The organism is Pseudoalteromonas shioyasakiensis (assembly GCF_001550135.1).
Lineage (GTDB): Bacteria > Pseudomonadota > Gammaproteobacteria > Enterobacterales > Alteromonadaceae > Pseudoalteromonas > Pseudoalteromonas shioyasakiensis.
On record NZ_LRUE01000002.1, the window covers coordinates 57,672 to 173,014 of the forward strand.

Below are 115,343 nucleotides of genomic sequence, written 5' to 3' on the forward strand. Positions count from 1 at the left end.
ATAGATTGTTTAACCTGCTCACTAATCGGCTCATGTAGCTTTAAGGTTAGCAATTGATTTAATAAGCTATTGTTACTCGCTTGAGTCGTTTTAAATATATGATAATGGAAAAGTAATTCAGCAACTTGCGCTGCGAATTTATTGACGTTTTTTTCAAACGCTTGCTGATTGAAGTATTTGTTGGGGATAACAGATAGTGCCCAAAAGCCGCGGACGTCACCGGCATAAACCAAGGGTGCCATAAATTCGATTTCACCTTCTTTAATATGTGTAAAGAAGGGGCGGGTAATTTGTACAACCCCTAATGATTTTAATGCTTTGCTGTAAGGAGTGCGCTTGTAATCACGTCGCATCTCTTGAATATCATCTAAATTACAATTAATCGCACGAATCTCAACAACACGATGATCATCCTCTTTTCGGGCAAGGAAAATTGATTTTTCTAAGTCTAGCTGCTGGCTAATTAATTGAATGATTGGATCCCACGGCGAGGCTTGCTCAATAAAGCTTTGTGGGATAAAACGGCCCATCATTTTTTGCTGAATATTGTTCACAACAGTGTTCAGCTCGTTATCTTCAGACATCTTTCGAACAACAATCACCCAAAATAAGGTGATAAATGTCAATACTATGTATTGTCCGATTGGGATGAAAAGTTGATTAAGTTCAATGAAAAAATAGCCCAATAAGCACCATAGCAACACGCTATTTAAGGCAATAATAAAAGAATATATGAGCGACAGTTTTTGAAAGCTAAAAAGCAGTACAAAAACAAGCGCAAGCTCAATAAAAATAGTCAGTAAGCTATTTAGTTGTTTTACAGTCGTTTGTTTATCAATACTGTCAGCGAGATAGGCTATCAGTAATAAAGGATCATTTAAGCCGTCGACTTTTGGGGCGTGAATAAAGACATTAAAAGCGGCAGCTTTTTGACCAATGATAATAATCTTATTTTCAAGTTGCTCACTCATTACGTCAACATTTAGCACCCGTTCAGCACTAAATTTTGGCAGCGCAGTGACAGCTAAATCAAAGTCAATAAGTTGAACGTGTTCTGAATCATAATTAAATATCTGCTGCCAAATACTTTTGCATTCAAGCTCATTTGATTGAGGAATGCGCATTTGGTAAGTGGCCCAATTATCAATTTGTGGTACGCAATATTCTCCCTCAGCGTATGGGTAATAGACATTTTCTAGTTTTGGTGCGACTAATGTTTCATTAGCCAGCACTACAATCGCGCGAGGTTGATATTCAACCAATTTTTCAACAAGTTGCTGGTGGTTGTCTGTTAAGCGGTCGCTGGTAATAAGTACAACATTAGTTTGTTGAGTGTGGCTTAGTGACTCTAAATTTTGATATAAAAAAGCATTGCTCGCCTGAAAGAGGTTGAACACATTACTTAACAAGACCACACAAAATAAGCTTAAAGTAAGCCAAAATGCGCGCAAGTTTTTTAAACGCAACAATTGTTGAACAGCAGACACATCTCCTCCTTAATCAAGTAATGTGAACGTAATTTTTACACTCGTATCATCACTTGCTGAGATTTTTAAAAAGTCAAAACCGTGCATTTTCTCGGTTTGCCATAGTCCATTATCTGAGCTGATAGCATCTTGCCAGCTAATTAGTGCAACATTATCTAAGCGAGAGATTGCTTCACCTGTACTTGGTGCATAATGTCTAAATTGCAGTTTCACACCTCTTGGTGGAAGTTCTTTTGGTCCTAAAGTGAACTCATCTGACGGTAAACTAAAGTCATGACTAAATGCATGCCATGCTTGGTCACCGCCTTCACTTACATCTATTTTATGTTGTGAAAAAGTAAGATCGTCTATTTCGGTTGTATAACTTAATAGAGCATCAATTTTTCCACCATTTTCTGATTGTAAATAACCATAAAATGAGAAGTCTTTACTCAGAAGTGGATCGCCATTTTCATCTGTTAGTTCCATCACTCGCATTGTATGTCTAAACGGTATTATCGATGGCGTATTATCGAACTCGTCACGACTTGAGCACAGTGCTTGAATGCCAGCATAAGGTTGGTCTGTACATGGAAAAACGCTGTCACTGGTGTGATCCCAGCGGCTTACTTCAAACGCCTCGCTGTCGTTATCCCAATCTTCAAAATCACCAAACACCATTATGTCGCGGCCGAAGACCATACTACTGAGTTCGCCACTGGTTACTTCGATCTCTGATACGAATGCGGCTGATGAAGGGGCGTATTGTCGCAAGTCAATAATGTCACTATTGCTATTTACCTCAATAGTGACGTCTGTCGTGCTCTTTGTTGCCTGATTTTGACTAAAATAGACTTCACCATAATTATCACGAGGAATTAAAGTGATATTGTCATCAGAAAACTCAGCAAGGCGTCTTAATAAGTAGTGAGTTAAAAAACCGGTTGTAAAGCGCGGTTTATAATCTTCAACAAAAATAGGATAAGCAAAAGCCCGGTTGACGGTTTGCGTTTCCGTGTTTAAATCAATCATCACAGCAACACCGAGTAAGGTATCAAGGCGAGGTTGGTCAAATACGAAGTTACCAAGACCGAGTACAGCAGGAATATCGTTATAGACAGCAAAGCCTTGCGCTACATGGGGGTGGTGAGCAATAAGGAGATCTGTATTTTGCTTTGATAATGCTTCAAACCGGCTGCCAATATAGCTTGAAGGAGAATAGGTGTATTCATCACCACCATGCATTTGGGCAATGATAAATTGTGAAGAATCCTGCTCTTCTAGTGAAGATTTAACTGTATCCGAGTTGGTTAAATTTGCAGCCCCGCCTTTTTCAGTATCAGCAATGTAGCTGTATTCGTGTTCTGTCCCTGTGATTGAAGTGGCGGCAAAAAGCACGAGCGTTACATCTTCAAGTGTTTTACTCACTGTGGTCATTGCTTGGGTTTCATCAAGTCCTGCACCGCTATGTAGTAAGCCAGCATTGCTTACTTCAATGAGGGTATCTTCTAAGCCGGATTGCAAGTAATCGTAGATATGGTTATTACCAAGACCAACATAATCTATGCCTATCTCAGTTAGCCCTTGTAGTGAGTCAGGTAGACTAAAAAAGCTAAACTCTTTGGTTGGATGGACGGTTGCTGGATTAGTCGTCACTGGCGACTCTAAATTAACAGACGCAAAGTCAGCATTTTCAAATAGGGCTGCTACATCAGCAGTAATTGCAATGCTGTCTGGCCCTGCTGTATCTGGATGGATCAAGGCATCAGTTACATCGGGAATAGACGTGCCCATGGTTTTTAAATTGGGATCTAAGTAACGACGGCCAAACATGGTATCGCCAGCAAATAAGAGGCTTTTACTGCTCGATGCTTTAGTTTGGAGTTGAACTGTCGTTGTCGATGAGTCTGGTTGATTAACGACAATACTTGCACGCGGAAAATATCCGGTTTGCTCAATCATAATCGCATGATTGCCATAAGCAAGGTTACTAACACTTATAGTTCCATCGCTATCAGACTGATAGCTTTGCCCAGCTAAGGTAACACTGATATTGCTTAGAGGTGTTTGATTTTCATCGGTGATCGTAAAAGAAATATTTGCACTACCAGCAAGCAGCTTTTCGCGATCGCTGATTGCGACCTGCGTTTGCTCATCTGGTTTATCTTCGTTCGGGTCTTTTACTTTACATGCAGTGAAGTTAAGACACGTAAGCAGAACTAAAGAATTAAAAAATATTTTCAACTAACGCCCCTCGTTATCACGCAATTTACATTCTATACGTCAAAATTATTATGGTTATTTTATAATTGCTGGCTAATAGGGACAACAATTGACCAGCTCTGAAAATTCAGATATTGCATGCTCTTGGGCATATTATCGATGATATTTTGTACTGGTGACTTAATAACCAATGATAAAGGTGTAGCTTAAGTTTTAAGTGTAGTTCAAATTTATTGGTTGGCAGAATTTGTCTTAAAATTTAGACAAATAGCAATTTGGTATTAGGAAATGAATGGAAATAAAAAAGGCCAATAAATGGCCTTTTTGTGCGTATGGGCTTTCACAAAATGAAAGTTAGAATTTGTATTTAACACCGAACATAGCAACAACTGGGTCGATTTCTACAGTTGAAGTTAACGCTTTTGCGCCGTCAGCATAAACAGTTGCATCTGTATCGATGTCGATTAGTGAAACCATGCCATGTAGGCCCCAGTTTTCACTCATCATGTAGTTAAAACCAGCTTGAGCTGCAAAGCCAAATGAATCATCTAGTTTAACTTCTACATCGTCAGTGCCTAGTGTTGCTTTTAGTGCAGCTGAAGGCTCTTCATCAAAGAAAACAGTATAGTTTACGCCTACACCCACAAATGGACGGAACTTATAAGTTGAGTCTAAAAAGTGGTACTGCGCTAAAAGTGTTGGTGGTAAATGTTTGATTTTCGCAATTTTGTTACCTGCTAAACCACCTGCACCTTGAACATCATGACTAAAAGGTGTTGCTGCTACTAATTCAATTACCCAATTGTCATCAAGCGCATAATCTACAGTAATACCTAGCTGAGTATCATCATCTGCACGTAGACCTAACGTTGGTGCTTCATTGATTTTTGAGCTGTCGTTATCAGGGTTTACATTAATTGCACCTACGTTCACGCTTAAGTTTGCGTTTGCAACAGGAGAGAGTGCTAATAGTGAAGTAAGTAATGCAATGCTTAATTTAGTTTTCATGTTGTTCTCCGCGAACTACTTGTCTTATTTGGTTGAGGCTATTATTACTAACTTGAAGCGGACAAAACCTGTTCTAGATCAAAGTTTCAAAAATGTTTGAACTAAGTGAAGCCATTTATTGATTTAGATTAAGTTTTTAAACAGGTACAGCAAAAAAAAGATTGACTCTTATTGACTCTATATTCAGTTACGGCTGGTAAACTAACGGTGTTATTTGCTTTTTAGGTGTTTTTCATGGCTGATCCTCAGCACTTATTTCTTCATGGCTCGATTTCAAAAGCGTTACTTAAATTAGGTATCCCGATCATCTTAATCAATATTTTGCAGTCTGCTTATCAGTTGACCGATGCATTTTGGGTAGGGCGCTTAGGGGCAGAACAAGTGGCTGCCGTTTCTGTCAGTATGCCAGTTACCTTTTTAGTGATTGCTATTGGCTCTGGTTTGGCAATGGCGGGCGCTATTTTATCCGCTCAATATATGGGAGCTGGTCAGCAAGATAAGGTAAACCATGTTGCTGCCCAAACTATGTTAATGGTGACAATTACCGCAACCATACTTGGTTTAATAGGCTATGTGCTTTCTCCTTACTTTTTGACTTTATTAGGTGTTGAAGATCAAGTGTTTGGTGATGCGCTTAAATTTATGCATGTATCTTTTATTGGCGTTGTGTTTGTATTTATTTATGCCATGTTTCAAGCCTTAATGCGTGGCATAGGACAAACCAAGGTACCGCTTTATATTGTAAGCGCTACTGTATTACTCAATTTTGTGCTCGACCCTTTACTGATTTTTGGTTTTGGTGACTTTGCTGGATTTGGCGTAATGGGGGCTGCACTAGCCACACTAATCACGCAAAGCTTAGCGGCTGCAATCGGGGTATGGGTGTTTTTACGAGGCCGTCACGGCATCCAACTGAAACTCTCTAGCTTTAAACCAGACTGGCAATATATGAAACAAGCCTTCTTTTTAGGGGCTCCTGGCTCGGTTGAACTCTCTGCACGAGCTTTTGGTTTAATCATTATGTCGTTTTTGGTGGCAAGCTTTGGTACACATACCATTGCCTCTTATGGTGTTGGTTCTAATATTTTACAAATGGTGATGATCCCTGCAATGGGTCTTTCAATGGCTGTTTCAACCTTGGTTGGTCAAAACATGGGGGCGGGAAATCCACAGCGTGCAGCACAAATAACACGGTTAGCCTCGCTTTGGGGGTTACTAGGCCTAACATTAGTGGGCGTTGTAGCTTATCTGTTTGCTGAATACTTTGTGGCTTTTTTCATTCCTGATGATGAGTCTGTGATTGTCGGTGGTGCAGAGTTCATTCGCGTTATGTGTTTAACTTGGGGCGGAATAGGTGTACAGCTTTGTGTGGTTGCTGCATTTAGGTCTTCAGGAAACATGCTTAATGCAATGGTTGTGTCACTACTTTCGCAATGTGTTATTCAATTTCCTGCAGCGTATATTTTATCTAAGCATACCTCACTTGGACCACAGGGCATATGGTATTCCTTTGCTATTACAAATGTGCTTGTGGCGATCATTACTTATCTTTGGTTCGCAGCTGGTCGTTGGCAACGAACACAATTAACCAAAGAAGACAAAGACATTGCCAAGGTAACCCAAGAAACCCTCATCGAAGAAGGAAATCATTAATTTAAGTTTCACACTGTGGTCATAAACTCTCGTTGTAATAACCTAAGCTTTCTAACTGACTAGGGTTATTATGAGTTTGGTATCAAATGCAGAGTTAGCAACGCACCTTTCGGTGCAATCTGAGGTGGTTGAAACATTACAAACCTTGCTCCGATTTAAATCGGTAACGCCCGCTCAAGCTGGTGCAATTGATTGGCTTGAAGGTAACTTAAGCCAGCTCGGCTTTGACTGTGAAGTATTTAGCTTTAATCATGTTACTAATTTAATTGCTAAAATCACCTTTGGTGAAGGCCCTATCGTTGCTTTTTCTGGTCATATTGATGTGGTCCCTGCTGCAAAAGGTGATTGGCGAGTTGATCCTTTTAGTGGCGAGATAGTCGATGGCAGTGTCTATGGCCGCGGCGCAGCAGATATGAAAGGCGGTGTTGCAGCTATGCTTTGCGCAACAAAACGCTTTTTAGCGCAAAAGAGCAATAAACGCGGCACATTTTACTGGTTAATAACCTCAGATGAAGAGGGCGAGGCTGAATACGGTTCATTATTGATTGCTGAGCGTCTAGCCAAACAAGGTGTTGTGCTTGATGGTTGCCTAGTTGGCGAGCCGACGAGTCATTTGCATGTGGGTGATACTATTAAAAATGGCAGAAGAGGCGCTTTGTCTGCACGATTATCTATTCAAGGTAAAGCAGGGCATGTTGCCTATCCTGAAAACACCTTAAACGCAGCGCATTTAAGTGCAGAGGTTGTGAAGCGCCTAACGGCAATTAGCTGGCACAAAGATGAAGCCAGTTCGGCTACAACACTGCAAGTGACCGGAATAAATATAGCTAATGTGGTCGATAATCTTGTTCCTGCTCAATGTGAGATCACGTTTAACGTGCGTTATAGTCATGGCTATAAAAGTAAAGACGTTAAAGAAGAAATTCAGTTTGCATTGGCAGATTTAGCATCGCAGCTAACGCTTGTTTGGGAACGCCCATGCGAATCATTTTATACCCTGCATCAAGCCAGCAATTGCTTATTGCAGCAGCTTGAACAAGCTGTGCATGAAATCACGGGCAGCTTTCCTATGCTTAGTACCAGTGGTGGCACATCAGATGGTCGCTTTTTTGCTAATGAGCACACGCAAGTGATTGAATGTGGCGTGCGAAACCATACCATTCATCAAGTTAATGAGCATGTTCCTATCGCAGATTTAAAAACTATTGAGCAAATATATTTAGCTGCACTTAGAAATATCTTTAATTAAAAAGAAAAAGCCGGCGAGCGTGCCGGCTTTTTTAGCTATTTTATAACGACTATTCGCGTGTCTGTCCTAAGTATCGTTTGGCTTTACTCGCTTTCACTTTATCTAAGTCGACAAGCACTAAACCATCAATGCAGTTATTAAACTCAGGATCGATGCTAAAACTTAAAAACTGTACGCCACCAGGTTCGCAAAGCTCCGTGTATTGTTTGAATAAGGTAGGGACTTGAGCGCCAATATTGGCAAGTACATGCTTAAGTTCAACAAAGTCTTCTTTAATGTCATCCCCAGCAAATAGCTGAGCACATTGTTCTTTTTGTGATTCGGTATGGCGATATTCATTATTGGGGATAGCTAACACTTGTTTAGCACCATAATAATGCTGGTAATAATGAACGAGTAGTGATTTAGCTTGCTCGGGGAGTGCGTTAGATACGCTAACTGCGCCAAACAAATAGCGGTATTGCGGGTAGCGGTTCACAAATGCGCCAATGCCAAACCACAAATAGTCTAGGCTCTTTCTACCCCAGTATTTGGGCTGCACAAAGCTGCGACCGAGCTCAATGCCCTTTTCAAAATACGGCGCCATATCATCGCTGTAGCTAAATAGGCTATCGGTATATAAACCTTTGCGGCCATGTTTTTCTATAATGTCTTGTGCGCAGGCAAGTCGGTATGCGCCAACTAGTTCAAGTTGCTTAGCATCCCACAGTACAAGGTGTTGATAGTCCATGTCGTATTTATCTATATCTCGGCGTTTGCCACTGCCTTCACCGACTGCCCGAAACGCAATTTCACGTAGTCGCCCCAGTTCACGGAAAATCGGTGAGCTACCACAGTATTGATATAAGTAAATTTTCATACCATCAGAGGTTTCTCCCAATAACTCACACTCTTCAATGGCTTTTTTAAGGTCTTTCGTTGCTTCTGGGCTGGCAATGGGGGTTTGCGTTTTTAACGGCAGCGGTTTTTTAGTGATAAGTCGATACAACTGCTTTCTTATCAGCTGAGCTATTTCTTTGTCTTTTAAATTCTCGATTAAATATGACTCAGGTGGGATGGACGCGCCAATTTCAAACTCTAATGATTTTTGTCGCTGTTTGAACATCTCTTTGACTAACAACAAACTGGCTAAGGGTTTGTAGATCATTGAGGTGCCGTAGAATAATGGGCTGTTTTTCGCTTTAATGTAAATTGGCAAAATAGGTGCGTTGGCTTTCTTTGCCATACGTAAAAAGCCAGTATTCCATTTACAGTCTTTAATACCCGTTGGACTTAAGCGTGACACCTCTCCAGCAGGAAAGATTAATAACGCACCGTCTGATTTTAAATGCTGTTGGATATTAGCCAGCTCTTTCTTTTTGCTTGTACCAGAGAGGTTATCAACGGGTAAGAGTAATGAGTGCATCGGAGTGATTGACATCAGCATGCGGTTTGCAACGACTTTTAAGTCAGGGCGCACACTTGATAAGACTTTTATTAGCGCTAATGCATCAAGAGAACCGATAGGGTGGTTAGCGACAATGACGACATTACCTTCACTAGGAATATGTTCCATTTGCTTTGGCTTGTAGCGCGTGTCAAAGTCTAGCTCATCAAGTACTTGCTCTACAAACTCAAGTCCTTGTAAGTGTGGGTATGCATCACCAAAGGCAACAAACTCTTGCTCATGTAATAAATAACCCAGACCTTTCTTTACTAAGCCTTTTACTTTTGGTGAATTTTCTAACTGTGGTAAATTTGCTTCTATTACTTTATCAACACTGATCATACAAACCTCAAACATAAACGCATTCAGCGATGAGGTTAGGGTAAGAGTTCGCTGTGACAGTTAGGTTGCAGTTGTGTGACTTTTTAAAGAGCGCTTCGAGTACGAGGCAAAATGGAGAAGACAATGATTTTACTTGTAGCTGTAACAGGCCGAGATTGCAGCCAATTAATTGCTCGATTACAAGCGTTATTACCAGAGGTTGACGTGCAGCTCTGGTCTGAATGCACCGACTACGAAGCTGTAGAGTTTGTACTGGCTTGGAATGCCCCTGCTGATTTATGGCCTAAGCTAGTAAATTTAAAAGCAGTTTCTTCATTTGGTGCAGGCGTTGATAGCATCGACTTAACGAAGATAGCTGCACATGTCCCCGTTGTTAGAATTGTTGATGATAATCTTGCAAATGATATGGCAGAGTACGTGTTGACCCATGTGTTGGCACACAAGCTGAGACTCAAAGAATATTATTTAAAACAATCAGCCAGTACTTGGAAGCCAAAGCGAGCGTATTCACATCAACATGTGGGTATTTTGGGTTATGGTGAACTAGGTAAAGCCTGTGCTAAGCGTTTACTCGCAAATGGCTTTAGAGTGAGTGCTTGGTCTAATAGTGAAAAACACGATGCTGAAGTAAGTACCTATTACACACAGCAGGGATTAGATGACATGCTTGGTCAAATTGATTATCTCGTGTGCTTGCTGCCACTTAACCAACACACTCAGGGTATCATTAACAAATCACTGCTAAGTAAATTGCAAAATCATGCGGTGCTTATTAATGTTGCCAGAGGCAAGCATGTTGTCGATGAAGACTTGCTTGAAGCACTTGATAGTGAGCAATTACGTGGCGCTACCCTTGATGTGTTCAGCGAAGAGCCTTTACCTAAGGTGCATCCTTATTGGTCTCATGAAAAGGTGACCTTAACACCTCACTGTGCTGCATTGTCAGATTTAGAGACTGTGACGCTGCAAATCGCGGGTAATGTCAAAAGATTAATTGAAGGTGAAAGTCTAATAAATCAGGTTGATAGAACAAAAGGTTATTGACACATTACAAATTAGTTTAATATACACCTTGTTAACATCTGTAACTTTGCTATGCTGTTGTTGCTCAATAAAAAAACAATAATAAAAAAGAGGCGTTATGAAATCTAATCAAGGTGGAGCTAAATTTAGTCTAGTCGTAGTGTCAGTAATTGTTCTTGGTGTTTCAGCATGGTTTAATCAAGCGAATGCGTCGGAGCAGCCAGCTCAGGCTATTGAAGTTAGCCAATCATAACCAACCAATCACAGTTAATATGTGCAGCATGTTTTTATGCTGCACTTCAATCACTTATTCTATTAACTTCTTTTTGAATGGATTTCTCTGTTCTCGTGTTTCTTCTCGTCTGACTTTTTAATCATCACATACGTCGCACCGCTACCACCATGATGCTTAAGGGCGCTATGAAAGGCTAAAACCGCTGGAATTTCTTGCAGCCACTTATTGGTATAGCTCTTTAAAATACCCGGCTGTGATTTATTTTTGATACCAATACCATGGCGAATTAGTACGACACGAATATTTCGTTTATGGCAGTCATCAATAAAATTAAAAAGCGTACTGCGCGCTCGCTGAAGAGGCTGACCATGCAAATCAAGCGTGGCATCGAGTTGATATTTAGCTAAACGCAGATTTTTATATACTTGGCCTTGTACGCCATCTTTTTTAAATGCCAATATGGCATGAGGATCTAACAGCTCAACGAATTCAGTACGTAAATAGTTTTCATCAATTGCTAAATCACACTCAGCTGCTTTACGTTTTTCTTGTTGCGCTAAAGAAGGGCCCTGTTTCGTAGAATCAAATTGAACAGTGTCATGCTTAAGAGGTTTTACGTCTTCCATTGATGAGAGAAATAAGTCGAAGTCGTTAAATGACATAAGGTACCTCCAAATTATCTATATACGCCGTTTATGGTATCTCAGTTCAATCATTTTGTAAGTAAAAAAAAGCCCAAGCAGAGGGCTGCTTGGGCATAAAAGCTGATAGATGCGATAGCCTATTCTATCAATTTATCTTAGGAGAAGATTAACCTTGATTGATATTCAATTGGCCAAATGTGTAGACCTTGAATAAATAAAATGTGTTGATCAACACCAAGCTCATATTTGAGATAACGCTTGATGACATCAGATCTAAACTAAACGATAAAAATAATAAACTACACGCGCTAATCGCTGCAAAACGAAGTAATGTAAGCTGGTTAATAAAAAATGCACCTAGTCCTAGTGCAAGTAACGTTAAGTTTAAAAGCCAATCTAGCTCGTTTAGCATGGTCGTATCTGATCGTGTCTGTGTTGAAAAAGGAGCGCCATTATGGTGATCTTTTACACAGCTTTCAACCAAGTAATTTTAAATTTTCGGATTAGATTTTTTAATCCATTATTAGCTTTTTCATGGCAGCAAAAAAACCACTTTGCTCTGTCACGCGATACTTCTGGCAGGTATCTGGTTTGCGCTTATCCTGGCACAGATAAATAATGTTGCGGCTTAGGTCTGCACGGGGGCTGAGGGTTGAATCAAATAAGTTTGCACCATAACCAAAAACCCCTGGCCAAAATACACTTTGCGAGACCATACCTAGCTTTTCATAAGTGATTAACACAGGTTTGGGCGTAATTAGCAGAATTAATACAACTGCTGCGAGCGCATACCAGCGTGTTTTACTTTTTTTAAGTTCGACTTCAGGAACGCTTTGCTGCGCAGCTTGTGCACGCGCTTGTTGCTGGGGGGCGGGTCTTTGGCGCTTTGCTTGTGTTGGTTTTTTTCGTGCAGGTGTTTTACCAAGCAAAGATTGTTTTTTTATTTTATTAGACATAAAGCTTATCTGGCCTTTTAAACATAGGTCTCTATAATGAGATTATAACGAAGTTTTTGATATAATAGTCAAATTCAAATCACTTATAGCTTAAATGCGTTACACTCTACAGTGCAATGAGTGTTTATCTTCATAGTTTAAGAGGAATAGTATGGATACGCAGCTTTCAATTCTTATTGTGGACGACGTAGGCACAGTTCGCAGTTTTTTAAATCAAACATTAATGCACCTAGGTATCGATAATGTGCGTGAGGCTTCTACGGCCGCGCAGTGTTTAAGCGCATGTAAAGAAAAAGAGTTCAATATTATCTTTTTAGATATAGAATTACCCGATGGTGACGGCAAAGAGATTATCTCGCAAATCAACGAAATTTCGCCTGAAGCAAACGTAGTAATGGTTTCAGCCCATTCAACAGTAGAAAACGTTAAAGAAGCGATTGAGAAGGGTGCTAAAGGGTTTGTAGTAAAACCTTTCACACCTAAGAAGATTGCCGCTATGCTGAAAAAGTTTTACCCAGAGCTCGAAATTGTCTAGCTAGCTACTTTAATGAGGCATATATAACACGTGTCTTGTTAAATTACAGATAAAAAAAAACCGGCAAAAGCCGGTTTTTTCATATTCATCAAAAACAAATTATAGCGCTTTGATTTTAGCTGCTAAACGGCTCTTATGACGAGCTGCTTTGTTCTTGTGGATTAGACCTTTAGTTGCGTAACGGTCTAGGATAGGTGTTGCAACAGCGAATGCTGCTTGTGCAGCTTCTTTGTCGCCCGCTTCAATAGCAGTAACTACTTTTTTGAAGTAAGTACGCATCATTGAACGACGGCTTGCGTTATGTTGACGATTTTTTTCGCTCGTAATAGCGCGTTTTTTTGCAGACTTGATGTTAGCCAAGGTTTGCTCCTAACAATCTTAAAATAAGCTTAATTTAAAGGCCGTGGAATATGCCTGTTTTTATCATGAATGTCAACGAAATTTTGACATCTCAAGAAAAACTGCTCCTTATAACGAACATCAATTTGCCGCTTTAGCAGTTAATATCGCCATTGTAACAAAGGGTCGGGTTCGAGCCTAGTGCTTTAAAGATATTTTAGGCATAATCGCCCATCTTAGAAGTTTTTTGATAATGGGTTTAAGGTGGCAAAAGGATTATTTCGTTCTGGGATGATTGTTAGTGCAATGACGATGATCTCGCGTATTTTAGGGTTAGTACGAGATGCTGTTGTGGCAAATCTGCTAGGTGCCAGTGCTGCTGCGGATGTGTTTTTATTTGCCAATCGAATTCCTAACTTTTTAAGACGTTTGTTTGCCGAAGGAGCCTTTGCCCAAGCTTTTGTGCCGGTTTTATCTGAGATAAAAGAGCAACAAGGCGATGATAAAGTCAGGCTGTTTGTGGCTCAAGCTGCCGGTACGTTGGGAACTATTTTATTAATTGTCACCTTGTTTGGGGTGGTTGCCTCTCCAGTCATAGCTGCTTTATTTGGTACTGGCTGGTTTATCGACTGGTGGCAAGGAGGCGAAAATGCCGAAAAGTTCGTACTGGCTAGTGCACTGTTAAAGCTGACTTTCCCTTATTTATTTTTTGTGAGTCTGGTTGCCCTGAGCGGTGCGGTTATGAACGTATATAATCGCTTTGCGGTGGCTGCATTTACCCCTGTGCTGTTGAATGTATCAATTATCACGTGTGCTGTTTTTCTACACGATAAATTTTCGGTGGGGGCATACGCGCTTGCCATCGGCGTGTTTGTAGGGGGCTTAGTACAGTTATTGTTCCAGTTGCCATTTTTGTATCGTGCCCGCATGTTGAGCCGCCCTAAATGGGGCTGGCAAGATGAAAACGTTAAGAAAGTCCGAAAACTCATGCTACCAGCCTTGTTTGGCGTGTCTATCAGTCAAATAAACCTGTTACTCGACACCATGATCGCCTCGATGTTGATGACCGGCTCTATCGCGTGGCTTTACTACTCAGACCGTTTAATTGAGTTTCCTCTTGGCTTATTTGGTATCGGTATAGCAACGGTCATACTGCCCGCATTGTCTAAGCTACATAGCACCAAAAGCACAAAAGATTTTCAACTAACCCTCGACTGGGGGGTGAGATTTGTTATTTTCTTAGGCTTGCCGGCCATGTTTGGTTTAATGGTGATAAGCCCGCTCATTATTACGGTTTTATTTGATCATGGTGCGTTTCAAAACGGTGAAATTGATCATGTAAAGGCGGTAAGTTACGGTGTGATGGCCTACTCAGTGGGACTGGTTAGCTTTATGTTAATCAAGGTGTTAGCTCCAGGTTTTTATTCACGTCAAGATACTAAAACGCCGGTAAAAATAGGCATTAAAACATTGGTGTTAAATATGGTGTTTAACATTATGTTGGCTCCATTTATTGGCTATTTGGGTTTAGCATTAGCAACTGCGATGTCGGCCAGTTGTAATGCCTATTTGTTGTATCATCAATTACGTAAAGAAGGCGTTTATCAGTTTTCTGCGATGAGTCTGGGCTTCACCTTTAAGTGTTTGTTTTCAAGTTTATTAATGGCTGCTGCAGTGTGGTATGTTGGCCAGCAATTTACGTGGAAAACATGGCACTTTACTGAGCAAGTGTTGCTGTTGAGTGGGTTATTAGTGCTGGCGGTTTTTGTTTACTTTGCGGCCTTATTTATTTTAGGTGTGCGACTAAATACGATAAAAAGTGTTGCAACTACTGAATCAAACTAAAAAAAAGATTATAATCGGCCCTTCAGGCCCGATATCAATGTTTTGGGCTCGCTGATAAAGGCAAAAAGGTGGCATGGAGTTAATTAGAGGTATTCACAATATTCGCGCGCAGCATTATGGCTGTGTGTTGACCATTGGTAATTTTGATGGCGTGCACTTAGGTCATGCAGAAGTGATTAAAGGCTTGCTGCAAGACGCAGAAAAGCATCAATTGCCAAGTACCGTTATGTTATTTGAGCCTCAGCCACAAGAGTTTTTTGCTAAAGATAATGCACCCGCGCGTTTAACGCGACTACGTGATAAGCTCAGTTTGCTTGCTAAATTAGGCGTAGAGCGAGTGATATGCATTAGCTTCAATCAGCAATTTGCCAACATGGAAGCAGAACAGTTTGTCAGCCAAGTACTGGTTGAAAAGCTAGGCGTTAAAGCATTAACTGTTGGTGATGACTTTTGTTTTGGCAAACGTCGTCGTGGCGATTTTGCGTTACTGAAAACCATGGGCGCTGAGCTGAACATGGATGTGAAAAGTACTGCAAGTTTTCGCAGACTCAATGATAGAGTCAGTAGTACCCTTATTCGCCATGCGCTTGCTGCAGGGCAATTAGAAGATGCAAAAACCATGTTAGGTCATGGTTATGCGATTTCTGGACGTGTTATTCATGGCTGGGCGAAAGGTCGTGAATTAGGGTTCAGAACTGCCAACATAGCACTAAAACGCCAAGTATGCCCTGTAAATGGGGTATTTGCGGTACGAGCTAAAGTGGGTGATAAAGAATTATATGGGGTTGCAAATATTGGCAACAAACCCACATTTAATGGAACACGCGCATTGTTAGAAGTCCATCTTTTCGACTTTGCGCAAGACATTTACGGACAATTTATGCACGTGGAGCTAATTAAAAAGCTTCGCGATGAGAAAAAATTCGAGACATTAACACAACTGACGGCGCAGATTGCAGATGATGTAACCGCCGCTAAGCAGTGTTTTGGTTTAAATTAGGTAGCCGATACGGAAAGTAGGATTAATGAGCGACTACAAACATACTTTGAATTTACCGGAAACAGCGTTTCCAATGCGCGGCAATTTGGCACAACGTGAACCAAAGATGCTTAAGACATGGTATGAAGACGATCTTTACGGTCAAATTCGCAGCGCTAAAAAAGGTAAAAAAACCTTCATTTTGCATGACGGTCCTCCGTATGCAAACGGTGATATCCATTTAGGCCACTCGGTAAACAAAATTCTTAAAGATATTATTGTTAAGTCAAAAACTTTGTCTGACTTCGACGCACCTTACGTGCCGGGTTGGGACTGTCACGGTTTACCAATTGAATTAATGGTTGAAAAGAAAGTAGGCAAGCCAGGCGTTAAGGTGTCTGCTGCTGAGTTCCGTGAAAAATGTCGCGCATACGCAAAAAAACAAGTCGAAGGTCAAAAAACAGACTTTAAACGTCTTGGTGTATTTGGTGACTGGGACAAGCCTTACTTAACAATGAACTTTGACTTTGAAGCGAATGCAATTCGCGTACTTGGTCGCATCATTAAAAATGGTCACTTACACAAAGGTGCTAAGCCTGTTCACTGGTGTACAGATTGTGGTTCAGCACTTGCTGAAGCGGAAGTTGAATACCAAGATAAACAGTCTCCAGCAATCGATGTGCGTTTTCAGTTTGCTGATCAAGATGCTGTAATCAATGCGTTTGAACTTGCTGAAGGCCATGAAGGTACAGGTGCTGTTAGCACAGCAATCTGGACGACAACACCTTGGACATTACCAGCTAACCGTGCAGTAGCGGTTCACGAAAAGCTTGAATATGCCCTTGTTCAAATTGATGATGAAGGTGCACAGCAACGTCTAATTTTAGGTTCTGAGCTAGTTAAAGATGCTATGGACCGTTATGGCTTCAAACATTACCACGTACTCGGTTATGTAAAAGGTGCTGCACTTGAGAACTTGCAGGTTGCTCACCCATTCTATGACTTCACAGTGCCTGTGATTGTTGCCGATCACGTAACGACTGATTCTGGTACTGGTGTTGTTCATACTGCACCTGGTCATGGTCAAGAGGATTTCGCGGCAGGTCTTGCTTATGGTTTAGAAGTAGCGAATCCGGTTGGTGCTAACGGTGTTTACTTACCTGACACACCAATGTTTGCAGGTCAGCACGTATTTAAAGCGAATGCGAGCGTTATTGACGTATTAACTGAAAACAATGCGTTATTGCATCATCATGCACTTACGCACAGCTACCCACATTGCTGGCGTCATAAAACTCCTATTATCTTCCGTGCTACGCCACAGTGGTTCGTAAGTATGGACCAAGCTAACCTTCGTCAAGATTCATTAAGCGAAATCAAAAAGACTGAGTGGTTACCTGAGTGGGGCGAGAGCCGCATTGCAAACATGGTTGAAGGCCGTCCTGATTGGTGTATTTCACGTCAACGTACATGGGGTGTGCCAATTGCATTATTCGTTGATAAAGACACTGGTGCGCTTCATCCGAATACCGAAGAGCTAATTGAAGAAGCTGCGAAGCTGGTTGAAAAATCAGGTATTCAAGCTTGGTATGACTTAGATCCAGCAACCTTACTTGGCGATGACGCTGAGCAATACATGAAAGTACAAGATACGCTAGATGTATGGTTTGACTCAGGTGTGACTCACGCGTGTGTGGTTGATGCACGTGAAGATTTAACCGGTCCTGCTGATCTTTACTTAGAAGGTTCTGATCAACACCGTGGTTGGTTTATGTCGTCAATGATGACATCGGTTGCTATTAATGGTCATGCGCCATATAAGCAAGTGCTAACACATGGTTTCACGGTTGATGAAAATGGCCGCAAGATGTCTAAATCATTAGGCAACGTAATTTCGCCACAAAACGTGATGAACAAACTAGGTGCTGACATCTTACGTTTATGGGTTGCATCAACTGATTTTACAGCTGAAATGACTGTATCTGATGAAATCTTTAAGCGTTCAGCAGACCGTTATCGTCGTATTCGTAACACGAGCCGTTACTTACTTGCGAACTTAAATGGTTTTGATCCAAAAACTGATCAAGTTGCTATTGAAGACATGGTTGAGCTTGACCGTTGGATTGTGGGTCGTGCAGCTGAACTTCAAGATGAAATCTTAGCGGCTTACGACAAGTATCAAATGCTACTTGTAACGCAAAAGCTAATGAACTTCTGTACTGGTGAGCTTGGTTCGTTCTACCTAGACGTAATCAAAGATCGTCAATACACAGCGAAAAGCGATAGCCATGCGCGTCGTTCATGTCAAACTGCGCTTTACCACATTGCTGAAGCAATGACGCGTTGGATGGCACCGATCTTAAGCTTCACCGCGCAAGAAATCTGGGAAGCATTACCAGGTGAGCGTGACAAGTTTGTATTCACTTCAGTATGGTACGATGGCTTGCAAGCCTCTTCACAAGGTAAATTCAGCAACGATGATTGGTTAACAATCCTTAACGTGCGTGATGAAGTAAACCGTGTACTAGAAGCAGCTCGTAAAGAAGAAGTTATTGGTGCTACTCTACAAGCAAACGTAAACATTTATGCAGGTGAAGAGCTAAGCGCGAAATTAGCTGCATTAGGTGATGAACTGCGCTTTGTACTATTAACGTCAGGCGTGACAGTTGAAACTGTGACAGCACAGCCAGAAGATACGCAAGCTACAGAAATTGATGGCTTATACATTAAAGTTGCTGCAACAACCGCTGAAAAATGTGAGCGTTGTTGGCACTACTGTGATGATGTAGGTGCTGATCCTGCTCACCCTGAGATCTGTGGCCGTTGTGTAAGCAATGTTGATGGCGATGGTGAACAGCGTCAGTTCGCATAGGAGTTGTTTGTGAGCAAACTAGCCGGAAAAAGTGGCTTGGTTTGGTTATGGCTTAGTCTACTACTTTTGGTAGTAGACTATGCGACAAAATCACTTGTCGTTAGTACCATGGCCTACGAAGAGTCGATTGATATTCTGCCGTTTTTTAATTTCACTTATGTACATAATTATGGTGCAGCCTTCAGCTTTTTAAGTGATTCAGGTGGCTGGCAGCGTTGGTTCTTTAGTTTGATTGCAGTGTCGATCAGTGTGCTTTTAGTGTGGTGGCTGAAACGCTTACCAGCGTCTAATAAAGTATTATGTTCTGCTTATGCGTTAGTATTAGCCGGTGCGATTGGCAACTTATACGACCGCATCGCTTATGGCTATGTCATTGACTTCCTGCATGTATATTACGAAAACTGGCACTTTCCTGTTTTTAATATTGCCGATTGTGCAATTTGTATCGGTGCCGCATTACTTTTATTTGATGCCTTCACAGGCGAAAGTCCTAAGGAGCAACAAGCATGAGCCAAGCTGTAATTGGTGAAAACTCTGAAGTGATCTTTCATTTCTCAATTAAGTTAGAAGATGGCTCAGCAGCCGATTCAACCAAGGTACATAATAAACCTGCAAAATTGCGAATGGGTGATGGCAGCCTGACAGCAAATTTTGAAAAGTGTTTACTTGGTTTAGCTGCTGGTGACAGTAAGTCATTTGCATTAGAGCCAGAAGATGCATTTGGTCAGCCAAATCCAGATAACATTTATTATGTTGATCGCAGTAAGTTTGGTGCAGATACTCCAGCTGAAGTAGGTAATATTATTGCCTTTACTCAACCTGATGGCACTGAGCTTCCGGGTCTTGTTCGTGAAGTTCAAGGTGACTCAGTCACGATTGACTTCAACCACCCTCTTGCAGGGCAGCGCTTAACCTTTGAAGTTGATATTTTAGAGGTAACAGGTTAATGGACATTTTATTAGCGAATCCACGTGGCTTTTGCGCAGGTGTAGACCGTGCAATTAGCATTGTGGAGCGTGCACTGGATATCTTTGAAAAGCCAATTTATGTGCGCCATGAAGTCGTTCACAACCGATATGTTGTTGATGGCTTAAAAAATCGCGGTGCTGTGTTTGTTGAAGAGCTAGATCAGGTTCCTGACGATAGCATTGTTATCTTCAGTGCGCATGGTGTATCGCAAGCTGTTCGTAGTGAAGCAAAACGTCGCGACCTTAAAGTGTTCGATGCCACTTGCCCACTGGTAACAAAGGTGCATATGGAAGTAACACGCGCAAGTCGTAAAGGTACTGAGTGCGTGTTAATTGGTCACCATGGTCATCCTGAAGTAGAAGGCACAATGGGGCAGTACGACAACGAAGCGGGTGGTATTTACTTAGTAGAAACCCCTGAAGATGTTGCTGGCCTAACGGTTAAAAACCCTGAAAACCTGTTTTACTGTAGCCAAACGACGTTATCTGTAGATGATACGGCAGATGTAATTGATGCACTTCGTACTAAGTTTCCGGCAATTGATGGCCCGCGTAAAGATGACATTTGTTATGCTACGCAGAACCGTCAAGATGCAGTCCGTGACTTAGCAGATAAAGTGGATGTGCTGCTTGTAGTAGGGGCTAAAAATAGCTCTAACTCAAATCGTTTACGAGAACTTGCTGACAAAATGGGCACCACTGCTTATTTAATTGATGATGCGAGTAATGTTGAAGCGGATTGGTTCAACAGTGTCAATGCAGTGGGTGTGACTGCAGGTGCATCTGCACCAGAAGTTTTAGTTCAACAAGTAATTGCTCGTCTAAAAGAATTGGGTGGCAATCAAGTTGTTGAAAATCCTGGTGAAGAAGAGAACATAGTATTTGCCGTTCCTGTTGAGCTACGCTAATCTAAGCAAATAGTAGTCAACAGTTAAAAGAGGAGCCCATGAGCAAACAGCCAAATTCAAACGGCTTGCTGATTGCGGCTCTTTTTCAATCTCGTGGTGTCCTTGCCACACTGATCGTCAGCCAAGTCATTGCTATTTTACTCGCCTTCTCACCCATGAGTTTAGGTGATGTTTGGTTACGCCTTGCTATATTTAGCTGCTTTTTACATCTAATCTTCCTTTCTAGCTTGTCGTTACTGTATGTGTGCCGAGCCTTACTTACAGAGCTGTCACATTCAAAGCAGTTATTCATTCTGATATCCACTTTACTGGCATTAACGTCTGTTTTTAGTTGGCTGTTTTTGTCAGTGTTTTCAGATGTGTTCGCTATGGAGTCGAGGGCTAACTTTATTATCAGCAATTTACTGATCATATTTTTGGTAACGGCGCTATTCAGCCAATTTTTGCTTATTCATAATCAAAAAGAGCAGCAAACTAAAGCGTTAGCGCAGGCTGAGCTTGATGCCTTACAAGCAAGAATTCGTCCTCACTTTTTGTTTAATAGTTTGAACACTGCTGCTGAGCTGACACATTATGATGCTGACGCGGCTGAACAAGCAATTTTAGCGCTGGCGGCGCTGTCACAGGCTGCTATGCGCAGTGGTAAAGCCATAAAGCTTACTGATGAAATCACTTTATGCCAACAGTATGTAGCCCTTGAGCGTTGGCGCTATGGCGAACGCCTAGCATTAAGCTGGCAATTACCTGACGAGTTGCCAGACATTGATATTCCGTGTTTAACAATACAGCCAATTATTGAAAATGCGGTATTTTATGGCGTCGAGCCCGCAGAGCTGGGCAATATTTCTGTTGAAATGCATCAATCGGATAAAGCTTATACCTTTATCATAACGAATCCTGTAGCTGCAGAAGTGAATAACTCACGAACAGGAAATGGGATGGCACTGGATAATATCCGCCAACGTTTGGCGCTTTTCTATCAACAAAAAGCACAGCTGACGACCACAATTCGTGATGATGTATTTAGAGTGAAGCTGGTAATACCAAAGCAGAGGGATGCATGATAAAAGTTTTGATTGCTGATGATGAACCACTAGCAAGGGCACGTATAAAACGTTTATTAGCTGCAAATGAGGGTTGCACTATTGTTGGTGAAGCAAGTAATGGTGAGCAAGCAATTGAACTTTGTAAGCAGCTCCAGCCCGATTTAGTAATGCTTGATATTAATATGCCTAAGCAGTCTGGCCTTGAAGTGGCCGCAGAGCTAAAACAGTTTTCGATCCCGCCTGCAGTTATGTTTTTAACGGCCCATTCAGAGCACGCATTAACTGCATTTGAGCTCGCTGTTGATGGCTATTTAGTTAAACCTGTTTCTGAGCAGGCATTAACCAAAGCAATGACGCAACTGAGTAAATTAAACCGTACTCAAGTAACTGCCCCCGAAAATAACTACATTAGTTATCAACTTGCAGGTGTAATACGACGAGTTAATGTAGATGATGTGGTTTGCTGTATCGCAGAGCAAAAATATACTCGAGTAGTGTTTTTTGGAGGTGAGGCACTTGTTGAGCAAAGTTTAAAGCAACTAGAGCAAACCTATCCGCTGCAGCTACTTAGAGTTCACCGTAATACACTTGTGAATAAGCAACATATTGTTAGCCTTAATAGCCCATCTTCAGGTGGGCATACAGTTACGATGAAGCAGTATGAAGAGCCTTTGGCAGTTAGTCGTCGAGAGCTTAAAAATGTTAAATCTGTAATGGGTAAATAATAACAATCTTCATTGCAGCATCTTATCTTCAATAATTACTTTCTTTAGTAGTCATTATCTAACTTTGAGCAAAGTTTAAGTACCGTTTATCGCGCATTTTGACCGCTCGTCCATATACAGATTGTTATTTATTTGTGCCGTAATATTCTTACGGTATGTAAAAGTATCTATGAACTTCATCATGATTAAACATTCTGAGCAGCAAGGCTTTACGCTTATTGAAGTGCTTATTGCCTTTGTTATTTTAAGCTTTGGTTTATTAGGCGCTGTGGCCCTGCAAGCAAAAGCGAAGCAGGCAAGCTTTGATTCTATGCAGCGTGCAGCTGCTGTAGCACTTGGTAATGACATTATCCAGCGTATGCGAGCGAACGACTCACCTGGCTTTGCAGCGTTATATAATGGCACTTTCGATAGTGATACAGCTCTAAATACGAGTTTGAGTTGCTATAACTCAGCATGTAGTGCTCAGCAATTGGCAGAATTAGATAAACAACAGTGGGTGCGTGCAATTCAGGCTCGTGAAAACACCGGCGCTTTAGACGATGCAACTGTGTGCATTAGTAGTACTCCCGTTGCTGCAGGCAATGCCAGCGAATTCAATATTGAGGTTGTGATCAGTTGGCAAGGACGTCAAGAACTTAGTGCTAATAAAGATACAGCTGCAATTGATTGTGGTTCTAAAGGCGATAAGCGACGTTTGATTGTTCTACAAAGCTATATTTATTTAAGGTCTTGATATGAAAAAGCATAATGGATTTACTCTCGTCGAGATGATGGTTGCTTTATTCATCGGAGGTGTGGTGCTCGGCGGGGTGATGTTTACCTATATAAGCATGAAATCAACAACTCGTGACACGATGACAATTGGTGAGCTACAAGAAACTGGTAGACTGGCTATGAATATCATGCAACGTGATATTGAACAGATTGGTTTTTGGGGCACGTTTTATGAAGACTCTTTCTCAGATGCAAATACAAACAGTTTAGGAAATCCCGGTAATGATTGTTCAGAAGGCCTTAATAATGGCAGCTTTCCAGATACAGCTGCAACCAGTAACTTTCGCTCCGTTTATGCAGTGCAAACAACCGGTAACTCAGCCCTTGGATGTATAAACAATGTTGAGAAAAATACAGATGTACTGCAAATTAAGTTTTTAGAAGGCTTACAAATTCAACCTGTCGATACTAGCGATAACTATTACTATTTTATTGCCGAGCAAGAGCTTGCTGAGTTTCAGCGCGGCCCAATCGCGGCAGCAGCTGTAAATGGTAATGCTACGATTTGGCGTTATCGACATCATGTTTATTACATAGCAAAGCAAACCTACACCATTAATGACCAAAGAGTGTCTGTTCCTTTACTTAGACGTAAACGCTTAACTCCTTCTGGGGGCATGACAACTGAAACGGTTATGGAAGGGGTAGAAAATATGCACTTTGTGTTTGGTCTTGATACTACAAATAACAGTCGTGTTGATACATATAAAAGTATCAGCCAGATGACCAACACTGATTGGGAAAATCGCCGTGGTATTTTGACAGTGCAAGTATTCTTACTTGTGAGATCGCTTTTACCAGATTCAAACCTTAAGTTGAAAAATCAAACTTATACATTGGGTGAAGACGCAAATAGCCGCGTTCTTACATTTGACGATAACTACCGACGCGCACTATTTACGACCACTATCCGCTTGAACAATGTTGGGGCAAACTTATGGCGCATTTAACTATGATGCATAAGCAACAAGGTGTTGTATTAATCGTTGCTTTGATCATGGTTATTGCGATAACCGGTATTGCTGTAACTTTGATGAGCAGCAGTAGTGTAGATATTAAAATCACAAATGCCGCTCAAGAGAGAGAAGCGGCAGAGAATGAATTAATTGGTGATGTACAAAACGTCATTGCTAATGAAGCAAAAAAATTAGGTAACAGCCGGTTTTTCTTTAGTAGAGGGCAAGTTCCTGAAACAGGCCTCGATCTAGGTAATACAAATGACACATCTAATACCATGTTTAACAAAAATGAAGGCCCTATGGCTTTAAGGTGCCCAAGACGTTTTGATGATACTGCAGGCTTAAGATGCAATATGGTTGAGATTAATTCAGTGATTGAATATGGCTCTAAAAGTAAGCATAACCTCACTATTACAACAGGGATTGCTCAAGAAATGCTGAGCTTAAATAGTGGAAATTAATGGAGTAAGGCGAGTATGAAAATGAAGTTAAACAGCCTATTTTTTATTTTTGCATGTGTATTTTGCCAAAACCTTTATGCTGAAGATATAGATCTATATGTAAATTATGACGTAGCGGAAGATGAAAAATTACGGGTCTTACTTGTTTTTGATACATCAAATAGCATGGCATTCTCTATAGAAACGGGCAAAGCCTGTAGAGATAAAGGAAAACTAATACTATGCCCTGAAGGAAGTCGTTTAGAAGTCGCACAGGAGGCGATGATTAAATTAATCAATGACAATACTGATATTGAGTTTGGTTTAATGCGGCTTATTAAAGGTACTGGTGGTTATATTGTCCATGGGATTGGAACAAATCATAATTCGATTAAAAATACTCTCAGAAATTGGGACATCACTGATCTAGAATTAGGAACCCCATTAGTTGAAACTATTACTGAAACATGGCGATACTTAATAGGAGATGACCTTTTTTTCGCGAATCTGGTTGAACCAGCTAAAAGAGATAGTTCAACAGAATCAAATGGTAAGTATATTTCTCCTTTCAAGCAGAACTCAGGTGATCCAGTACGATGCGATAATAGCGTAAATATTATATTGATGACAGACGGTGAACCTTACTATGATGTCGGTCAGGATAAATATATAGAAAACTTATATAAAAGTATTTATGGCACTTCACCTAAAAAAGTGGGTAATAGTCATTTACCCTCAATGGCAACAATTCTTCATGGTAAAGAGAAAGAAAATAGGGATATATACCCTGAAACAAGTGTTGTAGATGGCGCAAATGTTTACACGATTGGTTTTGGTAAAGGCTTAGTTAAAAACGCAGGAGACATTTTACAGGCGACTGCTGATAATGGTGGGGGTAGTTATATTTTCGCAGAGTCTGCAAAAGCGCTAAGTGATGCATTTGATGATGTTCTTACCGATATCAGAGAGGTCAACTCAACTTTTTCTTCGCCATCGGTAGCATCAAATAATTCAGATAAATTATCACATCGTGATGCAGTTTATTTTCCTATGTTTTTACCTTCAAACGATGCTCGGTGGCGAGGGAACCTTAAAAAGCTAAAAGTATCTGGTGGTGTCGTAGTTGATGCCAACCTTGCCTCCGCCCTTGGTAATGACGGGGCGATTTTATCAACAGCAAAAACGTATTGGCAATCCAACAGCAATCTCATTGCTGATGGTGGATATGTTGAGAAAGGCGGTGTAAATGCTTATCTAGCTGAACAATCGAGTATTCCAAATAAAGGCCGGAAAGTGATCACAAACTTATCTGGTGGTCGAATGCTCAACTTTACGGCTTACAGAGTCATAATCCATTATGGAAATCGATTTAAGGCTGCAGTTAATTTTGATTCAGACCCCGATGAAGTCTTTGATCTTATAAACTGGTCTCGTGGACTTGATGTTGATGATGAAGATCAGGACGGTTCAACAGACGATTCTCGCCATGATATTTTTGGTGATGTACTGCACTCTAAGCCTGTTACGATAGATTATGGCTACAATGATGTTCGTATTCTTATTGGTACTAATGCGGGCTATTTACATATGTTTAGGGACAGAAACGATGTATTAAGCGAAAGCTGGGCATTTATGCCTGCGGAACTGTACTCAATTATTAAGCCATTACGCGATAAAAAGTTACACACAAAAGTGTATGGAGTGGATGGCCCTATAACCGTTTATTTTGATGATAAAAACGAAGACGGCATCGTTAATAATGATGACAGGGTATGGGCATTTTTCGGATTACGTCGAGGTGGTAGTAGCTATTACGGTTTAGATATAACTAACCCTAATTCACCTTCTCTGATGTGGGGAGGGCCATTAAAAAGTGGTGATGGAAAATTTTTAGAACTAGCACAAACATGGTCTAAACCTCAAATTACATTTATCAACCTTAAAGGCTATGAAGATAGACCGCTATTGGTTTTTGGTGCTGGCTACGACACGAATAAAGATAATTCAATCTCAACAGATTCTAAAGGGCGAGGCTTATACATTGTTGATGCAGAAACTGGAAAACAAGTTTGGGCGTTAACAAACTCAGAAGGTGGCTTTAAAGGGCAGCACAGTATAGCGTCAGACATACATTTACTTGATTCTGATTACGATGGTTACACTGACAGATTGTATGCAAGTGATACTGGTGGTGGAGTTTGGCGAGTTGACTTGGCAACAAACAACAAAAAAAATTGGACGCACTTTCAACTTGCAAAATTAGGTAATAATAACCGCCGCTTTTTTTATGAGCCATATGTTTCAAGAACTCTTTTCAGTAAAGTAACAGAAACAACACTTGATGATGAAACAACTTACTCAAGAATTGATACCCCATTTGATGCAGTACTGATTGGTAGTGGTGATCGCACAGATCCATTGAATTTAAAAGTTGCTGATAAGCTCTATATGATTCGAGATGTAAATACAGTAACTCGAAGCTTTGAAGAGGAAGAAATACCAGATTTAATTTGGCAATCAAATTTAATGAATGTAAATAGTGACCCATTTGCCAAAGTTACTGACAGTTTGGAAGACTTTGTTGAATTAGAAGCTGATTTAGCTGAAAAAGATGGTTGGTTTTATAATTTAGGGTGGGGTGAAAAGGCAACTTCGAAGGCTACCGTGTTAGGAGGCGTTGCTTACTTTACTACCTATAAACCAGATACCAGTTCATCATCGGATTCACAGTGCTCAATTGCAGAAGGACAAGGTTATCTTTATGCATTTCATCTTCACTATGGAACCAAAGTGTATGATTGGTTAAGAACCCCAACAGCGGCAGAGTTACCAGATACACCAACTATGTATGTTGAAGATGGTGATGTGTATATATTTCCACTACCAAATAAAGACCCAAATTGTACTGAAAACTGTGAGAAAATTGCGGCTAAAGTAGTTAATGGGCCAACTCCTAGCGTTGATGAAAATGGCAATGTTCGGCTTTATGATGAGGAACCACTTAAATTAGAAGTTCATCAAAGTTATATTTATAAGCAAGAAAGAAATGATAATAGCTTATGATTAAACTGTTTGTTTCTTAATTTTTATATTTAATTTTTCTTTATTAAAACTGTGTTTTCAACCCGGAAACTTGTCTGGGTTGAATGTTTTTATAATCGCTATTTTATTGCTGTTTATTTAGTATTTATAATCTCCTGTCGTAACTTTGTCCTGAAAAGTTTACATTTAACCTGTTGTAATTTGGTTGATTTTTTATCTTGATTCTAGGCGTTTTGTAACATTTTAAATTAATTGAGATTTTATTTTTTAACTTTCTTCTTTTTCTTTCATTAAATCTTTAAATATTTTAATAAATAACTGGAATGATGTTGTGTATTTATTATAATACTAATTAGTTAGCATTAATTGGTTGCGTGTTTTAAGTTTAAAAACACTTTTACCTGATTTTGTTTTGCTGACTTGGATATTACTAGGCGAGATGTGGATGAAATATCAACACGAAGGTTTGCTATGAAAAACTTTTCAATTAATCGAAATAGAAAAAACAGTGTTCCTAATATACAAAAACAGCAAGGCATTGTGCTTATTATTGCTTTGATTATGGTCGTTGCTGTGACAGGTATAGCTGTGACTTTAATGAATAGCAGCAGTGTAGATATAAAAATTACAAACTCAGCTCAAGAGCGTGAGACTGCAGAAAATAGCTTAATTGGTACAGTGCAAAAAGTTATTGCTAATGAAGCGGCAGCAGGTGGCAATAGTGCTTTTTTAATGAAGGCATCTGAAATACCTGAGGGCGGTTTTGGTATGGATGATATGGATGGCGCATCTAATACTATGACAAATCTAAATAATGGTGCGCTAGATTTACCATGCCCACGTAAATTTAACTTTACCGCCGGTGTGTCATGTAACATGGTCCAAGTAGATACCACTATTACTTATGGCACTAAGAGTAAACATACCTTAACGATCAGCACAGGCGTTGCCCAAGAAATGGCTAGCCTCAATACCGGTGGTTAGTGGAGAAAAGTGATGAATTTAGAAAAAATAACTCAACGTATACTGCTAACTTCTTTAGCAGTGTTTAGTTTTTTGGGTCACGCTGAAGATATTGAATTATATGTCAATCACAATGCCAATCTAGATGAAAAACCTCGGGTTCTTATTGTTTTTGATACCTCAGGTAGTATGGCTTTTTCAACTAGTTCAGGTAACAGTTGTGGCTACTCAGGTGGTTATATTTTATGTAGTGATAGTCGTTTAGGCGTTGCGCAAGATGCTATTACTAAACTGGTTGATGGTAACGATGACATTGATTTTGGCTTAATGCGTTTTAACAGCACCAATGGTGGCTATGTACTTGCAGGCATTGGTTCAGATATATCAGCCTTAAAGACCACAATTGCAGGGCTTCCAGCCGATGGCGGGACACCACTGACCGAAACGCTTTGGGAAGCCTATCTTTATATAACAGGGCAAAGCCTTTTCTATGGTGAAAAAGTTAATGCCGCACTACGTGATACGTCCATAGAGAAGACCGAAACAAGTACATATATGGAGGAGGTATGTGAATGGCGCTATAACAGGGGATGGAGGTATGTTTGTTGGGATGAGCCTCGCATTGCTTATAACAGCTCATATATTTCCCCGTTTGATAATTCAGAAGAAGTAAAACGCTGTGATAACTCAGTTAACGTAATCTACATGACTGACGGTGACCCGTCAGCGGGTTCTGATAATGAACAAGACTCTAATATTAGCGCGTTACACAAGTCGTATTTTGGTAGTTATTTAAGTGATAGCGATAAAATTGCCGGAGTGTATTTACACAAGCTTGCAAAAATTATTCACGGTACTGATGATGTTGAAGTTGATTTAAGGCCAACGACGACAGACATCCACGAAACAGGTCGTGTCTATACCATAGGTTTTGGCTCAGGCATGAGTGATAATGGTAAGCGCTTACTATCTGAAACGGCAGCTGAAGGTGGCGGTAAGTACCTACATGCCAATACTGCAGAGCAACTTTCTGAAGCCCTTAAAAATACCATTACTCAAATTCGAGAAGTGAACGATACTTTCACGGCACCATCAATTGCAAGTAACAATGTTGACCAAACACGCAGCCGCGAATCAATTTATTATGCGATGTTTTATCCAAAAACAGGGGCCCGTTGGCGTGGTAATCTGAAAAAATTAAAAGTATCTGGCGATCAGATAATCGATAAGGATGGTAAACCTGCTTTAAATGAAGATGGTTTAATCGATAAAGACGCTAAAACTTTTTGGCTGCCTAGCGGTGAAAGCGCTGATGGTAATTCAGTTGAGCTAGGTGGTGTAAATCTGTATTTGTCTAACTCTTCTAGCGTGCCGAATGAAGGGCGTAAAGTACTAACAAATGTCAACGGTCGCATGCTTAACTTTACCCGTTATCGGGTTGTATTCCATTACGGGACTATAGACAAGGCTGCCGTTGATTTTGAAGCTGATCCGGATGAAGTTGAAGACCTTATTAATTGGTCAAGAGGCCTAGATATTGATGATGAAGACAAAGATGGATCGACAACGGATTCACGTAAAGACATCTTTGGTGATCCGCTGCATTCAAAACCTGTAACAATTGATTATGGTAATGATGATATCCGAGTTTTAATAGGCACTAATGCCGGTTACTTGCACATGTTCCAAGATAAAAATGATGTGCTAAGTGAAAGCTGGGCGTTTATCCCCAGAAGCTTGTATAAAATAATAAAGCCACTTCGTGATAACCAAGCAGATACCAAGGTTTATGGTGTTGACGGGCCAATCTCAGTATTCTTTGATGATAAAAATAGTGATGGAGTAGTAAATGGCTCAGACCGAGTTTGGGCATTCTTTGGCTTAAGACGCGGTGGAAATTACTACTACGGACTCGACATAACTAACCCAGACTCGCCAAGTCTACTGTGGGATCAACCAATTGTAGGTGGCACAGGCGACTTTAAAGAATTAGGGCAAACTTGGTCTAAACCTTCTGTTACTTATGTGAATCTAGACGGTTACAAAGACAGACCAGTGCTTATTTTTGGCGCGGGTTATGATACAAACAAAGACAATGTTATTCGTACTGATGATTCTCATGGACGTGGTATTTTTATTGTTGACGCGCAAACGGGTAAAAAAGTGTGGGCATTAACGCCGAGTGAGAATAGCTTTTTAGGTAAGCATAGTATTGCATCAGATATTAGCATCTTAGATTCTGACTATGATGGCTATATTGATAGGCTATATGCAACGGATACAGGCGGTGATGTGTGGCGTGTTGATATGCCTTCTGACAGCCCCACAGATTCAGAAAACCCATGGACACATTTTAAATTAGCAAGCTTAGGGAGTGCACTTTCAACCCAAGATCGCCGTTTCTTCTATAAGCCTTTGATTGCAAGAACTATGTTCAGCAAAGTATCAGAAACGGCCGTCAATGGTGAAACAGTAACTACACGAATTGATACGCCATTTGATGCTGTGCTAATAGGTAGTGGTAACCGCTCTAAACCAACGGGCACTGTTACCAACGATCAGTTATTTATGATCCGTGATATCAATACGGTAACTCAGCCATTCCTTGGTAGTGATGTACCCGCAGCAATTACACAAGCAGACTTGATGAATATGGATTCTGATCCATTTGGAAATGCACTGGACGACGTTGATAAATTTACTGACTTAGAAATTGAGTTAGGTGAGTATCACGGTTGGTATTACAATTTAGCTTCTGCAGGTGAAAAATCCCTTGCAGCAAGTACAGTTATCGGTGGTGTCGCTTATTTCACAACCTATACACCAGCTTCATCTACAGAAACAGCGAATCAGTGTTCACTAACTGGTGGTTCAGGAAGTTTATACGCTTTCCACTTACATTACGGTACAAAAGTGTATGACAGCTTGAAATTTACTACCTCGAATGATGTTCCTGATACTCCTCAACTTTATTTTGGTGTAGGTGACAGCTGTGTTGATGGTAATAGCGATGGTTACTGTGATGACAACACAGATGAAAAGGTTAAAGAGCAAAGCCAGTTTTTAACCATTGGTCCAGGTATCAAAGGTGAACAAAATCCACTGAAAGTACAAGAGATCCAAGGTCCAGGTTTAGTTATCGAAGATGGTAAAATTAAACTAGTAAGTGATGCAGTACCTATTGGCTTTGGCTTTAAAACACAACAAACTTTCATTTATAAGCAAGAGCGAAACGATAATAGCCAATAAAACACTAAGTGACTGCTCTGCCTTACATGTTAAGGCAGAGCATGTGGTAGCTATTTGAATACTCGCCTAAATTGCATAATTATTGTTAGCCATCTAAGATAAGAACAAATAGAGGTAATTCCTCTAAAAAACAATTATATAGGTTTTTAAAATATGAACTTTATAAGAACAAAGAGTCATAATGGTTTTACGCTAATCGAGCTGATGATTACTGTAGCTATCTTGGGGATCATCGCTAGCATTGCTATTCCTAGTTATTTTGAGCACGTAAAACGTACCGCTCGAACTGAGGCAATTACTTCGTTATTAGATGCAGCTAATAAACAAGAGCAATACTTTGTCGATAACCGAGAATATACAAGCACAATTGCTGATTTAGGTGTTTCTACGACAACAGAAAGTAACTTTTATACCATTAGTGTTAAGGTAGATAATGATGCAGGTACATTTACATTTAAGGCAACACCTAAATCTGGCCCACCATTACAAGATGCTGAATGTGAAACATTGTCTATTTCTGATACAGGTTTAAAAACGTCAACAGGGTCTGCTGACTCAAGCACCTGTTGGGGTAAATAAGCTTTATTAATTATCAGTTTGGCACCTATCTGTATCAATTAATCTAACTCGGCCTATCGGACTGACCCTAATTGCAAGCCCTTTGAGGCTTGCTTTACTATATTCTGGGCAGTAAATGAAAGTACCATTGCCTAGCCCCATCGGCATACCCGCAGGGCTAAACGTAACTGCATGACGCTGGTACGTCAGCATGTCAAACTTACTTATAGCTTCGATTTCCATTAGTTTAGTATCACCACTTTCAAATACACCTAGTTCGCCTTTGTCTACAAAAACGGTTAACGATTTGTACCATATAGCTTTGTTGCATCTGTTGTGTTTTAAGGCGCAGAAGGTGACATAGGCATCATTTGTTTGCGCTTTTAGGCGAGTAAACTGCAGTGCTCTTTTCATCGTTTGCATGTTGCTTTCTAAACGGTTTGTAGCCAGAAGTGGCTTATATTCAAATAAGGCAATATGCAGCAGGAGTGATAAGATTGATAGCACTAAGAGGCTTTCAATTAACGTCGCCCCATTGAGGCTGCGCAGAGTTGTAAATGCCTTCATCCTTGAAGACTCCAAATTTGCGACTGTTTATTTAACTATAATTCGAGAGTGTGGGCTGTCAATTTACCAAGCTTAATTACAGACATCTGTCGTAGTACCAATATATAAAGCAGTCCCTGAGGCAAATACTTCTAGTTGTTTGTTATTATCGTTATCAGCTTTTGAAGGGCAATAAGTGAATTTTCCTGGATCTGAAGTGAGCATACCGCTGGTATCAAATGTGATAAAGTTATCGCCAGTGAAATTTAACTGACTGTTCTCAGGCACTTCTTCCATGACTCTTAAAATGATATCGCCAACCTTTGGGTTGTAAACACCATTTTGGTTTGAATCAAAAAATACAAATACACTACCGTTATCCCAATTAAATAAACAACGAGTGCGTATATTGGTTTCGATACTGTTGGTATTACCACTACAAACAACAATAATTGCATCACTACTTGTTGCTTTTGCGCGTGCAAAGCTGAGTGTACGTTTTAACTCTAATAGGTAGCTCTCAGCTCGGTCATTTTCAAGCATATCTGAGCTATCCCATAGTGCTATCAGTGCAACGATACCCACAATAGCAAGCGTGACCATCAGCTCTAATAATGTAAAACCCCGTTGTAATGATTTCATTGTTGTCTCTATTTTGAATCACTTTGTTTAATAATATCATGATTGCTGATTTAATCACCGTAATTCATAGCTTTGTTTGCCATCAGCAATGGGATTGTCTAAAATCGAGGCAATCGAGAAATAATAAGTAACCCGAAAATGAAAAAAATCGAAGCAATTATTAAACCATTTAAGCTTGATGATGTACGCGAAGCATTATCAGATGTGGGCATCACAGGGATGACGGTAAGCGAAGTAAAAGGTTTTGGCCGTCAAAAAGGACACACTGAGCTTTATCGCGGTGCTGAGTATATGGTGGACTTTTTACCTAAGGTAAAATTAGATATCGTATTAAGCGATGAAGATGTAGACCGTGCTATCGATGTTATCGTTAAAACATCGCAAACAGGTAAAATTGGTGACGGTAAAATCTTTGTCACTGACGTTGAGCGTGTTGTACGTATTCGTACTGCAGAAGAAGATGAAGACGCGATTTAATTCCAACTGACACTCGCACCTTGAGGTGGTTTGGGTATATTCGATCGCAAACATTAAAAAAGGCGCCTAAGGCGCCTTTTTTGATTTTAGTCTATTTTAACGCTTGTTAGCTTCTCGCGTTGCTTTAGCGTGTTCACTTAGTTCAGGTAAGCCAAGCTTGTTATAGCTTTTTTCCATGATCTCTAGTGCTTGATCAAGGTAGCTGCTTTGTGAGTAGTGCTCAACCACATATTTACCACGGTTTGCAGCAGCAAGGTATGCCTCACGCTCATAGTAGTATTCGGCAACTTTTAACTCGTAGCGTGCCATTTTATTCAGTAGCCACACTAAACGCTTTTTCGCTTCTGGTGCGTAGGCACTGTTAGGAAAACGTTTTAAAAGCGTTGATAAATCAGTAAATGCGACACGAGTACGGTTTGCATCTCTGTCGGCACGGTCTACACCAAAATATTCTTGGAATGCGTTTTCATCCGCTTTGATATTCACCAAGCCACGCATGTAGTACATGTAATCCAAATCTTTGTGGTTTGGGTTTAAACGAATGAAACGGTCGATAGTTGCGAGTGCTTGTTCAGTATTACCTGCTTGATAATGCGCAAACACTAAGTCCATTTGTACTTGTTTTGATAGAGGACCAAAAGGGTAGCGAGAATCAATAGCACTTAATAGCTCAATTGCACGAGCGTACAAGCCAGAATCTAATGTTTGTTTTGCATCTTCATATAAAGCTTGCGCAGATTTATTAGGAACGCGTTGGATATCTTCTTGATCTGGTGCTGATGAACAGGCACCTAAGCCAAGTACAGATACTGAAAAAACTATGGCGAACGCACGTTTCCCTATTTTATTTATCATTTTATTTCTTACCTTCGATGTCTTCGGCTAGGCCAAGTGAGGAAAACCGAGTAAACTATACGTATTATATTAAAGCGATTCTAACCCAGTCGAGCACAGCTTGCACTGGTAAATTGGGTAAAGTTACTAATGTCAGAGCAAATTTCTCTCCAAGCCGAGGTTCCAATTGACCTTGGCGGTAAACGTCTAGACCAAGTATTAGCGCAATTGTTCCCTGATTATTCTCGTTCACGTATAAAAACGTGGATTTTGGATGATAAAATCACTGTAAACGGCGAAATATTAAACACACCGCGCGAAAAACTACTCGGTGGCGAAGTGGTGAGTGTAGAAACAACCATCGAAGCCCCTCGTGAATATGAGGCACAAAATATCAAATTAAACATCGTTTATGAAGACGATGATATTTTGGTGATCAATAAACCTATGGGATTAGTAGTACATCCAGGGGCGGGTAACCCAGATGGCACGGTATTAAATGCTTTGCTACATCATTACCCTGACATCATTAATGTGCCTCGTGCAGGTATTGTGCATCGTCTAGATAAAGACACCACAGGTTTAATGGTCGTGGCGAAAACAATTCCGGCACAAACACACCTAGTATCTGCATTACAAAAGCGTGAAAACTTCACCCGTGAATACGAAGCAATTTGTAACGGCACAATGACAGCTGGTGGCATGGTTGAAAAACCAATTGGTCGTCATGCGACAAAGCGTACTCACATGGCCGTGCATGAAATGGGCAAACCAGCTGTGACGCATTACCGTGTTGCAGAAAAATTCCGTGCACATACACGCCTACGTTTACGCCTAGAAACAGGTCGTACTCACCAAATTCGTGTACACATGGCTTATTTAAATCACCCATTAGTTGGCGACCAACTGTATGGTGGTCGTCCGCGCCCGCCAAAAGGTGCTACACCTGAGCTGTTTCAAATGCTACGCGACTTTAAACGCCAAGCATTACATGCTGTAAAGCTATCAATTGCGCACCCAATCACTGGTGAGCTAATGACTTGGCAAGCGCCAATTCCAGATGATATGGCAGCTATGACAGAAGCTTTGCGCGCTGATACTAAAGCAAACCCAAATATCGAGTTTTAAGCGTTATGATCACACCAGCATGGACTGCCCCAAACTCTGTTAGCGCGCTGAGTACCACCCGACAGGGCGGTGTTTCGGTTGCACCCTTTGATAGTTTTAATGTGGGTTTACATGTTGGTGATGATGAGCAAGCCGTGCTTGCAAATCGCGCGTTACTTACAAATCAGCTGCCAAACCCTGCTGTGTGGTTAAACCAAACACATAGCAGCGATGTAGTCGTAATTGATGAGCAGTCTGACTTAAGCCAAGTACGCTCTGCTGATGCGCTTTACACCCGTTTAATAAAGCAGCCGCTGGCGATAATGACCGCAGACTGTTTACCAGTATTGCTTTGCTCGAGTTCTGGGGATGAAGTCGCTGCTGTCCATGGTGGCTGGCGTGGTTTAGCGCAAGGTATATTGGCAAACACGGTTTCGCACTTTCAAGCGCCAGCAAGCGATATTATTGCTTGGTTAGGCCCAGCCATCGGTCCTTTACAATTTGAAGTCGGGCAAGAAGTAAGAGAGTGTTTTTGCTCACAAAACCCAGAGCATCAACAAGCTTTTACAGCCAAACATGAAAAATACATGGCTGATATCTATTTATTAGCACGTCAGCAATTAGCACAATTAGGCGTGGTCAAAATGTATGGTGGTGAGCACTGTACTGTTACTGAAAAATCACAGTTTTTCTCTTATCGCCGTGACGGACAAACAGGCCGTATGGCGAGCCTGATCTGGCGCAATTAATACGCCTTTTTTGCGATTAAATTTTCTTCTTTTACTTGAACAAATCACTAAGCATACCCATTAATTAAGCAATTAGATTTTTTAATAGGTAAACCCTTATGCGTTTAGATAGATTTACAAGTAAATTTCAATCTGCGCTTTCAGATGCGCAGTCATTAGCACTTGGGCGCGATCATCAATTTATTGAGCCTGTGCATTTAATGTATTCATTGCTTCAGCAAAATGGTTCAAGTGTGCGTGCGCTACTTGCACAAGCAGGTGTGAGTGCTGATGAGTTAAACACCAAGTTATCCCAAGAAATCGAGAAACTGTTTAAAGTTGAAGGTATTGGTGGCGATGTTCAGCTGTCAAATAACCTGATTTCATTAATTAACTTATGCGATAAATATGCTCAAAAACGAAAAGATAAATTCATTTCGAGTGAGTTGTTTGTTCTTGCCGCGTGTGATGATAAAGGCCCATTAGGCGACATTTTTAAAGCGCTGAATATTACTTCTAGCAAGATTGAATCTGCAATTGAAGCCATTCGTGGTGGCCAAAAAGTAGAAGACCCAAATGCTGAAGAAACTCGTCAGGCATTAAAAAAATTCACCATCGATTTAACTGAGCGAGCAGAGCAAGGTAAGCTTGACCCTGTCATTGGTCGTGATGACGAAATTCGTCGTACTATCCAAGTTTTACAGCGCCGAACTAAAAATAATCCGGTGTTAATTGGTGAGCCAGGTGTAGGTAAAACAGCGATCGCTGAGGGCCTTGCACAACGTATTATCAATGGTGAAGTACCTGAAGGCCTAAAAAACAAGCGAGTGTTATCGCTCGACTTAGGTGCTTTGGTTGCTGGCGCTAAATACCGTGGTGAGTTTGAAGAACGTTTAAAGTCAGTATTGAATGAGCTTGCCAAAGAAGAAGGCCAAGTCATCCTCTTTATTGATGAAATTCATACTATGGTAGGCGCAGGTAAAACAGACGGTGCAATGGATGCGGGTAATATGTTAAAGCCTGCACTTGCCCGTGGTGAGCTACATTGCGTGGGTGCTACAACTCTTGATGAGTATCGTCAATACATTGAAAAAGATGCGGCACTTGAGCGTCGTTTTCAAAAGGTATTTGTTGATGAACCATCGGTTGAAGACACCATTGCGATTTTACGTGGTTTAAAAGAGCGTTATGAGCTGCATCACTCAGTTGATATTACCGATCCGGCCATTGTTGCTGCGGCGCAGCTTTCGCATCGTTACATTAGCGATCGCCAATTACCAGATAAGGCAATAGATTTAATTGACGAAGCAGGTTCTTCAATTCGTTTGCAAATTGACTCAAAACCAGAGTCTTTAGATAAGCTAGAGCGTCGTATTATTCAGTTAAAACTGGAAGATAACGCGTTGGCGAAAGAAAAAGACGAAGCGAGTCAAAAGCGCCGCACCGAAATGCAAGAGCTGATCACTGAACTTGAAGCGCAATACCGCGAATTAGATGAAGTGTGGAATGCTGAGAAGGCCTCACTGCAAGGCACGCAAGTTATCAAAGCAGAGCTTGAGCAGGCACGCCTTGATTTAGACGTGGCACGCCGTGCCAGCGATTTACAGCGTATGTCTGAACTGCAATATGGTCGTATCCCTGAACTTGAGCGCAAACTCGACCTTGCTTCACAAGCAGAAATGCAAGAAATGAGCTTGCTTAAAAACCAAGTGGGTGAAGACGAAATCGCAGAGATTTTATCGCGTTGGACAGGTATTCCGGTATCGAAAATGCTGCAAGGCGAACGTGAAAAGCTACTGCAAATGGAAGATCAATTACACCACAAAGTGATTGGTCAAGATGAAGCTGTTGTAGCTGTTGCAAATGCAATTCGTCGTTCTCGCGCAGGGCTTGCTGATCCAAATCGCCCAATCGGCTCATTCTTATTCTTAGGCCCAACAGGGGTGGGTAAAACTGAGCTGACCAAAGCACTAGCCAGTTTCATGTTTGACACTGAAGATGCCATGGTGCGTATTGATATGTCGGAGTTTATGGAGAAACACTCGGTGGCACGTTTAGTCGGTGCACCTCCAGGTTATGTTGGCTATGAAGAGGGTGGCTATTTAACTGAAGCTGTACGCCGTCGTCCGTATTCCGTCATCTTATTGGATGAGGTCGAAAAAGCGCACCCAGATGTATTTAACATCTTACTGCAAGTGCTTGATGATGGCCGCTTAACAGATGGTCAGGGCCGTACCGTTGATTTTAAAAATACCGTGATCATCATGACCTCTAACTTGGGTTCAGATATTATCCAAGAGCAAGCAGGTTCAAATGATTATGCCGGGTTAAAAGAAAAAGTGATGGGCGTATTAGTTAGTCAGTTCCGCCCTGAGTTTATTAACCGAATCGACGAAACCGTGGTATTCCATCCACTTGCTAATGAGCACATTAAGGAAATTGCAGATATTCAGTTAAGTAAGCTACGTGAGCGATTAACAGAAAAAGGCTACATTCTTGAAGTTACGGATGCAGCTTTAGACCGCATCGCTGAAAGTGGTTTTGATCCTGTGTATGGGGCAAGGCCTTTAAAACGTGCTATTCAACATACCATTGAAAACCCATTAGCACAGCGCCTGCTCGGAGGGGATTACCAACCAGGAGCCATCATCCATATTGATGCTGATGAGAATGGACTTGTTTTCTCGAGTCGTTAATTAGCCCTAAAAACAAAAGCCGCATCAATTATGATGCGGCTTTTTTGTATCAGTTAAGTTTAAACTTTAAAGGTTAACAGCATATCGTTAACTTTTCGTGAGCCTTCAACAAGCCCCGCTGCATCTTTAGCCACGTTATAGCTAAGCTTTAAGTTCTCTTCGCTGTGACCTTTAATGCTTTCTACATTTTCGCGTATATCGGTGCTGACAACTTGTTGCTCCTCAGCAGCCGTCGAAATTTCAGTCGCAAGGCCTGATATTTCATCAATTTGTGCGAAGATGCTCGCAAGCTCAGTTTGTGTATGGGCGGTAGTATCAACACAACTATCTGCTTGCGCTTTAGTTGATTGCATCACTTTAGACCAGCTAAATAACGTATCTTGGATCTCTTTAATTGAGCTATGAATTTGTGCTGTTGCATTTTGAGTACGTGAAGAAAGTGCGCGTACTTCATCTGCTACAACCGCAAAACCTCGGCCATGCTCACCGGCACGTGCTGCTTCAATTGCTGCATTCAGCGCTAATAAGTTTGTTTGTTCAGCAATGCCTTCAATCTCACTCATTACTTGGCCTATTTTGTCAGCTTCACTAGCAAGAGAGTTAGCGGTAGTGGCTGCTTGCTCTACTTGGTTAGCTAGATCAGTCACCATGCTGCTATTATCTTCAATATGCAGTTTGATATCGTTACAGCTTTGGTAAGTGGTTTTAACCTTATCAGCAGTGTGATGGGTATTAGCTGAAATCTCGCCAATAGTGGCACTCATTTGTGTCATTGCTGTAGCAATATCACTTAAACGTTGGCCTTGTGCAGCAATACCTTGCTCGGTGAGTGACGATTGTTTATCTAAGTTGGTAGCAATGTCTTTGAAGGAGTAAGTAGAGTCTTTAACACGGCCTAACACAGTTCTAAGCTTAGCGAACAGCATTTGCTGATTATAGGCAGCAATACTAAATGGGTGTGAGCCTGAATACACATAACGTGATACTGAATCAAACTCTGCACGTTGCTGCTTTAAATGGCTTGGCGTAACAACGAGCTCGTCATAATTTAAAGCAAAAAGTAGTACTACAAGGGCACATGCGGTTAAAGCAACCATCCATGAGGTGGTCATTGCTAACCCAGCAATACCTGCAACCAATAAAATCGCAGACACTATTTGTCTGAGTGAAATATTCTCACGAAATGATGCGATAGATTTTCCATCATTAATTTTAGTGTACAGAGCCATCGCACGGGTTTTTAATTGCTCAGATGGTTTGGTACGCACTGATTGATAGCCCACTAGCTGGCCATGCTCATAAATAGGCGTAACGAACGCATCGACCCAATAGTAGCGACCATCTTTACAGAGGTTTTTTACCATGCCACGCCAAGAGTGTCCCTCTTTAAGTTTTTCCCACATCTCTTTAAATGCCGCTTTAGGCATATCTGGGTGGCGTACAATATTATGATTTTTTCCGAGAAGCTCTTCTTCGGTGTAACCTGCTATAGTACAAAATTCCTTATTTACGTATGTGATTACACCGCGTAAATCTGTGGTAGAGACAAGCTCTTGATTATCTGAGTATGTCACTTCTTGATTGACGATTTCTTGCCCACGACGCATATGAGTCCTCGAAATATACTTTTTTATGGTGTGCGGATTATAGTCTCAGAAAAATGTAAGGGAAGGGGGGACATAGTGTTAACTGTGAAACTTTTAATAATTTCATCTTCCCTTTGATCTAAAACAATATCTTGCCTGAATTATTATGTTTAGCCTCATTCTTTTATATTAGTTAAAAGGTCTAATATCCTCAAGGAAAAAGCCTAAATTGTATTTTTAACCGTTTTAGCAACAATGAAGTGCCACCAAAGCAATTGTATATTGTGACTCACAATGGCAAGATTGAGCTTCAAGTGTATGGGTAAATAATGAAACTGATATTTCTGACTTGAGTAATTGTTTTTTGCCCCCATACACTTAGGATTACAGCCACGCGGCTCGAGGAAGCATTTTTGATAAAACATGATTTAAATAAAACGCTAGAAGCGTTAACGGCACAATTTCCTAACGCAATTAATGGGATTCAACGTGGTATCGAGCGAGAAGCATTAAGGATAAAACCAAGTGGTGTTATCTCACAGCAAGGTCATCCACAAGGCGTTGGTAGCGCTTTAACGAATGATCATGTCACCACTGATTTTTCAGAATCATTATTAGAATTTATCACGCCGGTTAGTACATCTGCAGAGCAAACACTCGCGCAGCTAAAAGACTTGCAAAAGTTCACCTTATCGCAGATGGACGATGAGCTGTTATGGCCGATCAGTATGCCATGCTTTATTGAACATCAAGATGACATTGTACTCGCACAGTTTGGTGACTCAAACATTGGCCGCATGAAAACACTTTATCGTGAAGGCTTAAAGAACCGTTATGGTAGCATGATGCAGGCCATTGCCGGTGTGCATTTCAATATCTCTTTCCCAGAGAGCTTATGGCAAAGCCTGTATAGCTTAAACGGCAACCAAGGTACATTAGCTGAGTCTATTTCGAATGGCTATTTAGGGCTTATTCGTAACTTTAAGCGTGAGCTTTGGTTGATCAGCTTTTTATTTGGTGCATCACCAGCATTATGTAGTTCATTCTTACAAGGGCGCGAAACTGATTTACCATTCAAAAAGCTAGGTAAAGGTACTCTTTATTTAGAAGTGGGCACAGCACTGCGTTTGGGTAACCTTGGTTACACTAACAGTGCACAATCGTCTTTACGTGTTATGTATAACTCACTCGAAGAATATGTAGCAGGCTTAAAAGAGGCGATTCATACACCATCAGATATTTATGGTCATATAGATGACTACACGAGTGCTGAGCCAAAGCAGTTAAATAAAAATATTCTGCAAATCGAAAACGAGTTTTACTCGCCAATTCGTCCTAAGCGCAATGCAGCATTGGGCGAAACACCAACCGATGCATTACTTCGCGGCGGTATAGAATACATCGAGGTACGTGCGCTTGATGTTAACCCGTTTAGCGAAACGGGTATCGATTTACAGCAAATTCGTTTCTTAGACGTATTCTTAACTTATTGCTTATTAAATGACTCGCCAGAAATGGATTGGCAAGAGCAAAAATTAAGCACAACTAACCTTGATGCGGTTGTCAATGAAGGTCGAGACCCAGAGCTAATGCTCAACAAGCAGGGGGAGATGGTGCGTCTAACTGATTGGGCCGAGACAATTTTTACTCAGCTATCTGAGGTTGCCCGTTACATGGATAATGCATATGGCGTGAGTTATTACAGCGAAACCATAGCTGAGCTTGCAACTTGGGTGAACAATCCAAGTAAAACTTTCTCTGGCAAATATGTTAGTGCGCTGGCAAAAGAGAACCAAGATAATGGTCATTTCGCTTTAGCACTTGCACAGCATTACAAGCAAAGCCACCTTGATGCTGATTACCAATTTTATGATCAAGCATTTTTGGCAAAGCAAGCGACTGACTCTGTACTTAGAGAGCGTGAAGTTAAAGCAGCAGACAGTGTATCTTTCACTGCATTTTTAGATGACTATTTTGCTAAAGCTTAGTATTGTGAAGGCATAAAAAAACGCAGCCTAGGGAGGCTGCGTCAAAGATTCTTCAGGGATGAAACAATGCTATACTGCTGCATTCATAAGTTCAGACTGACCTGATGAGAAAAAGTTCAGCGAGATCCATAAAAAAATGAAAAAAAGTATAATTATTTTATCGCTGGCCGCATCTTTGGCTGGTTGTGCGACGGCTCCCCCTGAGCAACCTCATGATATATGTAAGATTTTTGAAGAAAAACCTGACTGGTATCACGATGCTCGTGATGCACAAGAAAAATGGGGTTCGCCAAAACATGTGCTAATGAGCATGATGTATCAAGAAAGCTCATTCCGCCATGATGCAGCGCCACCAATGGAATACTTCTTATGGGTAATTCCAATCGGACGTGCTAGCTCTGCATATGGCTACTCTCAAGCAAAAACCCCAACATGGTCAGATTACATTCGTGAAACAGGTAACAGCGGTGCAGACAGAGATGATTTTGATGATGCTATCGACTTTATGGCCTGGTTCGTTTACAAAACCCATAAAGTAAATGGTATATCGAAATGGGACGCCTACGCGCAGTACCTAAATTACCACGAAGGGTGGGGCGGCTATAAGCGAGGCACTTATAAAAGTAAAAAATGGCTAATGAGCGTTGCTAATAAAGTTAAACATCGAGCTAGCCGCTATGGCGCACAACTTAAAAAGTGTGAAGCCGATTTAGACAAAAACTGGTTTGAACGCTTATTTAGTTAATGCATAAATAGAAAGCCCGCATCAATTAGCGGGCTTTTTGTTAGTTATTTACCAGGAAACTGGTGAATATGGACATCCCTTTGCGGGAATGGAATCGTGATATCAGCAGCGTCAAAGGCAATTTTAACGCGTTAGTATAAGCCAAAATACACTGGCCAGTAGTTATCAGACTCAACCCACGCCCATACCAACATGCCAATATGGCTTTCACCGTGCTGGCTAACATGAACCGATGGTTTTTTATCTTCTATATCTTTTAGTATCAAATCATAGTCATTAAGCACGCTCATAAGCACATCACGGGCTTTATGAACATTATCGCCATAACTAATGCCAAATTCGATAGCTACGCGGTGTGTTGGCTCTGAAAACTTATTCTTAACGCAGCCATTTGAGAGCGTGCCATTTGGGATAATGATTTTTTCATTGTCGTAGGTGAGTAAAACAGTGACAAAAATTTGTATCTCAACAACTGTACCCATGTAGCCTTGCGCTTCGATTACATCGCCAACTTTAAAAGGCTTAAAGAACAGAATAAGCACGCCACCTGCAAAGTTAGCAAGGCTACCTTGAAGTGCCATGCCGACCGCAAGGCCAGCAGCACCCAGCATTGCGATAAACGACGTAGTTTCTATACCAATCATAGAAGCAACAGATATCAGCAACAGTACTTTTAAAATGACTGAGATAAAGGAGACTAAAAAGTGCGTAAGGCCAACTTCGAACTTGACCTTATTCATTGATTTTTCGGCCATATTGGCAATTCTACCAATTAACCACCAACCTATGATCAAGACCAGTATTGCGAGGATAAACTTTGGCCCGTAAAGCATCAGCAATTCGATAGCTTGGTTATAGATTTTTTCGATTGATATTTCGTCCATTATTTTCCCTTTTATATCAATATATGCAAAAGGAAATAATAGTAGAGGAATTCGTGTTTGGTTGTGCGGGATAGCTAATAAAATGTGAATCTTCAGAGGTAATTCAGCTGTAAGTAACAAAAAAGGAGTAGCAAGCTACTCCTTTTGTTTAGGTGGTGTAGAAAATTATTCTGTACGTTTACTTGGAATAACTTTAACTAACTTAACCATGTTTTCTTTTATCTCGATAACTTCAATAGGGTAGCCGGCTATACGCAAACTTAGGTTTGAGTCTGGGATGTCCTCTAAGTATTCAACAATTAAACCACTTAGCGTTTTCGGGCCATCAATCGGTAGCTCCCAACCCATTTCTTTATTTAAATCACGAATATTGGCACCGCCATCAACAAGTACTGAGCCATCATCTTGCTCTGTTACTTCTTCACTAGGTGTACGCGTTTGCGTTGTAGTGAAATCACCCACTACTTCTTCAAGAATATCTTCAAGGGTTACTAGACCTTGAATATCACCATATTCATCAACAACTAAGCCAATACGCTCTTTTGATTGCTGAAACTTAAGTAGTTGCGTGTTCAGTGATGTGCCTTCAGGAATAAAGTAAATTTCACGTACCGCACGCAGTAGTGATGGTTTATCAAACTGCTCTTTAGTTAATAGGCGCAGTGCATCACGTGAGTGAATAAAGCCAACAGCATCATCAATTTGGTCACGATACAACAGTACGCGGGTGTGCTGTGCATGAGTAAGTTGGCGACTGATAAGCTTCCAATCGTCATTGATATCAATAGCAACAATTTCGTTGCGTGGGATCATGATATCTTCAACAGTGACTTGCTCTAAATCTAAAATTGAAGTCAGCATGCTTTGGTGGCGAGCAGGTAACAGTGCACCTGATTCGTTCACCACAGTTTTTAGTTCTTCTTTACTTAAGCTGTGCTCTTCAATTTGTGCTGTAGTAATACCAAACAAGCGTAACATGCCGTTGGTCATCCAGTTTACAATAACCACAAACGGGAAAAGGATTTTCAATAGGCCTTTGAGCACAATTGAGCTTGGAAAAGCAACCTTCTCTGGGTAGAGCGCAGCAAGTGTTTTTGGCGTTACTTCGGCAAAGATTAAAACAACCAGCGTTAGCGCGCCGGTTGCAATAGCGATACCGAGATCACCATACAAACGAATACCAATAATCGTTGCAACCTGTGCTGCAGCGATATTTACAAGGTTATTACCAATTAAGATCAGACCAATGAGTCTGTCAGGGCGACTTAATAGTTTGCTGACGCGCTTCGCTGCACGATGATCTTCTTTAGCAAGATGACGCAGGCGAATACGGTTGATTGACATAATTCCAGTTTCAGAACCAGAAAAATAAGCAGAAATAAGTATCAATAATCCCAATATAATAAACAGGGTACTAGTCGATATGTCGTCCAAGGATGGATCCTTTTTTTATAAATCAGTGCATATTAAGCTAGAGACAGCTTGCTGAGTCAAGTTAAAACTTATTTAGAACCACTTCTTGGATGAAACGGCTGCCAAAATAAGCAAGTGACAAGATAAAAGCGGCTATCATGATCGAAAATACCACAGGCTTACCACGCCAGCCTTGGCGTAAGTGACCTACAGTGACCACAGTGAAAATTAGCCAAGCAATTAACGATAAAACCGTTTTGTGGATAAACTCACTGGCAAACATTCCCTCTAAGAAGATGAATCCAGAAAGGAGAGCAAAGGTCAGTAAGACAGTACCCAGCGTGAGTAATTGATAAAGCTGACGCTCAACCACCATTAAAGGAGGGAGGTGGCTATGAACAATTGCCAAGTCTTTGCGTTTTAGGCGTTTATCAATAAAGTAGAACTGTACAGCATAGAGTGTTGAGATTATCAAAACACAATAGGCTAGCAGTGATAAGGATATGTGAGTAACTAAACCAAGTTCAACATCGATTGATTGTAAAATCACATGATGCGGTATAAACAAGCTGGCAAGGGTCAGTAAGGCTGCAAAACCATAAACAACTGGCAGCAATAAAGTTGCGGGGAATTTGAGAGACACAGCAGTTACCGACACCACAATGACCCAACAGGTTAATAAGGCAACGTTGACGATACTTAAATCTTGGCCGTCAGCACGAAAAACTGAATTAACCAGTAATAGCATATGAGCAAGGATAGCCACAGTGCTAAGAATGACTGTGAGTTTTTGGCTTGGACCTTGTTTGTGGAAAAGGCGTGATAGCACATGTGACGTTGCTAACACATAAAACAAACTAGCAATAATAGTTAAACTAATAATCATCGTGTTTTGGCCACTTAATTTATATCGATAAATCCTTGTCTCTTTGATGCCATTGTATTTTATAGCAAGGCAAAAGCATAGAGTTTGTAAAAAGAAACTCAAACTGCACACTTGAACACTGTATTGTCGACCACCATTTACGGTATACTGCTAGGAATTAAATTTTAATATTGCCTGTATTGTCGCCAAACTTGTTTGATTTATGTACATTGCAGGTGCAACACGTTTTATCGGAACCTTTACATGTTTGAGAATCTCCAAGAACGCTTAGGTAAAACCTTAAAAAATATCAGTGGCCGCGGACGCCTAACTGAAGACAATATAAAAGATACATTACGCGAAGTCCGCATGGCATTTTTGGAAGCGGACGTTGCATTACCTGTTGTTCGTGAGTTCGTTAAGCAAGTTAAAGAACGCGCTGTAGGTGTTGAAGTAACAAAAAGCTTAAGCCCAGGCCAAGTCTTCATTAAGATTGTTCGTGAAGAACTTGAAAAAGCCATGGGTGAAGCTAACGAAGAGCTAAGCCTTAATGCACAGCCGCCAGCGGTCGTAATGATGGCGGGTTTACAAGGTGCTGGTAAAACGACCAGTGTTGGTAAACTAGCTAAATTCTTAAAAGAGCGTAAAAAGAAATCTGTATTAGTTGTGAGTGCCGACGTTTACCGTCCGGCAGCAATCAAACAGCTTGAAACACTGGCTGATGAAGTGGGTGTTGAGTTCTTCCCAAGTGACATTTCACAAAAGCCGGTTGATATCGCAAACAATGCGATTTCGCACGCGAAGAAGAAATTCATTGATGTGGTATTAGTTGATACCGCAGGTCGTTTACACGTCGATAACGACATGATGGACGAGATCAAAGCACTTCACAGTGCGATTAACCCAATCGAAACCTTATTCGTTGTTGATGCGATGACAGGTCAAGATGCGGCAAACACTGCAAAAGCATTTGATGAGGCGCTTCCTCTAAGTGGTGTGATCTTAACTAAGACCGATGGTGATGCCCGTGGTGGTGCTGCATTATCGATTCGTCATATTACCGGTAAGCCAATTAAGTTTATGGGTGTGGGTGAGCGCACTGATGCCCTTGAACCATTCCACCCTGACCGTATTGCTTCTCGTATCCTAGGTATGGGTGATGTACTTTCATTAATCGAAGAAGTCGAAATGAAAGTAGATAAAGAGAAAGCTGCTAAAGTTGCCGAAAAAGTATTTAAAGGTGATGGCTTCACATTAGATGACTTTGCTGAGCAACTTCGTCAGATGAAGAACATGGGCGGTATGATGTCGATGCTTGATAAGCTGCCAGGCATGCAAAACCTACCAGACGCTGTAAAAGGCCAGATGGGTGATAAAACTTTCGTACAAATGGAAGCTATCATCAACTCTATGACGCCAAAAGAGCGTGCTCGCCCAGAAATCATCAAAGGCTCGCGTAAAAAACGTATTGCAGCAGGTTCTGGCACTCAGGTGCAAGAAATCAATAAACTGCTTAAGCAATTTACGCAAATGCAGAAGATGATGAAGAAGATGAAAGGCAAAGGTGGCATGAAGAAAATGATGCGCGGCATGAAAGGCATGTTACCACCAGGTATGATGGGTGGCGGCCCTAAATTTTAATAGTGCTGTTTATTAAGTGTATAAAAAGGAGCATACAGCTCCTTTTTTTGTAGATAATTTATGCGTAGTTGTTAGCTGCATGTAAGATTTAAAGCCCAGATCAGTGTTTAATCAACTAAACTTACATTTTGCAGCAGTTCTTACTTGCAATGTTGCAAAAAACTCGTACAATTCCCCAGCTTCCCGTATTGGGGAGTAAATCTTATTAATGAAAACAGTCAATCTAATGTAGAGGACGGTATGGTAACTATTCGTTTGCAACGTGGTGGCGCTAAAAAACGCCCTTTCTATCAAATTGTGGTTGCGGATAGCCGTTTCTCGCGTGACGGTCGCTTCATCGAGAAAGTAGGTTTCTTTAACCCAATCGCTTCTGGTCAGGAAGAAAAAGTACGTTTAGATTTATCTCGTGTTGATCACTGGGTAGGTCAAGGCGCATCTCTTTCAGATCGCGTAGCTAAGTTAGTTAAAGACGCTCGTAAAGCGGCTTAATAGGCGTAAGAGTAACCATGAGTCAAGAGAACACCTCGTATATTACAGTAGGAAAGCTCGGTGCCCCGTATGGTATAAAGGGCTGGCTTAAGGTGCATTCATTTACTGATGATCCCGAAGGGATCTTCGATTTCAGCCCATGGTTGATAGGGCAACAAGGTAAATGGCAGACCTTAGAAGTGGTCGACTGGCGTCGCCACAACAAAGGCTTTATCGCTAAAGTTGCGCAAGTAAACGACCGAGACGAAGCAATGGCTTTAACCAATGCAGAAATCTCAGTAGATGCAGCGCAGCTACCAGAATTACCGCAAGGTGAATTCTATTGGCGAGATCTGATCGGCATGTCTGTTATAACTGATAAAGGTTATAACTTAGGCACTGTTGATGACCTAATGGAGACAGGGTCAAATGACGTTTTGGTTGTGAAAGCAAACAAAAAAGATGCATTTGGCCAAGCAGAGCGTTTAATTCCTTTCTTAACAGATTCTGTTATTAAAGAAGTTAAACATGATGCAAGAGAAATTACCGTAGACTGGGACCCAGGGTTTTAATGTCACAAACGAGTTCGCTATGGGTAGGGGTGATAAGCCTTTTCCCGGACATGTTTGATGCGATTACCACCCAAGGGGTAACAGGTCGCGCAGTTAAAAATGGTCTAATCGACTTTAACTGTTGGAACCCACGTGACTATGCTACTGATAAGCATAGAACGGTGGATGATCGTCCTTACGGGGGCGGTCCTGGCATGTTAATGATGGTTGAACCATTGAAACAAGCTATCCTTGACGCTAAAAAAGCGGCAGGTGATGGTGCAAAAGTAATTTATATGTCACCGCAAGGGCGCAAATTAGATCAGCAAGGTGCAAGCGAGCTTGCACAATCAGAAAAGCTGATTTTAATTGCAGGTCGCTATGAAGGTATAGATGAGCGAATTATAGAATCATACGTTGACGAAGAATGGTCAATTGGTGATTTTATTTTAAGTGGTGGTGAGCTACCCGCGATGACGCTAATTGATGCAGTAGCACGATTAGTACCAGGGGTGTTAGGTCATAACCAGTCAGCTGAGCAGGATTCATTTTCGAATGGCTTGCTTGATTGTCCTCACTATACACGGCCAGAGACATTGGATGATAAACAGGTGCCTGCTGTATTACTCAGCGGAAACCACCAAGAAATCGCTAAGTGGCGCACAAAGCAATCACTTGGTAGAACTTGGCTTCGTCGTCCTGACTTGTTGCATAACCTAGCTCTGACTGAGGAGCAAGCGGCACTCCTTGCTGAATTTCAGCAAGAGTACCAACAAGCTTGTGGCTAGAAGACAGTTACACCTAGGAAAGTGAGAAATATAATGGCAAAAGTAAACCAAAATATTATTAAAGCGCTTGAAGAAGAGCAGCTTAAAACAGACGTACCAGCATTCGGCGCTGGTGATACAGTAGTTGTACAGGTACGTGTAAAAGAAGGTAACAAAGAGCGTCTACAGGCCTTTGAAGGTGTTGTAATCGCTAAGCGTAATCGTGGTCTTCACTCAGCATTCACAGTTCGTAAAATCTCGAGCGGTGAAGGTGTTGAGCGTGTATTCCAAACGCACAGCCCTCTTATCGATAGTATCTCAGTTAAACGTCGCGGTGCAGTTCGCCGTGCGAAACTTTACTATCTACGTGAGCGTTCTGGTAAATCTGCACGTATTAGAGAAAAACTTAACTAATACGCGCTGTTTTACAACGCAAAATAAAACGGGTTGCAGCCTTAGGTTGCAACCCGTTTTGGTTTTTATACCACTAAAATAATTTTACCTCCCTGTATAATACCCAAGTACTCCCTTCTAACTTATCTGTTATCCCTTTATGAGCTAAGCTACAAGAGCGCTAGGGCTTTGTGCTTTGGCTATTATCCTGTTACTATAATTTTGTATTAAAAGCTTTACTTTTTTGTATATAAATATTTACGTTTATAGGGTTTGAGGTGTAGTAACGTGGTAACAGTGAATGATCTAGCTGATTTAAGAGCAGGAATAGATGAATGTGATGCGCAATTGGTGGCATTACTGGCAAAGCGTAATGGGATTACAGAAAAAATAGGCGCAATTAAGCAACAAATCGGTGCACCATTACATGCCCCAGATCGCGAGGCTGATTTACTCGCGGCACGTCGTCAAGAAGCTGTCGCACAAGGGGTTAACCCTGAATTAGTTGAGGACATCCTGCGTCGTATGATGCGTGAAGCCTATCAGAATCAGCAAGGTAGCCTTGCTTGTGTTGCGCCTCAGTTATCACCCATTGTTATTGTTGGTGGTGAAGGTGCCATGGGTCAGCTATTTGCACAACAATTTACTCGTTCAGGTTATGAAGTTCGTATTTTAGATAAAGCACAGCAAGCACAAAGTGAAACGATATTAAAAGGGGCAAAATTGGTTCTAGTCAGTGTGCCAATTAATGCGCTTGAGCAAGTCGTCGCAGCATTGCCAACACTTGATGATGACTGTTTGCTGGTTGATATTACCTCTGTTAAGCAAAAGCCTCTAAAAGCACTTATGGCGGCTCATAGCGGCCCTGTAGTTGGCTTACACCCTATGTTTGGCCCAGATATTTCACATTGGGTAAAACAAACGGTTGTGGTGTGTGAAGGGCGAGATCATGAAGTGGCTAAAGGGTTAATGGCACAACTACAAGTTTGGGGCTGCCAAGTAGTTGAAATGGATGCTAAAAAACACGATGAAGCAATGCAGATCATTCAGGTTATGCGCCACTTAACAACTTTTGTATATGGCCAGTTTCTTGCCAAGCAAAGCCATACACTTGCAGAGCTTCGCAGCTGCTCATCACCCATTTATCAATTAGAGTTAATGATGGTAGGGCGCTTATTTGCCCAATCGCCAGAGCTTTACTCTGATATCATGCTTGCGCAATTCGACGATGTCGAAGCACTGCTTGCCAACTACCAAGATACTTTTGCAGACACGCTAGAAAAGTTAAAAGCAGGGGATAAAGCATCATTGATTGCCGCATTTGCTGATGCAAAAGAATACTTCTCAGATGCGACAGCGCACTTCTTAACGCAAAGCCGCAGCTTACTCAATAAAGCAAACGACGCGAAAGTGCTTGATTAAACAGCTCTTATCTAACAAAAAAATATCAAAAAGCCCGCATCAAGCGGGCTTTTTAGTTTTAAATAATCGTTTTAATGACCACCTAATGAGCCAGGTAACGCACCGCTGTGGTGATTGATTAAGCCCCATTGATACAGTAAGTCAGTCATATCTGAAAGGCTGAATAAAGTCATGCTCAAGCCAACAATCGTCAACACTATGGTATAAGGTAGCGCCATGTATACCATGCGTCCATAAGATAGTCTTAACACAGGGGCTAATGTTGATGTAAGCAAGAACAAGAAGGCAGCTTGTCCATTAGGCGTTGCAACACTTGGTAAATTAGTACCTGTGTTAATTGCCACAGCTAATAGGTCAAATTGATCACGGGTAATTTGACCTGCCTGTAACGCAGCAGCCACTTCATTGATATACACAGTACCCACGAACACGTTATCGCTGACCATCGAAAGAATACCGTTGGCAATAAAGAACATCACCAGTTGCAGCTGACCTTCAAAGGTAAGCACCCATGCGATCACAGGAGTAAATAAATGCTGGTCGATAATAACTGCAACAATAGAGAAGAATACGCAAAGTAATGCTGTGAATGGTAGGGCTTCTTCAAATGCTTTACCTAACTGGTGTTCTTCAATAATACCAGCACTGGCTGTGGCAAAAATAATGACAGACAAACCAATTAAACCAACAGTGGCTAAGTGAAGGGCTAAACCTATGATCAACCAAACAGCAATGAAAGCTTGAATCGCTAGGTTCACTTTGTCGCGTGTGGTGCGTTTTTTCTCAAGATTTTTAGCATGATCCGATAAAATCGTGTGGATGGGGGCAGGGAGTTTTGCGCCGTAACCAAAGGCTTTAGTTTTTTCGAGTAAGAAAGTAGTGGCAATACCGGCAATCATAACAGGTAAAGTAATAGGCAGCATTCGGAAGAAAAATTCGCCAAATAACCAGCCAGCACGCTCTGCAATGATCAAGTTCTGTGGCTCGCCTACCATGGTACAAACACCGCCTAAAGCAGTACCAATTGATGCATGCATTAATAAGTTACGGAGAAAAGCACGAAACTCTTCAAGCTCTTGACGATTCACAGGGCGAACTTGGTTATCGTCATTAATATCATGCTCGCTGCTAGAGTCTTTTCCTGATGCCACCTTGTGGTAAATACTGTAAAAGCCCATCGCAACGGCAATAACAACGGCCATCACCGTTAACGCATCTAAGAAAGCAGATAAAAAAGCCGCAGCAATCGTGAACGACAGCGACAATACGGTTTTACTTCGAACCGAAACAACCAGCTTTGTGAAGATATACAAAAGCAAGTCTTTCATAAAATAGATGCCGGCAACCATAAAGATAAGTAACAGGATCACATCGATATTTTGCACTATTTCATGTTCAACTTGGCCGGCGGTTGTCATGCCGATAAATAAGGCCTCAATTGCTAATAAGCCTCCCGGTTGTAGCGGGTAACATTTAAGTGCCATGGCGAGTGTAAAAATAAACTCTAGCACTAATACCCATCCTGCCAGATAAGGGTTAAGTTGAAATAACACCGGGTTGATTAGTAAAAACGCAATAATGGTGTATTTATACCACTGTGGCGAAGTCCCCAAAAAATTTTTAAATATTGCTGGTAAAACGCGCTGCTGCATGGCCGTACCTTTTAATAGTGCTGGTTGTTATTGTTAATAATTAGAAATTCAGTATATCGAAAGTATTGTTATTTGGCGTACTTTTAATCCAAAAGGTCATTTATTTAACTAGATCTTGTAGATTTTTATGCACTGCGGAGTTAGTTTACTTGTTAGTTGCTGATCATCTGGTACAATCAGTGAGTTGAACACCAAATGCGGTAAAAGTAGTTGCTAACTCAAGTGGAAATTGGATGAGAATTTTTAAAGCGAAAAGCCCAGCAGGTTTTGCTGAAGAATACATTGTTGAATCTATTTGGAATGGTGACTTTCCGCCTGGCTCAATTCTTCCTGCTGAACGTGAATTGTCAGAGCTGATTGGTGTAACACGTACAACTTTACGTGAAGTACTTCAGCGTCTAGCCCGTGATGGCTGGCTAACTATTCAACACGGTAAACCTACCCGTGTAAATAACTTCTGGGAAACCTCGGGTCTTAACATTCTAGAGACGCTAGCACGTCTTGATGAAGACAAAATGCCAGAGCTTACAGATCAATTACTTTCGGCCCGCACTAATATCAGCGCAATTTATACTCGTGCAGCTATTAAGCTTGCCCCAGAGCGTGTAATTGAAATCTTATCGCAAAGTGAAGAACTTGAAGACAGTGCCCAAGCATTTGCTGATTACGATTATAAAGTTCACCATGAATTAGCAGTAGCAGGTAATAATCGCATTTACGTGCTTATCTTAAATGGTTTTAAAGGTTTCTACTCAAAAATTGGCTGCCATTACTTCTCTGATTCACGTACACGTGAATTAGCGCGTCAGTTTTATAAAGACCTAACAGAGCTTGCTGAGCGTCGTGAGCATGACGGTGCGATTTCTATGATGCGTAAATACGGTCATCAAACCGGTGAAATCTGGCAGCAAATCCGTGGTGATATGCCAGAAGATATCATGGACTAAGCCTCTGTATTGATATTCATTTAAGAACCCAGCTAAAAGCTGGGTTTTTTGTGTTCTGTCGGTCAATTTGCACACTATTATAGAGTTATCTCAAACCCCGTTTATTGAGAATCAATTTTTCCGATTAAGCATATCGCTTTTTTCGATTGTTCATTTGTCTGTAACCTCATTAAACTATCTTGCAAATTATCAATACTTACTCTTGGTTTTTGATTTTTAGTAACCATATCTAAGTGAGTATTGCATAGGCAATTGGAAATAAACTCAAATATTTGGAGATAAAAATGGGTGTATTAGTTGGCCGTCAGGCACCAGACTTTACTGCAGCAGCTGTTCTTGGTAACGGTGAAATCGTTGAAAACTTCAACCTAAAAGAAACTATCAAAGGTAAAAAAGCAGTTATCTTCTTTTACCCGTTAGACTTCACTTTCGTTTGTCCTTCAGAGCTAATCGCTTTCGACAAGCGTTTTGAAGAATTCCAAAAGCGTGGCGTTGAAGTAATCGGTGTTTCTATCGATTCACAATTCTCACACAATGCATGGCGTAACACTGCCGTTGCTGACGGTGGTATTGGTCAAGTTAAATATGCACTAGTTGCAGACGTTAAACACGAAATCTGTCAAGCATACGACGTTGAGCATCCAGAAGCAGGTGTTGCTTTCCGTGGTTCTTTCCTAATCGACGAAGAAGGTAACGTACGTCACCAAGTAGTTAACGACCTTCCACTAGGCCGTAACATCGACGAAATGATCCGCATGGTTGACGCGCTAGCGTTCCACAGCGAGCACGGTGAAGTATGTCCAGCTGGTTGGACTGAAGGTAAAAAAGGTATGGACGCAAGCCCTGCAGGTGTTGCTAAATTCCTTTCTGAAAACGAAGGCGACCTATAATCTAGGCCTTAGTTAAAGAATTAAAAAACCCGCCAATTGGCGGGTTTTTGTTTTTAAGCTCAACGATATTAGTTAAAGCGCATTGTTAGCTTAGTATAGAAATAACGACCACGTGGGTTATGTACGCTTGATACATAGCCATATAAGTCGCCATCACCATCACCGATTGCAAACGGAGGATCTTCATCAAACACGTTATTCACACCCACAGAAAGTTTGATTTTCTCTGAGAAGTTATACGCAGTTTGTAAATCAACTAGCGTTTGTGAATCAACCATACGTGATGTGTTGCTATCAAAGTCTAGATTACCGTCAAAGTCGATATCTGGCGTATCTTCAAACTCGCCAGTGTAACTAACGTTTACATTAGTATTGAAGTCACCCATTTCCCAGTTTGTTGAGAAAATCCAACGGTTTTCAGGGTAACGGTACTCGCCAGTGTAATCGCGGCCATCTTTCTTAAATTCGTTTTGGTAAGCCCATTCTAAATTGAATTTTAAGAAGCCATAATCGTTCATCGCATGCGTGTAGTTAGCTGATACATCGACACCTGATACTTCTTGTGATGAGACGTTTTCAAAGGTGCTGTAAACTTTTTGGATTACACCTAAACTCTGACCATTTTGTGGCGCTAAACGCACACACACAGTGCTGTTTTGGTCATTACAGTTGTTATCATAGATAGGGCCGAACTCTTGCTCGTCAATCTTATTATCTTGGGTAATGCTCCATACATCGATTCCAAAACCAAATTCAGCGGTTGGTGCCCAAATGAAACCCACATTCCATGACTCTGATTCTTCAGCTTCAAGGTTCGGGTTACCCGCAAATTGGATATTGTAATCTAGAGCGTTACAATCCTGTCCTGTTCCCTGACAGCGGTAAGTATCTACAAAGAATTGACTCTCTTCAGATGGACCTAAACCAATTTGTGCCAATGAAGGGGCGCGGAAACCTTGAGCCCACGAACCACGAACAGTGATTGAATCTGTAGGTGCCCAGCGAACAGCTACTTTAGGGTTTGTTGTTGAGCCAAAATCGCTGTAGTCATCGTATCGACCCGCTAACTGCAGTTCTAGGTTATCTGCTAACGGAATTGAAAACTCAATATACGCTGCGTATTGATCGCGTTCTGCAGCGGCTGAGACAGACTCAGTACCAAAGATTAACCCACGTTGAAATTGGTCGTCTGGAATATCGCTTACATCTTCTTCACGGTATTCAATACCAGCAGCCATCATTACTACATCATCGCCAAAGCTAAATGCTTCACCACTGATATTTGCATCAAATGAGGTCATATGAGACTCACCACGGCGCACTAAGCTTGTCGTGATACGGTCAATCACTGCTTGGTCATTATAGGTGCCGCCAAATGGATTATAGTTACCTGCATCGATTTCTTGTTGTAAGAAATCAGTGCGCACCCAACCTTGGCTTCTGTCACCGGTTTGCATTGATTTACTGCGACCTTTTTGAACTGCTGCTTCCCAGCTCCAGTCACTGAACTCACCTTTTAGGCCTGCAACAAAACGCAGCGTATCTGATTCAATATCCCATTGGCGAGGGCCGGCATCTACCGTTCTGTAGCGACCAATTTCGATATCTTGGCCAAATGGGTTGTTAGGATGGCTTGCTGGCACTGTAAGGCCTGCGTCTTCATCAAGAGGCGTTGGTGCACCTGCAGCTTGCGACGTATTATGTTGTACTGCAACCTCTAAGAAAGCTGAAATACCGTTGTCGAAGTTATATTCAAATTGTGAGATAGCACCGACACGCTCAGATGCTGGGGTTACATAACCAAATGGGCCGTAGTCAAATAAGCAACTGCCACTTGCAGTTGCATTTTCTGCCGGACAGGCCGGATCAATTGTTTTTTCACCATCTACATAAAAGTAACCCGGGAAACCTCGCGATGAGCGAAAATCCATACCACCGTATGGTTCTTGGTTTGCTGTACCTAGACGTCCCATTTCATCAGAAGAAAGTGCAGTGTTGTTAAAGTAATCAATAATAATTGATGCGCTGCTTTTTTCTGTACTGGTACCCCAAACTAGGCTTGCTGTTTTTTCTTCGTAGTTAGGACCGTCAGTGCCACCATATCCAAGGTTTACTTCTAGGCCGTTAATATCTTTTTTTAAAATAATATTAACTACACCTGCAACTGCATCAGAACCATAAATAGCTGATGCGCCATCCTTTAAAATATCGATACGCTCAATCGCAGAGACAGGGATTGAGTTGATATCAACAAACGAATTAGTAATGCTTTCAGCAAATGCGCTAATAGATACACGACGGCCATTAATAAGTACCAATGTTGCGTCTGCGCCTAAACCACGAAGGCTGACTGCTGCAGCACCATTAGCTGTTGAGTCTTGGTTATTACCGCGAGTAGAGAAAGTACCATTACCTGCAACTGGCATACGTTCTAATAGTTGTTGTAGGTTGTCGTAGCCCATGTTATCGATGTCTGCACGACTGATTGATTGAACCGGTGATGGCCCTTCAATATCTGAGCGCTTAATGCGAGAACCTGTAACTTCAATACGCTCGACCTTTTCAGCTCCGTCTGACTCTGCAGCAGCTGACATAAAACTTGTGCCTGCTAATGCTGCAACTGTAAATGCATAGAGAGGTCGTTGTATAAAGCGATGGGTGTTCTTCATATATTTCAATCCTTGTATAATTGTGAAAGTGTTGTGAATTAATCACGACAAAGATTGATATCATGTAAATGGTGGCGAATGAAATAGCAAAAAAGTATGGGTTTATTAAGGGGGTAAGGTTCTTAAGTAGGGAAAGTCAGGACTGGTAAGGGGTACGAGCCTACCAAAAAGGTTAGGCTCATTTCATAAATTAAGCTTTATGTTTCATCAGGCGTTCTTTTTCACGCGCCCAATCTTTATTTTTTCCGTCTTCACGTTTGTCGTGCATCTTTTTACCTTTAGCAAGGTGGAACTCCAACTTCACCCAGCATTTTTTCCAGTACATTGCAGTCGCGATTAATGAAAAACCTTCGCGTTCTGTAGCACCGATAAGACGATCGATTTCACGCTTATTTAAAAGTAACTTACGATACCTTAAAGGATCGCAAATTACGTGAGTAGAAGCACTGTTGAGAGGCTGAATTTGACTGCCAAGTAAAAATGCTTCGCCGTTTTTAATGTGAATATAAGTCTCAGAGATGTTTACTTTACCAGCTCGGATACTTTTTACTTCCCAGCCCTGTAGTTCAACCCCTGCTTCGAACTTATCGTGTAAAAAATACTCATGACGCGCTTTTTTGTTAAGCGCGATGGTATTACTTGTCGATTTAGATGATTTTTTCTTAGCCATAGTGGCTCATATTATACGTAAAAACAGCGTTTTTACATCGCTTTTTTAAGGCTTTGCAGATATTTTCGTGTTACTAAAATTTGGGGAAATAGCCAAAGCTTGCTAAAATTCGCCGACAAAGTTGGGAGTGAATATGCCGCAAATAGAAAAAAGTGCGCTGGTAATGTACAGCAGCAAAGAAATGTTTGATTTAGTGAATGATGTTGATGCTTATCCAGAGTTTTTACCACATTGCTCAGATGCTAAAATCGTTACACAACAAGCCAGTGGCATGACGGCCAGTTTAGAGATCTCAAAAGCCGGTTTAAAAAAGTGGTTCACTACCGAAAATACCTTCATAGATGAGCAAACTGTTGCACTACGCTTAGTCGATGGCCCATTTAAAAAGCTGCAAGGTAAATGGCATTTTTTACCGCTGGACGATAAAGCATGTAAAGTTCAGCTTCACCTTGAGTTTGAATTTGCTAGTAAACTTATTGAGATGGCATTCGGTAAAGTATTTAACGAAGTCGCTAAGAACATGGTTAATGCATTTACACAACGCGCTAAAACTGTATATGGAGCTCGCCCATGATCACTGTTGAAGTGGTTTTTGCCTTACCAACAACGGCAACCAGTTTACTGGTAGAAGTACCAGTAGGTACTACAGCGGAGCAAGCGGTGATTAAGTCGGGTATTATTGATAAGTGCCCAGAAATAGACGCAAATAACCTAACGCTTGGGATTTGGAATCGTACTTGTAAACTGCATCAAGAAGTAAAAGATGGCGATCGCATAGAAATCTATCGACCGCTTATTGCTGATCCAAAGGATGCACGCAGACGCCGGGCTGAAAAAGCCAAAGAAGAGGGCCGAGCTAATAAAATTACAGGTGGGCGTCCACTTAATAAAGCATAAAAAAGGGTAGCTTAGGCTACCCTTAATAATTTGCGCTGCTATTACTCTTGTTCAAGCGGCGTATTAAATTCGCTAGGTTGTTCATAGTCTCCCGACAACGAAACAAGCTTATCGTTTTCAAAGTTAATAGTGAGTGACTTACGTTGCTCGTTGCTACGACCAAGGTTGAATACGTACAGATAGTGCCAGGTATTTTTATCAAATGAGTCTTCAGCTACTGGCTTGCCTAGTACATACAGTACTTGCTCGCGAGTCATATTTACACGTAGCTTATCTACATCTGATTGCTCTAAGAAGTTACCTTGAGGAATGTTGATTCGGTAAACCCAGCTTGAACACCCTGCTGTAGCACTTAAAGTAAGGGTAAGTACTAACCAAAAAGAAAAAGTTTTAAACGACTGCATTATTTGTTTGAATCCTTATTTTTTATACACTGCATGATACCGATTAGTCACAGAAGGTAAAACCCTTTTCAGTAATTGTTTTTACTGAAATGCGATTAACAATCACGAGGCACAGATTTGACCACAGCAAACCCAGAAAGTTTACAGCAGCCTATAAAAAACAACGAAAATTCAGAGGCTCTGTGGCATTTGTATATAGTGCAAACACGTTTAGGTCATTGGTACACTGGGATCAGCACTAACGTTGAAAAGCGTTTTATGCAGCATCAAGCGGGAAAAGGGGCTAAAAACCTCAAAGGCAAAGGGCCTTTAACACTTATCTATCAACAGCAGGTAGGTAATCGTAGTGAAGCAACTAAACTTGAAATAAGCGTAAAAAAGCTCAGCAAAGCACAAAAAAGGCAGTTTGTTTTAACCTCTGAACTACCCAAATAGCTAACTTGGAAGCTTTTCAATAAATAGGGCTATCTTCGCCATGGCATATTCGAACAATGTAAAGTCAATGTGCGCCGCTGTGTCAGTGCTTTGATGATGATGTTTATCGTGTCCGATGCCAAAATAAATGTAAGGGATCCCGACTTTAGCGAATGAATAATGGTCACTTGCTCTGCGCCAATCAACTTTGAGATCAAATAATCGATTCAGCCTCGCTGACGAGCTAGTTGCCATAAAGATTAACTGCTCATCAGATAGGGTTTTAATGTCAGTTTGATATTGCACTAATGATTGCTTATCTAAAAACGCATAGATACGCGGTTTTCGTGGGTTCACAACGAGCATATCTAAATTAATATTAAGTTTGATTTCGTCTTTATTAAGTGTTGATACCAAGTACTCGCTACCATGTAGGCCATTTTCTTCTGCATCGGTTGCAACAAAAACTAATTGATAGGGCTGGGGGCTTTGTGCAAAGTGCTCAGCTAAATAAAGTAAAGCGGCAACGCCGCTGGCATTGTCATTAGCACCAGGATAAAGCCGACTGCCTTTTTGCCCTAGGTGATCATAGTGGGCAGTAAAAATAACTTTTTTACAGTTTTCACAGCGGCTATTTTGGGACGCAATAATGTTCCGTCCTGTAGCCTTGCCAAAGAATCCTGATTTATAAGTAAAACCTTGTTCATTAACCGAATAGCCAAGTGCTACAAAGCGCTCTACTATGAAGTCGGCGGCTAATTTCGCGCCCTCGGTATTCGTTTTTCGCCCTGCAAACTGAGCCGATGTTAGCGTTATGATGTCTTGTTCTAAGTCTGTATTGGCAAATGCTTGCCCAATGCTTATCAGTACAGCACTAGCGGTAATCAATAAGCTTTGCAGTATGCGAGCGAAGCGCTTGTAATTTACTCTCGTAACGCTGTTTATCATGATCAAAGTCTGCTTTATTGTTAGCCATAGTTAAATACTTTTTAGCCAGCTTTAGGTCACCCAATTGATAGTAGGTTCTCGCTAAACCAAAATCAGTATCATGCAGGGTTGGATTTAAGTCACGGGCTTTTTTGTAGTGCTTTATGGCATCTTGATAACGGGCGGTTGTATAGGCGTCGTTTCCTAAAGAAATATGGTAATAAGGGTTTGCTTGGCGTTTATTATCAAGCTTGGCTAATATAGCTTGACCTTTCTCTTTACGATCGGTCAGGTTATAGAGTCTTGCTAAATTGCCTAATGCGGTGTTGTTGTCTGGATCTAAACGAATCGCGTATTGGTAGGCTGTTTCTGCACTTTGATAGTCATTTGTTAATCTGAATAACACGCCAAGATTACCCCATGCACCTGAGTAGTTGCTATCAATATCAACTGCTGCTTTGTAATAGCTAAAAGCAGTATCATAATCATGTTTTAGCATCGCAGCTGCACCTTTATTGTTATAAAACATTGCTGTGATGCGGGCTTTATTGATGTTGCTAGTTTTAAACGCTTCTTGGCGGCTGTTAGGGTCAAAGTCTATCACTAAAGAGCGCTCTTCTGGGTAAATGACTTTTCTATTTACCACCAGTTTTTGAGCTTCACTTACTTTTAAGTTGATATGGCCTGTGAGTAAATTAAAGCCATTATCAAGTGCCCAATATTCTGGGATATGCACTTTTTGAAATTGTCCTGCAAGGCCAAGGTAGTCAGCAAGGCTATAGGCTAAAATCGATAACGATAAACAGTTGGCGTATAAATTTGAGTAGGCTTGATTAGCGGTTAAGGTAGCACCAGATTGATAAGATAAAGACGCATCGCCATTTTGCAACAGGAACTTCAGCAAACGTTTCGTGCTTTGCAATGAACGGCTGTCTTTTGGAAAAGCACTATCAAGTTGCTCTTTAACATGTTCACTTAATGCAAAAATCTCTTGTTGAGTTTCAACTGGGGTTTGAGTAAACGTATTACTATGCGTCAAAGCAAATGGTGGGGGAGCGGTATTATTTTCTGTACTACTACACGCTGTTAATAAGCAAAAGCTTGAGGCTAAAACAATGCTAGATAATTTCATCTGACCCTCTTAATTCACGGCCTAATACCATTTAAGTATAGGCCGTGAATAAAAAAGGGTCAGGGTTAACTGTTACAAAACGTGTCAGCGTTTATCAAACGTCGCAACAAGGTCATCAAGGGTTTGCGCACTGTTCGCTAAGTCTTTGATTGCTTGTTCACTGTCAATTTGTTCACGCATGACGTTGTCACTAATGTCACTTATTTGTTCAATATTGCGACCGACATCTGCCACTACATTACTTTGCTCTTCGGTCGCAGTTGCTATTAAGGTTGCCATATCGTTTATTTCATTGGCAGCATCGTTAATGGCATTAAGTAATTCAACAGAGCTCTGCATTGCATCAACGCTTAATTGAGCTTGTGATTTTGAGTGATTAATATGATTAACCACTAAATCAGAGGTGCTGGTAAGCTCACTGATCATAGTTTGAATTTCGGTTGTTGATTGTGAAGTGCGATTTGCAAGTGCTCTTACTTCATCTGCTACAACAGCAAAGCCTCGGCCGTGCTCACCCGCACGAGCAGACTCAATCGCCGCATTAAGTGCTAACAAGTTGGTTTGCTCAGAAATACCCCTGATAGAGTCAACAATACTGGCGATAGCTTGCGTTTTATTTGCCAACTCGTTTACTTGCTCGGTGATATTATCGATATCACATGCCAGCTCTATTATCGCTTCTTTACTTTGCGTTACCTGAGTATGGCTTTGTTCAGTGTTCTGCTTACTATTCTCAGTGAGCTTAGCCGTGTTAGCTGCGCTTGAGGCAATTTCTTGTACGGTCGCACCCATTTCATTAATTGCCGCAGCAACAGAGATTGTTTGCTCTTTTTGATTATCAAGTGCTACTGAGTTCTTTTGTGCTTGCTGAAACACATGATCAGCGCTTTGTCTAATTTCACTACTCTCTTGAGCTACTTGGCTAATTGCAGTTTCAATCTTAGAGATAAATTGGTTAAAGCCTGCAGATAAGTTAGCAAGTTCTGGCTGCTCAGAGTCAGGAAGTCTATAGGCTAAGTTAGCATCACCAGAGCCTAAACGGGTGAATAACTCAGCCATTTTCGACAGCGGCGATGAAAGCGTGCGTGCAAGCACTAAACCAGCAAAACTTGCGATCAGCGCAATCACTATTGCAAAGCTGATGATTTGCCATTGTAAAACCTGAATACTCGAAAACACTTCGTGCTTAGGTACTTGGGCAATAACAAATAAATCGGTGTTTTTAATTGGACTTGCAGCCACTAAGGTTGCTTCTCCGTTGAGATCAATTTCTTGTAAATTGAAGTTGCTTTGCGTTAGCAGAGTACGCGTGATACCCGTTTTATAAACGTCATCCAACTTAGCTTTAGCGACTTTGTTTTCGTCTTTATGCAGCTGAATGAGGCCGTTTTTATCGGCAACAAATACAAAACCTGTTTCTTCGATTTGGAAGCGCTGCAGCATAGCCTGCATATCGTCAATGCTTTTAGCAAGGCCTGCTAAACCAATGCCGTTGGTTTGCTGGTGGTTTACAAACATTTTCACATCAGTCGGCGACTCTTGATAGATACTGATTGAAAAAGGCTGTGCGGTGTTTGTAAACGCAAAAAACCAACCATCTTGTTCTTGCGTTAAAACGCGCAAGAAACCGTCTTGGTTCCAATATTGTGCAGTTTCACGATTAGCCCACGAAGCGGTTGCTAAATCGTATTGCTTAACAAGGCGGTTAAGTTCTTTTAGCAGTGTTTTATCATCAGTATTGCCTGAACGCGCCCACTCTAATACAAATTCGTTACTAGAGAGTTGCTCAGCTGCACTGATCATTTGATTTATATCGTGAGTAATATAGTTATCAATTGCTTGAAGTTTGCTAGGTAGCTCAGATTCTATCATTCGTTGTTCGATGATTTGTTTTGCACTGTATATCGCTGTTGCGCCGATTAACGCAGCAACAATGAGAGCTATAGAACTGCCAAGCAGTGTAATTTTTTTAGTAATGGTGAGTTGATTTAACGCCATGAAAGTGTCTTAGTTTACAACATTTAAGTCAGTAATTTTAGCATACACTTTACAGATGACGAATCAATGTAGGGACAAAAAAAAAGCCCAAAGCATATAAGCAATTGGGCTTGGTTTCTAACAAGCGAAACTTACTTTCCAGGGTTAAACAATTTTCTTCATTGCTGACATGTAACCACGTAGCTTGCTACCAATGATTTCAACCGGGTGCTCGCGTAGTGCTTTATTCACGGCAATCAAGGTTTGGTTATCAACTTGGTTGCTAGCACTATCAAGTCCTTTACCAATCACATCAGTGTCGATGTCTTTCATAAAGTCTTGTAGAAGTGGTAAACACGCGTGGTTGTATAAGTAACAGCCATACTCTGCAGTATCTGAAATAGTTCGGTTCATTTCGAAAAGCTTCTTACGAGCAATGGTGTTTGCGATAAGCGGCGTTTCGTGTAGTGATTCATAGTAAGCAGATTCAGCGATGATACCTGCGGCAGTCATGGTTTCGAAAGCAAGCTCAACACCTGCTTTAACCATTGCAACCATTAAAATACCTTGGTCGAAGAATGCTTGCTCGCTGATCTCTTGGTCGGTATTTTGTTGCTTTTCGAATGCAGTTTCAGCTGTTTCTGCGCGCCATGCTAGTAATTTTGCGTCATCTTCAGCCCAGTCAGCCATCATACCGCGAGAGAATTCGCCGCTGATGATATCGTCCATATGCTTGTTATAAAGCGGGCGCATAATTGTTTTAAGCTCTTCACTTAATTCAAATGCTTTCACTTTTGCTGGGTTTGATAAGCGGTCAAGCATGTTAGTTACGCCACCATACTTAAGTGCTTCAGTGATCACTTCCCAACCGTATTGGATTAGTTTTGACGCGTAGCTTGCATCAATGCCTTTTTCGACCATTTTATCGAAGCAAAGTAGTGAACCTGTTTGCAACATGCCACATAGTATCGTTTGCTCACCCATTAAGTCTGATTTAACTTCTGCAATGAATGATGATTTTAGTACACCCGCACGATGACCACCGGTACCTGCTGCATATGCTTTCGCTTGCGCTAAACCATGGCCTTGAGGGTCGTTTTCTGGGTGAACCGCAATTAATGTTGGTACACCAAAGCCACGTTTGTACTCTTCACGTACTTCTGAACCAGGGCACTTAGGTGCAACCATGATTACTGTTAAGTCTTCACGGATTTGCATGCCTTCTTCAACAATGTTGAAGCCGTGTGAATAAGCAAGTGTTGCACCTTGTTTCATTAGCGGCATGATGGCAGTTACAACAGCCGTATGTTGTTTATCAGGCGTTAGGTTTAATACAACATCTGCTGTTGGGATAAGCTCTTCATAAGTGCCTACAGTAAAACCATTTTCAGATGCGTTTAAGAAAGATTGACGACGCTCAGCAATCGCTGATTCACGAAGTGTATAAGAAACATCTAAACCTGAATCACGTAAATTTAAACCTTGGTTAAGGCCTTGTGCGCCACAACCGACAATAACGAGTTTTTTCCCTTTTAAAGCGTCTACACCATCAGCAAACTCTGCTGGGTCCATAAATTCACACTGCGCTAATTGCGCTAACTGCTCTCTTAAAGGAAGAGTATTAAAATAATTCGCCATTGTTAGTGTCCTATAAATACAATTTTGTTAGAAAATCAAAGAACCGACGTGGTGTTCTTTGTATGTATTAACACTATGCAATTTTTTACCTTGCGTAAAATGATATATTTGAATTAAAGTATTTCATAAAATGAAATGGTGGCGATATGGATCACAAACATCTTAATTACTTTTTGGCGTTAGCTAAGACGCTGCACTTTGCTAGGGCCAGTGAGCTTTGCCATATCAGTGCGCCCACTTTGAGCCGCAACATCAAGCAACTTGAAGAAGAAGTTGGGGTAGTGCTGTTTAATCGGGATAATCGCACCGTCAAATTAACTCGCGAGGGTGAGTCATTTATTGAGTACGCTAATGCGACGCTGGCTAACTGGCATCGTTTTAAGGCTAATGTGCAAGAGCCGCAACAGCATGTTTATGGCAATGTCAGTATTTATTGCTCAGTAACCGCCTCTTATAGCTTTTTACACCAAATACTTGAGCAACTGCGAATGCAACATCCATATATTGAAATTACCCTCAATACCGGTGATCCTGCTCTTGCCATAAACCGTGTTTTAGATGGCCATGAAGATATGGCTATTGCCGCAAAACCGATGAAGTTACCTGGGCAAATAGCCTTCACCAGCGTTGGTTACTCACCATTAGTATTGATAGCACCAAAAATAGCGTGCCCGATCAGTGAAAAGCTTTCTGACAATGAACAAATTGATTGGTCAGATTTAGAGTTTATCGTTGCTGAGCAGGGGTTATCTAGGCAGCGGCTTGAGCAGTGGTGGCGTAAAAAGAATATTCATGGTCGTATTTATGCGCAAGTTGCTGGCCACGAAGCCATGGTTTCTATGGTGAGCTTAGGTTTAGGCATTGCCATGGTGCCAAAAATTGTACTGGATAACAGCCCGCTCAAAGATAAAGTACAAATAGTGAGTGATGCAGAGCAGACTATTGCAGGATTTGAAATTGGTCTAGCTGTTTTAAATAAAGAGCGCCATGATCCGGCACTCAACGCAATTTGGAGTATTGCTCAATCGCTTACTCAGCAAGCAATCTAGCTTAAGATCTAGTCACTAACACTTTATTGTTAAATATATTATGTTGATACAAATGGCTTAATTTAAATTAATTATTTAGTATTGGTTTTTGTAAAAAATATTCGTGGTTTTTGCTGGTTTTACGTTTGTAAAATCCTTTTTCATTGATTTTTTTAATGGGGTTGATACCGTATTTTTAAATAATAAAACTTTCATGGCCTAGACTCATGATACTTTCAGCGCAAGCCGAACACTCTTTAAGCTACTCGAGCCACTGTCTGAAGCTCGCAATTCCTCTAATGGTTAAGTACAAAATGCCAATTACTCCGCTTAATTATGCGCTTTGGTATTGTTATGTTAGCGAAAAGAACCAAGACTTAAACGAAGAGCTTGATAGTATTATTAAAAAGCACAATACCTGTAGCCATGAGCAGGCAAAGCAGCTTTTCAACAAGTATTTATCTCGGGACGACTTGGCACTATTTTATCAGCTATCTGGCGGCTTTAATGATGTTGTAGGCAGAGTTCACCAAGATATCAATGAAGCACTTAGTTACTCAGCAGATTTTAATGAAGCCCTGCAAGAATGCCGTGACACACTAACTAGTGCAGATATAAGTCAGGAAAGCGGCTTTGATGATGTACTTGATTGTGTAGAGCGCTTAAGTGATGAGTCGGCAGCTTTGCAAAGTCGTGCACAAGATTTTCAAAATCAGCTTGCGCTGGCTTACTCAGAAATTACAGAATTAAAACAAGAGCTTGTTAGGTCACGAAGTAAAGCCGAAAAAGACCCGCTTACTGGGCTATATAACCGCGGTAAATTTGATGAAGATATCACGCGGTTTTGTCAAACCAATGACCTAGCAGAAGTCGCCGTTCTTACTATGGTCGATATCGATCACTTTAAACAGTTTAACGACACCTTTGGCCATCAAAAAGGGGATCAAGTTTTGCGTGCAGTTTCGGCAAAACTACTTAAACATGTATCTAGTGTTGGTCAGGCCTATCGTTATGGTGGTGAAGAGTTTTGCTTTACCGCACAGTTTGCCAGTATTAGTGACATGACTAACTTCACTCAGCAATTACGTCAAGCTGTAACCAAATTACAAATTAAAGACCCTAAATCTAATAAGGTGTTAAGCCAAGTCACTGCTAGCTTTGGTATTGCTATAAAAGCTAAAAATAGTAATCCAGAACAACTCATAGCAAAAGCCGATAAAGCACTCTATTTAGCCAAAGAGCATGGCCGAAATCGTATCGAAATCGTTGAAGAGTAACAAACTTAACCGATATATGTATCAAATTTGTGAATAGTTGTAACCTTGCAACGACAGTTTGTTCACATCTTGATATTATGCTCTTATTGCAAAACCCCTTTGGTCGTAAAATAACAATGAAATCTCAAACGATCAGGATGTGCGCAGCGGTTTGTGTCTTGATAGGCATGCTAGTAAGTCAAGCAAGCGCCGATGACTCAACGCGCACTGAACGTGAAAGCCGTGTGGCAAATCAACAGATCGATACCCAGCAGTGGCACCTAAGTATTAATACGGGAGCTGGGGTGATCACGAACCCACTTCATGGTGGTGATAACTTACCATTAATTGTGCTGCCTGAAATCGCTTTTTATGGTGAAAAATGGTTCTTTGATAATGGCCGTTTAGGTTATTCATTCCAAGAAAGCGATACTCATGTTGTTAATTTCGTTACCGAGTTCAACCCTGAGACTCGTTTTTTTATTGATTTTCACCCAAGCAATGTTTTTGCACTGCAAACATCGAATAGCTTTATTGTTGAATCGACCACCAGTAATGAACTGGCAGAAAAGTCGGTATCGACAAACGATATTAAAAAGAGACGATGGGCATTAGATGCTGGCTTAAGCTATCACTATATTCATAATAATCATGTGATTTCTTTACAGGCACTAGCCGATGTTTCAGGTGTATATAAAGGTCTTCGTAGTGCATTACAATGGCAGTCACATCACCGAATAGGAAACCTATCTGTCGCACCTAGCTTAGGGGTTTGGTACAAATCAGCCAGACTAAATGATTATTTTTATGGTTTATCGGCTAAAGAGTCCTCATATGGGGAAATAGATGTTGGCAGTAGTTGGCAACCTTATGCTAAAATCGACGCCCGTTGGCCCCTGAGTGAGGCTAACTCTCTTCGTTTTCATTTAGCATATTATGACTACTCAGCCGTGGATGACAGTCCGCTTTTTGAACACACGTACTCGATGACTGCATTTATAGGATTCAATCATATTTTTTAATATGAAGTATTTTGTTTTTAGTCTGTGTGTGTTTGTTGCTGTTATTTGGGTTACCCCAAGCCATGCGCAAGCGACTCAGTTTGATATCACGCCAAAAGTGTGTGTTGTATTACAACAGCACGAATTTTGTGATCTTGAGTTAAAAATCAGCTGGCAAACACAGCTGCCTCAAGATCTGTGTTTGTTTCAAAATAACCAACAAATTCAATGCTGGAACGACAGCAAAAAAGGGCTTTACAGCCATAAAGCGCGGGTTCAGGTTGAAACAATATACTCCTTAGTCAATCCGCACACGGGGAGCAAAATTGCGACCGCAAAAGTCGAAGTGCAAAGCACCGAAGCAAAAACAACGAGGCGTAGATTACGCTCACCGTGGAGCTTTTTTTAATTCAGGAGCAACCAATGGCAAAGATTTTACTTGTTGAAGATGATCTCGGCTTACAGCAGTTAACACGTGATTACCTTCAACATAATGGGTTGGATGTTGCGGTCCTTGAACGCGGCGACGAAGTATTTGAATACCTTGAAAACAACCCAGTTGATTTAATGATTTTAGATGTCATGTTACCGGGTAAAGATGGCTTTAGCGTTTGCCGTCAGGTACGTGATAAATTTAGCTTACCTATCTTAATGCTGACAGCTAAAGGTGAGGACTTTGACCAAGTGATTGGCCTTGAACTTGGCGCAGATGATTATGTAATTAAGCCTGCAGAACCTCGTGTATTGTTAGCACGTATCAATGCATTGTTACGTCGCGGTCAAGCTACAAACAAAGCGCCAGAAGAGCTTAGCTTTGGCGATTTAACCATTGATAAAACTAGCCGCATTGTTACACTTAAAGGCAGTGAAATTACACTGACTTCTCATGAATTTGAGCTGCTTTGGTTGCTTGCGTCAAATGCTGGTGAAGTGTTAAGTCGTGAGCATGTTCATCAACACATGATTGGTCGTCAATATGATGGTTTAGACCGAACCGTTGACGTACGTGTATCGCGTATCCGTAAGAAATTAGGTGATAACAGTGATAAACCATACCGAATTAAAACAGTTTGGGGACAGGGTTACCTTTTTGTATCTGACGCATGGGATATGTAATTTTTAATGGGGAAACTATTTGCTAGCTTATATCTTTATATAATAGTTTCTCTGTTTCTAGTTAGTGGGGTCATAGAGCAGTTATGGCCCTACGAAGAAACCCAACAACAAATAGCCCTTGACCAAGAATTTGGTAAATCTCTGTGGTTATTAAGCCAAACTGAAAATGGTTTAGCGACACTCCAGCAAGAATTCGAAAGCGAGATAATTAACCTCACCGATCTAGCACTTCCTGAAGACCTAAAAACACAGCTCAAAAATGACCATTACCTGTATTTGTTCAATCAAGAACAAAAAGTGGTTTGGTACATAGCCCTTAATGACACTCAGCTTTTACATGTAGGCCCACTTTCAGTTGAAAATCCAAACTTTAGCTCTGTTTGGCCTTACTTTTTATTATTGACCGTGATTGGCTTGCCAATTGGACTCTGGAGCCTATTGCTTTGGCGTGACTTTAATAAATTGACGCTCGCCTGTGAAGCTGTAGGAGGATCGCAAGACTTTGAGCTTCACGATGCCTCAAAATCTTTTTTTCTGCCGATTACTGATACCCTAAACGCGATGCAAGAGCGTATTCAGTATTTACTGGCTGCGCAGCAAGAACTAACTTCTTCCGTTTCTCATGAGTTTAGAACGCCCCTTGCGCGTTTAAAGTTTGCTGTTGCCATGCTCGAAGAGCAAATCGAGAATGAAAAGTCGTATACATACATTGATAACATGCAGGCTGATATTGCAGAGCTTGAAGCACTGGTGTCAGAAATGCTTGAATACGCACGACTTGATTCACACCAACCAAGCTTAAAGCCCCGTTCCTGTGACCTAACAGCGCTTATCAATAGTGTGGTGAATAAACTCGAGTTTGCTACTGATATAGAGGTAGCAGTTACTGCACCTAAGCAGCTTTACTACGAGTGTGACGAGCATTTTATGGCGCGTTGTATTCAAAACCTATTAGGCAATGCACAAAAATACGCCAACCATAAAATTCATGTAAGTCTAGAAGAGTTGGGTGATTCGATACAAATAAGTGTTGAAGACGATGGTCCTGGGATCGCTAAATCTGAGTGGCAAAGTATATTTAAGCCATTTACTCGTTTAGATAAAAGCCGAGACAAGAAAACCGGCGGCTTTGGGTTAGGGCTTGCCATTGTTGCTAAAATTGTTAGTTGGCATCAAGGGCAGTCTGAGGTGTGTGATTCACCTTTAGGTGGAGCTAAATTTACTATTCATTTGTTTAAAAGTAACTCGCTTTAAATTGCAGGCATAAAAAAAGCGCCTAGGGCGCTTTTTAAAGATTAAAACCAAAAATAAACAAGTAGCAAAGTAATAGACCGCACTTAATTATAAAAGTTCGAAAAAAGTTTAATTATTTTTCATCTAATAATGGCATTAGCATTTTTTCAAGGCCATTGAGCTTCACTTCATACATCATTGCTAGCTGTGCACCTAACTGGGAATCAGGAAATCCTTGCTGTTTAAACCACACTAAGTAAGGCTCTGGCAGCAACAATAAAGGGCGACCAGCATACTTTCCAAATGGCATTTTAGTATTTATGGCGCGTTTGAGTTGAGCTGTATCCATCTTTATCTCAAAGAAATTTTAAAGTTAGATGATACGGTAAAAAGAGGAGAGAAAATAGGCTGTGACGGGCAAGAAACAGCCTATTTAGTGAGGGATGTAGGCCCTCAGAATAACAATCACTAATTAATTACGGCTATTAGTGTAGCTGGTGACGACGCTTTTTCGTGAAGCCAAGTTTATTTAGCTTAACGACAATAGCTGGGTCGTCGATTCGTTCTGGTGTTTCACCATCACGAAGAAAATGATCGCTTGGTACTTGATATACATCGAGCATCTTGTTGAATAGCACTGTTCTGATATCCATTGCAGTCATGCCATTATTTTGTAACTCATCAAGTTGCTGCTGAATATCTGAAAGTTTCCCAGCACGTGCGTCATCCGTGTTTGCTAAAAATTCGTTGGTAAACTTATTTTTCATTTAAACAACCTCAATCCATCTAACAGTGCTGAATTAAAAAACAGCGGTACTACACCACACTGTTAAACTTTTTTGTGTTAAAAATAGATACTTAGCTAAGCACCTTGAAATTAATTCTACTCTTTTTTTTAGCCTGATTGCTAATCTGGATGTAAAGCTTTGTAAATAAGCTTGACCCAATAGAGGGACTGATTTGGTTTGTCGTGAAAACTAGTTAGCCAACTAACTGAATACAGTGAAAATAATTCTCAGTACCATGAGAAGGTACCGAGAATTATTTTTTACATTAAGAGAAAAGTTTTTGTTTTACATGCTCTGCGAAGCCGCTACCAGCTTCTAAATAGAAGTTATAAGTAGAGTCGACCCCCATTTCCTCTAGTTCTTTTTGCTGATCTGGGTAGTTTGCAATCGCCGTAACTTGACCTTCATAACCAGAAGCACGAAGTTGTTCTAAGGCAAAAATATTTTGCATATGTTTTGGCATTGCAAGCATCACCATACCCACATGTGAGTGGTTTACCCGCTGCCAAAAGTCAGGGTCAGTGGCATCAGCAAGTAACACCCGGCGGCCTCGGCTAATATGTTTGTCAACAACATCTGGCTTAATATCAATACCAGCGACAAGGTTTGGGTGAGTTTGACTGATTGTTTCATAGGCACCTGTACCAATTCGGCCCATACCAAAGATCACGATTTTAGTGTCATTTAGATTCACTGGCAGCTCTTCTGAAAGACGGCTGTCGCTTTCAAATTTAAGTAGCCAATGTTCTATTTTTACATACACTTCATTCGAGCGTTTATTTAATGGTGATGCGAGTATAAAGGTGATTGACACAGCGATAGCCATCACGGCTAGCCATTCAGATGTAATCATATTGCTGGTGGCTGCAACGGCGCAGACTATCAAGCCAAATTCACTGTAATTAGCTAAGCTAAACGCGCTTAATAATGAAGTACGAGCACGTAATTTAAACGCGTTTGTTAGCACATAATAAAGTGCAACTTTTAAAGGCAGAACTAAAATAATGATGAGTGCAACAATCACGGCATGGCTGGTCAGCTCTGCATTCAAACCAATGTTTAAGAAAAAGCCAACCAGCAACACGTCTTTTAAATTAAGAAGTGACTTTGATAATTCACCAGCTTTTTTATGCGATGCGAACATCATACCGATAATCAAAGCACCTAAATCACCTTTAAGACCTGCAAATTCGAATGCCTGGTAACCAATAATCAGCGCAAAGAAAAAGCCGAACAGGGGTAATAACTCACCGTGTTTTGAGCGATTTAATACCCAAAACATCACTGGGCGTAAAATAGGTAAACCCACTAATAATGCCAAAGCCCAAATGTTCGGGGCTTTACCTGTGCTGATGGCTAAGAAGATAACGGCAAAGATATCTTGCATAACTAAGATACCAATGGCGATTTTACCATGGAGGCTAGCCATTTCACCGCGTTCTTCAAGTACTTTTACGGCAAACACGGTGCTAGAGAAGCTAAAAGCAAAGCCGACTAACAATGCACTTTGCCAAGTAAGCTCGTTAAATAAAGGCAGTGCAAGGGCACCAAGCAACAACATAAAACCACTAAAGAGCGTACTGCTTAAAACAATATGCATTGAGGCGGGCGCCCAAACTTGTGGTTTCATTAAGTTTGATACTTTGAGCTTAAGACCAATGCTAAACAATAATAAAGTAACACCCAAGCTTGCCAACGTATTCAGCAGCTCGGTTGTCTTATATCCATATAGGTTGAGTGCAAAACCCGCTAATAAAAAGCCGATAAGAGGAGGCAGCTTTAACTGATAAACAGCAAAGCCACAAACGAACGCGGTAGCAAAGTAGATTAGTTCCATAGTTTTTCTTTTGACTTCATTTGTTAGAAGTGTAGCGAAATATTTGTAGTTGGAAAACAATATCAGACAGTAAGAGTTCAAAAAATAAGCACTTATACATGATTTATTGATTAATCCGCCAAAAGCATCATTTTTTCGCTGACATTAGCTTTTAATTGTGGTTAAGATGCATTAACAAAGGAATTTAAGCCATAGGTTAGAAGCTGGCTTAAGGAGAAAAGATGTTTAAGAAAATCCTTGCATCAGTAGGTATTGGTGCAGCAAAAGTTGACACTGTACTTGAGACAGAGCATTTACAACCGGGTCAAAAATTTAATGCCGTTATTGTTATTAAAGGCGGCGATGTTGATCAAGACATATCGGGTTTAGACTTAGCACTGATGACACGTGTTAAAGTCGAAGGTGAAGATGGTGAGTACTTTACAAACCATGTAATTGAAAAGTGGCGAATTACAGATATCGGCACGATTGCAGCAGGTGCTGAAAAACATATTCCATTTGAAGCGCGACTGCATTCAGAAACACCGATCACTGAAATTAATGCTGGTTATAACCAATCACATGTGTGGCTTGAAACAGGCTTGGATATTGATTTAGCACTTGATCCAACTGATCGTGATGCACTTCATATTTATCCTAACGATGCTGTAAGCACGTTGATGGTAGCGATGGATAGACTTGGCTTTAGCTTAGTAAAAGCGGATGTTGAAAAAGGCTTCTTAAGAGCACCTACATTTCAATCACATTCGGGATGCTATCAAGAGCTAGAGTATCGACCAAACAGCCGAAGCCTATTTGGTCTACAAGAGATAGAGTTGTCGTTTGTTCCTGAAGCGCACAAAACTCATGTACTGATTGAACTTGACCGTGCCTTTAGAGGGGATGGTTATGTCGATTTAACCATTGAGCATGATCATGTAAATCTGTCGCAGCTGTGTGATCAGCTAGAACGATTATTTGCTTAGGCTAACTGCTATTAAGTTAGTTAAAACCCAGCTACGGCTGGGTTTTTTGTCTTCAAAAAGGAGAGTTATGTTTTCTGTTAAAAGTTATAGTGAACTCAGTAAAGATGAATTATTTGCCATTTTACGGGCGCGGGTTGATGTATTTGTGGTAGAACAAACTTGCCCTTACCCAGAAATTGACGAAGTGGATAACAATGAACTGACCCAGCACGTGTTCTTGTTTAAAGGTCAGCAGGTGGCAGCCTATGCACGATGCTATAAAAAGAGTGAGCAATTTAGCGCATTTGGTCGAGTGCTGGTAGCAAAGCAATTTCGTGGTGATGGTTTGGCGAGTAAGTTGGTGCAAACTGCGATAGACACATGTAAAGAGCATTGGCCTGACAAAGCGATTATGATTGGTGCTCAGTGTTATTTAACAGGGTTTTATCAGCAATTTGGTTTTGAAAATGTGGGCGATGATTACCTAGAAGATGGCATTCCACATCAAGATATGTGTTTGAAGTAGCCTAAATGGCCACTTCAAACATAAACATTTGTTAGCTTAACAGAGAGTTAGCAAATACGAGCGAAATGGCTAGTGGGCAAATAAACTTGATATACCATGGCCATACTTTCCAGAAGAAGCTATTAGCAGCTTCAGGGCATCCTTGTTGAATTTCTTTTAGCAGTGACGCGCGATGCCAAATCCAACCAACAAAAATACAACACATTAAGCCTAGAATCGGTTGACCAATCTTAGTGGTTAAGGTGATCACAAAGCCAAACAAGGTGCCTAGGTTAAAGACAATTGTAAAACTAATGAGCGCAATAATACCGCCAATGATCCATGTAGCTTGCACACGCTTTAACGCAAAGCGTTCAACAGCATAGGAAACAGGTGCTTCTAGCATCGAAATCGATGAGGTTAACGCTGCAATACTCATTAACGCAAAAAATGCAAAGCCAACAAAAATACCCACATTACCCATGCTAGTGAATAGTGCCGGCAGCACTTGGAATACTAAGGTATCTTCTGAAAGTAATGCGCCTTCAGCAGAGAAAATTTGTACGCCTTGAGCTTGAGCAACATACATAGCTGGAATAATGAGTAAACCGGCTACAAAGGCAATGAACACATCGATTAAAGTCACATAAGCGCCTAACGATACTAGGTTTTCTTTTTTGCTAATGTATGAGCCGTAGATGATCATTACGCTGGTACCAAGCGACAATGAGAAAAATGCTTGTCCTAGTGCATTCACTAATAACTCAGGGTTTAAAATCGATGAAAAGTCTGGCACTAAATACGCCTTTAGGCCTTCCATTGCGCCATCTTGCGTCATTACATAGATGATAAGCATAAACAAAATCCCTAACAGGGCAGGCATTAAGCGCTTAGACCATTTTTCTATGCCGTTTTCTACGCCTTTAGAGATAATTGAGACGGTTAAAATAATAAATGCGGCAGTGAATATAAGGTTTCTTGATAGTGACTGCTCACTAAGCCAAGTGCCTGCTTGCTCTTGACCAGCTAATTGTGCAACAGGTTCGAGGGTTGCACTCAGCATCCAGCCAGCCACAATCGCATAGAAGCTTAAAATGAGACCCGCACAAATAATACCGCCAAAACCCACCATGAAGGCGAACTTCTTTTGCCATGCTTGATTCGTTACTTTTCGAAGTGAAGTGACGGCATTAGCTTGACCATGACGACCAATTACTAACTCAGCCATTAAAGCAGGATAAGCAAGACAAAATGCTAACACTAAATAAGCCACTAAAAACGCGGCACCGCCATTACTTGCAGTTTGTGTTGGGAAACCCCAAATATTTCCTAAGCCAACAGCAGAGCCTGCTGCAGCCATAATAAATCCAAAGCGGGAGCTGAACTCCCCACGTGATGCGCTCATATTATTGTTACTTCTCTATTTGTGACGGCGCTGACAATCTACTCGAATTAACACTAAATAAAAAGGGTTAATCATCCGCATTTTGGTTGTTCTTCGTTATGTGCGAGCTGTCAGCGTAGAATTCGTGCAATTGCGCATTACAATACGAAACAATTAACACAATTGAAACATGTTTATTGGCTTTTATTTTGAATTGAAAGAGTAAAACACGCGCCACCTAGCTGCTTACTTTTTGATACTTCGACCGTACCATGATGCCAATCAACCACTTTCGCAACGATAGCAAGGCCAAGCCCGTAGCTTTCTCCATCCCGGTTACGATGTGTTTGTTCTTGGAAAAATGGACTAAATACTTTTTGCCAGTTTTGTTCGCTGACACCCGGACCGTCATCTTCAATTTTTATGGTAACGGATTCACTGGTACTGGTTGCACTGAGTAAAATTTCTGATTCAGCAAAGTCGCAAGCATTACTTAATAAATTAACAATGGCCCGAGCTAACCAGTGTAAATCCGCACAAATATCACCGCCTTCAACGTGGTGATTAATACGCAAGCCTTGTTGTTCAAGCTTGGGCTCAATTTGATGTATTAAAGTAAGAATATAGGTTTCTAGATCAGAATGATTAAAGGTCAACTGATTTGCTTTTTGCTCAAGGGTTGCAAATGCCAAGTAACTTTTTAGCATAGACTCCATTTGGTCTAAGTCGTTTTCCATTCGAGCAAGATACTCAAGGCGCTTTTCGTCATTAGGGCAGTCTTGCGCTGCTTCAAGGCCAAACCTTAAGCAGGCGATAGGTGTGCGAATATCGTGAGATAAACTTGATGCCATTAACTTATTTTCATCAAGAAGTTTTTCAATTTGACTCGCCATACGGTTGAATGTCAGCTCAACATCTTTGATATAGGTAAAGTGAGATAAGTGAATACGGCTTTTTAAATCACCTTTAGCAAAGCGTTGTGCCGCTTCGTTTAATACCGTTAAACGCTTGGCCAGTGGCGCAATGATAAAGCCCATAAATACGCATAACCCAGCGTAGAACAACAAGGTGAGTAATACATCGTTGCCTTGCTCGTGTGTTAAGTCTTTATCTAAACGCATTTTTAAGTGGTGTGTGCCCAAAGCAGCTTCACTGTAAAGTAAATAGTAGCCTTGCTGATCTTCGAGGATAAGGCCACTAGGTTGGGTCATTTGTGTTAACAATGAATGAGGTAGCGCAAGCGACTGTGTAGGGCGATACTCTAGTTGCACAGCAAAGTTTTGGTTAATATCCGCAATAGCTTGCTCACGATCTTTAGCATCATACTTAGCGAGTTGCTTTGCAAAGCCTTTAATCATTTGTGTTTCGCTAGAAAACACATCCTGAGGTGCTTGGGTTTGTTGGCTAAAAGCATCAATTAGCCAACCCAACACGATGATTGAAAGCAGGGCACTGCCAAGGAGTGAGATATAAAACTTTTTCACAGGCGCGAGTCGTTATTGCCAAGCGGTGGCAACAAGTAAATAGCCTTTGCCCCAGATAGTTTTAATTTTTTCAGGGTGCTGAGGGTCATCATTAAATTTTTTACGTAATGATGAAATCAGCACATCCACACTTCTGTCTAAGCCATCATATTCGCGCCCTTTCGTTGCCTTAAACACTGCATCTCGTGAAACCACTTGACCTGCATTACTTGCTAAATAATGCAGTAGTAGGTACTCAGCGCTTGAGATATGAACCTCATCATTATTAAAGTAAACGGTACGTGACTCAGTATTGATTGATAACTTACCCACATTAATAAGCTCAGAGCTTGTGCTTGATTCTTGTGTATCTGATTTAGAGCGAAGTGCTGCTTTTATACGTGCTAATAAAGCGCGAGGGCGAACGGGTTTCATCATGTAATCACTGGCACCAACTTCAAGGCCAATCACTTCATCCATCTCATCATCACGTGCGGTGAGCATAATAATCGGGGCGTGATAAAACTGTCTTAAATCACGGCACACACTAATACCGTCTTGACCCGGAAGCATAATATCTAACAAAACTAAGTCAGGGTTTGCTTTACGTACCTGCTCAACGACTTGGTCGCCACGTTGGCATATGGTTGTTTGGTAGCCTTGTTCAATTAAATATTCCGCAACCCAATTGGCGAGAGAAATATCATCTTCTACTAATAAGATAGTTCCGTAATGTTCCATTATTTACTCCTGCTTAGAACAGTCGCCAACGACGTTTTTTTTGACGATTTTGATAGACCCACTGTAATTGTATTTCAGTGCTTGCAACAACCTTACCGTTATCACTGCTTATAAGTTCAAAACCTATGGTTTCTGCTGAATCAAATTGGTATCTAAATAAGCCCTTTTGTTGCATCAACCAGCACTGAATAATGTGCTTGCTTTGTGCATTACGTAAGCAGTAGTTACCAACTTGCTCTTGATGCCATGTTAAATCAACTTCTGCGTAGCAATTTCTGCCTTCACGCAGCGCTACGCATGTGTCGGGCAGTGCAACTAACGCATTTTCAATATCTTTCTTACCTACAGATTGCTGCTCAGCGAGTAATGGCCCTGACAGTAATAAGGTAAAGCACAAGTAATACTTAGAAAACATAACGCACGCCTACCTTGGCTTTATGCTGATACTCTTGAGAAATTATAGGGCTTTGGTGAATATCGTTTGAAAACCAAGTTGATAACCAACCAGTTAAAAACACCCAATGCCTGTTAATTGGGTATTCTGCATGAAATTCAAAAATAAGGCTGTAAGAGGTATCCGGGTTATATACAGGGCGAGTTTCTAGCGCTTCAGCTTCTGAAATGCCAAAGTAGTAATTTGTAAAGTCTTCTGAGTAGGCACTTAAGCCAACGCCAGAGCGAAACTCCCAATTTCGCCAAGGAATGATCTGGCTAAAAAACGAATTCATTACCCAGCCATTATGTGCACCTGAAATATCATGCAGGTATTCAAATGAAATTTGCGAGTTTTCAAAGCGACGTGATAGGCGAAGACCTACATCAAAGTCGTAGTCGCGTGTTCTGATCCCTTCAAGCTCTTTAATTACTTCGTTACCATAAATATTTAAGCCTGTTTCATCAAAGCCAGATTGAATGTTGGTGCCGACAATATCTAAGCCCCATTCAAATTTATCGATAACGCTGTAACCTAATGTTAAACCGCCACTAAGTTGGCTTTGGTCATAATCGAGGTAAAAGCTGTCGTAAGAAACTGCGAGGTGTACATCTGGCTCTATGCCATCATTGTAAGAGTCCATGCCTACAAGGTAAGAGTCTTCAATGTAGTAACCTAACCCGATGCCCCAGTCCCATGCAAAGCCTTGACTAGGTTCTAAAGTATTGTCTGCATAATAGCGGTTACTTGCTTGGCTTGTGGTACTAAGCAAGGTTAAACATATCAATAATAGGGCACTGTAAGCTCGCAACGTTGCTTCCTTGTCTGTAAGAAAGGGTAATAGCTTATAGTATATTGTTAAGGAGTTCCTGTAATCTGTAAAAAAATGTAGTAACAGAAATTGGAAGTGTAAGAAAGTGTTGCAAATTCAAGGAGGGAAGCTGTTTGCCTATGGGCAGACAAACAGCAAAAGTTAGTTACTGAACTTTTATTTTATCGATTAAAATGCTGCTCAGGTAGTACTGCATCATAGGTGTAAGCGCGCTAATTTCTGTACGGTTACACGGTCCTTGTTCCTTTTTAAATTCGTTCATTCGCGTAATCGTTTGATAAGCAGGAATCGTTACTTCTTGGTTAACTCGTGCCATACGTGCCTCTTCAGAGTTTTGTTCATGTACAAAAGTCGCTACTTCAAGTTCATTCTTTATTAGCTGCTGTTGTTCAAAGCTGTAGATCAGAGGCTCACGGTGAAAGCTTGCGCTGTCAATTGATGACTTTGCAAACCATACAACATCACCGGTTTTCTTGTGAGTTAAGCGCATGCTTACTTGACCTAAGATCGTTGCACATTGCTGAACTGGAAACTGTTTTGCTACTTCATCAAATAAAGGCAGAGGCTTTTTTGGTTTGACTAATTGATATTCTGTGTCTTCTATAAGCTCAAGATCAAGCTGATGAATAGATAGGGTGTAATCTGCTTGTGCGCCTTCTGCGACAACCTTTAACTGTTTGGCTGCAAGTGCTTCTGTAAGCTGACCATAAAGGGTATCAGTCACACTGGTTTTGTCGGCAACTATCACCACAGTTTGGTTTTTACTCACTGCATGTGCAGGCAACTGTACTGACTTCACTTTAGGAGCTGCATGCTCTGTTTGATACTCTACTTGAAAGCGTTGGCTTTGTAAGCTTGGTTTCTTTGGCATCGAAAGTAATGGCGCAGGTTCAGGTTTAAGGGCACAACCAGCTGAAATTAAAGTAAAAAACAAAACTACAAGTAAGCGCATAAAGATTAATCTACCCATAAATATTTAAGATTAAGCGTATTGTACGTTAGTCGAGGCAAAAGTTCATGATATTATGTTATAAGAAACTTCCTAAACAGACTTAAAAAAATAAATAATGAAGTACAGCTTATCTTTAATTCCCTTTCTTTTTTCTTTTTTACTGCTTTTTGCTAGCGGAGAAGCTGCTTCGAGTGATAAGCAATGGCAAACTTTCGTTGCTGATTATAATAAACACCTTACCCGAAAATTAAAAAGTAAAGGGATACCAGGTGGTTCATTGGCGATTGTAAATATTGGTCATGATGATTTTATTAATGGTATTGGTCGAACAAAAATAGAAAAAGGTCGTAAAGTCGATAAACATACCCGCTTTCGATTGGCATCAGTCTCTAAAACCTTTGCGGGCTCATTAACTGCTAAACTTGCAGCGCAAGGGGAGTTTAATATTGATGACCCAATAAGTAAGTTTATTCCTGCTTTTTCTAATACTGCTTACAAAGATGACTTAAAAATTTATCATATCCTTAGCCATTCTAGTGGCCTAGTACCTAATGCATACGATAACCTAATTGAGTCGCGTATGAGTTACCCAGATATTGTCGAGCGGCTATTGACTGTTGAGCCTATCTGCAAACCAAGCGAGTGCTACGGCTATCAAAATGTGATGTTTAGTTTGATTGACTCAGTGATTTATCAATCAACACAGATGGACTACTCACATTGGATTTCAGAATATATCTTTGCGCCTTTAAAAATGGTGGATGCCAGTGTTGGTTTTGAGGGGATGGTTAAAGACAACAACTATGCTCACCCTCATGTACGCGGTAGAAAGCGTTGGTATACATCTCGTTTAAAGAAAAATTACTATAAAGTGCCTGCAGCTGCAGGTGTAAACGCCAGCGCAAATGACATGGCTATTTGGTTAAATGCGCAGCTAGGACAATACCCAGATGTATTACCACTCGAAGCATTGATCAAACAAACCCGTCCTTATACACATACTAAAAAAGAAACTCGTCGCCGAGTTTGGCGAAGCCATGTTAAAGATGCTTACTATGGATTGGGTTGGCGTGTTTACAACTATGATGATGAAGTACTTTATTACCACAGTGGTTGGGTGCAAGGTTATCGCAGCGATATTGTAGTATTTCCGCATCTAAACATAGGGTTTAGCTTAGTTCTCAATGCAGAAACAGGGTTAATTAATGAATTAACTACCGAGTTTATTAATCGGGTTCTTAAATACACGCGAGAGCAAAAATAGCCTAGCTAAAAAGTTTAGTTACAAATTAATGCAAAATTATTTTTGCCTACAAAAAAGCCAGCATATTTGCTGGCTTTTTCTGATTCGAAATTTCACAAGGCAGGATTAACCGCGTGGTAATTGAATCTTTTTCTCTTCGCTTTGGCGATACAATACAATTGTATGGCCAATTGTTTGTAGTTTTGTTGCGCCTGTCTCGCGAACAATTGCATCAAAAATCAATGCTTTAGTTTCACGTTCATCTGTAGGAACTTTAACTTTGATTAGTTCATGAATTTCTAGAGCGCTTTCAATTTCAACTAAAACGCCTTCTGTTAATCCGTTTGCACCAAGTAATACAACAGGTTTTAAACTGTGCGCTTGGCCTTTTAAAAACTGCTTTTGTTTGTTCGATAATTTCATCATGTTACAAATTTTGCTGAATATGGCTTGAATTAAGGGTATTCTAACGCCATCTAGAGAATATTACTAATTAGTTACGTATTAATTTTATGGCAAATAAAAAACATTCAGCCAGTTCTAAGCGTTGGCTGAAAGAACATTTCGACGATCCTTATGTTCACGAAGCGCAAAAGAAAGGTTGGCGTTCTCGTGCGGTATTCAAATTAGACGAAATTCAAAACAAAGATAAATTAATCAAACCATCAATGACAGTGGTTGATTTAGGTGCTGCGCCAGGTAGTTGGTCGCAATATTTAGCAGAAAAAGTAGGGGATAAAGGTCAAGTAATTGCTTGTGATATCTTACCTATGGACTCACTAGCAGGTGTTGACTTCTTACAGGGCGACTTTCGTGAAGAAGCGGTACTTGATGCACTACTGACCCGTATTGATGGAAAAAATGTTGATGTAGTTTTTTCTGATATGGCACCTAATATGAGCGGCAATACATCTGTTGACCAAGCTGGTAGTATGTACTTAGTTGAGTTGGCATTAGATATGTGTCACCAAGTTTTAAAGAAAAATGGTGCATTTTGTGTCAAAGTCTTCCAAGGCGAAGGATTTGATCAATACTTGCAGGAAGTACGTAATAGCTTTAAAGCGGTTAAAATTAGAAAGCCCGATGCATCACGCGCCCGTTCTCGGGAAGTTTATATAGTGGCGACAGGCTACAAACTGTAGTACAGTTGTGCTGCGTTAAGTTGAATTTAAATTAATTGGATACAAGAGGTTAACTCCTTGAGCGATATGGCGAAAAATCTAATACTCTGGCTGGTCATTGCAGTTGTGCTAATGTCAGTGTTTCAGAGCTTTAATGGTGGTGATCAGGCAGATCGCCAAACAAGTTACACTCAATTTGTTAGCGACGCTCGTAGTGGCGCTATCCAAGAAGTCTCAATTGAAAGCACCACAGGTACGATTACTGGTACTAAAACAAATGGTGAGCGCTTTCAAACCATCATGCCAATGTATGATAAAGACATCTTGAATGATCTTTTAAAAAGCAACGTTAATGTAAAAGGCGTTAAGCCAGAAGAGCAGTCATTCCTCGCCAGCATTTTAATCTCTTGGTTCCCGATGTTACTGCTTATTGGTGTGTGGATTTTCTTCATGCGTCAAATGCAAGGTGGTGGCGGTAAAGGCGCGATGTCTTTCGGTAAGAGTAAAGCGCGTCTGATGAGTGAAGACCAAGTTAAAACGACGTTTGCTGATGTTGCTGGTTGTGACGAAGCGAAAGAAGATGTAACTGAACTTGTAGACTTCTTACGTGACCCATCAAAATTCCAAAAGCTAGGTGGTAGCATCCCGAAAGGCGTGTTGATGGTTGGTCCTCCTGGTACAGGTAAAACGTTACTAGCTAAAGCGGTAGCTGGTGAAGCTAAAGTGCCGTTTTTCACAATTTCAGGTTCTGATTTCGTAGAAATGTTTGTAGGTGTTGGTGCATCACGTGTACGTGACATGTTCGAGCAAGCGAAAAAAGCAGCACCTTGTATCATCTTTATTGATGAAATCGATGCAGTAGGCCGTAAGCGTGGCGCTGGTATGGGTGGTGGTCACGATGAGCGTGAGCAAACACTTAACCAAATGCTTGTTGAAATGGACGGCTTTGAAGGTAACGAAGGTATTATCGTTATCGCAGCAACCAACCGCCCTGATGTATTAGACCCTGCGTTATTACGTCCTGGCCGTTTTGACCGCCAAGTTGTTGTTGGGCTTCCTGATATTCGTGGTCGTGAACAAATTCTTAAAGTTCACATGCGTAAAGTGCCACTAGGCGACAACGTAGAAGCTGCGGTAATTGCACGTGGTACGCCTGGTTTCTCTGGTGCTGACCTTGCAAACTTAGTTAACGAAGCCGCTTTATATGCAGCTCGTGGTAACAAACGCGTTGTTAGCATGGCAGAGTTTGACGCTGCAAAAGATAAAATCATGATGGGTGCAGAGCGCAAGACCATGGTGATGAGCGAGCAGGAAAAAGAAATGACTGCTTACCATGAAGCGGGCCATGCAATTGTTGGTCGCATGGTACCTGAACATGATCCAGTTTATAAAGTGTCTATCATTCCTCGTGGACGTGCGCTTGGTGTCACTATGTACTTGCCTGAGCAAGACCGTGTGAGCCACTCAAAAGAGCTTTTAGAGTCAATGATCTCTAGTCTTTACGGTGGTCGTATTGCTGAAGCACTAATCTACGGTGAAGATAAAGTGACAACCGGTGCAAGTAACGATATTGAACGTGCAACCGATATTGCTCGTAAAATGGTTACTCAATGGGGTCTTAGTGAAAAACTAGGTCCATTACTTTATGCTGAAGACCAAAACGAAATGTATATGGGTGGCGGCGGTAGCCGTGCTATGAGCATGTCTGATGAAACTGCAAAAGTGATCGACACAGAAGTTCGTTTATTCTCAGATCGTAACTACCAACGTGCAGAGCAAATCCTTAAAGATAACATTGATATCTTACATGCGATGAAAGATGCACTAATGAAGTACGAGACGATTGATGCGGGTCAAATTGATGACTTAATGGCACGTCAGCCTGTACGTGAGCCACGTGATGTTCATGACCGTCGCTCAGATGATAAAAAGCCAGCTCCTTCTGCTGCAAAAGTTGTCGAAAACGACACAAAAGAGCCAGAAGAATCATCAGAAACAAAAACAAATGTTGATGACAAAGCCGAATAGTCGGTACAATTAGACACAGAAAGGCCCCGCTAGTCGGGGCTTTTTTATTTCAAAAAATGCGCAATTTTCAAACTGTTATCTAGAATAATAAATGCGCAATTGACGCTAATTTATAGCATAGGTGTTCAATGACCGTTCTTAACTTACCTCGAGGTCGCACATTACACCTCGATTCCCCAGTGGTGATGGGGATTTTAAATGTCACTCCAGACTCATTTTCTGATGGCGGTAGCTTTTGCCAACTAGACAGCGCTGTCAAACAAGCTCATACGTTATTAAATCAAGGCGCAAAAATAATTGATATAGGTGGTGAGTCTACCCGCCCAGGGGCACCTGATGTATCTCTTGAAGATGAGCTTGAACGCGTTATTCCTTTAGTGAAATCGCTTAGAGCAAGCAGTGATTGTATTATTTCCATTGATACCAGCAAGAGCGAAGTAATGTGCCAAGCGATAATCGCAGGAGCTGACATAATCAATGATGTCAGAGCGTTACAAGAACCTGGTGCAATTGAGGTACTGGCACAATACCCAGAGGTGGCAATTTGCTTAATGCATATGCAAGGTCAGCCTCGTACTATGCAAAGTAACCCACATTATAATGACTTGTTTAATGATATTAATGAGTTCTTTGCAGAGCGTTTAGCCGTGTGTGAGCAAGCGGGCATTCAGCTTGAGCGTATTATTTTAGACCCGGGCTTTGGCTTTGGTAAGACTTTGGCTCATAATTATCAAATACTTAAAGAGTTTAATATATTTAATAAATTCAATTTACCGGTACTAGCAGGCCTTTCTCGTAAATCGATGATTGGTAATTTATTAAATAGAGACACACATGAACGCTTAGCGGGAAGCCTTGCAGGCGCGCTGATAGCAGCACAAAATGGCGCAAAAATTATTCGTGTTCATGACGTACAAGAAACAGCTGACGTGCTAGCGGTTTGGCAAGCATGTGAACGAGGAATTTCAAATGAGTAACACAAGAAAGTATTTTGGCACAGATGGTGTTCGTGGCATGGTGGGTGAGTTTCCAATCACACCTGAATTTGCTTTAAAGCTAGGTTGGGCTGCAGGGCGTGTATTATCAAAAATTGGCACAAAAAAAGTCATTATTGGTAAAGATACCCGTATTTCTGGCTACATGCTCGAAACATCACTCGAGGCAGGTTTAATTGCTGCTGGTATTGATGTTGTTTTGTTAGGCCCAATGCCGACACCAGCTGTTGCTTATTTAACGCAAACTTTCCGTGCTGAAGCGGGTATTGTGATTAGTGCATCTCATAACCCTTACCATGATAACGGTATTAAGTTTTTCAGTGGTCGTGGTTTAAAGCTTGCAGATGAAGTAGAACTTGAAATTGAAGCCATGATGGATGAACCAATGACCTGTGTTGCTTCTGATAAGCTTGGTAAAGCGCGTCGTTTAGAAACTGCTGATGGTCGCTACATTGAATTCTGCAAAAGCCAATTCCCGCAAGGCTTATCGCTTGAAGGTTTAAAAATTGTTCTCGATTGTGCTAACGGTGCTACTTATAACATTGCACCTTCAGTAATGCGTGAACTAGGCGCGGATGTTATCTGTCATGCCTGTGAGCCAAACGGGGTAAATATCAACTTAGAGTGTGGTGCAACTCATGTTGAAACCCTTAAACGTAAGGTATTAGAACACAATGCCGATGTTGGTATTGCCTACGATGGTGATGGTGACCGAGTAATGATGGCTGACCATAATGGCCGAGTTTTTGATGGCGATGACATTGTCTATATCATTGCTTGCCAAGCTGCAAATGACGATATTTTAGGTGGTGGTGTCGTCGGTACGGTAATGTCAAACATGGGTCTTGAGAACGCCTTAAAGGCTCGTGGAATTGAGTTTGCTCGCAGTAAAGTGGGTGACCGCTACGTAATGGAGTTACTGCAAGAAAAAGGCTGGAAAATCGGCGGCGAGAGCTCAGGTCATGTATTAAACCTAGATTTAATTAGCACGGGTGATGGCATTATCTCAAGCTTGCAAGTATTAGCAGCGATGGTAGCGCAGAATAAAACATTGCAAGACTTAGGGGCTGGCTTTACAAAATATCCAATGAAAATGATTAATGTGCGCTACCCACAAGGTACTGATCCAACGCAAGATCAAACGGTGATTGATGCTGTTGCACAAGTTGAAGAAAAATTAGGTGATACAGGTCGTGTATTACTTCGTAAATCAGGTACTGAACCTGTTGTGCGAGTAATGGTTGAAGCTGAACAGGAAAAAGTTGTCCTTGATAGCGCACGTAAAATAGCCGCAGTTGTCGAAACTGTGAGCAAACAAACCCAGGCATAACAATAACCTCTTGTAACTTTGGGCAAGTCGAGTTAGTATCTTGCCCGCTTTCTAATGTGGAGTGGAATAATGGCAACACGTAAGCCGATGGTCGCAGGTAATTGGAAAATGAACGGCTCTCTAGAGCTTGTTGAACAGTTATCAACTGCTATCAAAAATGTTCAATCGGATGAACTGGATATAGTGGTGTTTCCACCATTCCCATTGTTGAGTTCTTTGCAGCAACAAAACGTCACGTTTGGTTCGCAAACAGTCTCTGAAAACCAAGCTGGTGCTTTTACTGGTGAAGTTGATGCTCAGCTAGTCAAAGACCTAGGCGCAGCTTATACGTTAGTTGGTCACTCTGAACGTCGTAGTATCTACGGTGAGTCAGATGAAGTTGTTGCAGATAAGTTTGCGCGAGCGCAGCAAGTTGGCTTAACTCCTATCCTTTGTGTAGGTGAAAGTGAGCAGCAACGTGAAGCAAACGAAACTGAATTAGTGGTTGCAGCTCAAATTGATGCTGTAATTAGCAAATTAGGTGTAGCAGCACTGAAGAATTCTGTGGTAGCATACGAGCCCGTTTGGGCCATTGGCACAGGTAAGACTGCCTCTCCTGAGCAAGCGCAAGCCGTGCACAAGTTTATCCGCGAGAAGGTTGCTTCTTCAGATAGCGATGTAGCACAGCAATTAACCATCTTATATGGTGGTAGCGTGAATGAAAAAAATAGCGAATTATTATTTGCACAACCAGATATAGACGGCGGCCTTATTGGTGGCGCCAGTCTTAAAGCAGATTCATTTACTGCTATCTGTGAAAGTGCAAAAGGGACCGTATAAGATGTACGAAATTTTATTAGTAGTTTATTTAATTGTTGCTTTAGCATTAGTTGGTATGGTTTTAATCCAACAAGGTAAAGGCGCAGATATGGGTTCATCATTTGGTGCTGGCGCTTCTGGTACCGTGTTTGGCTCATCAGGTGCTGGTAACTTCATGACTAAAACAACAACAATCTTAGCAACGATCTTCTTCGTACTAAGTATTGTTCTAGGTAACCTTACTGCAGGTCAAATCAAAAAGACTGATGAGTGGGAAAACTTAGAAGCTGCGCCAGCTGTTGAAACTGTAACGCCAGCACAATCTGATGTGCCTGCGACAGAAGATAAAACGTCTGACGTACCTAACTAATTAGCTTTGCTAATTATCGTTAAGCAGTTTTCACTCCTCAAGTAAACGTTAAGCTTAACAACATACAGAATTGTATGCGGATGTGGTGGAATTGGTAGACACGCCATCTTGAGGGGGTGGTGGCTTCGGCCGTGGGGGTTCAAGTCCCCCCATCCGCACCAAAATTAAAAAGCTGTAACTCACAGAGTTACAGCTTTTTTCGTTTTAGTGCTTCATAAAACAAAATGCGCACCTTTATAGTGCTTTTATTCTAATGTCATTCCCGTTCACGAAATTAACTAATTGATTATTAATTGAAATAAAAATTGGAGTCTTCCTTGCTTGACTAGAGTTGATATCACTACTTTGAGGAAGCAAGATGGCCAGAATGAGTTATTTAAGTGCTATAGAACGCTATGAAGAGCAGCAACAGCTTATTCATGAACTTCTTCTTTCTATACTTGCCAGTGTTCAGGCATCGTTGACTAACAAGCAAGCGTATCAACAGCTCGTCAATCAATATCCATTTCTAGAATTGCAATATTGCTTGAATGAACAAGGCATTCAGCAAGGTGACAATGTCTGCTTTAAGCGTCAATACAACAAGAAACTGGGTCATATTGGGGCTGGGCAGGACTTAAGTGCTCGGCCTTATTTTTTACTAGCTTCGTCAACACCCGTGCCGCATTTTACTTCGCCATATATTTCGACTGCGACTAAGCATCTTTGTATCTCAGTGATCAAAACAATTCCTTCAGGCAACGATGTACAGCAGTTTTTGGTTATCGATGTGTGCTTAACAGAGCTGATTGAATTTATTATGGGAGACACCAAGCGAGCCAGAATGACACCTTACTTTAAGGTAGGTTATGGCTTGATTGTCGCTTGTTTGTTCTGCTTGGTGTTCTATCTGTTATATAAAGTATTTGCCGGAATGGTGGACTTAGTCTTAAGCGAAGACACTCAGTCAGACCCACTTAAACCATTTACTATTATTATCTTTGTTACTTTAGCGTTGGCTATTTTTGATTTAGGCAAAACAATTCTAGAAGAAGAAATCCTCATGCATAAGGATATTTTTCGGCACAGCTCAACAAGACGAACGATCACACGCTTTATCTCAACAATTTTGATTGCAGTATCGATAGAAGCCTTACTAACCATGTTTAAAGCAGCACTCGGGCAAACTGAGTATGTTATACCTGCTGTATTGATGATGTTTGCTGTGGTAGGTCTGTTGATTGCACTGGCAATTTACGTTTACCTAGGCGCCAAAGCTGAAGATGTGCTGACCCAGGTACAGCGCTTAAAAGTAAAACACTAATGATAGGGCGCTTTGTTTAAAACGCAGCGCCCTGAAATTGATTAAAGTGTACCGCCAATGCCAATACTTGGGTTAACGTACACAGGACCTACTTTAAATGGCGCATTAATATCTAGGCTTGCATAGGGGGTGCAGGCATTTAAAGCTAACATTGCAGCCGCAAGAGCAGCTAAGCGAATCATTTTTTTATTCATTACATTTGCTCCTGAATTACAATACCAGCACCCGCTGGATCACGAATAATGGCGACGCTGCCACTTCGTACTTTGTCATTTGGTGCCATAAGTACTATGCCGCCTGCGGCGGTTACTTTTAATAGGGTTGCATCAACATCAGCTACTTTAATGTAATTCACCCATGTGTTACCAATCTCGGCATCTGGTTTTTTTACAAAGCCAATCGCAGGTGTGCCATTTAAGGCTAGGTAACTGTAATTGCCATTATTTAGCGGTTTACTTTGTGCAGAATAATTACCAAGTGATTGGTAAAAGGCTTTGCTCTGCTCTGGGTTATCACTCCATACTTCTTGCCAAATCCAACCGTTATCAGTTTGCTGAGTTTCAGGGTCACCATTTACGGTATTGATCAGTGAAAAAACAGCCCCTTGAGGGTCTTCTAATACAGCAATAGTGCCACGGCCTTTAATCTCGGTACTGCTTACTAAGACTTTACCTCCGGCTTTGATAGTTTTTTCACTAACGGCAGCGATGTCTTTACTGCTGATAAGGCTCAGCCAATGGCTGGCATTTTGTTTATTATCAAGCTCTGCCATACCAGCAATTAATTTTCCATCTAATGATGCTAACGTATAGCTGTCGTTAACGGCTTCGAATTGCCAACCAAACACACTGCTATAAAATGCTTGAGATTGTGACAAATCAGGTGTGATCAAATCATGCCACACAACGTGACCTGAGTTTTTTGTTCCTGAATCACTGATTGCAGGTAGTTCACTAGAGGTAAGCTGGCAACCAGTCAACGAGACCGCTGTGACTGCTATTAAAATTGCAGCACGTAAGGGGGTGAGTAATTTCAAAGTTTGCTCCTTGCAAAATGGGGTCAAATAAAAGCATAGCCCATTATTTGTTTGTTATTCAATCAAAAACTATTTTCCCAAAAGGTAAAGAGTTAAATAATTATTTTGCAAAAATACTTAAAGCTTTGAGCAATGCTGTATAGAGCAAGTTATAGGCGCTAGGATGGAAACAGAATTATGAGGTATTACCTAGGTACAATTCACTTGCAATTTAGCCCGCAAGTTTATTGATTTTATTCATGTTCCTTTCGCACCACTGTAAGGCTTTTTGTTTGTTTTTAACATTAATCTTCTGGTAAATCTTGTGCAAATGAACTCGCACTGTCGCTTCGCTAATAAATAAAGCATCGGCAATTTGGGGGCATGTTGCGCCAGAAGAAAGCAAGTGCAGTACTTTAGATTCTTTAAACGTTAAGTTATTTGATTGAATTTGATTTTTTTGCTCAGTTTCGAGCATCACTCTCATCCATTTATCGCTCACCGTTCTGGGAAACCACAAGGATCCCTTTTTAATTTCTTGCAGTCCCTGTTCAAAAATATCTGTCTTAGTGTTTTTAAAAAATAACCCTTTTAGTTTTGGCCAGTCTTTTAATGGCAGCACATCCGCTCTATGAGGCATATTAAAAATTACCAGATGATGATAACCATGAGTTTTCATGAACTCACTTATTAATTCACGGTTTGTCAAGGTGTCTAAAGAGTCGTAATTAAGCAACAGAGTTTTATCATCGTTCGCAATACAGTAAGGAAGAGTCGAAGCAGGTGACACAGAATCAGCCGCGTTTTTATTAAAAATAAAATCCATATTCACGCCAAAAACTATCGGTAAATGATAACAAGTAAATTGTGTTGCTGATTATTACGTGTAAAAAATGAAATTCCAACAGAGGAAAATCTTGCGCACATTTTTGTTTAGTTAGCTTTTGCTAACTTGGCTGCACTTTATTAAACATTACCTGAGCTAGGTACTCTTTTGAAGGTGAGAAATTTCTGAAATTTATTTCTACTTGATTGAAAAGTAATAAAAATAACGTTCATTTTTCGTTCATTTTAATTGTGTTACCCAGAAAGTTTACTGCGATAATACAAAACTAAACATTTATTTTTATTTGCTTTTTTGTAAAGAATCTAGTGGTTTATAATTCGAAAACATGGAGGTAATGCGGTTTATTTATACAGTTTTTGATAAAAATTAAAATAATTATACATATTTTCACAAAACTGACATATAATACCCCTCCAGAGGAAAGATGCTTATACCTAAGCGTCTTTTTTTATGCCTGAAATTTACGGGTAAAAATACACACACACGGTATCCTTTGGAGTTTTAATTGAAATTACGTCACCTCTCACAGTTAACTGTAGCTATTGTTGCTGCATTATCTACTTCAGCCTTAGCTGAGCAAGAAAAAACCACTGCTAAACAAGATGCTTTCGAAAAAATCGAAGTAACAGCGCGTAAGCGTACAGAAAGCATTTTTGAGTCGCCAACAGCAGTGACATCAATCGGTGAAAACCTGATTGATAAAGCGAACATGAGCAACCTAGAAGACATCGGTAAATACGTACCTAACCTAAACATCACTCGTTACGGTGTAGGTAATGCAGCACATGCATCTGTGTTTATTCGTGGTATTGGTTTACAAGACCACGTGATCACAACTGATCCGGGAGTAGGTGTTTACTTAGATGGTGTTTACCTTGGTCGTCAAATGGGCTCAAACTTATCATTACCAAATGTTGAGCGTGTAGAGGTATTACGTGGTCCACAAGGTACTTTGTACGGTCGTAACACATTAGGTGGTGCAGTAAATATTATTACTAAGCAACCTGGTGACGAAGGCATTGTAACGACAACGGCAAAAGTAGGTAGCCGTGGTCGTTTAGCCGGTGACGTTTACTTTAATAACAGCCTTACCGACACTGTAAGCATGTCTGCAAGCGTGTCTTATAAGCAACGCGATGGTGTAGGTGAAGCGATTAACCTTGCTAACCCAGAAAAAGAAATTGGTGAAGAGCAAGAGTTAAGTGGTCGTATGGCGCTTAAATGGCAAGCAAGTAGCGATTTATCTTTTGTGTTCTCAATTGATGGTGTTGATAACGAATCAGGCCAATCACCATACACAATTGAACTAACGGCGCCACTTGATCCGAATGATCCATTCAATGGTGATTTCCCATTACTTACAGAAGACATGTTACCAAGCGATCCTGATGACTTAGCAACGACGGTAGCGGGTATTGAGTCGACGGCTTATTCAGGCTGGGGTACTTCATTAACAGCTGACTGGGATATCAATAATACGTATACAGCTAAGTTCATCACCAGCTACCGTAGCTCAGAATACGAAGGGGGTCTTGATGATGACGCTGTTGCCCTTAACTTATCAGAGTTCCCTGAAGAAGGCGGCGCAGATCAATATTCATTCGAAATCCAGTTAAACGGTAGCTTCGATAACATGGACTTTGTATCAGGCTTATACTTCTTTAATGAAGATGGCTTCACAAGCTCTGGCCCGTTTGTATTTAGCCCATTCAACACACCTGATGGTCTTCTGAATGATGGTACTACAGCGTCTTTTGGTGATTACGGTTACTTTGATATAAACCAAGAAACTAACTCATACGCAGCTTATATCAATGCAAGCTATGACCTAAGCGACGATTTAACTGTGGGCGGTGGTCTACGTTATTCGAAAGATAAAAAAGAAGCCGATGCCTTATTCCCAACGTTTGCGACACGTAAATACGTGAGTGCTGATTTTGATGCGGTAACATGGGATTTAAATGCGTCGTACCAGCTTAGCAATAACATGAATGTGTATGGCCAAATCCAAAAAGGTTATCAAACAGGTGGTTTCCCTCCGCGTCCATTTGGTGGCCCTGATCAATTTGTTTCTTTCGATGAAACAAAAGCAATTAACTACGAGCTTGGCCTAAAAGGTCAGGTACATGAAGATGTATCTATGATGCTTGCTGTGTTTGTTACTGATTACACAGACCTGGCATTACCATTCTCAGATCCAACTGCAGGTGGAGGTTTCGTTACTATCGTAGAAAATGCGGGTGAGTCTAAAGCACAAGGTATCGAGCTTGAGACAACAATCGCATTTACTGATGACTTTACGCTACGTAGCGCAATTGGTTACCTAGATTCAGAAATCACAGAAGTTGATGACGGTGTATTAGGTATTGGTAAAGGTGACTCACCAGCACTAACACCACGTTGGACTGTGATGGTCGCACCTTCTTATTTCATTGATTTAAGTAACGGTGGCACAGTGGCAGTAAACGCTAACTATTCATACCGTAGCGATATGCAAGGTCAATCAGTTTACAACCAAAGTGAACACATTGATTCTCGTGAATTAGTGGGTTTCAACATTTCTTACTTAAACCCGAACGGTGACTTTGAAGTGACTCTTTACGGTGAGAACGTGTTAAACGAAGTATACGATGTGGGTCGTTTACAACAATCTGGTTTTGTTGGCGTAATGCGCAGCAATGACCGAAGTGAATTTGGCTTAAAATTCAAAAAAGAATTTGAGCTTTAATTACTAACAAAAAAGGGCAAGTAAATACTTGCCCTTTCTTTTTAATTATTTTTCTCTTGCTCGCGTTTTTCGCGCACTTCTCTTAATTCTTCAGCCAGTTCTTTTGCTTTTTGTTTGGTTTTTTCAGAAAGCTCACCAGCCGCTTCTTTACTCTCAATCCATGCATCTAAGGCAATTTCTTTACCATCGTCATACATGCTTAAGCCCATTTTCTTACTCTCTTCGAGTAACTCTTGCAGTGAGTCGTCGTTAAACTCATTGGTGGCGTCTTTTACGTCGCTCCAAGCATCATTTAGGGCTTGCTTTACTTCCTCTTTTGCTTCGCTGGCATCTTTCTTGGCCTGCTCTGCGTCATCACAACCTGTTAAGGCAATACAGCCTAATAAAACTAAGCTTGCTAATTTGTTCATATTTTTCTCTAATGGTTAATTAACTATTAAGCAGTATAAGCAATAAAAAATGAATATAGCTAGAACAGCACGATTAAGTTTTCGGTTAATGGATGAAAATGATGCCGAGCTACTTTATGAGCTCGATAACGACCCTGAGGTAATGAAACATCTCACTCGCGGCAAAGTATCCACTATGCAGACTGTTAAAGAGGTATTCATTCCACGCTTGAATGCGTATCGAAATGAGCAAAAAGGCTGGGGGCTTTGGCAAGTAAATATCATAGAGAGCAATACCTTTATCGGTTGGGTATTAGTCAGGCCCATGGGCTTTTTTGAACAACCTGATTTTAGTGATTTAGAAATTGGCTGGCGCTTTAAAAAAATGAGCTGGGGCAAAGGCTATGCGTCTGAGGCAGCACTTGCCATTGCTAAAGCCGTAAGTGAGCCAGAAGAAGTAAAGTCGCTCAGTGCCACAGCACTAAAAGATAACCTAGGCTCAATAAAGGTGATGGAAAAACTAGGCCTTAAGTTTGTAAAAAACTATATCCATAAAGATGAGCACGGTGAATTACCTGCAGTACTTTATTCATGTCCTAAAGAGCAGCTTAGCTAAGTTAATCGTAACTAATTGACCTTAAGTGTTTCACATGTCTAAATGGTCAAAATAACATCAAGAAAAAGGAAGTACCATGGCAAATTTAGTCAAATACGCGGCACATCTGTTGATCGTTACCGCGATATTCTTTCATCCGTCAAGTTTTGCAAAACAAGCCGCTGTCGCAATGCCTGATAGCTACAGCAGTGATACGGCTCGGGCTATTTTAGAGCAAGGCGGTAACGCCGTTGATGCGGCAATTGCGGCACAGTTTGTATTAGCAGTGACTTTACCAGAAGCCGGAAATATCGGTGGTGGTGGCTTTATGCTGATCCAAAAAGATGGCAAGGGTGATTTTATTGATTACCGTGAAACAGCCCCTGCTGCAGCTCATCGCGATATGTACCTTGATGATAAAGGTGATGTTATTGATAACATGTCTGTGTACGGTATTCACGCAAGTGGTGTTCCGGGCAGTGTTGCTGGAATGTGGCTTGCCCATCAAAAGCACGGCAGCTTAGAGTGGAAAACTCTGCTAGAGCCTGCGGTTAAATTAGCAGAGCAGGGCTTTATTGTGCATCCTAAGCTAGCTGCGAGTATCGAGCGTTATATTGCGCGAATGGCCAAAAAGTCGGTAAACATTAACTTTGCTGATTACTTTGCCGATGCTAAAGCAAATAAGGTATTTAAACAGCCGGAACTTGCCGCCACACTAAAACGTATTCGTGATCAAGGTAAAGCTGGTTTCTACGAGGGTGAGACAGCAAAGATCATAGCGTCATTTATGAAGCAGCACGGCGGTATTATTACTGAGCAAGACTTAAAAGCTTATCAAGCTAAGTCACGTACACCAATTAAGGGTAACTGGCGCGGTTACGAAGTGCTCACATCGCCACCGCCAAGTTCAGGTGGTATTGCTATTTTGCAGTGGCTAAAAATGTACGACTTGGCAAAGCCTGAAGGAAAGCTTGAGCACAACTCGACCACCTATGTCCATATTTTGGCTGAAGTAGGTAAACGCGTATTTGCCGACAGAGCAGAATATTTAGGCGACCCAGATTTTTATGAGGTGCCAAAAACAGCTCTACTTGCAGATGATTATCTTAGCAATCGTGCAAGTACAATTCGCCCAGATGCCATTTCGACAACTGAGAACATCAAACCGGGTTTACACGAAAGTGAGCAAACAACGCATTTTTCTATCCTAGATAAGTGGGGTAATGCCGTTGCTAATACCACGACCATCAACTTAAGCTTTGGCAGTGGCGTGGTTGTATCGGGCGCAGGATTTATTTTGAATGATGAAATGGATGACTTTAGTGCCAAGCCAGGTGTGATGAATGTATTTGGTGCAATTGGTGGTAAAGCTAACGAAATTCAACCTCATAAACGCATGTTGAGCTCAATGACACCGACCATTCTACTTCAGGATAACAAAGTTAAAATGGTAACAGGCTCTCCGGGTGGCACCACGATTATTAGCTCTGTGTATGAGTCTATTTTAAATGCGGTTGAATTTGATATGACTGCAGAGCAAGTGGTAGACAGCCCACGTTTTCATCACCAGTTATGGCCTAAAAATGTGATTAGATACCACACAGGTCTTGAACCAAAGGTTGTTAAAGCGCTTGAGAAGATGGGTTATACACTTGATGAACGCCATTTTGGTGATATGCATGTGATCATCAATAAAGACGGTAAATTAGATGCAGCCTCTGAAGCATCTGGCCGTGGTAAAGCAATGGTGTTTTAATTAAGCTTTAAACTAGACAAAAAAGCACCCTCGGGTGCTTTCTTTGATTTGGTGGGCTGTTTAACCAATCGCTGGAATAAGCCCCGCCATTTGTAAACCTTGAGCACTAATAATAAGCACACCAAACAGGGCGGCCAGTGCTAAGCCAATATTACCGCCTTTAACTTGGTAACCCGCATCAGGTTTGCTGCTTCGTTGCTTATAGACCATAGCAACCGGTAAAAACACCGCTAAAATAACCAGCGCAATGGCGGCGTAGCCAAGTGCCATAATAAACCCTTGTGGATAGAATAGCGCAAAGCCTAGCGGTGGAATAAAGGTGATCAAGGCTGTTTTGATACGATCTTTACTGCCATCACCTTTTTTAAATGCATCAGCAAAAAAGTCGAATAAACCTAAACTCACCCCTAAGAAAGACGTGGCCAACGCTAAATCAGCAAAAATGTTCACAGCAGTGGCAACATGTGGGCTGTGAGCAATGCTAGCGACACTGCTTACGAATCCAGGTAACCCTTGACTTTGTAGTAAGTCGCTTTGACTCATCATGCCTTGGCTAAGTAATTGCCAAAAAATGTAAATTACTAAAGGCAATGCGGCACCTGCCACCATTACTTTACGAAGTGTTTTGATATCTAAACCCACGTATTTCACAATCGATGGAATAGAGCCATGAAAACCAAACGAGGTAAACACCACCGGGATTGCAGATAAGATCAGACCTTGTTCAATAGGCATTTCAAGTAAGTGTTGGCCATGAACATAAGGTGTCAGCATATAAAATAAGCTGGCTAGTACGCATACTTTAATAGTGAACAGTACGCGGTTAAGCTTATCGACTTTGCTGGTACCGAGTGTCACCACAGTACCGATCACAACAGCCAGAATAACTGAGCCAACTTGCGGTGCTAAAGAAAGCGATAAACCATTGTTGAGCTTTTCTTGTAATTGCGCACCACCACCTGCGATATAGGCAGCGCATAATGCGTAAAACAAAAACATCACTGAAAAGTTAGCGACCCATTGCCCACGTTTACCCAACCATGACTTAGCTAACGTATTGAGGGTTGCATCTCTGTCGGCATATTGATGCAGCTCTAGCATCAGCAATGCTGTGTAGGTCATTAAAACCCAAGTTAAAAAGATTAGTGATAACGCTGTTGTGAAACCAAGCCCTGCGGAGGCGATAGGCAATGCCAGCATCCCTGCACCTATGGTGGTGCCAGCAACAATTAACATGCTACCTATTGTTTTATTTTTAAGCACTTTTTGCCCCTTAAACTTCGTGAGAGGCAAGCAAGATATAACTTGTTTAACAAAACTTAAATAGTTTTGTTATAAATCAAAGAAATTAAATGTAACCTATGATTTACATGTGCAAACAGGCTGTTGAAATCAGCAAATAACTTTTTGCCAAATAGCATGAGTATTCGTGTTGACAAAATCACCATTTAGGCGGATTCTTAAGCTTCTTCAACTTACTTTATTAAATACCATGATGCAGCTAAACCAACGACCAACAAACAATTGTATGCGCCTGACCTCATCAGTCGTATGGTCTGTTATGTGCTGCGGTTAATTAAGTAAGTTTTACTAACCGCGTTCTAAGCGGTTGGTTATTTCCCTTTTAAATTTTCTTCCGCTTTTTTCGCCTTTTTAAAGGAATAAGCTTGTGCCTGTTAAAGCCTCATATTTTTTAATGGTGGTGATTTGGTCAACAACACCACTGGGTATTGTTTGGAGTAGTGAAACGGTAGCACCAACCCTGGCTGTGTTTTTACGCATGCTGGTGGGGCTGGTGTTGGCTTCGTTTGTCGTTGCTGTTGCCAATATCCGAGTGCCTTGGCATCGCCGTGCTTTATTCCTTTATGGCTATTCAAGCATAGGTATTTTTGGCGGCATGTTATTAAGTTACATGGCAGCTAAAACAGTGCCTTCTGGGTTAATATCATTAATGTTTGGCCTTGCACCAATTTTATCGGGCTTACTTGCGCAAAAAATCTTGAACGAACCTAAGTTTAGCGCCATTAAGCTTGGCGCACTTGGCTGTGCCTTAATTGGTTTATTTTTAGTAAGCCAACGCCATATTCAAGGGGGAGTAGAGCAGCTTAGTGGCCTGTTATATGTATTTATGGCAGTGTGCTTTTTTAGTTTGAGCGGTGTGATGATCAAACGGGTAAGAATTGCTATTCATCCAATGGCTACCACATTTGGCGCGTTGGTTTTTGTAACCCCGCTGTTTTTTATTACTTGGTTGCTGGTAGATGGGCAACTTAATAGCCAGATGTGGAGTGCAAAATCAATGTACTCAATTGTTTACTTAGGCGTGTTTGGTTCATTAATTGGTGCGCTGGCGTATTTTCATGTATTGCAGAAGTTGAACGCCAGCACGGTCGCATTAACAACCCTGATCACACCAAGTTTTGCAATCGCGATTGGTGGTTTACTTAATGATGAGCCCATTGACCAAGCACTGATTGTTGGCGCGACCATCATTATGATTAGCCTCGCATTTTTTCAGTTTGGCGATAAGTGGCTAAAGCGCTTTAAGCGCGTGAAATCGGTAGAAATGAGTTAAGGCTAGTAGCCGCTTCGGCGGCTACATTTTTGCAATTTGAATGACTAAACGACGGTTTTTGTTGCGGTCTAAAATGTTGTCGTTGCTGGCAACATGGCGCTTTTCACCGTAACCATCGGTATCTACTTTGCTTTCATCAACCCCTAAGCTAACAATGTAATCCTTAATCGCTTTAGCGCGTTTTTTTGATAACTCGAGGTTATTCCAGCGACCACCGTAGCTGTCGGTGTAAGAAGATATTGAAATAGATTCGATATTGGTGTCGTACTTTAAGTATTCGCCAATTTTATCTAAGCGTTTTTGTGATGATTTAGTCAGCTTGCTGGTATTAGGCTCATAGTTCATCACTGTGAACGAAATATCTTCAAAGCTGTAAGGCAGCATTGCATCTCGGCACTGTAAAAACGCCCAATAAGCTTGCTTAAAGTTGACACTCGATAAACCAACGGCAATTTTATCGGCACTGTTTTGCCAGTCTTGGTAATAAAATGTCGGTTGGTAACCTTTTTCAAGTTCGGTGAGCATTTCCCAAGCGGTTTTGTTGCCAAGCTCGCCGTCAAACTTACGTAATAGCTTCATATTTGCTAAGTCGCGAGCAGGCATACCTGCACGCCAGCTAGGTGGTACGGCTTTTAGGCCAGCAATACTGTAGTTGTCTGGGCGTACGACCATATCAAGGTTGAAGTTTACGTCTTTATTTTTACTGGCAGTGGTGCTGAAAATTGCTTCACCATAGTAAGGAACTTCATGATTTAATTGGCATTCTAAGCGAGAAGTTTTAACCATTTGCCAGTTCGACATATCAGCATTAGCGGTATACTCACGCATGGCTGCATGCGCATTTATACTTGCAACTGAGGTTAATAGGCCTAGGCTTAAAGGAAGTAATGAAAGCTTCATCACGGTAATTCTCCAACAAATCATCAATGCCAAATTATTGGCAATTTTTGTGTTTAATTGCTTCAGCACACTAAACACAGGGCTAGCTGATTAATATAAAGCAAGTAATGTGCCTAAAAACTCAGTAAGAATCTTCGATTTCACACTATTTACTCTAGCAGAGTAGCCGTGGTTTTTGACATAATAGCCAGCTTACACTGGCAAACCAAGAAGACTATGGAAAATACTGAACAAACTCTTTTCGCAAAACGCTTTCGTGGCTTTTTTCCTGTTGTGATTGATGTTGAAACCGCAGGTTTTAATAAAGAAACCGATGCGTTATTAGAAATTGCTGCATCTGTACTGAAAATGGATGACGACGGCGTGTTAAGTATTGATCATACTGTGCATTTTCATGTTGAGCCATTTGAAGGCGCGAATATTGAACAAGCGGCCATTGAGTTTAATGGTATTGATCCTTTTTCTGCGCTGCGTGGTGCGGTGCCTGAGGAAGAAGCGATTAAAGAAATCTGTAAAGTCGTGCGCAAGGCACAAAAAGCAGCGGGTTGCCAGCGTTCAGTGGTTGTAGCACACAATGCAGCGTTTGATCACGGCTTTTTAAATGCTGCCATTGAGCGTTGTAAAATTAAGCGCACGCCATTTCATCCATTTGTTAGCTTTGATACTACATCACTGGCAGGCCTTGCACTAGGGCAAACAGTATTAGCTAAAGCGTGTAGGGCGGCAGGTATTGAGTTTGATAATAAGCAAGCTCACTCAGCACTTTATGATACCGAGCGTACTGCAGAATTGTTCTGTTTAATCGTTAATCGCTGGCAACAACTCGGCGGTTGGCCATTGCCTGAAACTGAAGTAAGTGAAGAAGAGCAAGACTCAGCCGTTAAAACGACTGAGTGATCTTACCTTCAAAAAAACGCACCATGTTAGGAGGGTAAATACGTGAAAACTGTTTACTCTCTTGTGCTATCTTAAGCTCCACCCCTGGATGCATTAATTCATTCACTTTTAAGCGACTTGTTGCTAATAAGCGCGCAATCTTAATTTTCACTAAGTGTTTCTTTTTCTTTGTGTTGGCTGTTTTAATTTTAATCTGCTGCTCGCTGGCAGTGATCTTTTTAATATAATGCGCCCGTTGAGCTGGGTCGGGTATTTTATTGGCCTTTTTGCGTGCTTGCTGTAAGGCAGCTGCTTTTGTCGCTAATAACTTTTCAAAGTCATTAATTTGCTGCTGCTTTTGGCGTAAATCATGCCAGTACTGAGCAATGAAAACCCGTGTTTTAGTGCCTGATGGCGCACCAAGCTCGCCGGTTTCTATTCGCATCGCATCTAAAATATTGCCACCAATAATTTTGCCTCGCGGGTTATTGGCTTTGCCGACTCGAATAAGGCGGCGAGCGCTTAAATCACAATGTAAAGCTTGGCGTTCAATGAATAAATCTTGCTCTGTTTTTATATGGCAGTACTGAGCATAACCCACTGAGATAGTGCGCGAAGCCGTTATGTTACAGGTAAAGTTTTCGACGTTTTCACGTTTTCTGCCAACAGCCCCAAGCATCACGGTGACTTCACTTTTACTTTCAATTGTGGCTGATTCAACAAACCCTAAAACAGTGATATCACCCGTGGCTTTGACGCGCATACCATCTTTTACATCACCACTAATAATAACACTGCCATCAAATTCGACATGGCCCGTACTCACATCTACATGATGAAAACACAATACGTCGTCAACGCGCATACCGCGGGGTAGGGCAACAGGCACGCCCTTCGCATCGGCAATCAACATATCGCTATTATTAGGGTCAATACGCGTTCCTTCGAATGGCTCAAGAGGTAAGTCTTTACCAGGTTTTGCAGGCATTACATCACCAAACACAGTAAAGCCATCTTCACCGGGTGTTGCAGGAACTCGCTGCATTAATGGTGTACCCGGCTTAACGGTAATAATGGCACCTAAATTACGCATGTCGACTTTACCGCCAGAGGTCGCTTGCGGGCTAAGAACGCGGTCTTGTGCTGTAGAGCATAAGCGCACGAATTTAGCATCGGTGCCTTCTTTAGGCATTCGGCCATGGGCAACAATTGCGGTGTAATGGGCGCCGGGTGGTTGCTTAAATTGTTGGCCTAAAAAGGTATCAAGGGCACGTAAACTAATGCCTTTAATCACTCCCGCCTCTGCAAGCACCTCTTGCGCCATATCCATGCTAACAATTTTACCGCCACGGGCTGTTGTTAAGCTTGCTTCAACCACCATGTTTTTAGCATCGACTTTTACTTCAAGGTGAGCATCAACGGCTTTAGCAACCACTAAAGATTGGTTTTGATATTGGCTGCTAGGTATAAACAACTTGCCTATATTGGCATCAATATATTCGTAGCTGGCATAAGGAGACTGCTCAAGTAATTCAATTAATTGAGAACTCGTAGTAGGAAAACCCGCATCACGAGGATGCTCACACAAAGAGACATAGCCGCTTTGTTCATCGAATGAAAACATCGACATCTGAAAAGCCCTGTAAAAAACTGCCTGTTATTATAGTTATGTGTTGTTACAGGTTATTTTTGAAGAAGGGTAACAACGTTTCCTATTTCAGCACAACTTTTGTACTATGTTAAGAATTTGTATGATTAAAATGTGAAAATATGTATAAAAACTGATTTTTCCTGCCTGAAAATTCAGCATTCAAAGGTACTTAGCAAAAATTTCCCGATTAATGCCTTGAGTATGAATAGGCTACTCAGTTATACTGCACGAACACTCTGAATGAGATACCAAATTCAGGGGCTGATTAGGATTCGACGGAATTCAAGACGCCCGAGGTGCATGTCGAGGTGCGGTTGGCCTCGTAAAAAAGCCGCAATTTAAAGTAATCGCAAACGACGATAACTACGCTCTAGCGGCATAATAGCCCGCTAGCACTTCTCCGGTGTATGTCTGTGGACCCGGTTCTGAAGTGTCACCCTACACGGACTCGCTACGGAAACCCTGGCCGGGGTTGAAGGGCTAAAACTAAGCGGCCTCGCCTTTGCAGATCGTGTTCGTCCGAGCTGTATAAGGTTAACTAAAAGACGATACTAAGCATGTAGTACCAAAGGTCGAGGCTTTTCGGACGGGGGTTCAAATCCCCCCAGCTCCACCAAATATGAAAAAGGCTGCTCTCAGAGCGGCCTTTTTTATTGTCTAAAATATAGAAGTAATAGATGGCATTATTTACTATTTCTTATCTATGGCATCACAGGGCTGATACCATGTTAACCTTTCAGATGCTAAGGCTGAAATAACTTTATTAACAAAACTTTGACCTCCGCCTATTGGGTTATAAATGCCGATTACTCTGGGTGTTATTCTAATATTCTCGTCATGGAGCAAAGCTTTGATCGAACCGAGTGATAAAATCGAATTTTGAATGGTTGTTTGATTTAACTCGCTTGGTAAAGGTAGATTAGCAGAAACAAGTTCACCTGTAGCCCCCAGTGTTTGAACAACTAAAGTACCTGTTAAGTTTCCAGCTTTTGCTTCAGCTGCGATTGCAGGTAAACCAGACAAATTCACATTTCCATTTAAGACATTAATAGTCGCAGTGAGTCTTAACCCAACTCCTACATATACTGGCAAATTCACGAGTTCATAGTTCTGAATATCGTAGTTAGATAAATCAAAAAGTGATTTTAGCTCTTTGTTTTCATCTACCTTTGAGAATAAACCATCATTTGGATTAACTATAACATTATAATTAGATACTACATTATTTGGAACGTGTTCAAATAACTTTAGGGGTTGGCCTTTTTTGTAATTTGGGTAAGTATATTCAGCTCCCCACCATTTTACATCTGGTATTTGGCCGGATATTTCTCTTTTAACTAAAAAGCTACCCTTTGTGGTGTCTGTATTTGCATAGTCAATAATAACTTGATAAGAACGACCTTCATAACCAATTGTTGATGGGCCAAAGTTAAGTGTCCCATCAGATGTAAATTCAGCAACTGCTAAACGAACTGTTTGATCAGGAAATGAATCTTTTAAATTGCGCAAAACAATTTCTTTATTTTTAAATCTAAGTTCGTTATCTGCTGGGGAGCAACTAGCCCCCTCTAGAGTCTGTACAGGTAAGGGATCAAATGGTATGTAACTATATGATGTTTGTTTCTCAGCTAATGTATCAGGAATTTTAGTATGTGATGTACATCCAGCTAGAACTGAGATAGATAAAATAAATGTAATAAACTTCATGAGCATTCTCCTTTGCCTAATAAAAAAGTGCATGCTTTTATTTTAAATATAATGAATTTTATTTATATTATTTTAAATTTAAACTTCGAATTTAAAATAATATATTAGGTCTTTTTTTAGAATGTGCAAATTTAAGTTTTTACTAGCTTTTATTATGCTTAATGATTTTTAAAGGTGTTATTATATAAGCAATGTAAAATTATATATAAAATAACCTCTAAGCACAGGTACTTAGAGGTTTTTTCTAAACAATCAACTGAACGGCATCAATAATCGGTTTGTTTTCTATATCAATGGTGTCGATGATGTGTTTGTGTAGGCGCTTTTTGTGCTCGGCGAAAATCGCGCGTTTTTTATCGAACTGGCTGGCAAATTCGAGGGCGCTATTAAATAAAGCTTCTTTGTTTGGGCAGGCTTGTTCAATAACATGATCCGTGGCAAGTTCGCCTGCGGTAACGCGGCGGCCTGTTAGCATCATCTCGTTAAAACGATAGTCTGGAATAGCTTTTTTAATGAAGGCGAGCATGCCCGGTAAAAACGGGATTGATAAGTCAACTTCTGGGAAGCAGAAGAAACCACGGTCGCTTTGCATAAACCTAAAATCACAGGCGCACGATAAAATTGCACCATTACCAAACGCGTGGCCATTAATTGCTGCAATGACTGGCATTGGGAACAGTAATAGGCGTTTAAATACCGCATCCATTGAGTGCATAAAGCCACTTACTTCAGCAAATTTTTGTGTTTTTAATGCGGGCATAAGCCAATCGGTATCTATGCCCAAGCTCCATGATTTTTCGCTGCTTGAAGTGATCACCAGTGCTTTGTGTTCAGGATTACGTTCGATTTCGTCAAGGCAAGTTAAAAAAGCCTCTGCAAAAGCAGGGTTATGGCGATTTTCAGCTGTTGTCATAGTTAAGATAGCAACAGATCTTTGTGTACTTACATTCATCAGTGTCATGCTGTGCCTTTAATTTTATTGTGTTGTGGGCATAGTTATATACCATCGGTTTAACAAAATAAACCACAAGTCTGACCAGTTGTGAATTTAGGGGCACTTCTCTTTTGGTTGATATGGTCTTTTAGTCGAAACTATTTTCCAATATATCGCTAATAGTGGTGAGTCATGATAGCGTTAGCTCAAACACACTATTTAAAGCGTAACAATGGATTTGATCAGTTGGCAGTTTTTAGGTGGAGATTTATTAAGCCCGATCAGCACAATCATGCTCATTGTGGTTGCGGGCTTTACTTCAATGATTTCAGCAGCTTTTGGTGCGGGCGGCGGCTTAATGCTGCTGGTGATCATGGCATCCATGCTTCCTATGAGTGTGGTTATTCCTGTTCATGGGTTAGTGCAGTTAGGCTCTAATGCAAACCGCTTTTTGTTCACGTTTAAACATATTGATGGTGCTATGTTTGTGTACTTCTCTTTAGGGGGAGTCTTAGGTGCGCTGGTTGCCTCAACGATTGTCACATCAATACCCCTTGAATTAATGAAAATAGTGGTTGCTGCATTTGTGCTTTATTTACTTTGGGGTGTGACGCCAAAGCTCAGAGAAACCTCAAAGTTATGGCGTGTTCTCGCTGGACTTTGGACCACGTTTATCTCGATGTTTGTAGGGGCAAGTGGGCCTTTGGTTGGCAGCTGCTTATATGTGAATAATTATAATAAGCTTAAATTTACCGCTACTTTTTCAAGCTGCATGACAGTACAACATACCTTAAAAGCGATTTTATATGGGGCTGTGGGCTTTGCATTTTGGCAGTGGTTGCCGCTGGTTATGCTCATGATAATGAGCGGTGCTTTAGGTACTTGGCTTGGCCTTAAGTTATTGCACCGCATTTCGTCAGATAAATTTAAAAAGATTTTTCGTTTAGTGTTAACGGTGCTTTCCCTGCAACTTGCGTGGCAGGGAATTATGGCTTTTAGTATTTAAACAAACCCAGTTTGGCAACGATGCCGCGTTCTAATTCATTGAGTTGGCCTATGGTGTTATCGAGGTGCTGAGCTTCTTGCGATAGGCTCTTAGCGCCTTGGTTAATGAGCTGCATGGTATTTAAGATATCAGCGGTCACGCTGGTTTGCTCTTCAGAACTTGCCGCCACGCTCTCGTTCATTTGATTAATGGTATTGATTTGTTTAGCAATATCTTTGAACACCGCTTGGCTTTTTTGATTCGCTTGGCTCACTTTATCGCTCAGTGACTTGCTTTGCTCCGTTGCGGTTACACAATCAGAGGTATTTTTGTGTAGCGATACAATAATCGACTCAATCTCAGACGTTGAATCATAGGTTTTACTAGCAAGCGCTCTTACTTCATCGGCCACCACAGCAAAGCCACGACCAGATTCCCCCGCACGAGCCGCTTCAATAGCAGCATTTAGAGCCAGTAAATTGGTTTGCTCGGCAATACTTTTTATAACATCGAGCACTTGGCTGATTTCGTTACTGCTGGCGTTTAATTGTTTAACTACGTTTGATGTATGGTCGAGTTGTGCAGCTAATTCGTCAACCATGTTGCCATTGGCATTCATATTTTGTTCGCCTTGTTGGCATAAGCGATGTACGTCGGTTGTTTGCTGTGCAGTTTGATTAGCCCCTTGCGCAATCTCTTTGGTTGCTTCACTTAACTGACTAAGTGCATTGGTTGCTGAATCAGTGCGATTATATTCAAGCTCGGCTTCGTTTTTAGAGCGCACAGATGCTTCGTTTACTGTGCTGGCTATCATTTCAAGCTCACTGGCTGTGCTGCCTAGCTCTGTAATTATTTCTTGCACTTGCGCTATAAATCGATTGAAACCATCGACCAAATAGCCTATTTCATCATTAGATTGATAGCTAATACGTTTTGTAAGGTCGCCTTCGCCTTTGACAATTTCATCAACAAGGCTATTTACGCTATCGATTGGTTTTATCACTAATAGCCGCACGATATAAATAATCACCGCACCCAAGGCGATAAAAGAGACCAGCAAGGTAATAAACATGGTGCGTGTCGACTCAGCAATGGTGCTATGCAGTGCTTGTTGTGAGTAACCAATTTTTATGTGGCCAATTAAATTATCTAAATAGTGCAAATCAATAGTTTTGCTAACCGATGCGCTATTGCTTTGTTTAGTGATAGAAGCAAGTGGCTTATTGCGATGATCTGTCACTGAAATGCTATATACATGTTTGTTTTGCGAAAAGGCTTTAATAATCTGATTGATTAACGGCTCATCATAAGAGAATACCGGCTCGGCTAAAATAACCTGCATTTGCTCATTAAGGGCCGTGATGTCGTCTTGCCATTGTTGTGTTTGACTCGACTTTGCCAGCAGGTAGTTTGCACTGATCACGAAGATCACGCTCAGTAAAAGGCACAAAGACAGTGCCAAGGTCATTTTATATTTTAATGATTTCATTGTGCGCTCATTGAAATGGGTTAAACCACAAAGGGCTATTTTTATTAGGTGTGTTCGACGATAACGTTGGGTTATCTAGCTCAATTACGCGACGCGAGCTTAAGTTGGCTTTTGATAAAACCGTTTGTACTTGGCTGTCTGCCAAAAACATGGCGTTAAATGTGCCATCGGCAATCATCTCGTTTAGCGCATCATTTAGCTGTTTATGCAGCGTGTGGTTGTTTTTGTTGACGAAAAAGTAAAGTGGTGCGGTGTACTTAATAACTAAGTGCGGCTCAACAGTGAGGTTAAGCTCTGAGTGATTGGCAATTTCATCCCAAGGTTCATTCACCCCACGTGGGAAGTAGTCAAAGCGCTCGCCTTCAAGCATTGGAAATAAGTTAGGGTATTTTAATGTAGTAACAACAGGCAGTTGATTTGCTTTTAATATTTTCGTGTCTGGCCAGGTTTTACCTTGCCCAGCGGTAAAACGTTTTAAATCTTGTAAGCTAGTTACCGAGCTAAACAGTTCGCGATTTTGTGCTTTAACAATCGCGACTCGCATGCCAAGTAAGCCACGAAACAAGGGAATATAAACGGCTTGATAATCTTGCTCTAACTGAGTAGATGTCATGCTCCACATCACATCAAGCTGGTTGTTTTTTACATCGTTTAAGATACGTGCATTAGAGATATCTTTATTGGTTTCGTAAGGGTGAACATACTCTAAGTCAGCCCGTTCAATGGCGCTGATCAGTAATTTGTGGGGAAGTGAGGTATCGCCACTATAGCTTTGAACTTTTACCGGTGCGGCAAAACAAGCCGACGTAAAAGCAAAGCAAAAAAGGAAAGCAAAATGACGCATAAAGCACCTTTGTTATTATTATGTAAACAATAAACTAAAGTGCTTTACGCGCTTTCTCAATCTTATTTCTTATGCATACGTATTCATACCTAATCAATCGTTCAGAAGGCTGTCGATTGACTTATCACCATTAAACAATTCAAACACTTGTGGTTTTTTCGGTGTATGTTCAGCAAGGTATAGCAGGGTATTTGCTACATCTTCACGGTTGATCACCGCATCTTGGCGCGTTGCAGGGCGCGTGGTGGTTAATAGCCCCGTTGCTGCAACATTTAATAGCGTGCCAGGTCTGACAATGCTGTAATTTAATTCGCTATTGATTAAATGTTGGTCAGCCATGTGCTTTGCAACTAAATACGGTTTTATACTGCTTTCAATGTTATCTGGGGCATCAGCACCAATAGAGCTGACCATAATAAAGTGCTTAACCTTGGCATCTACCGCATAATTAATCGCTTTAACTGCGGCCCATAAATCTATCAGTAAGGTTTTATCAGCACCCGTTGCGCCGCCGGAGCCCGCGCTAAAAATCACTTGTTCAACACCCTCGAAGGCACGACTAAAATCGTTTTCGAGGTCTTGCTCTACAATCGTTAAATTATTACTTTCAAGCGCAGTCAGTTTGCTTTTGTCTCTAACCAGAGCCACTACATCATTACCACTTGCCAGCATTTTTTCGGTGGTCATTTTGCCTATTTGGCCCGTTGCGCCAATGATTAAGGTCTTCATATCAAACTCCTTCTAATTGCTGTGTAAGTAAAGACCTTGGGGTGTGGATTTATTTTTAAAGGGGTACAAGCAAACTTTGAATAAAAAAGTATTATTTGGCATAGTGTCAAATTAGGTACAAATTCAATTTAAAGGACTTAAAGTGAAAATATTTATTAAACTTTTGGTGTTAGTAACTTTGGTATTTTGCAACGCGGCATCTGCTAATCAATGGCTATCACCTTATCCAAATAGTGAGGTTGAAAAGTCGGTTAAACTCAGTGGCGAACAGACTCAATTAATGAGTCAGTTTGATGGCAGTAAAAAGTCGTCAGAGCGATTTAGTTACACAGACTTTATTGGTGATGTAAACCACACATTATACGAAATAAACAATGTTGCTACTCTCAAAGTATTTGAAAACTATAAACACGCTTTACTCACCGATGGTTTTAATATTGTTTATTCTTGTCAGCTAGACGCTTGCGGTGACAGCAGTGATTTTGCAGAGGAAGTCGGTTACTTTCAGCTCTATAATTATCATCGTAAGCCATATTATCTGCTTGCCACTAAAGGTGAAAAGCCTGAATTTGCAGTGTCGTTATTTGTTGGCCAGTACAACAGTAAAACGCGTGTTATGAGTAGCTCAATTGCGATTAAAGAGCTTGAAACAGGTCTGATAAAAGCCAATACAGCTGCTTTTGCAAAACAGCAAACAAACCCTGTTACCAAAGCACCTAAAGACGATATTAGAGGCTCAAGCGATCACCCATTACTAAGCCGTTATCCTGGTAGTTTTATTGAAGCCTTTGAGCAAATTGATTACGAAGAATTTTCACTACCAACAGGAATATTTAACCGTAAAAACAAAGCGCTACCTGCTGAAGATGTGACAGGCGATATCACTCGTATTACTTATGAAATTAGAAAAGTATCAACCCTTAAGGTTTTTCATAACTATGTGTCTGCCTTAACAAAAGAAGGCTTTGAAACGGTATTTAGTTGCGAACGTCAAGCATGTGGTGACGACCGTAAGGCAATACAAGCACTTGGTGATCACTTGTCGGCAAAACAAGTTTATAACTATTATCGCCAGCCGCGCTATCAGTTAATGAAAAGCACCATAGAAAATCAAACAACCTATGTCGCATTTTTTGTTGGGAATTACCAAGGCACTACGCGAGTGCAGCTTGTTATAATTCGAACAGAGCCTTTACAAGGAGATTTAGTTAAAACCAATCCGGACCAAGTGTTAAAGCAGCTAGAGCAAAAAGGTAAAGCAGCCATTTATGGCATTTACTTTGATCATGATAAATCAGACATTAAGCCAGAGTCAGCCGAGTCATTAAAAGTGATTGCGGATGTTTTAAATAAAAATAACAGCTTAAACTTGTACGTTGTTGGTCATACAGATGATAAAGGAAGCCCAGAGTATAATTTAGGGCTGTCATCTAAGCGAGCTAAAGCAGTTGTTAAAGCGCTCGTGAGTCAATATGGCATTAAAGAGTCGCGTTTAATTGGTTATGGTGTAGGCCCTTATGCGCCAGCTGCCAATAATAAAAATGATTTGGGTCGTCAGCTAAACCGACGCGTAGAGCTAGTTGAGCGATTAAGTAATTAATCAAAAGGGGCTTTTTAGCCCCTTTAAATTTTATTACGAATTAGGTCGCGAACAATAAAGCGAGCAGGGTGAATAGCCTGACTCACGCGTTCGCTAAATGGTCTTGGCTCATTGTTTAAGCAAGCAATTAAATGCTCAGCACTCAAGGGGGCACTGCACAGGCCTCTTGCGCCAAAGCCAGTGAGCACATGCAAGCCTTGCTGAGGTTTCGTTAACGTTTGGTACTGATAACGCTTACCTAATCTTAAATTAGCAAACGCACTTAAATAATCACTTTGTTCAGCCCATTCACCTGCCATAGGTAAATGGTCGATGAAGGTGCACCTTACAGCTGCTTTTGCGGCTGTTATTTCACCTAAGGTCGTTGCAAACTCGCTGTCTGTGTAAAAGCTTAATAGTTGTTCACGATTGGTAAGGTTGTCTTGCTCTTTAACTTCACGGCTTTTTGAGTTTTTTTCAAAAGTCGCGCCCATGCAATGATGGCCCTGATATTCAGGAGTAAAATAGCCCTTATGGCAAAGCACGGTCTTTAGGCGTTTTGACTGCTCGCTTGCTTGCACATGCGAGACTTGGCCGCGTACACCAACAATAGGTAGCGCTTGAGTTTGGCTAAACTGGTCACTGTGTTCACCAGCACAATTAATCACATCGCTAAATGGCCCGAATGTTTGCTCTTTTGTGTGTAATAACCAGCCATCTGCGGTTTTTTCGAGCTTTTCAATGTGGCAATTAAAGTGACTGTCCATTTTATTATTGGTAGTGGCAGTTAACGAACTTGCCGCATTAAATAGAGCTGTAACCAGGGCTGGTGGATTTACCCAGCCGCCTTTTGCAAAGAATACACCTGAGTAGCCCGTTTCTACACCGGCAATTTCATCACCTTCTTCGGCGCTTACATTACGCATTAATTCTGTTGGCCAAAGTTCTTTATCGGCAAGGTTTTGATGTTTATCAGCTAGGCCTTGTTTAACCGCGTGCTGTAATACACCACACCACTGGTGAGGGTAGTCAAAACCATCATCAAGTAATTGTTGGTATAGACGCATCGCATATAAAAAACTATGGGCGAACATTTCACTGTGTGGTGAGTTTTTTGCTTGTAAATGCGGATAAACAGCCCCTTGTACATTGTGAGAAGCGCCCATGGCAAGCGCTTCATCTTGGCAAAACAGCGTGGCTTTTAGGCCTCTTTTTGCCAGTGAATACAGTACACTGCTACTGGCAATACCACCGCCAATAACAGCCACATTACTCAGTTCACTTTGCTGATGAGCAAAATAGGCAGGCCCTGATTGTTGCTCATTAGGCTCAGTGAGCTCGCCAATCAGCATTTCGCGCTTTTTACCATAGCCTTTTGCTTTACTCATGCTAAAGCCTGCTTCGATTAGCCCTCTTCTTACAAAGCCTGCGGCAGTGAAAGTGGCGAGTGTGGCATTTGCTCTTGAGATAGCACGCATCTTGTTGAACAAACTCTGTTGCCACATATCTGGGTTTTTACTTGGTGCAAAGCCGTCTAAATACCACGCATCAACAACCCCTTCGCTTGGGTAGCTCATGGCGTCAATGCTGTCTTGCACGTCACCAAAGTAAAGGTCGAGTATTAATTTGCCGCCTGCAAATTCAAGGCGATGACAGCCGGCCAAATTAATTGGGTATTGAGTAATTAGTTGCTCACTATACTTGCTTAAACTAGGCCAGGCTTTGAGTGCTTGAGCAAGGTCATCACGCTTAATAGGAAATTTTTCAAAAGAGATAAAGTGCAAGCGGGTAACACTTTTTTTACCACTATGGTCGGGTTGATTTTGAACTTCTTGCTCTGCATGCTGCCTATCAAGGTGAGCAGCAAAGTGCTGCCATGTATTTAAAAAGTTAAGCCCGGTACCAAAGCCTGTTTCAGCAATTGCAAAGTGGTCACGGTCATGATTTTGTAATCGTTGCGGGATATGGTTTTGTTGATAAAACACATAATGTGATTCGGCTAAGCCATCGTCATTAGAGAAATAAACATCGTCAAACTGATCGGCGACAGGGGTACCAAGGTGATTAAAATGAATATGTGCGTTTTTGATCATGGTTTAACTAATTAACTACAAACTTTTTTCATTATTTTACGTGTTTTCTTTGAAATAGTCTGGCGTTATTTATAAGCTAGACATTCAGAGTACATGTGTACGCTAGAAAGCTGACCACTTCGAAAGTAATTTCAGCGTAAAATAGAACACAATTTAGTATAGAGCTAAGGTAATTACCCATGAGAAGAGCCGTTATTACGGGCATCGGTGTTGTTTCAAGCATCGGTAACAACAAAGAAGAAGTATTAGAATCATTAAAACAAGGCCGTAGTGGTATCGCGTTCAACCAAGAGTTTGCTGACTACAACCTACGTAGTAACGTATCTGGCAAAATCGATATTGATGTTAAAGAGTTTGTTGATCGTAAAGCAATGCGCTTTATGGGCGATGCAGCGGCATACGCTTATATCTCAATGTCACAAGCGATTGCAGATGCTGGCCTTAGTGAAGATCAAGTTTCAAACGAGCGCACTGGTTTATTAGTGGGCTCTGGTGGTGGTTCATCTAAATGGCAAGTTGAAGCGGCTGACATTTTACGTGAAAAAGGCGT

107 protein-coding genes, 1 tRNA gene and 1 other RNA gene (2 of these 109 cut by a window edge) are annotated in these 115,343 nt (G+C 41.1%); 63 read left to right on the forward strand and 46 right to left on the reverse strand.

Annotated elements, in window-relative coordinates; translation table 11 throughout:
• The 3 genes from PASHI_RS00885 to PASHI_RS00895 form a co-directional block, all read right to left on the reverse strand.
• Positions 1-1,487 carry the 5' portion of a CHASE2 domain-containing protein gene (locus PASHI_RS00885; RefSeq protein WP_062564275.1) on the reverse strand. It extends 406 nt beyond the left edge of the window, so only the first 1,487 of its 1,893 coding nucleotides appear in the window; its start codon is at positions 1,485-1,487; its stop codon lies beyond the left edge, outside the window.
• Positions 1,488-1,496: 9 nt separating this feature from the next.
• A complete protein-coding gene (locus tag PASHI_RS00890) occupies positions 1,497-3,710 on the reverse strand; it encodes a CapA family protein (protein ID WP_062564276.1) in 2,214 nt (737 codons plus the stop codon).
• 333 nt (positions 3,711-4,043) lie between these two features.
• Positions 4,044-4,697, reverse strand: a complete 654-nt coding sequence (locus PASHI_RS00895; protein ID WP_054561921.1) for an OmpW/AlkL family protein — start codon at positions 4,695-4,697, stop codon at positions 4,044-4,046.
• 234 nt (positions 4,698-4,931) lie between these two features.
• On the opposite strand from PASHI_RS00895, the gene PASHI_RS00900 reads away from it, so the two are divergent.
• Together PASHI_RS00900 and dapE are read left to right on the forward strand one after the other, a co-directional pair.
• Complete coding sequence (locus tag PASHI_RS00900) at positions 4,932-6,350, forward strand: MATE family efflux transporter (RefSeq protein ID WP_062564277.1); 1,419 nt, start codon at positions 4,932-4,934, stop codon at positions 6,348-6,350.
• Between the two features lie 70 nt (positions 6,351-6,420).
• On the forward strand, positions 6,421-7,599 hold the full coding sequence (gene dapE / locus PASHI_RS00905) for a succinyl-diaminopimelate desuccinylase (RefSeq protein WP_062564278.1): 1,179 nt from the start codon (positions 6,421-6,423) through the stop codon (positions 7,597-7,599).
• A 49-nt stretch (positions 7,600-7,648) separates the two neighbouring features.
• Here dapE and olsF read toward each other — a convergent pair whose 3' ends face one another.
• The gene (olsF, locus tag PASHI_RS00910) at positions 7,649-9,367 is read right to left on the reverse strand and encodes a bifunctional ornithine lipid synthase OlsF (RefSeq protein WP_062564279.1); all 1,719 of its coding nucleotides are present in this window, start codon (positions 9,365-9,367) and stop codon (positions 7,649-7,651) included.
• A gap of 123 nt (positions 9,368-9,490) precedes the next feature.
• Between olsF and PASHI_RS00915 the strand changes: the two genes are divergently transcribed.
• Positions 9,491-10,411 carry a 2-hydroxyacid dehydrogenase gene (locus PASHI_RS00915; RefSeq protein WP_062564280.1) on the forward strand — a complete coding sequence of 307 codons (921 nt, stop codon included), beginning with the start codon at positions 9,491-9,493 and terminating at the stop codon, positions 10,409-10,411.
• 97 nt (positions 10,412-10,508) lie between these two features.
• On the forward strand, positions 10,509-10,643 hold the full coding sequence (locus PASHI_RS22300) for a hypothetical protein (RefSeq protein WP_258535966.1): 135 nt from the start codon (positions 10,509-10,511) through the stop codon (positions 10,641-10,643).
• 62 nt (positions 10,644-10,705) lie between these two features.
• Here the strand turns inward: PASHI_RS22300 and smrA are convergent, their stop codons facing one another.
• From smrA to PASHI_RS00930, 3 genes are all read right to left on the reverse strand, one after another.
• The gene (smrA, locus tag PASHI_RS00920) at positions 10,706-11,287 is read right to left on the reverse strand and encodes a DNA endonuclease SmrA (protein ID WP_062564281.1); all 582 of its coding nucleotides are present in this window, start codon (positions 11,285-11,287) and stop codon (positions 10,706-10,708) included.
• Between the two features lie 148 nt (positions 11,288-11,435).
• Positions 11,436-11,681, reverse strand: a complete 246-nt coding sequence (locus PASHI_RS00925; RefSeq protein ID WP_054551958.1) for a hypothetical protein — start codon at positions 11,679-11,681, stop codon at positions 11,436-11,438.
• Between the two features lie 100 nt (positions 11,682-11,781).
• Positions 11,782-12,225, reverse strand: a complete 444-nt coding sequence (locus tag PASHI_RS00930; protein WP_054561915.1) for a hypothetical protein — start codon at positions 12,223-12,225, stop codon at positions 11,782-11,784.
• A 151-nt stretch (positions 12,226-12,376) separates the two neighbouring features.
• Here PASHI_RS00930 and PASHI_RS00935 point away from each other — a divergent pair, with 151 nt between their 5' ends.
• Positions 12,377-12,760 (forward strand): response regulator, encoded by a 384-nt coding sequence (locus tag PASHI_RS00935; protein WP_054561914.1) that lies wholly within the window; start codon positions 12,377-12,379, stop codon positions 12,758-12,760.
• A 99-nt stretch (positions 12,761-12,859) separates the two neighbouring features.
• Here PASHI_RS00935 and rpsT read toward each other — a convergent pair whose 3' ends face one another.
• The gene (gene rpsT, locus PASHI_RS00940) at positions 12,860-13,120 is read right to left on the reverse strand and encodes a 30S ribosomal protein S20 (RefSeq protein ID WP_054561913.1); all 261 of its coding nucleotides are present in this window, start codon (positions 13,118-13,120) and stop codon (positions 12,860-12,862) included.
• A 243-nt stretch (positions 13,121-13,363) separates the two neighbouring features.
• Here rpsT and murJ point away from each other — a divergent pair, with 243 nt between their 5' ends.
• The 15 genes from murJ to PASHI_RS01015 all read left to right on the forward strand — a co-directional run bounded on the left by murJ (position 13,364) and on the right by PASHI_RS01015 (position 32,451).
• A complete protein-coding gene (gene murJ / locus PASHI_RS00945; protein ID WP_269407556.1) occupies positions 13,364-14,944 on the forward strand; it encodes a murein biosynthesis integral membrane protein MurJ in 1,581 nt (526 codons plus the stop codon).
• A 73-nt stretch (positions 14,945-15,017) separates the two neighbouring features.
• Complete coding sequence (ribF, locus tag PASHI_RS00950; RefSeq protein ID WP_062564282.1) at positions 15,018-15,944, forward strand: bifunctional riboflavin kinase/FAD synthetase; 927 nt, start codon at positions 15,018-15,020, stop codon at positions 15,942-15,944.
• Between the two features lie 25 nt (positions 15,945-15,969).
• Positions 15,970-18,795, forward strand: a complete 2,826-nt coding sequence (gene ileS / locus PASHI_RS00955; protein ID WP_062564283.1) for an isoleucine--tRNA ligase — start codon at positions 15,970-15,972, stop codon at positions 18,793-18,795.
• Between the two features lie 9 nt (positions 18,796-18,804).
• Entirely contained in the window at positions 18,805-19,305 is a 501-nt protein-coding gene (gene lspA, locus PASHI_RS00960; protein ID WP_054561910.1) for a signal peptidase II, read from the forward strand.
• Positions 19,302-19,742, forward strand: coding sequence for an FKBP-type peptidyl-prolyl cis-trans isomerase (fkpB, locus tag PASHI_RS00965; protein ID WP_055020954.1), 441 nt, complete (start codon positions 19,302-19,304; stop codon positions 19,740-19,742). Before lspA ends, fkpB begins: the two co-directional genes overlap by 4 nt.
• Positions 19,742-20,671 carry a 4-hydroxy-3-methylbut-2-enyl diphosphate reductase gene (ispH, locus tag PASHI_RS00970; protein ID WP_062564284.1) on the forward strand — a complete coding sequence of 310 codons (930 nt, stop codon included), beginning with the start codon at positions 19,742-19,744 and terminating at the stop codon, positions 20,669-20,671. The genes fkpB and ispH overlap by 1 nt, the downstream gene beginning before the upstream one ends.
• 38 nt (positions 20,672-20,709) lie before the next feature.
• Positions 20,710-21,735, forward strand: a complete 1,026-nt coding sequence (locus PASHI_RS00975) for a sensor histidine kinase (protein ID WP_062564285.1) — start codon at positions 20,710-20,712, stop codon at positions 21,733-21,735.
• On the forward strand, positions 21,732-22,442 hold the full coding sequence (locus tag PASHI_RS00980; RefSeq protein ID WP_290442266.1) for a LytR/AlgR family response regulator transcription factor: 711 nt from the start codon (positions 21,732-21,734) through the stop codon (positions 22,440-22,442). The genes PASHI_RS00975 and PASHI_RS00980 overlap by 4 nt, the downstream gene beginning before the upstream one ends.
• Before the next feature lie 181 nt (positions 22,443-22,623).
• Positions 22,624-23,178 (forward strand): type IV pilus modification protein PilV, encoded by a 555-nt coding sequence (gene pilV / locus PASHI_RS00985; protein ID WP_062564361.1) that lies wholly within the window; start codon positions 22,624-22,626, stop codon positions 23,176-23,178.
• Between the two features lies 1 nt (position 23,179).
• Positions 23,180-24,169, forward strand: a complete 990-nt coding sequence (locus tag PASHI_RS00990; RefSeq protein WP_062564286.1) for a PilW family protein — start codon at positions 23,180-23,182, stop codon at positions 24,167-24,169.
• Positions 24,157-24,639 carry a pilus assembly PilX family protein gene (locus PASHI_RS00995; RefSeq protein WP_058585470.1) on the forward strand — a complete coding sequence of 161 codons (483 nt, stop codon included), beginning with the start codon at positions 24,157-24,159 and terminating at the stop codon, positions 24,637-24,639. The genes PASHI_RS00990 and PASHI_RS00995 overlap by 13 nt, the downstream gene beginning before the upstream one ends.
• 15 nt (positions 24,640-24,654) lie before the next feature.
• Positions 24,655-27,681 carry a PilC/PilY family type IV pilus protein gene (locus PASHI_RS01000; protein ID WP_082710849.1) on the forward strand — a complete coding sequence of 1,009 codons (3,027 nt, stop codon included), beginning with the start codon at positions 24,655-24,657 and terminating at the stop codon, positions 27,679-27,681.
• A gap of 450 nt (positions 27,682-28,131) precedes the next feature.
• Complete coding sequence (locus tag PASHI_RS01005; RefSeq protein WP_062564288.1) at positions 28,132-28,644, forward strand: pilus assembly PilX family protein; 513 nt, start codon at positions 28,132-28,134, stop codon at positions 28,642-28,644.
• Between the two features lie 12 nt (positions 28,645-28,656).
• Positions 28,657-31,872 carry a pilus assembly protein gene (locus PASHI_RS01010; protein WP_062564289.1) on the forward strand — a complete coding sequence of 1,072 codons (3,216 nt, stop codon included), beginning with the start codon at positions 28,657-28,659 and terminating at the stop codon, positions 31,870-31,872.
• Positions 31,873-32,025: 153 nt separating this feature from the next.
• Positions 32,026-32,451 carry a type IV pilin protein gene (locus PASHI_RS01015; RefSeq protein WP_058585466.1) on the forward strand — a complete coding sequence of 142 codons (426 nt, stop codon included), beginning with the start codon at positions 32,026-32,028 and terminating at the stop codon, positions 32,449-32,451.
• Positions 32,452-32,457: 6 nt separating this feature from the next.
• Here PASHI_RS01015 and PASHI_RS01020 read toward each other — a convergent pair whose 3' ends face one another.
• Together PASHI_RS01020 and PASHI_RS01025 are read right to left on the reverse strand one after the other, a co-directional pair.
• Positions 32,458-32,997 (reverse strand): GspH/FimT family protein, encoded by a 540-nt coding sequence (locus PASHI_RS01020; protein WP_062564290.1) that lies wholly within the window; start codon positions 32,995-32,997, stop codon positions 32,458-32,460.
• 72 nt (positions 32,998-33,069) lie between these two features.
• Positions 33,070-33,618, reverse strand: a complete 549-nt coding sequence (locus PASHI_RS01025; protein WP_062564291.1) for a GspH/FimT family pseudopilin — start codon at positions 33,616-33,618, stop codon at positions 33,070-33,072.
• A 138-nt stretch (positions 33,619-33,756) separates the two neighbouring features.
• Here PASHI_RS01025 and PASHI_RS01030 point away from each other — a divergent pair, with 138 nt between their 5' ends.
• Positions 33,757-34,095, forward strand: coding sequence for a P-II family nitrogen regulator (locus PASHI_RS01030; RefSeq protein ID WP_054551748.1), 339 nt, complete (start codon positions 33,757-33,759; stop codon positions 34,093-34,095).
• A gap of 96 nt (positions 34,096-34,191) precedes the next feature.
• Here PASHI_RS01030 and PASHI_RS01035 read toward each other — a convergent pair whose 3' ends face one another.
• Positions 34,192-34,950 (reverse strand): outer membrane protein assembly factor BamD, encoded by a 759-nt coding sequence (locus PASHI_RS01035; RefSeq protein WP_054561898.1) that lies wholly within the window; start codon positions 34,948-34,950, stop codon positions 34,192-34,194.
• Positions 34,951-35,079: 129 nt separating this feature from the next.
• Between PASHI_RS01035 and rluD the strand changes: the two genes are divergently transcribed.
• From rluD to clpB, 3 genes are all read left to right on the forward strand, one after another.
• Entirely contained in the window at positions 35,080-36,057 is a 978-nt protein-coding gene (gene rluD, locus PASHI_RS01040; protein ID WP_058585463.1) for a 23S rRNA pseudouridine(1911/1915/1917) synthase RluD, read from the forward strand.
• 5 nt (positions 36,058-36,062) lie between these two features.
• Entirely contained in the window at positions 36,063-36,785 is a 723-nt protein-coding gene (gene pgeF, locus PASHI_RS01045) for a peptidoglycan editing factor PgeF (protein ID WP_062564292.1), read from the forward strand.
• Between the two features lie 98 nt (positions 36,786-36,883).
• The gene (clpB, locus tag PASHI_RS01050) at positions 36,884-39,460 is read left to right on the forward strand and encodes an ATP-dependent chaperone ClpB (protein WP_054561895.1); all 2,577 of its coding nucleotides are present in this window, start codon (positions 36,884-36,886) and stop codon (positions 39,458-39,460) included.
• Between the two features lie 59 nt (positions 39,461-39,519).
• Here the strand turns inward: clpB and PASHI_RS01055 are convergent, their stop codons facing one another.
• Positions 39,520-41,067, reverse strand: a complete 1,548-nt coding sequence (locus tag PASHI_RS01055) for a methyl-accepting chemotaxis protein (protein WP_062564293.1) — start codon at positions 41,065-41,067, stop codon at positions 39,520-39,522.
• Between the two features lie 392 nt (positions 41,068-41,459).
• Between PASHI_RS01055 and gshA the strand changes: the two genes are divergently transcribed.
• Together gshA and PASHI_RS01065 are read left to right on the forward strand one after the other, a co-directional pair.
• Complete coding sequence (gene gshA, locus PASHI_RS01060; RefSeq protein WP_062564294.1) at positions 41,460-43,034, forward strand: glutamate--cysteine ligase; 1,575 nt, start codon at positions 41,460-41,462, stop codon at positions 43,032-43,034.
• A 136-nt stretch (positions 43,035-43,170) separates the two neighbouring features.
• The gene (locus tag PASHI_RS01065; RefSeq protein WP_062564295.1) at positions 43,171-43,779 is read left to right on the forward strand and encodes a transglycosylase SLT domain-containing protein; all 609 of its coding nucleotides are present in this window, start codon (positions 43,171-43,173) and stop codon (positions 43,777-43,779) included.
• A 131-nt stretch (positions 43,780-43,910) separates the two neighbouring features.
• Here PASHI_RS01065 and PASHI_RS01070 read toward each other — a convergent pair whose 3' ends face one another.
• From PASHI_RS01070 to PASHI_RS01080, 3 genes are all read right to left on the reverse strand, one after another.
• The gene (locus PASHI_RS01070) at positions 43,911-44,663 is read right to left on the reverse strand and encodes a mechanosensitive ion channel family protein (RefSeq protein ID WP_244269365.1); all 753 of its coding nucleotides are present in this window, start codon (positions 44,661-44,663) and stop codon (positions 43,911-43,913) included.
• 165 nt (positions 44,664-44,828) lie between these two features.
• Positions 44,829-46,097 carry an HlyC/CorC family transporter gene (locus PASHI_RS01075; RefSeq protein WP_130051057.1) on the reverse strand — a complete coding sequence of 423 codons (1,269 nt, stop codon included), beginning with the start codon at positions 46,095-46,097 and terminating at the stop codon, positions 44,829-44,831.
• 61 nt (positions 46,098-46,158) lie between these two features.
• Positions 46,159-46,962, reverse strand: a complete 804-nt coding sequence (locus PASHI_RS01080; RefSeq protein WP_062564296.1) for a cytochrome C assembly family protein — start codon at positions 46,960-46,962, stop codon at positions 46,159-46,161.
• Between the two features lie 243 nt (positions 46,963-47,205).
• Here PASHI_RS01080 and ffh point away from each other — a divergent pair, with 243 nt between their 5' ends.
• The 6 genes from ffh (at position 47,206) to tyrA (ending at position 52,183) form a co-directional block, all read left to right on the forward strand.
• On the forward strand, positions 47,206-48,582 hold the full coding sequence (ffh, locus tag PASHI_RS01085) for a signal recognition particle protein (protein WP_054551737.1): 1,377 nt from the start codon (positions 47,206-47,208) through the stop codon (positions 48,580-48,582).
• 240 nt (positions 48,583-48,822) lie between these two features.
• Positions 48,823-49,071, forward strand: a complete 249-nt coding sequence (rpsP, locus tag PASHI_RS01090; RefSeq protein WP_054551736.1) for a 30S ribosomal protein S16 — start codon at positions 48,823-48,825, stop codon at positions 49,069-49,071.
• Positions 49,072-49,088: 17 nt separating this feature from the next.
• Positions 49,089-49,622: a ribosome maturation factor RimM gene (gene rimM / locus PASHI_RS01095; protein ID WP_054551735.1), complete on the forward strand. Its 534-nt coding sequence runs from the start codon at positions 49,089-49,091 to the stop codon at positions 49,620-49,622.
• Positions 49,622-50,389: a tRNA (guanosine(37)-N1)-methyltransferase TrmD gene (trmD, locus tag PASHI_RS01100; protein ID WP_054551734.1), complete on the forward strand. Its 768-nt coding sequence runs from the start codon at positions 49,622-49,624 to the stop codon at positions 50,387-50,389. The genes rimM and trmD overlap by 1 nt, the downstream gene beginning before the upstream one ends.
• A 33-nt stretch (positions 50,390-50,422) precedes the next feature.
• Positions 50,423-50,782, forward strand: a complete 360-nt coding sequence (gene rplS, locus PASHI_RS01105) for a 50S ribosomal protein L19 (RefSeq protein ID WP_054551733.1) — start codon at positions 50,423-50,425, stop codon at positions 50,780-50,782.
• A gap of 267 nt (positions 50,783-51,049) precedes the next feature.
• Positions 51,050-52,183 carry a bifunctional chorismate mutase/prephenate dehydrogenase gene (gene tyrA, locus PASHI_RS01110; RefSeq protein ID WP_062564297.1) on the forward strand — a complete coding sequence of 378 codons (1,134 nt, stop codon included), beginning with the start codon at positions 51,050-51,052 and terminating at the stop codon, positions 52,181-52,183.
• Positions 52,184-52,254: 71 nt separating this feature from the next.
• Here the strand turns inward: tyrA and nhaB are convergent, their stop codons facing one another.
• Positions 52,255-53,835, reverse strand: a complete 1,581-nt coding sequence (gene nhaB, locus PASHI_RS01115) for a sodium/proton antiporter NhaB (RefSeq protein ID WP_062564298.1) — start codon at positions 53,833-53,835, stop codon at positions 52,255-52,257.
• A gap of 233 nt (positions 53,836-54,068) precedes the next feature.
• Between nhaB and fadR the strand changes: the two genes are divergently transcribed.
• Together fadR and PASHI_RS01125 are read left to right on the forward strand one after the other, a co-directional pair.
• Positions 54,069-54,782: a fatty acid metabolism transcriptional regulator FadR gene (gene fadR, locus PASHI_RS01120; protein WP_054561887.1), complete on the forward strand. Its 714-nt coding sequence runs from the start codon at positions 54,069-54,071 to the stop codon at positions 54,780-54,782.
• 284 nt (positions 54,783-55,066) lie between these two features.
• Positions 55,067-55,672 carry a peroxiredoxin C gene (locus PASHI_RS01125; protein ID WP_054561886.1) on the forward strand — a complete coding sequence of 202 codons (606 nt, stop codon included), beginning with the start codon at positions 55,067-55,069 and terminating at the stop codon, positions 55,670-55,672.
• Positions 55,673-55,740: 68 nt separating this feature from the next.
• Here PASHI_RS01125 and PASHI_RS01130 read toward each other — a convergent pair whose 3' ends face one another.
• Both PASHI_RS01130 and smpB read right to left on the reverse strand, forming a co-directional pair.
• Positions 55,741-58,266, reverse strand: a complete 2,526-nt coding sequence (locus PASHI_RS01130) for a TonB-dependent receptor (RefSeq protein ID WP_244269367.1) — start codon at positions 58,264-58,266, stop codon at positions 55,741-55,743.
• Positions 58,267-58,531: 265 nt separating this feature from the next.
• Positions 58,532-59,011 (reverse strand): SsrA-binding protein SmpB, encoded by a 480-nt coding sequence (gene smpB / locus PASHI_RS01135; RefSeq protein ID WP_054551727.1) that lies wholly within the window; start codon positions 59,009-59,011, stop codon positions 58,532-58,534.
• A gap of 133 nt (positions 59,012-59,144) precedes the next feature.
• On the opposite strand from smpB, the gene PASHI_RS01140 reads away from it, so the two are divergent.
• Positions 59,145-59,585, forward strand: coding sequence for a type II toxin-antitoxin system RatA family toxin (locus PASHI_RS01140; RefSeq protein ID WP_062564300.1), 441 nt, complete (start codon positions 59,145-59,147; stop codon positions 59,583-59,585).
• Complete coding sequence (locus PASHI_RS01145) at positions 59,582-59,908, forward strand: RnfH family protein (protein ID WP_058585457.1); 327 nt, start codon at positions 59,582-59,584, stop codon at positions 59,906-59,908. The genes PASHI_RS01140 and PASHI_RS01145 overlap by 4 nt, the downstream gene beginning before the upstream one ends.
• 41 nt (positions 59,909-59,949) lie before the next feature.
• Here the strand turns inward: PASHI_RS01145 and PASHI_RS01150 are convergent, their stop codons facing one another.
• Positions 59,950-60,312 carry an outer membrane protein assembly factor BamE gene (locus tag PASHI_RS01150; RefSeq protein ID WP_054551724.1) on the reverse strand — a complete coding sequence of 121 codons (363 nt, stop codon included), beginning with the start codon at positions 60,310-60,312 and terminating at the stop codon, positions 59,950-59,952.
• Positions 60,313-60,429: 117 nt separating this feature from the next.
• Between PASHI_RS01150 and PASHI_RS01155 the strand changes: the two genes are divergently transcribed.
• On the forward strand, positions 60,430-60,747 hold the full coding sequence (locus PASHI_RS01155) for a GIY-YIG nuclease family protein (protein ID WP_062564301.1): 318 nt from the start codon (positions 60,430-60,432) through the stop codon (positions 60,745-60,747).
• On the opposite strand, the gene PASHI_RS01160 is transcribed toward PASHI_RS01155, so the two are convergent.
• The 4 genes from PASHI_RS01160 to ilvC all read right to left on the reverse strand — a co-directional run bounded on the left by PASHI_RS01160 (position 60,748) and on the right by ilvC (position 66,400).
• Positions 60,748-61,614: a M20/M25/M40 family metallo-hydrolase gene (locus PASHI_RS01160; protein ID WP_062564302.1), complete on the reverse strand. Its 867-nt coding sequence runs from the start codon at positions 61,612-61,614 to the stop codon at positions 60,748-60,750.
• Positions 61,601-62,785, reverse strand: coding sequence for a tetratricopeptide repeat protein (locus tag PASHI_RS01165; protein WP_062564303.1), 1,185 nt, complete (start codon positions 62,783-62,785; stop codon positions 61,601-61,603). The genes PASHI_RS01160 and PASHI_RS01165 overlap by 14 nt, the downstream gene beginning before the upstream one ends.
• 84 nt (positions 62,786-62,869) lie before the next feature.
• Positions 62,870-64,783 carry a methyl-accepting chemotaxis protein gene (locus PASHI_RS01170; protein ID WP_062564304.1) on the reverse strand — a complete coding sequence of 638 codons (1,914 nt, stop codon included), beginning with the start codon at positions 64,781-64,783 and terminating at the stop codon, positions 62,870-62,872.
• 144 nt (positions 64,784-64,927) lie between these two features.
• Positions 64,928-66,400, reverse strand: a complete 1,473-nt coding sequence (gene ilvC / locus PASHI_RS01175) for a ketol-acid reductoisomerase (RefSeq protein ID WP_062564305.1) — start codon at positions 66,398-66,400, stop codon at positions 64,928-64,930.
• Positions 66,401-66,546: 146 nt separating this feature from the next.
• On the opposite strand from ilvC, the gene ilvY reads away from it, so the two are divergent.
• The 6 genes from ilvY to PASHI_RS01205 all read left to right on the forward strand — a co-directional run bounded on the left by ilvY (position 66,547) and on the right by PASHI_RS01205 (position 72,055).
• A complete protein-coding gene (ilvY, locus tag PASHI_RS01180) occupies positions 66,547-67,449 on the forward strand; it encodes an HTH-type transcriptional activator IlvY (protein ID WP_062564306.1) in 903 nt (300 codons plus the stop codon).
• Between the two features lie 206 nt (positions 67,450-67,655).
• Entirely contained in the window at positions 67,656-68,705 is a 1,050-nt protein-coding gene (locus tag PASHI_RS01185; RefSeq protein WP_062564307.1) for a GGDEF domain-containing protein, read from the forward strand.
• Between the two features lie 167 nt (positions 68,706-68,872).
• The gene (locus tag PASHI_RS01190) at positions 68,873-69,706 is read left to right on the forward strand and encodes a MipA/OmpV family protein (protein WP_055197444.1); all 834 of its coding nucleotides are present in this window, start codon (positions 68,873-68,875) and stop codon (positions 69,704-69,706) included.
• Position 69,707: 1 nt separating this feature from the next.
• Positions 69,708-70,094, forward strand: a complete 387-nt coding sequence (locus PASHI_RS01195) for a DUF3019 domain-containing protein (RefSeq protein ID WP_054561875.1) — start codon at positions 69,708-69,710, stop codon at positions 70,092-70,094.
• Positions 70,095-70,108: 14 nt separating this feature from the next.
• Complete coding sequence (locus tag PASHI_RS01200) at positions 70,109-70,801, forward strand: response regulator (RefSeq protein ID WP_054562019.1); 693 nt, start codon at positions 70,109-70,111, stop codon at positions 70,799-70,801.
• Between the two features lie 6 nt (positions 70,802-70,807).
• Positions 70,808-72,055 carry an ATP-binding protein gene (locus PASHI_RS01205; RefSeq protein ID WP_062564308.1) on the forward strand — a complete coding sequence of 416 codons (1,248 nt, stop codon included), beginning with the start codon at positions 70,808-70,810 and terminating at the stop codon, positions 72,053-72,055.
• A gap of 112 nt (positions 72,056-72,167) precedes the next feature.
• Here PASHI_RS01205 and PASHI_RS01210 read toward each other — a convergent pair whose 3' ends face one another.
• From PASHI_RS01210 to PASHI_RS01220, 3 genes are all read right to left on the reverse strand, one after another.
• On the reverse strand, positions 72,168-72,383 hold the full coding sequence (locus PASHI_RS01210; RefSeq protein WP_062564309.1) for a DUF3820 family protein: 216 nt from the start codon (positions 72,381-72,383) through the stop codon (positions 72,168-72,170).
• 136 nt (positions 72,384-72,519) lie between these two features.
• A complete protein-coding gene (locus tag PASHI_RS01215) occupies positions 72,520-72,801 on the reverse strand; it encodes a hypothetical protein (RefSeq protein ID WP_054561872.1) in 282 nt (93 codons plus the stop codon).
• A gap of 286 nt (positions 72,802-73,087) precedes the next feature.
• The gene (locus PASHI_RS01220; protein WP_062564310.1) at positions 73,088-74,659 is read right to left on the reverse strand and encodes a cation:proton antiporter family protein; all 1,572 of its coding nucleotides are present in this window, start codon (positions 74,657-74,659) and stop codon (positions 73,088-73,090) included.
• 221 nt (positions 74,660-74,880) lie between these two features.
• Between PASHI_RS01220 and PASHI_RS01225 the strand changes: the two genes are divergently transcribed.
• Entirely contained in the window at positions 74,881-75,624 is a 744-nt protein-coding gene (locus tag PASHI_RS01225; RefSeq protein WP_062564311.1) for a sporulation protein, read from the forward strand.
• A 67-nt stretch (positions 75,625-75,691) separates the two neighbouring features.
• Entirely contained in the window at positions 75,692-76,129 is a 438-nt protein-coding gene (locus PASHI_RS01230) for a GNAT family N-acetyltransferase (RefSeq protein ID WP_062564312.1), read from the forward strand.
• A 31-nt stretch (positions 76,130-76,160) separates the two neighbouring features.
• Here the strand turns inward: PASHI_RS01230 and PASHI_RS01235 are convergent, their stop codons facing one another.
• The 6 genes from PASHI_RS01235 to PASHI_RS01260 form a co-directional block, all read right to left on the reverse strand.
• Positions 76,161-77,513, reverse strand: coding sequence for a sodium-dependent transporter (locus PASHI_RS01235; RefSeq protein WP_062564313.1), 1,353 nt, complete (start codon positions 77,511-77,513; stop codon positions 76,161-76,163).
• 173 nt (positions 77,514-77,686) lie between these two features.
• Positions 77,687-78,976 carry an ATP-binding protein gene (locus PASHI_RS01240; protein WP_062564314.1) on the reverse strand — a complete coding sequence of 430 codons (1,290 nt, stop codon included), beginning with the start codon at positions 78,974-78,976 and terminating at the stop codon, positions 77,687-77,689.
• 12 nt (positions 78,977-78,988) lie between these two features.
• A complete protein-coding gene (locus PASHI_RS01245) occupies positions 78,989-79,696 on the reverse strand; it encodes a response regulator (RefSeq protein WP_062564315.1) in 708 nt (235 codons plus the stop codon).
• A 13-nt stretch (positions 79,697-79,709) separates the two neighbouring features.
• Positions 79,710-80,111 (reverse strand): DUF3019 domain-containing protein, encoded by a 402-nt coding sequence (locus tag PASHI_RS01250; protein WP_062564316.1) that lies wholly within the window; start codon positions 80,109-80,111, stop codon positions 79,710-79,712.
• The gene (locus tag PASHI_RS01255; RefSeq protein WP_062564317.1) at positions 80,101-80,940 is read right to left on the reverse strand and encodes a MipA/OmpV family protein; all 840 of its coding nucleotides are present in this window, start codon (positions 80,938-80,940) and stop codon (positions 80,101-80,103) included. Before PASHI_RS01255 ends, PASHI_RS01250 begins: the two co-directional genes overlap by 11 nt.
• A 166-nt stretch (positions 80,941-81,106) precedes the next feature.
• Positions 81,107-81,913: a hypothetical protein gene (locus tag PASHI_RS01260; RefSeq protein ID WP_062564318.1), complete on the reverse strand. Its 807-nt coding sequence runs from the start codon at positions 81,911-81,913 to the stop codon at positions 81,107-81,109.
• Between the two features lie 115 nt (positions 81,914-82,028).
• On the opposite strand from PASHI_RS01260, the gene PASHI_RS01265 reads away from it, so the two are divergent.
• Positions 82,029-83,177, forward strand: a complete 1,149-nt coding sequence (locus tag PASHI_RS01265) for a serine hydrolase domain-containing protein (RefSeq protein WP_062564319.1) — start codon at positions 82,029-82,031, stop codon at positions 83,175-83,177.
• 105 nt (positions 83,178-83,282) lie between these two features.
• Here the strand turns inward: PASHI_RS01265 and yhbY are convergent, their stop codons facing one another.
• Complete coding sequence (gene yhbY / locus PASHI_RS01270) at positions 83,283-83,579, reverse strand: ribosome assembly RNA-binding protein YhbY (protein ID WP_062564320.1); 297 nt, start codon at positions 83,577-83,579, stop codon at positions 83,283-83,285.
• An 89-nt stretch (positions 83,580-83,668) separates the two neighbouring features.
• Here yhbY and rlmE point away from each other — a divergent pair, with 89 nt between their 5' ends.
• The 8 genes from rlmE (at position 83,669) to PASHI_RS01310 (ending at position 91,101) form a co-directional block, all read left to right on the forward strand.
• Positions 83,669-84,298, forward strand: coding sequence for a 23S rRNA (uridine(2552)-2'-O)-methyltransferase RlmE (gene rlmE / locus PASHI_RS01275; RefSeq protein WP_054551703.1), 630 nt, complete (start codon positions 83,669-83,671; stop codon positions 84,296-84,298).
• A gap of 66 nt (positions 84,299-84,364) precedes the next feature.
• Positions 84,365-86,305 carry an ATP-dependent zinc metalloprotease FtsH gene (gene ftsH / locus PASHI_RS01280; protein WP_054561861.1) on the forward strand — a complete coding sequence of 647 codons (1,941 nt, stop codon included), beginning with the start codon at positions 84,365-84,367 and terminating at the stop codon, positions 86,303-86,305.
• A 128-nt stretch (positions 86,306-86,433) separates the two neighbouring features.
• Complete coding sequence (folP, locus tag PASHI_RS01285; RefSeq protein WP_062564321.1) at positions 86,434-87,282, forward strand: dihydropteroate synthase; 849 nt, start codon at positions 86,434-86,436, stop codon at positions 87,280-87,282.
• A complete protein-coding gene (gene glmM, locus PASHI_RS01290) occupies positions 87,275-88,630 on the forward strand; it encodes a phosphoglucosamine mutase (protein WP_062564322.1) in 1,356 nt (451 codons plus the stop codon). Before folP ends, glmM begins: the two co-directional genes overlap by 8 nt.
• A 69-nt stretch (positions 88,631-88,699) precedes the next feature.
• The gene (gene tpiA, locus PASHI_RS01295) at positions 88,700-89,449 is read left to right on the forward strand and encodes a triose-phosphate isomerase (protein ID WP_062564323.1); all 750 of its coding nucleotides are present in this window, start codon (positions 88,700-88,702) and stop codon (positions 89,447-89,449) included.
• Between the two features lies 1 nt (position 89,450).
• Positions 89,451-89,798 (forward strand): preprotein translocase subunit SecG, encoded by a 348-nt coding sequence (gene secG / locus PASHI_RS01300; RefSeq protein ID WP_054551698.1) that lies wholly within the window; start codon positions 89,451-89,453, stop codon positions 89,796-89,798.
• 76 nt (positions 89,799-89,874) lie between these two features.
• Positions 89,875-89,959 (forward strand) — tRNA-Leu (locus PASHI_RS01305).
• Between the two features lie 197 nt (positions 89,960-90,156).
• Positions 90,157-91,101, forward strand: a complete 945-nt coding sequence (locus PASHI_RS01310; protein ID WP_062564324.1) for a hypothetical protein — start codon at positions 90,157-90,159, stop codon at positions 91,099-91,101.
• A gap of 41 nt (positions 91,102-91,142) precedes the next feature.
• On the opposite strand, the gene PASHI_RS22035 is transcribed toward PASHI_RS01310, so the two are convergent.
• From PASHI_RS22035 to PASHI_RS01320, 3 genes are all read right to left on the reverse strand, one after another.
• The gene (locus PASHI_RS22035) at positions 91,143-91,295 is read right to left on the reverse strand and encodes a hypothetical protein (protein WP_167350228.1); all 153 of its coding nucleotides are present in this window, start codon (positions 91,293-91,295) and stop codon (positions 91,143-91,145) included.
• The gene (locus tag PASHI_RS01315; RefSeq protein ID WP_062564325.1) at positions 91,295-92,137 is read right to left on the reverse strand and encodes a VOC family protein; all 843 of its coding nucleotides are present in this window, start codon (positions 92,135-92,137) and stop codon (positions 91,295-91,297) included. Before PASHI_RS01315 ends, PASHI_RS22035 begins: the two co-directional genes overlap by 1 nt.
• Positions 92,138-92,348: 211 nt before the next feature.
• The gene (locus PASHI_RS01320) at positions 92,349-92,942 is read right to left on the reverse strand and encodes a helix-turn-helix transcriptional regulator (RefSeq protein ID WP_062564326.1); all 594 of its coding nucleotides are present in this window, start codon (positions 92,940-92,942) and stop codon (positions 92,349-92,351) included.
• A gap of 526 nt (positions 92,943-93,468) precedes the next feature.
• On the opposite strand from PASHI_RS01320, the gene PASHI_RS01325 reads away from it, so the two are divergent.
• Positions 93,469-95,691, forward strand: a complete 2,223-nt coding sequence (locus PASHI_RS01325; protein ID WP_062564327.1) for a TonB-dependent receptor — start codon at positions 93,469-93,471, stop codon at positions 95,689-95,691.
• A gap of 41 nt (positions 95,692-95,732) precedes the next feature.
• On the opposite strand, the gene PASHI_RS01330 is transcribed toward PASHI_RS01325, so the two are convergent.
• Positions 95,733-96,101, reverse strand: coding sequence for a hypothetical protein (locus PASHI_RS01330; RefSeq protein WP_062564328.1), 369 nt, complete (start codon positions 96,099-96,101; stop codon positions 95,733-95,735).
• A 49-nt stretch (positions 96,102-96,150) separates the two neighbouring features.
• On the opposite strand from PASHI_RS01330, the gene PASHI_RS01335 reads away from it, so the two are divergent.
• Both PASHI_RS01335 and ggt read left to right on the forward strand, forming a co-directional pair.
• Positions 96,151-96,696, forward strand: coding sequence for a GNAT family N-acetyltransferase (locus PASHI_RS01335; RefSeq protein WP_062564329.1), 546 nt, complete (start codon positions 96,151-96,153; stop codon positions 96,694-96,696).
• A gap of 76 nt (positions 96,697-96,772) precedes the next feature.
• Positions 96,773-98,431, forward strand: coding sequence for a gamma-glutamyltransferase (gene ggt / locus PASHI_RS01340; RefSeq protein ID WP_062564330.1), 1,659 nt, complete (start codon positions 96,773-96,775; stop codon positions 98,429-98,431).
• Between the two features lie 60 nt (positions 98,432-98,491).
• On the opposite strand, the gene PASHI_RS01345 is transcribed toward ggt, so the two are convergent.
• Positions 98,492-99,694 (reverse strand): aromatic amino acid transport family protein, encoded by a 1,203-nt coding sequence (locus PASHI_RS01345; protein WP_082710851.1) that lies wholly within the window; start codon positions 99,692-99,694, stop codon positions 98,492-98,494.
• A gap of 406 nt (positions 99,695-100,100) precedes the next feature.
• Here PASHI_RS01345 and PASHI_RS01350 point away from each other — a divergent pair, with 406 nt between their 5' ends.
• On the forward strand, positions 100,101-101,006 hold the full coding sequence (locus PASHI_RS01350; RefSeq protein ID WP_062564331.1) for a DMT family transporter: 906 nt from the start codon (positions 100,101-100,103) through the stop codon (positions 101,004-101,006).
• Between the two features lie 21 nt (positions 101,007-101,027).
• Here the strand turns inward: PASHI_RS01350 and PASHI_RS01355 are convergent, their stop codons facing one another.
• A complete protein-coding gene (locus PASHI_RS01355; RefSeq protein WP_054561850.1) occupies positions 101,028-101,906 on the reverse strand; it encodes a flagellar protein MotY in 879 nt (292 codons plus the stop codon).
• Positions 101,907-102,122: 216 nt separating this feature from the next.
• Between PASHI_RS01355 and rnt the strand changes: the two genes are divergently transcribed.
• Positions 102,123-102,803: a ribonuclease T gene (gene rnt, locus PASHI_RS01360; RefSeq protein ID WP_062564332.1), complete on the forward strand. Its 681-nt coding sequence runs from the start codon at positions 102,123-102,125 to the stop codon at positions 102,801-102,803.
• Here the strand turns inward: rnt and PASHI_RS01365 are convergent.
• Positions 102,787-104,412 carry a FapA family protein gene (locus PASHI_RS01365; protein ID WP_062564333.1) on the reverse strand — a complete coding sequence of 542 codons (1,626 nt, stop codon included), beginning with the start codon at positions 104,410-104,412 and terminating at the stop codon, positions 102,787-102,789. The two genes, rnt and PASHI_RS01365, sit on opposite strands and share 17 nt — an antisense overlap.
• Positions 104,413-104,690: 278 nt before the next feature.
• Between PASHI_RS01365 and ssrA the strand changes: the two genes are divergently transcribed.
• Positions 104,691-105,049: a transfer-messenger RNA gene (ssrA, locus tag PASHI_RS01370) on the forward strand.
• A 74-nt stretch (positions 105,050-105,123) separates the two neighbouring features.
• Here the strand turns inward: ssrA and PASHI_RS01375 are convergent.
• Together PASHI_RS01375 and PASHI_RS01380 are read right to left on the reverse strand one after the other, a co-directional pair.
• Entirely contained in the window at positions 105,124-106,140 is a 1,017-nt protein-coding gene (locus PASHI_RS01375) for a hypothetical protein (protein WP_062564334.1), read from the reverse strand.
• Positions 106,141-106,384: 244 nt separating this feature from the next.
• The gene (locus PASHI_RS01380) at positions 106,385-107,101 is read right to left on the reverse strand and encodes an enoyl-CoA hydratase/isomerase family protein (protein ID WP_062564335.1); all 717 of its coding nucleotides are present in this window, start codon (positions 107,099-107,101) and stop codon (positions 106,385-106,387) included.
• A gap of 205 nt (positions 107,102-107,306) precedes the next feature.
• Here PASHI_RS01380 and PASHI_RS01385 point away from each other — a divergent pair, with 205 nt between their 5' ends.
• Positions 107,307-108,080: a sulfite exporter TauE/SafE family protein gene (locus PASHI_RS01385; protein ID WP_062564336.1), complete on the forward strand. Its 774-nt coding sequence runs from the start codon at positions 107,307-107,309 to the stop codon at positions 108,078-108,080.
• On the opposite strand, the gene PASHI_RS01390 is transcribed toward PASHI_RS01385, so the two are convergent.
• The 3 genes from PASHI_RS01390 to PASHI_RS01400 all read right to left on the reverse strand — a co-directional run bounded on the left by PASHI_RS01390 (position 108,070) and on the right by PASHI_RS01400 (position 111,121).
• Positions 108,070-109,548, reverse strand: a complete 1,479-nt coding sequence (locus tag PASHI_RS01390) for a methyl-accepting chemotaxis protein (protein WP_062564337.1) — start codon at positions 109,546-109,548, stop codon at positions 108,070-108,072. The genes PASHI_RS01385 and PASHI_RS01390 overlap by 11 nt on opposite strands.
• A 7-nt stretch (positions 109,549-109,555) precedes the next feature.
• Entirely contained in the window at positions 109,556-110,392 is an 837-nt protein-coding gene (locus tag PASHI_RS01395; RefSeq protein WP_062564338.1) for a substrate-binding periplasmic protein, read from the reverse strand.
• Between the two features lie 93 nt (positions 110,393-110,485).
• Positions 110,486-111,121, reverse strand: a complete 636-nt coding sequence (locus PASHI_RS01400; protein WP_062564339.1) for an SDR family oxidoreductase — start codon at positions 111,119-111,121, stop codon at positions 110,486-110,488.
• A gap of 142 nt (positions 111,122-111,263) precedes the next feature.
• Between PASHI_RS01400 and PASHI_RS01405 the strand changes: the two genes are divergently transcribed.
• Entirely contained in the window at positions 111,264-112,721 is a 1,458-nt protein-coding gene (locus tag PASHI_RS01405; RefSeq protein ID WP_062564340.1) for an OmpA family protein, read from the forward strand.
• Positions 112,722-112,744: 23 nt separating this feature from the next.
• On the opposite strand, the gene mnmC is transcribed toward PASHI_RS01405, so the two are convergent.
• Positions 112,745-114,793 (reverse strand): bifunctional tRNA (5-methylaminomethyl-2-thiouridine)(34)-methyltransferase MnmC2/FAD-dependent 5-carboxymethylaminomethyl-2-thiouridine(34) oxidoreductase MnmC1, encoded by a 2,049-nt coding sequence (gene mnmC / locus PASHI_RS01410; protein WP_062564341.1) that lies wholly within the window; start codon positions 114,791-114,793, stop codon positions 112,745-112,747.
• 179 nt (positions 114,794-114,972) lie between these two features.
• Between mnmC and fabB the strand changes: the two genes are divergently transcribed.
• Positions 114,973-115,343: the 5' end (the start) of a beta-ketoacyl-ACP synthase I gene (gene fabB, locus PASHI_RS01415; protein WP_054561838.1), read on the forward strand. 844 nt of this gene lie beyond the right edge of the window; only the first 371 of its 1,215 coding nucleotides appear in the window; the start codon lies at positions 114,973-114,975; the stop codon falls past the right edge of the window.

Coding starts and splice junctions, on each gene's coding strand:
- PASHI_RS00895 (WP_054561921.1), bottom strand. CDS start 4,697: ATGAAAACTAAATTAAGCATTGCATTACTTACTTCACTATTAGCACTC.
- PASHI_RS00900 (WP_062564277.1), top strand. CDS start 4,932: ATGGCTGATCCTCAGCACTTATTTCTTCATGGCTCGATTTCAAAAGCG.
- dapE (WP_062564278.1), top strand. CDS start 6,421: ATGAGTTTGGTATCAAATGCAGAGTTAGCAACGCACCTTTCGGTGCAA.
- olsF (WP_062564279.1), bottom strand. CDS start 9,367: ATGATCAGTGTTGATAAAGTAATAGAAGCAAATTTACCACAGTTAGAA.
- PASHI_RS00915 (WP_062564280.1), top strand. CDS start 9,491: ATGATTTTACTTGTAGCTGTAACAGGCCGAGATTGCAGCCAATTAATT.
- PASHI_RS22300 (WP_258535966.1), top strand. CDS start 10,509: ATGAAATCTAATCAAGGTGGAGCTAAATTTAGTCTAGTCGTAGTGTCA.
- smrA (WP_062564281.1), bottom strand. CDS start 11,287: ATGTCATTTAACGACTTCGACTTATTTCTCTCATCAATGGAAGACGTA.
- PASHI_RS00925 (WP_054551958.1), bottom strand. CDS start 11,681: ATGCTAAACGAGCTAGATTGGCTTTTAAACTTAACGTTACTTGCACTA.
- PASHI_RS00930 (WP_054561915.1), bottom strand. CDS start 12,225: ATGTCTAATAAAATAAAAAAACAATCTTTGCTTGGTAAAACACCTGCA.
- PASHI_RS00935 (WP_054561914.1), top strand. CDS start 12,377: ATGGATACGCAGCTTTCAATTCTTATTGTGGACGACGTAGGCACAGTT.
- ribF (WP_062564282.1), top strand. CDS start 15,018: ATGGAGTTAATTAGAGGTATTCACAATATTCGCGCGCAGCATTATGGC.
- ileS (WP_062564283.1), top strand. CDS start 15,970: ATGAGCGACTACAAACATACTTTGAATTTACCGGAAACAGCGTTTCCA.
- fkpB (WP_055020954.1), top strand. CDS start 19,302: ATGAGCCAAGCTGTAATTGGTGAAAACTCTGAAGTGATCTTTCATTTC.
- ispH (WP_062564284.1), top strand. CDS start 19,742: ATGGACATTTTATTAGCGAATCCACGTGGCTTTTGCGCAGGTGTAGAC.
- PASHI_RS00975 (WP_062564285.1), top strand. CDS start 20,710: ATGAGCAAACAGCCAAATTCAAACGGCTTGCTGATTGCGGCTCTTTTT.
- PASHI_RS00980 (WP_290442266.1), top strand. CDS start 21,732: ATGATAAAAGTTTTGATTGCTGATGATGAACCACTAGCAAGGGCACGT.
- pilV (WP_062564361.1), top strand. CDS start 22,624: ATGATTAAACATTCTGAGCAGCAAGGCTTTACGCTTATTGAAGTGCTT.
- PASHI_RS00990 (WP_062564286.1), top strand. CDS start 23,180: ATGAAAAAGCATAATGGATTTACTCTCGTCGAGATGATGGTTGCTTTA.
- PASHI_RS00995 (WP_058585470.1), top strand. CDS start 24,157: ATGGCGCATTTAACTATGATGCATAAGCAACAAGGTGTTGTATTAATC.
- PASHI_RS01000 (WP_082710849.1), top strand. CDS start 24,655: ATGAAAATGAAGTTAAACAGCCTATTTTTTATTTTTGCATGTGTATTT.
- PASHI_RS01005 (WP_062564288.1), top strand. CDS start 28,132: ATGAAAAACTTTTCAATTAATCGAAATAGAAAAAACAGTGTTCCTAAT.
- PASHI_RS01010 (WP_062564289.1), top strand. CDS start 28,657: ATGAATTTAGAAAAAATAACTCAACGTATACTGCTAACTTCTTTAGCA.
- PASHI_RS01015 (WP_058585466.1), top strand. CDS start 32,026: ATGAACTTTATAAGAACAAAGAGTCATAATGGTTTTACGCTAATCGAG.
- PASHI_RS01020 (WP_062564290.1), bottom strand. CDS start 32,997: ATGAAGGCATTTACAACTCTGCGCAGCCTCAATGGGGCGACGTTAATT.
- PASHI_RS01025 (WP_062564291.1), bottom strand. CDS start 33,618: ATGAAATCATTACAACGGGGTTTTACATTATTAGAGCTGATGGTCACG.
- PASHI_RS01030 (WP_054551748.1), top strand. CDS start 33,757: ATGAAAAAAATCGAAGCAATTATTAAACCATTTAAGCTTGATGATGTA.
- PASHI_RS01035 (WP_054561898.1), bottom strand. CDS start 34,950: ATGATAAATAAAATAGGGAAACGTGCGTTCGCCATAGTTTTTTCAGTA.
- rluD (WP_058585463.1), top strand. CDS start 35,080: ATGTCAGAGCAAATTTCTCTCCAAGCCGAGGTTCCAATTGACCTTGGC.
- pgeF (WP_062564292.1), top strand. CDS start 36,063: ATGATCACACCAGCATGGACTGCCCCAAACTCTGTTAGCGCGCTGAGT.
- clpB (WP_054561895.1), top strand. CDS start 36,884: ATGCGTTTAGATAGATTTACAAGTAAATTTCAATCTGCGCTTTCAGAT.
- PASHI_RS01055 (WP_062564293.1), bottom strand. CDS start 41,067: ATGCGTCGTGGGCAAGAAATCGTCAATCAAGAAGTGACATACTCAGAT.
- PASHI_RS01065 (WP_062564295.1), top strand. CDS start 43,171: ATGAAAAAAAGTATAATTATTTTATCGCTGGCCGCATCTTTGGCTGGT.
- PASHI_RS01070 (WP_244269365.1), bottom strand. CDS start 44,663: ATGGACGAAATATCAATCGAAAAAATCTATAACCAAGCTATCGAATTG.
- PASHI_RS01080 (WP_062564296.1), bottom strand. CDS start 46,962: ATGATTATTAGTTTAACTATTATTGCTAGTTTGTTTTATGTGTTAGCA.
- ffh (WP_054551737.1), top strand. CDS start 47,206: ATGTTTGAGAATCTCCAAGAACGCTTAGGTAAAACCTTAAAAAATATC.
- rpsP (WP_054551736.1), top strand. CDS start 48,823: ATGGTAACTATTCGTTTGCAACGTGGTGGCGCTAAAAAACGCCCTTTC.
- rimM (WP_054551735.1), top strand. CDS start 49,089: ATGAGTCAAGAGAACACCTCGTATATTACAGTAGGAAAGCTCGGTGCC.
- trmD (WP_054551734.1), top strand. CDS start 49,622: ATGTCACAAACGAGTTCGCTATGGGTAGGGGTGATAAGCCTTTTCCCG.
- rplS (WP_054551733.1), top strand. CDS start 50,423: ATGGCAAAAGTAAACCAAAATATTATTAAAGCGCTTGAAGAAGAGCAG.
- nhaB (WP_062564298.1), bottom strand. CDS start 53,835: ATGCAGCAGCGCGTTTTACCAGCAATATTTAAAAATTTTTTGGGGACT.
- fadR (WP_054561887.1), top strand. CDS start 54,069: ATGAGAATTTTTAAAGCGAAAAGCCCAGCAGGTTTTGCTGAAGAATAC.
- PASHI_RS01125 (WP_054561886.1), top strand. CDS start 55,067: ATGGGTGTATTAGTTGGCCGTCAGGCACCAGACTTTACTGCAGCAGCT.
- PASHI_RS01130 (WP_244269367.1), bottom strand. CDS start 58,266: ATGTCAGCTGCTGCAGAGTCAGACGGAGCTGAAAAGGTCGAGCGTATT.
- smpB (WP_054551727.1), bottom strand. CDS start 59,011: ATGGCTAAGAAAAAATCATCTAAATCGACAAGTAATACCATCGCGCTT.
- PASHI_RS01140 (WP_062564300.1), top strand. CDS start 59,145: ATGCCGCAAATAGAAAAAAGTGCGCTGGTAATGTACAGCAGCAAAGAA.
- PASHI_RS01145 (WP_058585457.1), top strand. CDS start 59,582: ATGATCACTGTTGAAGTGGTTTTTGCCTTACCAACAACGGCAACCAGT.
- PASHI_RS01150 (WP_054551724.1), bottom strand. CDS start 60,312: ATGCAGTCGTTTAAAACTTTTTCTTTTTGGTTAGTACTTACCCTTACT.
- PASHI_RS01165 (WP_062564303.1), bottom strand. CDS start 62,785: ATGAAATTATCTAGCATTGTTTTAGCCTCAAGCTTTTGCTTATTAACA.
- PASHI_RS01170 (WP_062564304.1), bottom strand. CDS start 64,783: ATGGCGTTAAATCAACTCACCATTACTAAAAAAATTACACTGCTTGGC.
- ilvC (WP_062564305.1), bottom strand. CDS start 66,400: ATGGCGAATTATTTTAATACTCTTCCTTTAAGAGAGCAGTTAGCGCAA.
- ilvY (WP_062564306.1), top strand. CDS start 66,547: ATGGATCACAAACATCTTAATTACTTTTTGGCGTTAGCTAAGACGCTG.
- PASHI_RS01185 (WP_062564307.1), top strand. CDS start 67,656: ATGATACTTTCAGCGCAAGCCGAACACTCTTTAAGCTACTCGAGCCAC.
- PASHI_RS01190 (WP_055197444.1), top strand. CDS start 68,873: ATGCTAGTAAGTCAAGCAAGCGCCGATGACTCAACGCGCACTGAACGT.
- PASHI_RS01195 (WP_054561875.1), top strand. CDS start 69,708: ATGAAGTATTTTGTTTTTAGTCTGTGTGTGTTTGTTGCTGTTATTTGG.
- PASHI_RS01200 (WP_054562019.1), top strand. CDS start 70,109: ATGGCAAAGATTTTACTTGTTGAAGATGATCTCGGCTTACAGCAGTTA.
- PASHI_RS01205 (WP_062564308.1), top strand. CDS start 70,808: ATGGGGAAACTATTTGCTAGCTTATATCTTTATATAATAGTTTCTCTG.
- PASHI_RS01210 (WP_062564309.1), bottom strand. CDS start 72,383: ATGGATACAGCTCAACTCAAACGCGCCATAAATACTAAAATGCCATTT.
- PASHI_RS01215 (WP_054561872.1), bottom strand. CDS start 72,801: ATGAAAAATAAGTTTACCAACGAATTTTTAGCAAACACGGATGACGCA.
- PASHI_RS01220 (WP_062564310.1), bottom strand. CDS start 74,659: ATGGAACTAATCTACTTTGCTACCGCGTTCGTTTGTGGCTTTGCTGTT.
- PASHI_RS01225 (WP_062564311.1), top strand. CDS start 74,881: ATGTTTAAGAAAATCCTTGCATCAGTAGGTATTGGTGCAGCAAAAGTT.
- PASHI_RS01230 (WP_062564312.1), top strand. CDS start 75,692: ATGTTTTCTGTTAAAAGTTATAGTGAACTCAGTAAAGATGAATTATTT.
- PASHI_RS01235 (WP_062564313.1), bottom strand. CDS start 77,513: ATGAGCGCATCACGTGGGGAGTTCAGCTCCCGCTTTGGATTTATTATG.
- PASHI_RS01245 (WP_062564315.1), bottom strand. CDS start 79,696: ATGGAACATTACGGAACTATCTTATTAGTAGAAGATGATATTTCTCTC.
- PASHI_RS01250 (WP_062564316.1), bottom strand. CDS start 80,111: ATGTTTTCTAAGTATTACTTGTGCTTTACCTTATTACTGTCAGGGCCA.
- PASHI_RS01260 (WP_062564318.1), bottom strand. CDS start 81,913: ATGCGCTTACTTGTAGTTTTGTTTTTTACTTTAATTTCAGCTGGTTGT.
- PASHI_RS01265 (WP_062564319.1), top strand. CDS start 82,029: ATGAAGTACAGCTTATCTTTAATTCCCTTTCTTTTTTCTTTTTTACTG.
- yhbY (WP_062564320.1), bottom strand. CDS start 83,579: ATGAAATTATCGAACAAACAAAAGCAGTTTTTAAAAGGCCAAGCGCAC.
- rlmE (WP_054551703.1), top strand. CDS start 83,669: ATGGCAAATAAAAAACATTCAGCCAGTTCTAAGCGTTGGCTGAAAGAA.
- ftsH (WP_054561861.1), top strand. CDS start 84,365: ATGGCGAAAAATCTAATACTCTGGCTGGTCATTGCAGTTGTGCTAATG.
- folP (WP_062564321.1), top strand. CDS start 86,434: ATGACCGTTCTTAACTTACCTCGAGGTCGCACATTACACCTCGATTCC.
- glmM (WP_062564322.1), top strand. CDS start 87,275: ATGAGTAACACAAGAAAGTATTTTGGCACAGATGGTGTTCGTGGCATG.
- tpiA (WP_062564323.1), top strand. CDS start 88,700: ATGGCAACACGTAAGCCGATGGTCGCAGGTAATTGGAAAATGAACGGC.
- secG (WP_054551698.1), top strand. CDS start 89,451: ATGTACGAAATTTTATTAGTAGTTTATTTAATTGTTGCTTTAGCATTA.
- PASHI_RS01310 (WP_062564324.1), top strand. CDS start 90,157: ATGGCCAGAATGAGTTATTTAAGTGCTATAGAACGCTATGAAGAGCAG.
- PASHI_RS22035 (WP_167350228.1), bottom strand. CDS start 91,295: ATGAATAAAAAAATGATTCGCTTAGCTGCTCTTGCGGCTGCAATGTTA.
- PASHI_RS01320 (WP_062564326.1), bottom strand. CDS start 92,942: ATGGATTTTATTTTTAATAAAAACGCGGCTGATTCTGTGTCACCTGCT.
- PASHI_RS01330 (WP_062564328.1), bottom strand. CDS start 96,101: ATGAACAAATTAGCAAGCTTAGTTTTATTAGGCTGTATTGCCTTAACA.
- PASHI_RS01335 (WP_062564329.1), top strand. CDS start 96,151: ATGAATATAGCTAGAACAGCACGATTAAGTTTTCGGTTAATGGATGAA.
- ggt (WP_062564330.1), top strand. CDS start 96,773: ATGGCAAATTTAGTCAAATACGCGGCACATCTGTTGATCGTTACCGCG.
- PASHI_RS01355 (WP_054561850.1), bottom strand. CDS start 101,906: ATGAAGCTTTCATTACTTCCTTTAAGCCTAGGCCTATTAACCTCAGTT.
- rnt (WP_062564332.1), top strand. CDS start 102,123: ATGGAAAATACTGAACAAACTCTTTTCGCAAAACGCTTTCGTGGCTTT.
- PASHI_RS01365 (WP_062564333.1), bottom strand. CDS start 104,412: ATGTCGATGTTTTCATTCGATGAACAAAGCGGCTATGTCTCTTTGTGT.
- PASHI_RS01375 (WP_062564334.1), bottom strand. CDS start 106,140: ATGAAGTTTATTACATTTATTTTATCTATCTCAGTTCTAGCTGGATGT.
- PASHI_RS01380 (WP_062564335.1), bottom strand. CDS start 107,101: ATGACACTGATGAATGTAAGTACACAAAGATCTGTTGCTATCTTAACT.
- PASHI_RS01385 (WP_062564336.1), top strand. CDS start 107,307: ATGGATTTGATCAGTTGGCAGTTTTTAGGTGGAGATTTATTAAGCCCG.
- PASHI_RS01390 (WP_062564337.1), bottom strand. CDS start 109,548: ATGAAATCATTAAAATATAAAATGACCTTGGCACTGTCTTTGTGCCTT.
- PASHI_RS01395 (WP_062564338.1), bottom strand. CDS start 110,392: ATGCGTCATTTTGCTTTCCTTTTTTGCTTTGCTTTTACGTCGGCTTGT.
- PASHI_RS01400 (WP_062564339.1), bottom strand. CDS start 111,121: ATGAAGACCTTAATCATTGGCGCAACGGGCCAAATAGGCAAAATGACC.
- mnmC (WP_062564341.1), bottom strand. CDS start 114,793: ATGATCAAAAACGCACATATTCATTTTAATCACCTTGGTACCCCTGTC.